Origin of the sequence: Pseudomonas sp. BN415 (genome assembly GCF_029871195.1) — a bacterium.
GTDB classification, from domain to species: Bacteria; Pseudomonadota; Gammaproteobacteria; order Pseudomonadales; family Pseudomonadaceae; genus Metapseudomonas; species Metapseudomonas resinovorans.
The window spans coordinates 28,430-110,462 of the sequence record NZ_SSOK01000067.1; the positions used below are offsets into that span (position 1 = coordinate 28,430).

The window sequence follows — 82,033 nt, forward strand, 5'->3', positions numbered from 1 at the left end:
TGCCGAGAATGGTTCCGAGCGCTCCCAGTCACTGCGTGTCGCTGAAGGTGGTTCCGACCGTACTAAGGCCTTCGATGTTGCCGAGAATGGTTCCGAGCGCTCCCAGTCACTGCGTGTCGCTGAAGGTGGTTCCGACCGTACCAAGGCCTTCGATGTTGCCGAGAATGGTTCCGAGCGCTCCCAGTCGCTGCGCGTTGCCGAAGGTGGATCCGACCGCACCCAGGCTTTCCAAGTGGCTGAAGGCGGTGCCGACCGCACTGGCGCCAACCGCATCAGCTAACTCCCGGAGCAGTTCAGAGGCAGGCAGTTCATGATGTATGCACCTCGAAAGGCAGAAGGCGCCACCTGTGGCGCCTTCTTTCTTTTTAGGGAATGCGAAATCTATGGGAGTGGATTTGGGGTGGGGTTGTTCGCGAGCAGAGCTCGCTCCTACGGCGGTTGTTGGGCGCCGGGCATGGAGGCAGCTGCGCTGACCTTAGCCAATGAATTCGCCCCCACAGAAGAAAGAGCAGGAGGGTAGCGGGGATCAGGTGCCGTAGACCTTCTGCGCCGGTACGGCTTCGGCCAGCAGTTGTTCGATCACGCCGCCCAGTTCCTGGGGTTGGAAGCGCGCGCCCTTGTCGAACTCGGGGCCGCGGCGCCAGCCGTCGGCGATGGAGAGTTTGCCGCCTTCCACTTCGAACATCTTTCCGGTGACGGATTGGGAAGCTTCCGAGCCTAGCCACACCACCAGCGGCGCGACGTTCTCGGGGGCGAAATAGTCGAAGCCGTCGTCCGGCCTCTTCATCACCTCGGCGAACACCTCTTCGGTCATGCCGGTGCGGGCGGCCGGTGCCAGGGCGTTGGCGGTGATGCCGTAGCGCGCCAGTTCGGCCGCCTGCACCAGGGTCAGGGAGGCGATGCCGCCCTTGGCTGCGGCGTAGTTGGACTGGCCGATGGAACCCTGCAGGCCGGCGCCGGAGCTGGTGTTGATGATCCGCGCCTTCACCTCCACGCCGCCCTTGGTCTGCTCACGCCAGTGCTTCACCGCATGGCTGGCCAGGCAGAAATGGCCCTTCAGGTGCACGGCCATCACCGCGTCCCAGTCGGCCTCGGTGAGGCTGGCGAACATGCGGTCGCGGCAGATGCCGGCGTTGTTCACCAGCACGTGGAGGTCGCCGAAGGCTTCGATGGCCTGGCGGACGATTTCACCGGCAGCGGCGTAGTTGGTGATATCGCCGTTGTTGGCGATGGCCTGGCCACCGTTGGCACGGATTTCAGCGACCACGGCTTCGGCGGCCGGCAGGTTGATGTCGTTGACCAGCACCTTGGCGCCTTCGGCGGCGAAGGCCAGTGCATAGGCGCGGCCGAGACCGCCGCCGGCGCCGGTGATGATGACGGAACGGGATTGGCAGATTGGCATTTGGGATTCTCCGGTAAGTCTGAGTGGGGGTTGGTTGCCCTCTCCCCAGCCCTCTCCCGGAGGGAGAGGGGGTTTGTCCGTGCGATGTGCTAGAGCCGCTCGATGATGGTGACGTTGGCCTGCCCACCGCCTTCGCACATGGTCTGCAGGCCGAAGCGGCCGCCACTGCGCTCCAATTCGTGCAGCAGGGTGCACATCAGCCGGGTGCCGGTGGCGCCCAGGGGATGGCCGAGGGCGATGGCGCCGCCGCTGACGTTGGTGCGTTCATGGGGGTAGCCGGTTTCCTGCAGCCAGGCCAGGGCGACCGAGGCGAAGGCTTCGTTGATCTCTACCCGATCGATGTCGTCCAGCTTCATGCCGGCACGCTTCAGCGCGTACGCGGTGGCCGGGATCGGCGCGGTGAGCATCCACACGGGGTCGTCGGCACGCACGCTGATGTGGTGGATGCGCGCACGGGGTGTGAGGTTGTAGCGCTTGAGCGCCGCCTCGGAGACCACCAGCAGCGCACTGGCGCCATCGCAGGTCTGGCTGGAAACCCCGGCAGTGACGCGGTCGCAGCCGAACAGGGTTTCCAGCTCGGCCATCTTGTCCAGGCTGGTCTGGCGCGGGGTTTCGTCATGCTCGACGCCGGCCAGGGGCACGATCTCGCGAGCGAAGCGCCCCTGCTCGATGGCGCGCAGGGCACGGCGGTGGGATTCCAGGGCGTAGGCCTCCAGGGCCTCGCGGGTCAGGCCCCACTTTTCGGCAATCATCTGCGCGGCCCGGAACTGGGTTGGCGGCACCTTGCCATAGCGCTTTACCCAGCCTTCGGAGCCAGAGAAGGGATCGGTGAAACCCAGCGGCTCGGCGGCCGTCATGGCCGAGGAGATGGGAATTTGCGTCATGGTCTGCACGCCGCCGGCGATCACCACATCCTGGGTGCCGCTCATCACGGCCTGGGCGGCAAAGTGCACCGCCTGCTGGGACGAACCGCACTGGCGGTCGATGGTGGTGCCGGGCACGGCTTGATCAAGGCCGGCAGCCAGCCAGCAGGTGCGGGCGATGTCCCCGGCCAGCGGGCCGATGGTATCGACGCAACCGAAGATCACATCGTCGTAGTCGGCGTCGGGAATCGGGTTGCGAGCGACCAGTTCGCGCAGCACATGGGCGCCGAGGTCGGCGGCATGGATCTGGCTCAGGCCGCCCTTGCGCCGGCCGGTGGGGGTGCGCAGGGCGTCGACTATGTAGGCTTCGGGCATGGCAGTCTCGAATGGTCAGGATTGGAGTGAAGGATGACTAGAAGGTATTACCCGCCCCAGGCTGGACGTGGCCATCGAACAGCGCCTGGCGAATCCGTGCCTTGTGCCAGCCACGGTCGCCCCAGACCTTGTCCAGGGCCCAGGCGCGTTTCATGAATATCTGCAGGTCCACCTCCCAGGTGTATCCCATGGCGCCATGGGTCTGGATGGCGTTCTTCGCCGCCAGCAGGGCGGCCTCGGCGCAGGCGAGACGGGCGTGGGAAACCTGCACGTCCTGGTCCGCAAGCCCTTGGGCGACGGCATAGGCAGCGCGGTACAGCGGGCCCTTGGCGAACTCGATCTGCACCGCGACGTTGGCCATCAGGTGCTTCACCGCCTGGAAGGATCCCACCGGCTTGCCGAACTGCTTGCGTTCGAAGCTGTAGTCCACCGCCAGGTCCACCATGCGCTTGGCCAGGCCCAGCAGCTGGGCGGCGGTGCCCAAGGCGCCGCGGTTCCGCGCAGCGGCCCACAGCGCCCTACCCTGCTCGCTGTCTGCCACACAGGTGGACGGACTCGGCGTCCAGTCGACCCGGAACAGCTGGCGGCTCGGGTCCACCGATTCATTGCGGGTGAGATGCACCTGTTCGGGCAGCACGGCGTGTACCTCGTCCCCATGGGGCAGGAGCAACAGCCCAGCCACATGGGCATCGGCCAACAGCGGGTTGCCCGGTTCCCCCACGGCAAGACGCGCCTTGCCTTCGGCGATGCGGGTCAACCATTCGCCTTGCAGGTCGAGCTGACCCTGCAGGGCGGCGAGCAGCGGCACGCCGATCAGCATGGTGTCCACCAGGGGCTCGGGCAGGCCGGCGTAGCCGCATTCCTGGGCGAGGAGGATGAAGTCCAGCTCATTCAGGTCCAGGCCACCGAACCCGTCCGGCACGGTCAGTGCGGTGAGGCCCAGTTCAGTGAGCTGGCCCCAGAGCTCATCGCTGCGGCCGCTTTCGGATTGCCAGAGTTCACGGATGCGTTCCGGGATCACTTCATTGGTGAGGAAGGCGCGCACGTTGTCCTGGAACAGCAGTTGGTCGTCGCTGAAAGTGAAGTCCATGGCGCGCTCCTCAGGCTCGCGGCATGCCGAGCATGCGCTCGGCGATGATGTTGCGTTGAATCTCGTTGGTGCCGGCGTAGATGGGCCCGGCCTGGGCGAACAGGAAGCCGTCCAGCCAGTGGCCGACGTCGCCGGCATCCGGCGCGTGGGGCAGCAGTTCGCCGCGCAGGCCGAGGATCGACAACGCCGTCTCGTGCATGCGCTGGTCCAGTTCGGACCAGAAGATCTTGTTGGTGGAGGATTCCGGACCGATCTTGCCGCCCTTCACCAGCCGCGACGCCGTCATGTAGGTGTTCAGGGTGTAGGCCTCGGCGTCCATCCAGGCGCGCATCACCGCTTCGCCGATCGCCGGGTCCAGGTCGGCCTGCTCACGGTTGGCCAGGTAGAGCTGCACCAGGCGCCGCGCGGTTTCCTGGAAGCGCGCTGGCGAGCGCAGCATCAGGCCGCGCTCGAAGCCAGCGGTGGACATCGCCACGTGCCAGCCCATGCCCTCCCCGCCCAGCACGTTATCCACAGGCACTTCCACGTCGTCGAAGAAGATTTCGGCGAAGCCCGGCAAGCCGTTGAGCTGCTGGATGGGCCGCACGGTAATGCCGGGGCTGTTCAGCGGCAGCAGGATGAAGGTCAGGCCGTGATGGCGGCTGGATTGCGGGTCGCTGCGGAACAGGCCGAACAGCCAGTCAGCCCAGACGGCGCGGGTAGACCAGGTTTTCTGGCCATTGATCACATAGACATCGCCCTTACGCTCGGCACGGCAACGGATGGCCGCCATGTCCGATCCGGCATTGGGCTCGGACCAGCCCTGGGCCCAGATCTCTTCGCCCGTGGCCATCTTCGGCAGGAAGCGCTCCTGCTGCGCGGCGGTGCCGAACTCCATCAGGGTCGGGCCGAGCAGGAAGATGCCGTTCTGGTTCACCCGTGCCGGGGCGCTGGCGCGGTAGTACTCCTCTTCAAAGATCAGCCACTCGATCAGGTCGCAGCCGCGTCCGCCAAGTTCCTTCGGCCAGGTCACCATGCCCCAGCGACCTTCGTTGAGTTTCGCCTCCCAGGCACGGTGCTGGCGGAAGCCTTGCTCGCAGTCGAAGGATTGCAGCGGCTCGGCTGGCACGTTGGCCGCCAGCCAGGCGCGGACCTCCTCACGGAAGGCCTGCTGTTCAGGTGTGTAGGTCAGGTCCATGAGCTCATCCCTTGAAGGTGGCGGTGCGCTTGTCAACGAAGGCATCGCGGGCTTCCTGGGAATCCAGCGAGCGGTAGGCCTGCAGGGTGAATCCCTGCTCCCAGCGGTATTTGTCTTCGAGGTTGCCGTCCTCGATGCCGGTCAGCGCCTCCTTGGCCAGGGCGATCATGGCCGGGCTCTTGGCGGCGATCTTTCGGGCGATGTCCAGGGCTGCCTCACGCAGTTCGGCGCGCGGCACTACGCGCTCAACCGCACCCAGGCGATAGGCCTCGGCGGCATCGATCATGTCGCCGGTGAAGTACATGTGGCGCACCTTCTGCACCGGGAACAGACGCTGCAAATGCGCGCCGCCGCCCATGGCGCCACGGTCTACCTCGGGCACGCCGAAGCGCGCGCAGTCGGAGGCGACCAGGATGTCCGCCGCCCCGCAAAGGCCGATGCCGCCGCCGAGGACAAAGCCATGCACCGCAATGACCACCGGCTTGGGATTGCGGTGGACGGCCTTGAAGCTGTCGTAGTTGCCCTTGTTGACGGCGACGATCAGGTTGCCATCGGCGGCCAGTTCCTTGATGTCCACGCCTGCGCAGAAACCACGACCCTCGGCGCGGATGACGATGACCCGAACCTCGGGCGACTCGCCCAAGTGCTCGAGCTCGGCGGCGATGGCCGCCCAGCCTTTACTGTCGAAGGCGTTCACCGGCGGGTGGTCGAAGACCATCTCGGCAATGCCGTTATCGATGCTCACGTGAAATGGACTGCTCATCCGGCTACCCCTTAGTTGTTCGATTTGTCGGTCACGCGGCGGCACAGCTCGGCGAGTCGCTGCTCGGCCTGCTGCACGATGGATTCGATGAGCTCGGCGCAGCCCGGCAGGCTGTCGATACTGGCGGCGATCTGTCCGGCGGGCAGCACCCCCGCTGCCGGTTGGCCGTCGACCATGGCTTTCTGGATCACCATGGTCGCGTTGGCGGCCATCAGGGTCTGGGCGGCGGTGAGGCCATCGCTGCCACCAAGCTTCAACGCGCTGCCCAGTAACTGGGCGATGCTCGCGCCGCTGTGACGGCGGTAGGCCAACGCACTGCGCAGGGCCAGCAACAGGCGTTTCAGACTGCCGGAGCGTTCCAGGCTGTCGAGCAATTCGTTGCGGATCATCCGTTGCGGCATGCCATCGATCGCGCGGCTGATGATGATGGCGGCTGGGTCGCGGACTTTCAGATAGCGATCCAGGGTGACCGGGGGCACAGGACTTTCGGCACTCATCAAAAAGCGCGTGCCCATGGCGATACCTTCGGCACCGAGCGCCAGGGCCGAGACCAGGCCGCGACCGTCCTTGAAGCCGCCGGCGGCGACCACCGGCACGTCCACAGCGTCCACTACCTGGCCCAGCAGGATGGCGGTCGGCACCGAGCCGGTATGGCCGCCGCCCTCCCCGCCCTGCACGGTCACCGCGTCGGCTCCCATCTCCACGGCTTTCACCGCGTGCTTAAGCGCACCCACGGTGGGCATGCAGACAACGCCGGCGTCTTTCAGCCGGGTGATCATCGCCTTGCCCGGCGAGCGGCTGTAGCTCACCGCACGCACCTGGTGGCGCAGCACCAGCTCGACGATCTCGCCGGCATTGGCCTGGTACATGTGGAAGTTGACGCCGAAGGGCTGGTCGGTCAGCCGCTTGGTTTCGAGGATGGCGGCTTCCATCTGGTGGGGCTCGATGGTGGCACCCGCGAGGAAGCCGAAGCCGCCGGCATTGCCGGTGGCGGCCACCAGTTTCGGATCAGCCACCCAGCCCATGGCGGTCTGGATGATCGGGTAGCGGCAACCGAGCAGGCGCGTCAGGCGGGTGTCGAGGGATATCGCCATCATGCCTCCGACGGGTTGCGCTGGGACTGCGCCATGGCGCGGGCGTCATAACCGCCCAGCTTGTCGCCACTGACCAGTTCGTTGTGTACGTGGGCGAAGTGATGCAGGCCGAACACCATGTCCATGGTGGCGCGCTTGCCCATCAGGTCCTCGGCGTTGTTCACCGCCTGCTTGGTCAGCTGCAAGCCCAGGCGCGGCATCTGCGCGATGCGGCGAGCCACGTCCAGGGTCACGTCTTCCAGCACGTCGCGCGGCACAACCTTGTTGACCATGCCCATCTGATAGGCGCGCTCGGCGCCCATGCGCTCGCCGAGGAAGAGGAACTCCTTGGCGATACGCGGGTTCAGCTCATGTACGTGAGCGAAGTACTCAACGCCGGGAATGCCCATGCGCACCACAGGATCGGAGAAGAAAGCATCGTCCGAGGCGATGATCAGGTCGCAGACCCAGGCCAGCATCAGGCCTCCCGCGATGCAGGCGCCCTGGACCATGGCAATCGTCGGCTTGGGCATATCGCGCCAGCGCCGGCACATGCCGAGGTAGACCTCCTGTTCACGGGCATAGAGGAACTCGCCACCCGGCTTGCCCACGTGGTCGTACCAGAGGCTCGCGCGGTCGAAGCTCTCGTGCACGTCGCGGCCCGGCGTGCCGATGTCGTGCCCGGCGGAGAAGTGCTTGCCGGCGCCTCGCAGTACGATGACCTTGACGCTGTCATCGTCGCAGGCGCGGCGGAAGGCCGCGTCCAGGGCGTAGGTCATGCGCGAGTTCTGCGCGTTGTGGTACTCGGGGCGATGCATGGTGACCAGGGCCAGCGGACCCTGCACCTCGTATTGCACCACCTCTGCTTCGGCCTGTTCTTGGTTCATCTGCGCGGCTCCGCCTCAGTGGGTCGTGGCACGGGCGCGCACGCCCGGCGGGTTGTCCTTGAGCTGGCTGGCGCGCAGGTTATGCGGGTCCAGTTGCTGGATGAGGATCAGTTGTTCGAGGGTCGGGGCGGCGGTGGTCGGAATCTCGTCCGGCACATGCAGCGGGAAACTGGTGGCGGCCTGCACGTCTTCCGCCGTGACGCCGGGGTGCAGGGAGCGGATACGCATCTGCCGGCCGGGGCCCTGGAAGTCGAGCACGCAGAGGTCAGTGACGATCAGGCGGATGTCGATCTCGTCCAGGGACCAGCCACGGGCCAGGCGCTCGGGGTTGTAGCCAACCGAAGCCACCACATCCACCTCGCCGTCGACGAACACCCGCTTGTTGTGGCTGGACACCATGAAGGAGTTGGCGTGGCTGATGGAGTTGCCGGGGAAGCCACGCACCCCGAGCATCTGCGACTTGGGTTTGGCGTGGTCGCCGATGCAGGAAATGTTGGCCTGGCCGAAGCGGTCGATCTGTACCGGCCCCACCAAGGCATGGCGCTTGCCGCTCCAGACGTTGTCGAAGATGCGCGAGAAGCCCATCCAACTGTCGAACTTCGGCTGGTAGCCGCCGCGCGGCCCAACCGGTACCGGCTCGGCGACCATGAAGGCTTCGGAGTCGGTCATCATCAGGTCGGCGTTGCTGTTGAGCATGGCGAGCGACGCGGCCAGGCGCTGCAGGACGCCGATGCCCGTGGCGAGCACTTCGCCGTCATGGGTAAAGGCCTCGGCGGCAGCGCAGATCATCAGTTCGGCGAGGCTGTAGGGTTGTTTGGTGGCAGTCATCTCAGCGTCCTCAGAAAACCGGGAGCGGCAGTTGGCGAATGGCATTCAGGCCACCGACACGGGCGAGGTACTCCGCTTCCCCGCAGTTGACGTAGCGCTCCATGTAGGCCTGCCAGCCATCCGATTCGGCGGCCGAGGCGTTGTAGGCCTTGAAATGGGCAATATCGAAGCCGTAGAGCGGTGCGCAGGAGGACGGATGGGCCCCGCCCGGCAGATGCACCACGGCACTGGTGCGGTTGCGTTCCCAGAACACCTGGCGGGCGCGCATCGGGTCTTCGTGGAACCAGCCGCTGTCCACGAGTTCGTCGCAGCTCACGTAGGCCTTCTCTGCGGCACGCACGAAGAGGTCGTCCATGTAATGGTCAGGACCGGCGATCTGGCAGACGCCACGCGCGTCGGCGCGATCGACGTGGATCAGGGCGGCATCCAGCTTCAGCGCCGGCATGGCGACCCAGTCCCGGCTGTCGTCGTACGGCGAGCTGACGAGTTTCAGCTCTGGGTTCAGGCGCAGCACATCGGTGCCCAGGCCTACGGCCGTCGGGATGAAAGGCACGTTCATGGCTGCGGCCTTGAGGCCGAGCAGGAGCATGCCTTCGTCGATTTCCATCACGTCCACTGCGCCTTCCTGGCGAGCCTTGCGGAAGTAAGGTTCCAGGGGGATGAAATCGAGCGAGACGAAGGCGTAGACCAGCTTGCGGACCTTGCCGGCGGCGCAGAGCATGCCGACGTCGGCGCCGCCGTAGGCGACCACCGTGAGGTCTTTGAGGTCAGAGCGCAGTATCTCGCGTACCAGGGCCATGGGCTTGCGCCGCGGGCCCCAGCCGCCGATACCGATGGTCATGCCATCGTGCAGCTGGCCGACGATGTCGGTGGCGGTCATGCGTTTGTCCATGGGGCGGCTCCTTATTGACGACCGACGCTGAAGTCATGGCCCCAGTGGCTGACCACGGTGCTCTCGAAGGGGGTGTGGCGGTCCCAGTCCATGACCTTGCCGCCGCAGCCGTACTCCAGGTCGAAGCCGCCGGGGGTCTGCATGTAGAAGCTGGTCATGTCGTCGTTGGTATGGCGGCCGAGGGTGGCGGACAGCTTCACGCCGCTGGCATGCATGCGGTCCAGCGCGCGACCGACATCGTCCAGTTCGCCTACTTCCACCATCAGGTGCACACAACCCGAAGGAATCGGGCACTCGAACAACGCCAGGGAGTGGTGGCGGCCGTTGTTGCAGTGGAGGAAGTGGATGCGCTTCTCCGGCTCGGCCGGATCGGGGGTGAAGCGCACCTTCATCAGGTCGGACAGCCCAAAGCCCATCACCCGCTCGTAGAAGTCCAGGCAACGGTCGAAGGCCGGGGCCGGCAGCACCGCATGGCCCATGCCCAGGTCGCTGGTGATGAAACCGGAGACGCCAACCGGGGAAACGAAGGGGGCGAAGTCTTGCAGCGGCCCCCAGAACAGTTCGTGACGGTTGCCGTCCGGATCGGCGAAGCGCGCCAGTTCCTGAACCTTGCGGCTGATGGCATCGACGGAGCTGCCGCGCTGGACCTCGACGTCAGCCTGTTGCAGTTCAACGATCGCCTGCTCGAAGGCGGCCTTGCCGGCCACTTCCCAACCACAGGCGCCATAGCCGTCATGGTCGGCACGCTCCACCAGGATGCGGTAGGGGCGCTCGTCCATCTTCAGGTAGAGCCGCTCGTCCGATCCGGCATCCACCATCATGCCGAGCACGCCAGTGGCGTAATCGCGCCAGCGCTTCAGGTCTGTCGAGGCTACGGTGACGTAACCCAGGCCACGGATATCCATGCGGTTCTCCTCATTGTCGTTATCGCTGCGCAGGCAGGGCGCGGGCTCTATGAGGAGGGATTTAATCGGCAGGCCCAGAGGTGAGCATCGTCCGTTGGGACTAGCGCGAAAGGCGCGTGGAACGGGGGCTTCGGCGCTTGCGGGACGGCCTTTCAAGGGAGTCCGGCGGGGGAACCTCGCCATGGCCCTGAATACGCCTCGAAAAAGCAATTCAAGAGTTGGGCCAGACTGCGCAAAACTTTAATCAAGTATGTTTCTGAAGTGTTTCTCTGAAACAAAATAGAAACACCCGAACTACATGTTTTTACAAACCGCAATACAGTCATTCACATACCTTTAAAATAACCAGGAAAACCGGAATAATCCATGCCAATCAGCCATTTATGAAACTACCGATTATCTTTAATCTGGCCACCTGTCTGGCAAATAAAAATAGCACTGGCGCTCTTTTTAAATATTCTTAATATCCGGCTTCGGGGGAATATCCGGGGGTTTACGAGGAATGAACAATGAAATCCGCTATTACCACCACTGCCTTGTCCAGCCTGCTGTTTTCCGTTGTCGCGTTCACTTCGTTACAGGCATCCAGTGCGTCCCTTCAACCAGCAGGCCAGCAACCGCTACTGATGCTGGCGGAAGGCGGCGGTGATCGCCTCCTGCAACACCGGGAGATGCAGGCGCAACGCAGGCAGTCGGCCGATGACGAAAGCGAGCGTTTCGCCCAGTTGATCGAGGACAAGCCAACGGCAGCCGGCTCAGGGATCGCCAGGGAAACGGCAGGATCGGCCACGAAACCCGCAACCCACTATCAATCGCGCCGTCACCTGAAAAGTGCGGAATACGAGTACTGATCTGCAGTAGTGCCCCCCTCCTGGCGCGTCCCGCCACGCGCCAGGAGGGGAACTGCACGTCCAATCGCCAACGACTTCGCCTCCACAGCCAATACTTGCCCCATTGATGGAAAAATCTGGTGGGAATTTCCCGCTGCAAGGACATCGGCCGGCGCAGTAAGTTAGCCGGCGGATCATTCACAGGGGACGGCGATGGACTCACTCACCCAGGCGGTGCTCGGCGCCACGCTCCAGGGCGCACTGCTCGGCCGCTGGCAGGGACGCAAGGCACTGCTCTACGGCGCGCTGCTCGGCACCCTGCCGGATCTGGACGTGGTGATCCGCTACACCGACGCTGTGGAGGCGATGACCTACCACCGCGGCTTCAGCCATTCGATCTTCGTGCTCAGCGCCCTGGCGGTATTGCTGACCTTGCTGGTACGACGATGGCGGCCGAATCCGGATTATTCGACGCAACGCCTGTTCCTCACCCTCTGGTTGGTGCTGGCCACGCATCCCTTGCTGGACAGCTTCACCAGCTACGGTACCCAGTTGTTCTGGCCACTGATGACGCCACCGATTGCCTGGTCAAGCATCTTCATCATCGATCCGCTCTACACACTGCCCCTGCTGGCGGCGGTGTTCGGCGGACTGCTGTTCGGCTTGCGCAACCGTGCGCCGCGCCTGCCCGTAGCGGCCCTGGCGCTGTCCAGCCTGTACCTGCTCTCCAGCCTTGGCGGCAAGTTCATGGCCGAGCAACGAGTGGCCGAGGTGCTGGAACGCGAGGGCATTCGTCCTCAGGCGACCTTCAGCACGCCGACGCCCTTCAACACGCTGCTCTGGCGGGTGATCGTGCTCGACGGCGAGGACTACCACGAAGCCCTGGTGAGCTGGTTCGACCGCAATCCGCCCCGGCTCGAACGCATCCCCCGTGGCACCGAACTGGCGCGGCGCCTGCGCGACTCGCCGCAGCACCTGCGCCTGGCCTGGTTCACCCACGGCATCCTGCGCTACGACCAGATCGACCAGGTGCTGGTCGTCACCGACCTGCGCCTGGGCATGACGGGCTTCCACCCCTTCCGCTTCATCCTCGCCGAACGGCGGGACGGCCGCTGGCAACCGGTTGCCGAGACGCGGCGCTGGCCCACCGACCGGGGCGACCTGGAGCGTCTGCAGGTGCTCTGGCAACGTGTCTGGCATCAGGATCAGGCAGTACCGTTATCCACTTGGGCTAGCCTGCTGCAGCACTCGCGCAGCAGGTGAGCACGAAGAAGACAACGGCTCTCGACGCATCACGCATACAGGCCTATTGGCAGCGGCTCATCCCAACTGCGCAACTGCAGAAAGAAGAACCCCGGCGCTTGGCCGGGGTTCTTATATTGCAGCGGAATAATCAACCCGCCTCGTAGCCGGCCACCTTGCCAGTCTGGACCTTGCCGCTCTGTTTCAGGCGGTAGCAGCCCCACATCACCAGCAGCCAGACCGGGATGGCGTACACAGACACCTGGATGCCCGGGATCATCAGCATGATGACGAGGATGAACATCACGAAGGCCAGGCACAGGTAGTTGCCCATGGGATACCACAGGGCGCGGAAGCCGGTGCGGACGCCGTCCTTGTCCATGCGCTGGCGGAACTTGAGGTGGGAGTAGCTGATCATCGCCCAGTTGATCACCAGGGCGGCCACCACCAGGGACATCAGCAGCTCCAGCGCATTGTGCGGAACCACGTAGTTGACGATGACGGCCAGGAAGGTCACCAGGGCCGACACCAGCAACGAGCGCACCGGTACGCCGCGCTTGTCCACCTTGGCCAGGGAACGCGGGGCATCGCCCTGCTCGGCCAGACCCAGCAACATGCGGCCGTTGCAATAGGTGCCGCTGTTGTAGACCGACAGCGCGGCGGTGAGCACCACGAAGTTCAGCAGGTGAGCGGCGGTATCGCTGCCGATCAGCGCGAAGATCTTCACGAAGGGGCTGCCGCTGTAGGGGTCGCCAGCGCTGTTGATGGACGCCAGCAGCGCATCCCAGGGACTCAGGGACAGCAGCACGACCAGGGCACCCACATAGAAAATCAGGATGCGGTAGATGACCTGGTTGATCGCCTTCGGGATCACCTGCTTGGGTTTGTCCGCCTCGGCAGCGGTAAAGCCGAGCATCTCCAGGCCACCGAAGGAGAACATGATGAAGGCCATGGCCATCACCAGCCCGCTGATGCCATTGGGGAAGAAGCCGCCATGCTCCCAGAGGTTGCTGACGGCCGCCTGCTCACCACCAGAGCCGCTGAACAGTAGCCAGCAGCCGAGGATGATCATGCCGACGATGGCAACCACCTTGATCATGGCGAACCAGAATTCAGCCTCGCCGAAGAGTTTCACGTTGGCCAGGTTGATGGCGTTCACCACCAGGAAGAACACTGCAGCCGTGGCCCAGGTGGGGACTTCCGGCCACCAGAAATGGATGTACTTGCCCACCGCAGTGAGCTCGCTCATGCCCACGAGGGTGTAGAGCACCCAGCAGTTCCAGCCGGAAAGGAAGCCGGCGAAGCCGCCCCAATACTTGTGCGCGAAGTGGCTGAAGGACCCGGCGACCGGTTCTTCGACGATCATTTCGCCGAGCTGGCGCATGATCAGGAAGGCGATGAAACCGCAGATGGCATAGCCGAGGATCATCGAGGGGCCAGCCGACTTGAGGACCCCGGCCGAACCGAGGAAGAGGCCGGTGCCGATGGCACCGCCGAGGGCGATCAGTTGGATATGGCGATTCTTCAGGCCGCGTTGCAGCTCGCCTGAGTGTTGCATGTCACTCATTGCGTCACCTTTTGTTGTTGTCGTGACGGGATTTCACCCGCCGGGCTTGTGGTCCGGCGGAAGTTTGCAAGGCGGATAAACCTCTATTGCGCGTCTGGCTGTACCTCCGGAGCAGCATTCCTGAATGCCTCGAGGACTTCGCAGCGCGCAGCGATATCGAGGATGCGCGGATAGGCCGAAAGGTCACAGGCGAAGCGGCGCGCGTTGTAAATCTGAGGAACCAGGCAGGCTTCCAGATAACCCGGACGGCTACCCAGGGAGAGCTTGCCGCCAAAGGCTTGCAGGCCCTTTTCCACAGCGGAGAAGCCGAGGGCTACCCAGTGGCGGTACCAGGCGTCCTTGGCTTCGTCGGCTACGCCCAGGTCGACCTTGAGGTACTGCAGCACCCGCAGGTTGTTCAGCGGATGCACGTCACAGGCGATGTGCAGGGCCAGGGAACGCACCAGCGCACGCTGGGCCGGGTCGGCTGGCAGCAGGGCCGGCACGGGAAAGACTTCTTCGAGGTATTCGAGGATGGCCAGGGATTGGGCGATGCGGATTTCGCCACCGGCATTGCCCGAGTCCACCAGCAGCGGCAACAGGCCCTGGGGGTTGAGCTCGCGGTAGGCGCTCTGGTGCTGTTGGCCGCCATCCTTGACCAGGTGAACCGGCTCCTGGCGATAGGCCAGGCCCTTGAGGTTGAGAGCGATGCGGACGCGGTACGCAGCGCTGGAGCGCCAGTAGCCGTAGAGGGTGAGTTCGGTATTCATGGCGTTGGGCCGTTTTTTTGTTTGCGTCATCTCACTCTGGCAGCGCTTGGCGAGCAAGGCGTGGAATCCGGCAGAGCGAGGCGCCGGACGGTCGATCCGGAAAGTTTTCCTTACACCCACGGCGCAGTGCCGGCTGCGCCTGTCGGGCGCTCCACCTGCGTAAGGTTTTTGTGACAGGGCGTTCAGTCAGGCTGCCAGGCGCCAGCCCTGGAGGCCGACCGGCGGCCATTTGCAAGGGCACCTGGCCTGTGCCATATGAAAGCAATGCGCCACTAGCTGAAGGACGCCGCGCAATGCCGCACATGGACGAGTTCTACGACAGCCTGGTCAACCTTTGCTACGAATGCGTGCTCGACAGGGACGCCTGGCGGCCGATGCTCGAACAACTGGCGGCAGCTACCGGCCACCAGATGGGTGCCTTGCTCTTCCTCGACCAGCGGCAACAGCGGCCGCAGGTCACCTCCATCAACCTCTGCGACCCAGGGTCGGTGGAGGCCTACAACAGCTATTACCACCAGTACGATCCGGCCAAGGAAGTACTGGTTCCGCGCCCTGTAGGCAGCTGGTACCACGATCGGGAAGACCTCGGCGCGCAGCGTATCCGCCGCGATCCGTACTACCAGGAGTTTCACCTGCCCTTCGGCATGAACAGCATTTCCTGCATCAAGCTGCACGAACAGGCAAACACCGGCATCTACCTGTCATTGCTGACCGCGGTGGGCGCCCGCCTCCCCGAACAGGAGCAGCGCAACCTGCTCAAGCGCCTGAGCCCTCACTTGCTGCGGGCGGCGCGGATGTCCAACCGCCTGCAGTCGCTGGAGCTCGATGTGGCCCATCGCGAGCTGCTATTGGAGCGCCATCCGGCGCCGGTCTGGCTCCTCGATGCCGAAGGACGGGTGCTGTTCTGCAACCACCAGGCAGAACAGCGCCTGGGCCAGTTGGAGTTCGCCCTGCAGGGCCGCCAGGGCAGGCTGCAAGGCAAGACGCTGGATGGCCGCCTGCAGGCGTTGATCCGCCAGGCTGCCGGCCACAGCGGTAAACGCCGCGCCGGCTGGCTGCCGCTGGACAGCGAACCGCCGACCCAGTTGCTGGTGACTCCGGTGCCCGATGCGTCTGCGCTGGCCGCACGGCACAGCGGCTCCCTGGTGCTGCTGGCGCTGCTGGAGAACCAACCTCGCAGCCAGTTGCTGGCCGACCTCTTCCAACTCAGTCCGGCGGAACTGCGCCTGGCTGAACTCGTCACGCAAGGCCTGGCGCCGGAAGCCTGCGCCGAACGCCTGAACGTCTCGATCAACACCATTCGCACCCAACTGCGCGCCCTTTTCCGCAAGACAGAAACGGAGCGCCAGGCTGAGCTGGCGAATCTCTTTACCCGCTTGCAGGGGCTCTGATTCGCGTTATCCCGCCTTATTTAAAGCGCGATTTCATCTATCTGAATGATTGCAGGCAGATAGCCATCAACTAAGGTTCTACTCGGAGTAAGCGTCTGCCTTTATCCCGCGTGTCGGGTCAAGGAATCCACGTCTGGCCAGAGGAGGTGGCATGTGGAAGAGATCAGTGATCCGGAAGAACTGAGCAGAAGCATTCAAGAACAAAAGCAACTCCATGAAGAACTGGTGCACATCAAGGCCGAACGTGAACGGCTGAGATTCGACAAACCCGAGCCCCCCAGCGCAGCGGAACCGCCGCCGAGCAACATCGTGCCGTTCCCCTGCAAACCGGTTGCCAGCCCTGGCCTGCGCTGCGGTAACGCCCTGCTGCTGGACTATCTCTACGGAGTGGAGTCCGACGCCCCGCGCGACCTGTCCGAGGAACGCACCCGCCAGCTATTCGACTTCGCCACCAGCGCGCAGGCAGCGCGTGCGCTGCGTTGCCGACGACGCATGCTGGCCCGCGCCCTGGACGAAACCTGCCAGCGAGTTGGAGCGAAAGCGCGTCTGCTCTGCATCGCCGGTGGCCACTTCCGCGAAGCGGAACTGGCCCACGAACTGCGCTACGGGCGCTTCGGCGAAATGTTGGTGTTCGATGACGATGCAGCGCGACTGGAGATCGTACGCCGGCGCTACGGCGCGTTGGGCGTGCATACCCGCCTGGGCAAACTTGAGCAGTTGCTGGCCGGCGAATGCGCGTTGGAAGGCTACGACCTGGTGTATTCGTCCGGGGTCACCGAACTGCTGGACGATCGTCGCTGCGAGCGCCTGGTCCATCGCCTGTTCCAGGCCGTGAGCCCCGGAGGACGGCTGCTGTTGGCCAACTTCCGTCCCGAGGTCAAGGGCATCGCCTTCCTCGAAGGGCTGCTGGACTGGCGACCACGCTATCGCCAAGACGCCCAGATGCTCAGCTTGCTGGACGGCGTCGACTACAACCAGATCGCGTCTGCACGGGTGTTCCACGATATCGGCCAGCGCATCGTGTTCCTCGAAGCGGTGAAGTACGGCTGAATGAGTTCGGTCGACTTCCATCCCCAACCGTAGGAGCCAGCTTGCTGGCTCCTACAGCATCAGCCCTGCTGAAGGTGCCCGTAGAGCTTGGCGTAAAGGCCGCCTTCGGCAATCAACTGTTGATGGTCACCGTCTTCGGCGATATGGCCACCGTCGAAAACCAGCACCCGGTCCGCCTGCTTAACCGCTGACAGGCGGTGGGCGATGATCAGGGTGGTACGACCGTTGAGGAACGTGCCGAGCGCCTGGTGCAGGGCGTATTCGGTGGCGGCGTCCAGGGCGGAAGTGGCTTCGTCGAGGACCACCACCTTGGGTTCGGCCAGCACCATGCGAGCGATGGCCAGGCGTTGCCGCTGGCCGCCAGACAGGCGCACACCGGAGCGCCCGACCACGCTGTCCAGCCCCTGCGGCAGGCTACGAATGGTTTCGGCCAGTTGGGCGATTTCCAGGGCGCGCCAGCAGGCGTCATCGCTGCGCTCGCGGCCCATGGTCAGGTTGGCGCGCACGCTGTCGTTGAACAGCGCCGGATGCTGCAGCACCACTGCGACGTTGTCGCGTACCTCAGCCAGGCCGATCTCCTCAAGCCGGCAGCCACCAAAACGGATCTGCCCGGCCTGGGGCTGGTAGAGACCCAGCAGCAGTTGCACCAGGGTGCTCTTGCCACCGCCACTGGCGCCGACGATGGCGACTTTCTCGCCGGGCGCGATGGACAGGTTGAGGCCATCGAGCACCGGCTCGTCTGAGTAAGCAAAACGCAGTCCCTTGACCTCGATGCCCACGGTCTCGCGCCCTTTGAAAGGATCGACGCTGGGCGCGTACTGGGGCTCGTCGGCGCGGGCCAGCAGCTCATTGATACGCGCGACGGCGGCGCCGGCGGAATAGTAGGAGTACTGCAGGCCCAGTAGCTGTTCGACCGGACCGATCATGAACCAGAGGTAGCTGAACACCGCCAGCATCTGGCCGATGGAGAGATCGGAGAAGAGCACCGTGAGCATCGCCGCGGCGCGGAAGAAGTCGATGCCGAACTGGAACAGCAGGCCACTGGTGCGCCCTGCCGCATCGCTCTTCCACTGGGAGGCGACGGCGTAATCGCGGACTTCCTGGGCGCGCAGGCCGAGACGGCCGAAGAAGAAGCCCTGGCGGTTGCTGGTGCGCACTTCCTGGATGGCTTCCAGGGTTTCGGTCAGTGCCTGGGTGAAGCGCGCGGTGCTGTCGTTCTCCAGCTTCTTCAGGTGTTTGACGCGCTTGCCCAGCTGCACGGTGGCGTAGATCACCAGCGGGTTGAACAGCAGGATCAACAGGGCCAGTTGCCAGTGCATCCAGACCAGAATGGCGGCCGTGCCGGTGAGGGTGAGCACAGCCACCAGGAAGCGGCTGAGGGTTTCGCCGACGAACTTGTCCAGGGTGTCCAGGTCGGTCACCAGGTGGGCGGTGACGGTACCTCCCCCGAGGCTCTCGTACTCGCCGAGTGAGATGCGTTTGAGGCGCTCGATCAGGCGGGTACGGACGCGGTAGACGATGTCCTTGGCCAGCCGCGCGAAGAGGCGCGCCTGCAACACGTTGAAGACCAGGGCCATGCCTCGCAGCAGCAGGGTCACGACCAGCATCAGGCCGATGTAGCCGACAGCATTCTCCCAGGGCTCAGGCAGGAAGTTGTCCATGAAACGCAGTGCGGCGTCGCCCTGCTTCAGCAGAACTTCGTCCACCAGCAGGGGCAGCAGCAGCGGAATGGGCACACTGCAGAGGGTGGCCAGCACGGCGACGAAGTTGGCCAACCAGAGGGCTTTCTTGTGGCGCAAGGCCAGACGACGGATTTCCGCCCAGCTCAAGCGATCAGCCATGAGTGCCTCGCTCCAGCCAGCGGCCCAGCAAGGGCGCCAGTTGGTCCAGTGGCTGGTAGCCATTGGTCAGCAGCGCCAGTTGGCCGTTGCGCTCGGCCAGCAGGGTCGGGAAACCGGCGATGCCAAGGTCCTGAACCCAGGTGAAATCGGCGACGGCCGCCTCATGGCTGGAGGCGGCGTCGAAGCCTTGCGCGAACTCGATACGCGGAATCCCGGCCTGTTCGGCCAGCGCCACCAGGGTGGACGCCTGGGTCACGTCGCGCCCCTCGGCATAGAAGGCATGCTGTATCAGTTTCACCAGCGGCCAGGCCAGCTCAGGCGCCAAGCTGCGCGCGACCACCAGGGCCCGGCAGGCCGGCTCAGTGTCGTAGACGAAGCCCTCGGGCAGTGCTCCCTCGAAGCGGAACGGTTGTCCGGTGGCCTGGTTGACCGCCTGCCAGTGTTCGAGGATGTAGCGCTTGGTGTGCGCGTCCAGCGCGGCACCCTGGCCGCTACGCAGGCCACCAGCCACCAGGTGCAGCGGCACGTCAGCTGCCGCAGCCTGCCCGGCGAGGGCTTCCACCACGGGGGCGAAACCCCAGCACCAGGAGCACATGGGGTCCATCACATAGAGCAGGCGGGCGTTGGACAAGCTCAATCCTCCAGGGCTTGGCGCGGGTCGCGACCGATCGGGTGAGGCAGGTTGCGGGCCTTGGCCAGTTCGATCTGCTTCTGACGCTCGATGGCACTGGCACGTGTCTTCTCGCTCAAGCTGTCCCAGCAGTGCGGGCAACTGATGCCAGGCGAGTAGTGCTCCGACTGACGGTCTTCCACGGATATCGGATTACGGCAGGCGTGGCACTGGTCGAAATCCCCTTCCGAGAGATCGTGGCGCACGGTGACTCGGTTGTCGAAGACGAAGCAGTCGCCGCGCCAGAGGGTTTCGCCCTGGGGCACTTCCTCCAGGTACTTGAGGATGCCGCCCTTGAGGTGGAAAACCTCTTCGAAGCCCTGGTTGAGCATGTAGCTGGAGGCTTTTTCGCAACGGATGCCACCGGTGCAGAACATCGCCACCTTCTTGTGCACCGCCGGGTCGTAGTGGGCCTTGATGTAGTCGGGGAAATCGCGGAAGGATTTCGTCTTCGGATCGACCGCGCCTTCGAAGGTACCAATGGCCACCTCGTAGTCATTGCGCGTGTCGATCAGCAGGACTTCGGGATCACTAATCAGGGCGTTCCAATCCTGGGGATCGACGTACGTGCCAACTTTCTGGTTGGGGTCCACGCCGGGTACGCCAAGGGTGACGATTTCCTTCTTCAGCTTGACCTTGGTGCGGTAGAAGGGCTGATCCGTGCAGTAGGACTCCTTGTGGTCCAGGTCCACCAGGCGCGGGTCGATCCTGAGCCAGGCGAGCAGCGCGTCGATGGCTTCACGGGTGCCCGACACGGTGCCATTGATGCCTTCCTCGGCCAGCAGCAGGGTGCCTTTGACGCCGTTGTCCAGCATGGTCTTGAGCAGGGGTTCGCGCAGCGCAACGTAGTCCTTCAGGGTGACGAACTTGTACAGCGCCGCAACAACGATCTGGGTCATGCGGTGACTTCCTCCAGTGGTCGCCCACGCAAAGGGCGGACCGGGTGACAGAAACGACTGCGCCGGCTGGGCCGGCGCGATGCGAAGTCTATCAAAAAGCCGCCAGCCACTGGCTGCGTGAATGGGTCTCAGGCGCCCAACGGACGTCGGGACGCCCGGGGCCAGGCGGTCAATGATCCAGCTTGCTGCCACCCCGGCAGGTCGGCGAATCCGGCGCGGCGCCCTGTGCTGCCCACTCCTCCGGGGTGTAGGTATGCAGGGCCAGGGCATGGAACTGTCCCATCAGCTCACCCAGGCTGGCGTAGACCCTCTGGTGGCGCTTGACGGCGTTCAGGCCGGCGAACACTGGGCTGACGATCACCGCCTTGTAGTGGGTTTCCTGGCCGCGGCTATGCATGTGGCTCTCGTCCAGCACGTCTAGGTACTGGGGGTCGAGCGCTTCCAGGGCGGTCAGGATACGGTCGCGCATGGACATCGGTTTACTCCGCTTACTGCTGCTTTTTCTTGTCCTGGGGGGCCAGCTCGCTGGTCATGTCGCTGAGCAGCTTGTTGACCTCGGGCACGGCGGTTTCCAGGCGGCTCTGGGTCAGCTGGGCGGATTGCTGGGTCAGGGCCGGCATCTTTTCCAGCACTTTCTTGCCCAGGGGCGACTCGTAGAAGGCGATCAGTTCCTTCAGCTCACTCTCGCTGAAGTTGCTGGTGTAGATCTTCACCAGCTCAGGCTTCAGCTTGTCCCAGCCGACGGCCTTGTCCAGGGCGGTGTTGGCCTTGGCCTGGTAGCTCTCCAGGGTGGCCTTCTTGCTGGCCGGCGCCTGGGTCTGCTGGAAACGCTGCTCGAACATCTGCTGCACCTGGGCGTAGACCGGAACGGTCAGCTTGTCGGCGCGAGCGAGCTTGAGGAAGCGCTCGGCATCGGCGGCATGGCTGGCGGCATCGGCCAGAACCTGGCCACTGGCGCACGCCAGCAGTACGGCGGTGCAGAGAATGCGAAGCTTCGTCATTGGGAATCCTTGTCTGGGCACGGATGAGGGGGGCTGCCCCGGGGCTGGTCATTCTGCGCTCAAGCGGATATCGGGCTCAAGCAGCGGAAAATTCGACAACCTCGGGGCGAAAATGTGCGATGCCGCACTTCACGAAGCTGTTGTCAAAACGCCATCACTTGCTCATGCTTCCGCCCACTGGGCATCCTTTGAGGCCTTGGAAACCTGCAGTGCCCGTCGACGTAATTTCTGATGAGGAGGCAACCGGTTTCCACTAGGCCTGTACGAAATATCACCGAGCGCAGGCTGATCTCGTACAGAGCCTGAAATGCCCAGGCTTCGCACACACACGGACGTGCCCGATGAATAGCCACATATCCACCCTGCCGCCGGGAATCCCCGAGCTCTGCGATGCGCGCGGCATGCTCGCGCCCGCCGCCGTCGGCTGGTCCAACCGGCCACGGTTGAACTGTGCAATACCCGGCCACTTCGGCCGTCGCAAGCGCTGGAATCACTGGTGCATCACCACCCCGCGCTGGATGCTCTCGCTGACCCTGGCGGACCTCGACTACCTGGGTTACGGCGCGGCCTACTTTCTCGATCTCGACAGCGGCCAGGCCGTCGCCCATACCCAGCTACGGCCGTTCGCCCTCGGCTGCCGACTGCCGGACACAGCGCTGCAAAGCCATTGCTTCGACCACCCTCGACTGCTGATCCGCGTGGACGAACATCCCGGCCGACTGAGCATGCGGGTAGAGGCACCCGACCTCGGCGGCCAGCCGCTGCAGGCCGCCCTGGACGTTTTGCGCCCCGCCCACCTGGATTCGGTGAACCTGGTCGCCCCCCTCCCCGGCCGCTGTTTCCATGCCAGCAGCCGCCAGCTTGGCCTGCCCACCAGCGGTAGCGTGCAACTGGGCGAACGCCAGTACCCATGCATCACCGGCCACAGCTTTGCTGCGCTGGACTTCGGCCGCGGTGTCTGGCCCTTCCACAGCCACTGGACCCGCGCCGCGTTTGCCGCGCCCGGCGGCATCGCCGGCAATTTCGGCGCCGGCTGGACCGATTCCAGCGGCCTTACCGAGAACGCCCTGTGGTTCGGCGGTCGCCTGTCCAAGCTCGATCGCCCGGTGCAGATCGTGCAAGCGCCGAGCAATCCCCTGGCCCCCTGGCAGCTGTCCACCGCCTGTCGCCGGGTGGAGCTCACCTTCACCCCGCGCCAGTTGCACCAGGCCTGCCCGCGCCTGGGGCCGCTCTACGCCAATACGCGCCAATGGTTCGGCCGCTTCGACGGCGTGCTGCGCAGCCCGGATGGTGAATGCGTGCCGGTGACCAACGCCCTTGGCTGGCTGGGGGCCACGCACGCACGCTGGTAATTGCCCGAACGGTTGAACCGAGTGCCAGAGATAGAGCCTAAACTGCGGAATCAATGACCGGAGCCAACCCACATGAGCCGCACAGAAACCGACAGCCTGGGGCCAGTCGAAGTCGCCGATGAAGCCTATTGGGGCGCCCAGACCCAGCGTTCGCTGGAGAATTTCGCCATTGGCGGCGAACGCATGCCGCTGGCGGTCGTGCATGCCCTGGCGCTGATCAAGAAGGCCGCGGCACGGGTCAACGGCCGCGACGGCGATCTGCCGCCGGATGTCGCCCGCCTGATCGAACAGGCCGCCGACGAAGTCCTGGCCGGCAAGCATGACGACCAATTCCCCCTGGTGGTCTGGCAGACCGGCAGCGGCACCCAGAGCAACATGAACGTCAACGAGGTGATCGCCGGCCGTGGCAACGAACTGGCCACCGGCCAGCGTGGCGGCAAGAGCCCGGTCCACCCGAACGATCACGTGAACTTCGCCCAGAGCTCCAACGACTGCTTCCCCACCGCGATGCACATCGCCATTGCCAAGGCGGTGCAGCACGAACTGCTGCCGGCCATCGCCGAGCTCTCCGGCGGCCTGGCCGAACAATCGGCGCGACACGCCCACCTGGTGAAGACCGGCCGCACCCACATGATGGACGCCACCCCCATCACGTTCGGCCAGGAGTTATCCGCCTTCGTCGCCCAGCTCGACTACGCCGAGAAGTCCATCCGCGCCGCGTTGCCGATGGTGCTGCAGCTGGCCCAGGGCGGCACGGCCGTAGGTACCGGCCTCAACGCGCCTCACGGATTCGCCGACGCCATGGCCGCCGAACTGGCAGCGCTGTCCGGGCTGCATTTCGTCTCGGCAACCAACAAATTCGCCGCCCTGGCCGGCCACGAGCCGCTGGTGAACCTCTCCGGTGCCCTCAAGACCCTCGCCGTGGCCCTGATGAAGATCGCCAACGATCTGCGCCTGCTGGGCTCCGGCCCCCGTGGCGGCCTGGCCGAGGTACGCCTGCCAGCCAATGAGCCAGGCAGCTCGATCATGCCGGGCAAGGTCAACCCCACCCAATGCGAGGCGCTGTCGATGCTGGCCTGCCAGGTCATGGGTAACGACGCCACCATCGGTTTCGCCGCCAGCCAGGGGCATCTGCAGTTGAACGTGTTCAAGCCGGTGATCGTGCACAACGTCCTGCAGTCCATTCGACTGCTCGGCGACGGCTGCCGCAACTTCCAGCAGCACTGCGTGGCCGGCATGGAGCCGGACGCCGCGCGCATGGCCGAACACCTGGAACGTGGCCTGATGCTGGTCACCGCCCTCAACCCGCACATCGGCTACGACAAGGCCGCGCAGATCGCCAAGAAGGCCTATGCCGAAGGCACCACCCTGCGTGCGGCTGCCTTGGCCCTGGGTTACCTGACGGAAGAGCAGTTCGACGCCTGGGTCCGGCCGGAGAGCATGCTGGAGGCCGGTCAACATGGCTGAGGCGGTCAAGCACGGCGCCACGCCTTTGGAAGGCGATGGCAAACGCATCCTGTTGATTCTCGGCACCCCCAAGGGCGGCAGCCTGTGCCACGCCCTCGGCGACGCCTTTGCCCAGGGCGCGCGTAGTGAAGGCCACGTGGTGCGTCTGCTGAAGCTGGGGGAGATGCAGTTCGACCCGGTGCTGCGCCAAGGTTACGACCAGAGCCAGAACCTGGAGCCCGACTTGCTTGAAGCCCAGCGGCAGATCCACTGGGCCGAGCACCTTGTGTTCGTCTATCCGGTCTGGTGGGGCGGTTTGCCCGCGCTGCTCAAGGGCTTTTTCGACCGGGTCTTCCTGCCCGGCTTCGCCTTCCGCTATCGCGGTCAGTCCCATGCCTGGGACAAGTTGCTGACCGGACGCACGGCGGACCTGCTGGTGACCCTGGACACTCCGCCCTGGTACTTCCGCTGGATCTACGGCGCCCCGGCACACCGGCAGATGGTGCGCACCATCCTCGGTTTCTGCGGCATCAAGACCCGCCGCCTGACCGAGTTCTCGCCAGTGCGCCCGTCCTCCGAGGAACAGCGCCAGACCTGGCTGCGCAAAGCCGAGTTGCTCGGCACTCGCTGCTGACCCGCCTTTGCAGGATGGGTGGAGACGGAGCGATACCCATCAATTGAGCCTTAGGGTGGACCACGTTTCACCGGTCCACCCTTCGAGGCCCGCTATAGCCAGGCCCGGCACTGGGCCTCACAACCTAAACCGGGTCGCTCGCCTCCGCCCTGCCGCGCGCCCGCCAGCTGCGCACCAGCGACGGGGCCAACGCGGTGAGGGCCGAACCCAGCACGACGAACACCGCACCCGCGTAAGCGATCCAGTTGATTTCTTCAGGCTGCACATGATCCGGCCACAGGCTCGCACAAAGGGCGACGCTGGCGAAGGTCACCAGCGGGGTGATGGCCAGGGTGGCGCTGACCCGCGAGGCTTCCCAGTGGGCCAGGGCTTCGGCGAAGGCGCCGTAGGCCACCAGGGTGTTCAGGCAGCAGGCCAGTAGCAGCCAACCCTGCAGCGGACTCAGGTTGAACAGCTCCATGGGGTGCGCCCAGGGCGTCAGCAAGGCGGCGCAACCGAGGTAGATCACCATCATCACCTGGGCCGAGCTCCAGTGGCTCAGCAGCTGCTTCTGCGCCAGGCCGTAGAAGGTCCAGACGAAGGCCGACAACAGGATCACCAGCACACCCAGGGTGTACTGGCTCATGGAGGTGAGCAGTTCTTCCAGGCGCTGGTTGAAGAACAGACCGAAGCCCAGCACCGTCACCACCAGGCCGAAGGCCTGCCCCAGGCTGAAGCTCTCCTTGAAGATGAACAGGCTGCTCAGCAGAAAAAGAATGGGCGCCACCTGGATCACCAGTTGGGTGGTGCCGGGGCTGAGCATCTTCAGGCCGATCAGGTAGAACACGTAGTTTCCGGTCAGGCCACCCACCGCCAGGACCAGCAACCAGCGGCCACGCGAGCCCAGCGGGCGGAAAGCCGGCAGGCGGCGGTTGGCGCCCAGGTAGAGGAACAACAGCAAGCCGGCGACGATCAGGCGGTACCAGGTCACGGTCACCGGGTCCATGGTCTGCAGGACTTCCTTCAGCCAGATGGGTAACACGCCCCAGAGCACAGCCGTGACCAGGGCGAGGAACAGGCCATAAACCCAACGGCCGGAGGAGATATGCATGGGAACCTCAGCAGACAAGCCCGACATTTGGCAGCGGGCAGACAAGAACGGCCATTCTAGAAGTGCCCGGTCCCAGGGCACAGGAACAGTTTCGACCCTGTCGGCGGCACAACTGTACCTGTCGCAACCACCAGCCGCCCGTCGAGCCCCAGCGCAGGCGCGCCAGCGCTGATTAGACTGAAATAGCCAATTAATGACGGAGGTGGTCCGATGTTCGGTCGACGTGCGTGCGACGTCGCGTCAGGCACCCACTACCGGAGTGAGCGTGTCAGCGCCGTGAACGGTCAGTACTTCTTTTCCACCCGAGAGGGGACCCTGGAGGGGCCTTTCTTCACCCGGATTGATGCGGAGCGGGAGATCGCGCTTTACATTCGCCGCATTGACCAGTCCAACGCCTTACTTGCGCTTCGGGGCCGATAGGCGCCCCAGCATGAAAGAACCCGCGCCAGGCGCGGGTTTTTCATGTTCGGAATTCGACGTGGCACCGTCACTGTGGGGGCGAATTCATTCGCTATGGGCAGCGCAGCTGCCCCATTCGAAGCGGCAGGGCGAACCTGCGGTCCGCATAGCGACTGAAATCGCCCCCACAAAAGATGAGAAGGCCCCTGGTTCCCCAGTTCTTAGCGGTAAGCCTCGAACAGGCCGGTGGCGCCCATGCCGCCGCCGACGCACATGGTGACGATGCCGAAGCGCTTCTCACGGCGCTGCAGTTCGCGCACCAAGTGGCCGACCTGACGCGAGCCGGTCATGCCGAAGGGGTGGCCGATGGAGATGGAGCCGCCATTGACGTTGTATTTCTCGTTGTCGATACCCAGCCGATCACGGGCGTAGAGGCACTGGGAGGCGAAGGCTTCGTTGAGCTCCCAGAGGTCGATGTCGTCCACGGTCAGGCCTTTGGCCTTGAGCAGTTTCGGCACCGAGAACACCGGGCCGATGCCCATTTCGTCCGGCTCGCAACCGGCAACGGTGAAGCCGCGGAAGAACGCCTTGGGTTTCAGGCCCAGCTCCAGCGCCTTGTCCAGGCTCATCAGCAGGGTCATGGAGGCGCCGTCAGAAAGCTGCGAGGAGTTGCCAGCGGTCACCGAACCGTCCTCGGAGAACACCGGTTTCAGGGAAGCCAGGCCTTCCAGGGTGGTATCGGCGCGGTTGCAATCATCGCGGTCGACCACGCCATCCAGGATGCTCCTCTCGCCGGTGGCCTTGTCTTCCACGAAATACTTCACGCTCATCGGCACGATTTCGTCGTCGAACAGGCCGGACGCCTGCGCACGGGCGGTGCGCTGCTGGCTCTGCAAGGCGTAGAGGTCCTGAGCTTCACGGCTGACGTTATAGCGGCGAGCGACGATCTCGGCGGTCTGCCCCATGGGGAAGTAGATGCCGGGGTGTTCGAGCTTCAGGCGCGGGTTGACGAAGTTGTCCTGGTTGATGCTCTTCAGGGTCAGGGTGATGGACTCGACGCCACCGGCCACCATGACATCGCTGCAACCCGAGGCGATCTGGTTGGCGGCGATGGCGATGGCCTGCAGGCCGGAGGAGCAATAGCGGTTGAGAGTCATGCCGGCGACGCCGATGCCCAGGCCCGAGAGCACCGCCACGTTGCGGCCTATGTTGTGGCCTTGGGCGCCCTCGTTGGAGCCGGCACCGACCACACAGTCGTCCACCAACGCCGGGGCGAGGTCGTTGCGCGCAAGCAGCGCGTTCACACAGTGGGCCGCCATGTCGTCCGGCCGGGTCATGTTGAACTTGCCACGGAAGGACTTGGTCAGGCCAGTTCGCACGCTGTCGACGATCACCACTTCACGCATGACGCACCTCGTTTTCGTTGGAATGGAAAGTGAGGCGAGCATAGTTCCAGCCCATACTCCCCCACCACGATCATTCATCCCGCGTATGCGCGCCCATCCTGTGCTCAGTTCTTTTTGAAGGCGACCTCCAGGGCATCGTTGATGGTGCGAAGGATCTTCACCCGGGCGTAGCGCTTGTCGTTGGCCTCGACCAAGGTCCAGGGAGCAATCTCGGTGCTGGTGCGGTCGACCATGTCGTCCACCGCGTTGACGTAGTGGTCCCACTTGTCGCGGTTGCGCCAGTCTTCCTCGGTGATCTTGTAGCGCTTGAAGGCGACTTCCTCACGCTCCTTGAAGCGCTGCATCTGGGTGTCCTTGTCGATGGACAGCCAGAACTTCACCAGCACGATGCCGTAGTTGTGCAGTTGCTCTTCGAAGTCGTTGATCTCGCCATAGGCGCGCAGCCAGTCGGCATCGGCACAGTATCCCTCGACCCGTTCCACCAGCACCCGGCCGTACCAGGAACGGTCGAAGATGGTGAACTGGCCGCGCCCCGGCACATGTCGCCAGAAACGCCAAAGGTAGGGCTGGGCACGTTCTTCCTCGGTGGGCGCGGCGATGGGCACGGTACGGTACTGCCTCGGGTCCAGTGCGCCGGTGACGCGCCGTATGGCACCGCCCTTGCCGGCGGCATCGTTGCCCTCGAACACCGCCATCAGGGCATGGCCGCGCATGCGCTTGTCGCGCATCAGACCGTTCAGGCGGGCCTGCTCGGTGGCGAGCTGTTCCTTGTATTCGTCCTTGTCCAGCTTGTGGCTGAGGTCGAGGCTGTCCAGGAGGCTGCGCTTGTCCAGGCTGGACATCAGCGGCGCCGCATGGGGCTGGGGTTTGGGCCTGCCGCTCTGTTTGAGGGCCGCCTGCAGGCCTTCCAGAATGATGCGGCCGACACTGAGGCTGCGGTAATACTCGTCCGAGCCTTCGATCACGTACCAGGGCGCATAGTCACGGCTGGTGCGGCGCAGCACCCGCTCGCCGAACCGCACGAAGCGGTCATAGACCTCGCTCTGCTTCCAGTCCAGCGGATTGAGCTGCCAACTGCGCTGCGGGTCTTTCTCCAGTGCCTTCAGGCGTTCCTTGAGTTGTTTCTTGGACAAATGGAACCAGAACTTGAAGATCAGCGCCCCTTCGTCGCAAAGCATGCGCTCGAAGGACTCGGCATCGTTGATGGCCTGGTCCAGGCGGGCATCCTTGATATCGCCATCGACGCGGGCATGGAGCATCTGGCTGTACCAGTTGCCAAAATAAATGCCAGTCCGCCCCTTGGGCGGCAGCTTGCGCCAGAAGCGCCACTGCGGCGGTCGGGAAAGCTCTTCGTCGGTTGGCTGCAGGAAGCTCTCGACGTTGATCAGGCGCGGATCCATCCACTCGTTGAGCAACTTGACCGTTTCGCCCTTGCCGGCGCCCTCGATACCATTGATCAGGATGAGCACGGGGAAGCGCGCCTGCTGCTTCAGCTCGTACTGCGCCTCCAGCAGGGCTTCGCGCAGGTCCAGCACGGCCTTCTCATAGGTTTCCTTGTCGATGGAATGGCCGATTTCGGCGGATTCGAACATGCAGATCTCCTTGGCGTGATGGAGAAAAGGTAGCGGAAGCCTTGGCTTCACGCCCTCCCCAATCAAGCGCATCCACAAGACACCTTCCCTTCGGCGCCCCTCCCCGATCGGCTACTATTCGCGCTTCGCAGTCTCGGAAACCTCCATGTCCGACTTCCACCACGCCCAACTCGACTGGGACGAACAGGGCCAGCCGCTGTCGCGGGAATTCGACGACGTCTATTTCTCCCCGACATCGGGCATCGACGAAACCCACCATGTGTTCCTCAATGGCAACGACCTGACCCGACGCTTCGCCGAGTTGCCGGCCAGCGGACATTTCTGCATTGGCGAAACCGGTTTCGGTACCGGGCTGAACTTCCTCTGTGCCTGGCAGCTATTCGAGCGGCAGGCGCCAGCCGACGCCCGGCTGCACTTCGTCAGCGTGGAAAAATTCCCCCTCTCCCGGGATGACATGCAGCGTGCCCTGGACCTTTGGCCGGCACTGGCGCCCCTGGCTACCGAGGTCATCGGCCAATACGTCGCCGTGCACCCTGGCTTCCAGCGTTTCAGCCTGGCCAACGGTCGCGTGACGCTGACCCTGCTGGTGGGGGATGCCCTGGACTGCCTGCCGGAGCTGGACGCGCGCATTGACGCCTGGTTCCTCGACGGCTTCGCCCCGGCGAAGAATCCGGAGATGTGGAGCCCTGCCCTGTTCGCCCAACTGGCGCGGCTTTCCGCGCCCGGCACCAGCCTGGCCACCTTCACCTCGGCCGGATTCGTGCGCCGCGCGCTGAAGGAAGCCGGCTTCGCGATCAAGCGCACGCCCGGTTTCGGCAAAAAGTGGGAAATGAGCCGCGGCCTGTTTACAGGCGCTGCCCGTGACGATGCCAAGCCGTGGTACGCCCGCCCGCGCTTCGTCCCCCAACACCGGGAAGCCCTGGTGATAGGCGCGGGCCTCGCCGGCTGCGCCAGTGCCGCCAGCCTTGCCGCGCGGGGCTGGCAAGTGACCCTGCTGGAGCGCCACGACGCCCCCGCCCAGGAGGCATCGGGTAATCCCCAAGGGGTGCTCTACCTCAAGCTTTCGGCCCACGGCACGCCGCTCTCAAGGCTGATCCTCAGCGGTTTCGGCCATACCCGCCGCCTGCTGCAACGGTTGGAACAGGGTCGTGACTGGCAGGCCTGCGGCGTGCTGCAACTGGCCTTCGACACCAAGGAAGCGCAGCGTCAGGCCAAGCTCGCCGACGCCTTTCCGAGCGATTTATTGCACAGCCTGGGCCAGGCCGACGCCGAAGCCCTGGCCGGCGTCGCCTTGCCCGCGGGCGGCCTGTTCTATCCCGAAGCCGGCTGGGTCCATCCGCCGGCGCTATGCCGCCTACTGGCCAAGCATCCGAACATCCGGCTGATCCCCCATGCCGAAGCCTTGGAGCTGAATCAGGAAGGCGGCCTCTGGTACGCCCGAGATGGCGACCAGACGCTGGCCGCCGCACCGGTGGCGGTGCTTGCCGGCGCCGCTGAAGTGCTGCGTTTTCCACAGACCGCCGGGCTGCAGCTCAAGCGCATCCGTGGGCAGGTCAGCCGCCTGCCGGCCACGCCAGAAAGTGCGGGACTCGGCACCGTGCTCTGCGCCGAAGGCTATGTCGCGCCGCCGCGCGATGGCGAACACACACTGGGGGCGAGCTTCGACTTCCACAGCACGAGCTTGGAACCCACTGCCGCGGAGCACGCCGGCAATCTCGAACTGCTGGAAGAAATTTCCCCCGACCTCGGCCGCCGCCTGCATGTCGCCGAACTGGAACCCGACCGCCTCGAAGGTCGCGCTGCCTTCCGCTGCACCACGCCGGACTACCTGCCCATCGTCGGCCCGCTGGCGGATGCCGAAGCCTTCGCTGACGCCTATGCGGTGCTGGCCAAGGACGCGCGCCAGGTGCCGGAGGTAGCGGCACCCTGGTTCGACGGTCTCTACGTGAACAGCGCTCATGGCTCGCGCGGGCTGATTACCGCGCCGCTGTCCGGCGAGTTGCTGGCCGCCTGGCTCGACGACGAGCCGTTGCCGGTGCCGCGCGCCGTAGCCGAGGCCTGCCACCCCAACCGCTTTGCGTTGCGCCGCCTGATCCGCGGCCAGAACGCCTGACCATGGACCTTCTCCTTCTCGAAGCCCTGGCCATCGGCGCCATCCTTGGCCTGTTGCTCGGCCTGACCGGTGCCGGCGGTTCTCTGGTGGCCCTGCCCCTGCTACTCAGCCTGCACCTGCCACTGCGCGACGCCATCGGCGTGAGCCTGGGCGCCGTGGCCCTGTCCGCCGCCATCGGCGCCATTCCCCGTACCGTCCAGGGCCTGGTGGCCTGGCGTCCGGTCCTGCTGCTGGCCATCAGCGGTTTACCCGGCAACGCCGTCGGCCAGTGGTTGGGGCGTCTCATCCCCGAGTCCGCGCTGATCCTGGGTTTCTGCCTGCTGGTGCTCTGGTCCGCCTGGCGCATGTGGCGGGGTGCCGGCCTGCCACAGGGCCATTCCGGTCCGCTGCGTAGCGCGCCCTTGGTGACCATCGGCGCGGGTGTCGGGTTGCTCTCCGGAGTCATGGGCGTGGGGGGTGGTTTCCTCGTGGTGCCGGCACTGCTGTGGTTCACCCCGCTGTCGATGCTGGCTGCCACCGCCACCTCGATGGCGGTGATCGCGCTGGTTTCCGGCGGCGGTTTCCTCCTCTACCTGACCGGTGCCCAGCCTCCCATGGCCCTGCTCGGCGGCCTGGCGGGGGGCGGCGCCATCGGTGTGCTCTGCGGCAACTTACTGGCCACTCGCCTGCGGGGCGCCACCCTGCAGCGACTATTCGCCCTGATGCTGGTAGCGGTGAGCCTCTCCCTGGCAGCCCAACGGCTATTGGGCTGAAGCCCCATCCGGTTATAACCAATCGATATAAAACTCCAGAAAGCGCACAGGGGTCGGACCCTTTAGTGCCTTCGGGCACGAACTCCCCAACGGCAACACCGGTAAGGACTTATGTGCGGCATTTCTGGAGAACTTCGTTTCGACAAACAACCGGCCGACCTGGCCGCCCTCGATAGAATCACCCACCATCTGGCACCCCGCGGCCCCGACGCGTGGGGCCTGCACAGCCAGGGACCGATCGCCCTGGGCCATCGACGGCTGAAGATCATGGACCTGGCCGACGCCTCCGGGCAGCCCATGCTGGACCCCGAGCTGGGCCTGGCCATGGTGTTCAACGGCGCCATCTACAACTACCCCGAGCTGCGCAAGGAGCTGCTCGCCCTGGGCTACCACTTCCATTCCGACGGTGACACCGAGGTACTGCTCAAGGCCTGGCACGCCTGGGGCAGGGACATGCTGCCCAGGCTCAACGGCATGTTCGCCCTGGCCATCTGGGAGCGCGACAGCCAGCGCCTGTTCCTCGCTCGCGACCGCCTCGGCATCAAGCCGCTGTACCTGTCGCGCACCGACCAGCGCCTGCGTTTCGCGTCCAGCCTGCCGGCCCTGTTACAGGGCGGGGATCTGGACGCCTCACTGGACCCGGAAGCGCTGAACTTCTACCTCAACTTCCATTCCGTGGTGCCGGCGCCACGTACCCTGGTCAAGGGTGTGGAAAAGCTGCCGCCGGCCAGTTGGATACAGATCGACGCCGACGGCAATTACAGCCAGGGCACCTGGTGGGAGCTGGAATACGGCCCGCGCGAGGACGAACAGGGCCTCGGCTTCGAGGACTGGCGCGACCGCTTGCTGGGCAGCCTGCGCGACGCCGTATCGATCCGCCAGCGCGCCGCCCGCGAAGTGGGCGTGCTGCTCTCCGGCGGCGTGGATTCCAGCCTGCTGGTGGGCCTGCTGGCCGAAGCCGGCGTGGAACGACTGGCCACCTTCTCCATCGGCTTCCAGGATGCCGGTGGCGAACGGGGCGATGAATTCGAATTCTCCGACCTGATCGCCCGCCACTACGGCACCCGCCACCAGCAGTTGCGCATCGGCGAGCACGAAGTGCTGGAGCAGCTCCCCGCCGCCTTCTCCGCCATGAGCGAGCCGATGGTCAGTCACGACTGCATTGCCTTCTACCTGCTCGCCCGCGAAGTCTCGAAGCATTGCAAGGTGGTACAGAGCGGCCAGGGCGCCGACGAGCTGTTCGGCGGCTACCACTGGTACCCACCACTGGCCGATACCCGCGACCCGTTCAACAGCTACCGCGCCGCCTTCTTCGACCGCCCCCACACCGAGTACCAGGCCACGGTGCAGCCGGCATGGCTCACTCCCGATCTGGCCGGGGACTTCGTGCGCCAGCATTTCGAGCACCCCGGCGCCCTCGACCCGGTGGACAAGGCCCTGCGCCTGGACAGCACGGTGATGCTGGTGGACGACCCGGTGAAGCGGGTAGACAACATGACCATGGCCTGGGGCCTGGAAGCGCGGGTGCCGTTCCTCGACTACCGGGTAGCCGAGCTGTCGGCGCGCATCCCGTCGCGCTTCAAGCTGGACGACGGCGGCAAGGCGGTGCTCAAGGCCGCCGCGCGCCAGGTCATTCCCCAGGCGGTGATCGACCGCCCCAAGGGCTATTTCCCGGTTCCCGGCCTCAAACACCTGGAAGGCCGCACCCGCGAGTGGGTGCGCGAACTGCTGCTGGACCCGAGCCAGGATCGCGGGCTGTTCCAACCGGCCATGCTCGAACGCCTGCTCGCCAGCCCGTCGGAGGACATCACCCCGCTAAGGGGCTCGAAGCTCTGGCAAATGGCCGCGCTCAACCTCTGGCTCAACCAACAGGGACTCTGAATCGATGAAAACCCACACCCTGCACAGCCAGCGCCTGTTGCGTGGCCAGACGCCGTCCTATCAGCGCCTGCAGGCACGCCTCGCCGAAGGCCACCAGGAGCCCCACGACGCGCCACAAATACTCCACTGTGGTTGGGGCCGCCTGCTGCTCGGCCACACGTTTCCCGATCCGGCGAGCCTTGCCCGCGAACTACTGGACGAACAGCCCGGCGAGCGCGATATCGCCCTCTATGTCGCCGCCCCCCAGCAGGTACTGGCCCAGGCGCCGCAGCATCTCTTCCTCGACCCATCCGACACCTTGCGCCTCTGGTTCCCCGACTACCGTCCGGCACGCCGGGCCTTTCGCGGCTTCCGCATCCGTCGTGCCCTGGGCGACGCCGACTGGCAAGCGGTCAATCAGCTCTACCGCTGCCGCGGCATGCTGCCGGTGGATCAGGACGCCATCACCCCACGCCATCTGGGCGGGCCGGTCTACTGGCTGGCCGAGGACGAAGACGACAGCCAGGTGATCGGCGCCGTCATGGGCCTCAACCATCTCAAGGCGTTCGACGACCCGGAAGGCGGCTCCAGCCTCTGGTGTTTGGCGGTGGACCCGCAATGCAGCCGTCCCGGCGTGGGCGAAGCGCTGGTTCGTCACCTGATCGAGCACTTCATGAGCCGTGGACTCAATTACCTCGACCTCTCGGTGCTGCACGACAACCGCCAGGCCAAGGCGCTCTACGCCAAGCTGGGTTTCCGGGACCTGGCCACCTTCGCGGTCAAGCGCAAGAACAGCATCAACCACACCCTGTACATCGGCCCCGGCCCCGAAGAGCAACTCAACCCCTACGCCCGCATCATCGTTGACGAGGCCCTGCGCCGTGGTATCGAAGTGCAGGTGGACGATGCCGAGGGCGGGCTGTTCAGCCTCAGTCAGGGCGGCCGGCGCATCCGTTGCCGGGAGTCCCTGAGCGACCTCACCAGCGCGGTGAGCATGACCCTCTGCCAGGACAAGCACCTGACCCACCGCGCCCTCGCCCGAGTGGGCATTCGCCAGCCGGCCCAGCGCCTGGCCGGTAGCGACGCGGACAACGCCGCCTTCCTCGCCGAGCACGGCAGCCTGGTCGTCAAACCGGTGAACGGCGAGCAGGGCCAGGGCGTGGCGGTGGACCTGCGCAACCTGGACGAGGTGAAGACCGCCATCGCCAACGCCGAGCACTTCGACAGCCGGGTGTTGTTGGAGAGCTGCCACACGGGGTTCGACCTGCGGGTGGTGGTGATCAACTACGAAGTGGTCGCCGCGGCCATCCGCCGCCCGGCCGAGGTGATGGGCGACGGCCAGCGGACCTTGCGCCAACTGATCGAACGCCAGAGCCGCCGCCGCCAGGCGGCCACTCAAGGCGAAAGCCGCATCCCCCTCGACGGGGAAACCGAACGCACCCTGCGCGCCGCGGGCGTTGGCTATGACGACGTGCTGCCCGCTGGCACCCGTCTGGCCGTGCGACGCACCGCCAACCTGCATACCGGCGGCACCCTGGAAGACGTTACCGCGACCCTGCACCCGGCCCTGGCAGAAGCCTCCATCCTCGCCGCACGCACCCTGGAAATCCCGGTGGTGGGCCTGGACCTGCTGGTACCCGCCGCCGACCAGCCGGACTACGTACTGATCGAAGCCAACGAGCGGGTCGGCCTGGCCAACCACCAGCCGCAACCGACCGCGGAGCGCTTTATTGACCTGTTGTTTCCATTGAGCCGCACGCCCTGACCTGCCTTCGTAGGATGGGTGGAGCGGAGCGATACCCATTACCACGAGCCACCGACAGGCATCGCGGGCTCCATCCATCCTGCAGGACTATGCCGGCGGCAATCGCGGCGTCCAGCGCCGTGCAGCATTCCGAGGAGCAGCCATGAGCCAGACACGTCCCGAACCCGACCTCGCCTACCTGCAGAAGGTGCTGCTGGAGATGCTCGCCATTCCCAGCCCCACCGGTTTTACCGACACCATCGTGCGCTACGTCGCCGAGCGGCTGGACGAGATCGGCATTCCCTACGAGTTGACCCGGCGCGGAACCATCCGCGCCACGGTCAAGGGCCGGCAGAGCAGCCCCGACCGCGCGGTTTCAGCGCACCTGGACACCATCGGCGCCATCGTCCGTGAGGTGAAGGACAACGGCCGCCTCGGCCTGGCTCCCGTAGGCTGCTGGTCCAGTCGCTTCGCCGAGGGCAGCCGCGTCAGCCTGTTCGGTGACGGCCGGATCCTGCGCGGCAGCGTGCTGCCCCTGCTGGCCTCCGGGCACGCCTTCAACACCCAGGTGGATAGCCTGCCCATCAGTTGGGACCACGTGGAGCTGCGCCTGGATGCCTACAGCACAACCCGGGCCGACTGCGAGACCCTTGGCGTTTCAGTGGGCGACTTCGTCGCCTTCGACCCCCTGCCGGAGTTCACCGAAAGCGGGCATATCAGCGCGCGGCATCTCGACGACAAGGCCGGGGTGGCCGCCCTGCTCACCGCGCTCAAAGGCATCACCGAGGCCCGCCTGGTGCCTCCCATCGATTGTCACCCGCTGTTCACCATCACCGAGGAAATCGGCTCCGGATCGGCTGCCGCACTGCCCTGGGATGTCAGCGAGTTCGTCGGCATCGACATAGCCCCGGTCGCCCCCGGCCAGCACTCCAGCGAACATGCGGTGACCGTTGCCCTGCAGGACTCCGGCGGCCCCTACGACTTCCACCTCTCGCGGCATTTGCTGCGCCTGGCGGAGGCCCAGTCCATTCCGCTGCGCCGCGACCTGTTCCGCTACTACCACAGCGACGCCCAGTCGGCAGTCACCGCCGGCCATGACATCCGCACCGCCCTCGTGGCCTTCGGGTGCGATGCCACCCATGGCTATGAGCGCACCCACATCGACAGCCTGGAGGCCCTGACCCGCCTGCTCGGCGCCTACCTGATGAGCCCGCCGGTCTTCGCCAGCGACGCCGTGAACAGCCAGCAGTCCCTGGAGCCCTTCAGCCATCAGCTGGAGCATGACGCACAGATGGAGAGCGAGACACGCGTCCCGACCGTGGAAAGTCTTGTGGGAAAGGGTGACGGCAGCCCTTGAAGGGCGAGCCCACTAGGAGCAAAGTGCCATCCAGGGACGCATAACAACACGGGTGGTCACCCATGCTTCACCTTTCAGGCTGTGTGAAAACTGTCGCACTCGGTCTGGTCTTTCTTATGCTCTGGATCTGCCGGCCCGCCTTCGCCCAGGAGGCTGTGCCGCTCGACCGGGATCAACTGCGCCTTCCCCTCGGCCATTGGGTCGAATACCTGGAAGACCCCAAGGGCGAACTCGACCTCGAACAGGTACGCAAGCTCCCCGATCCGGCATTCAGGAAACTGCCGGGGAAACAGGCGAACCTCGGCAAGAACCGTTCGGTCTGGTGGTTCAAGGTGCACCTGGACAACCAGCGCACCCACGCCCTGGACGGCTACCTGGAGGCCAACTATCCGCTGCTGGACGACATCCGCCTCTACTACATCGCCGCTGACGGCCGCGTGCAGGCCCAGGAATCCGGCGACCGGTTCGCGTTCTCCCAGCGCCCGGTACATGTGCGCAACTTCTGGTTCCCCCTTCGCGTCGAGCCGGGCCAGAGCACGCTGATCCTGCGGGTGGAAAGCACCAGCACGCTGTTTGTGCCGCTGGTGTTCAGCACCTTTGACGCCAGCGCCGCCGCCCAGGAGAACCTCATGGGGTTCAACGGCGCCTTCTATGGCGTGCTGTTCGCCATGTTTTTCTACAACCTGTTCCTCTATCTATCGCTGCGCGAACCGGCCTACCTCTGGTACTTGGCCTACAACCTCAACGTCGGCCTGCTCGCGGCCTGCTTCGACGGCATGCTGTTCAAGCTGCTGCCGGACCATGTGGGGCTGCAGTCGGTGGCGATCTACATCTTCATGTACCTGCATTGCCTGACTGCAGTGCAGTTCAGCCGCCACTTCCTCCACACCAGACTGCACTTCCCACGTCTGGACCAGGTGCTGCGCGGACTGATGGCCGCGACCCTGGTGGCGGTGCTCAGCTTCCCGCTGATCGGCCTGCAGAACTGGAATATCCTCGCCAGCCTCACGGTCTCGGCAATCTCCGCCTTCCTCCTGTTCACCGGCATCTACGTCTGGCGCAAGGGTTTGCGCTACGGCTCCTACTACACCCTGGCCTGGGGTGTGCTGCTGTTCGCCTTCATCCAGATCACTACCGGTTCGCTGGGCGTCGAGGTATTGGGGTTGTTCGGCGCCACCGTGGTGAAAATCGGCGTCGCCATCGAACTGATCACCCTCTCCATCGGCCTGGCGGACCGTATCAACACCCTCAAGGAAGAAGGCTTCCGTTCGCGCCAGGCCGCCGAGCAAGCGCATTTCGAAAACCAGGCCAAGAGCCGCTTCCTGGCCACGATGAGTCACGAGATCCGCACCCCGCTCAATGGCGTGCTGGGCATGCTGCAACTGCTCAAGGAAACCCCGCTGGACCGCAGCCAGCGCTTCTACGTCGACACCATTTCCAGCTCGGGCACCGCGTTGATGACGGTGATCAACGACATCCTCGACTTCGCCCGAATCGAGTCGGGCAAGCTGGAACTGGAAAACATCGAGTTTGACCTGGAAGACCTGGCGTCGGACACGCTCGGTCTGTTCACCGCCCAGGCCATGGACAAGCGCCTGGGCCTGCACCTCAGCCTGGACACCGGGGTGCCTCGACGCATCCTGGGTGACCCGACGCGGCTCAAGCAGGTGCTGATGAACCTGCTGGGCAATGCCCTCAAGTTCACGGCCGAAGGCCATGTGGCGCTCAACCTCAGTCTGCGCCGCACCTCGGAAGGCAAGACGCACCTTGTGTTCAGCGTCATTGACAGTGGCATCGGCATCCGGCCCGAAGCGTTGGCCCAGCTGTTCGATTCCTTCGCCCAGGGCGACTCCAGCACCACGCGCCGCTACGGTGGCAGCGGCCTGGGCCTGGCGATCAGCAAAGAACTGGTGGAAATGATGGGCGGGCGCATCGAAGTACAGAGCACCCTCAACCAGGGCACCCGCTTCAGCTTCGATGTTCCCCTGCAGCCCGGCGAGTTCAATAGCGACGAAATGAACCAGCTGTTGGACAGCCGCACGGCTCTGCTCGCCTGCCAGGACGCCCTTGGCCTGGACGCCCTGAGTCGCCTGCTCGGCCGCTGGGGTATGCGCTGCGAGCGATGCCAGGACCCGGCCAGACTGATCGACCAGTTGGAAGACTTCGCCGTACCGCCCTTGCTGGTGTTGCAGGCACCCTGGCCGGGGGACCCGGAACGCTGGGTAGACAAGCTGCGTCCGCACCTGGAGCACGGCCAGCGCGTGCTGCTGATCTGCTCGCCGGAACACAGCCAGCAGCTCCCCGCAGGCGCTGGACTGCGCCTGCGGGCCCTGGCCCGGCCGCTTACCCTGGCACAACTGCGCGATACCCTGCAGGAACTCTACCGTGAGCGGCGTCTGGAAGAGCGTACCCAGCAACAGGAAGAGCGCCGCCGGGTGAGCGCCACACCCTGCATCCTGGTGGCTGAAGACAACCCGGTGAACCAGATGGTGGTCCAGGGCTTCCTCAAGAAGCGCGGCTATCTGGTCCGTACCGTGACCAATGGCGTAGCGGCGGTGGACGAGTATCAGCGCGACCCGGAGGGCATCCAGCTGATTCTGATGGATTGCGAAATGCCGGAAATGGACGGCTTCGAGGCCACCCGGCAGATTCGTCGGCTCGAACGCAACCGCAACTGGCCACCGGTGCCGATCGTCGCACTGACTGCGCATATCCTCGAAGAACACCGCCAGGCTGGCGCCGACGCCGGCATGGACGACTTCCTCGGCAAGCCTCTGGACAGCGCCCTGCTGTTCGCCACGCTGGAGCGCTTTATCCTGCGCCAGAGCGTGGACGGGTGACGGCATGGCGCGGGGGCGTTAGCATTTCGCCCCCGCTGGAGATCTCCCGATGCTCATTCCCTTTGACCTGCTCGAAGCCGATACCCTGACCCGCCTGATCGAGGACTTCGTGACTCGCGAAGGTACCGACAACGGCGACGACACCCCACTGGAAACCCGCGTGGAACGCGTCCGCCGGGCGTTGCAGAAAGGTGAGGCGGTGATCGCCTACGATCCCGACAGCCAACTCTGCCAGCTGATGCTCAAGCTGGACGTGCCCAAAGAGTGGCTGGAGGAGTAGCTCCCATTCCCTCGCAGGGACTCAACCCGCAGTGGGGAAGCGTCCAAGTGGTGATCGATCCACCAGTGGCAGGGTGGGCGAAAAAAACGGCAGGCACAAAAAAGGCCGCCACGGGGCGACCCAAACAAAGCACAGAGCACCAATAGACTCTGAAGTCAGAGTGTAGATGCCCTGTGATGAAATGATGACAGTAGGCTCGAATTCACCCTGCATTTCGTCGGCAATTTCCGCGAAAAACGCATAAACCGCTCTAGAACGAGACTTTCGCTCGACACGTGCGACGTACTCTCCGATGCGCGAATCGACTGTCTTTGCTTATAAATTCCCTCGCACTGGCGAGACATTTCGTACAGACCTTCAACCTTGAGCGCCTACAACGCCGCTCGCTAGAGTCCCTGACCGTTGCGGTTGGAACCGCGATCGGGAGTCGCAACCCGAACTTCACGCAGGTCACGACCCACCTGGTACGCAATTGCTACATGGTGGGCCGTGCAGGGAAGGCTTCGGCCTTGCCGGGTTTTCCTCGCGTAACCGGTTTGCGACCCCTGCACGGCCCGCCGCCCTACCGTGTCGTGACGGTAAGGTGCGGCTTCTCTGGTAAGCGAGGAAGCAAGGATATGCAAAGCCTACACACCACGCAGATATGCATCAGCACCACAGGCGATCTGCCGCAATGCGGATGCACGGTTACCGATTTCACCCCACTTTCACTTTCCTCCCAGCCCTATGGCGACGTTCTCTACGTGAACGTCCAGGCGCCTTCGAACCACCTGTTCGAAGCCGCCAACCAGCGCATGGCCGCCCTCGGCGACCTGCTGCGCATCCTGGAGAGCGGCAACGGCAACAACGTCCTGCCCCAGGAATCCGCTCGGCTCGCGTCGGCCCTGGGTCTGCTCCTGGCCGATGCCCAGGCGTTGCACGAAGCGGCCTACCATCGTGCCCGGGCAGACGAGGTCCTGGCCCGCAGCCAACCCCCTACTGTCGTCACCACGCCTTTCGCCCCCCCCGCCTAAAGCCAGTATTCCCAGACGCGCCCGATCCGCTCGCTGAGACGGGCGCGAATGGGACGGCGCTGCCACGCCTCGACGGTCAGTTCGTCCGAGCCTTTCACATCCTCCAGAAACGCTTTGCGCATCCGCGCGCCGAAGTCCGCCCCCAGCACGACGACGTTGACCTCCTGGTTGTGCAGGAAGCTGCGCCAGTCGAGGTTGGTAGACCCCACCGTGGACCAGACACCATCTATCACCCCTGCCTTCACATGGAGCAGCGCGTCGCGGCGCTCGTAGAGCCGCACGCCGGCCTCCAGCAACTCGGTGTAATAGGCTCGACCGGCGTGGAAAACCAACCAGGAGTCGGTGCTGCTGGGCACCACAATGCGTACGTCGACGCCACGGGCCACGGCGGACTTGAGGGCATCGAGCAACTGCGGGTCGGGCACGAAGTAGGCGCTGGTCAGCCAGATTTCACTCTGCGCGCTACGCAGTGCGGAGATGAGGGTGGCGTATATCTGGCTGTACGGCTCGTCCGGCGAACTGCCGATGGCCCGCACCACCTCGCGGCCCTTGCGCTCCAGGGGCGGGAAGTAGTGGCGCGCGACCAGGGGCCCGCCTTTCTGCCGGTCCCAGGTGGTGATGAAGAGTTTTTGCAGGTCCGCGACCACCGGACCTTCGATGCGCAGGTCGGTATCGCGCCAGGGCAGATCGCGTTCCGGCTTGCCCTGACGGCTCGAACCGAAGGAACCGCTGGAGTACACGCCACTGATGTTCACCCCGCCGAGAATGGCGACGCGCCCGTCGACGATCAGCAGCTTGCGGTGGTCGCGCTGGTTGAGTTCCCAGCCGGCCTTGGCGCTCATGGGATTGACCGGATTGAACTCCACCAGCCTGATGCCGGATTCGCGCAAGCGCGCGAAGAAGGCCGGCGGCGTGCCCAGGGTGCCGACACTGTCGTAGATCAGGTTGACCTGTACGCCGCTGCGCTGCTTGGCGATCAGTGCGTCGGCGAAGCGCTGTCCCACGTCATCGCCTTCGAGGATGTAAGTCTCCATGTTGATGTGATCCCGCGCGGCCTCGATCGCCTCGAACATCGCTTCGTAGGTTTGCGGGCCGTCCTGCAGCAGGTCGACCCGGTTACCGGTGGTGAGCGGGCTGCCGACCAGGGACTCTTCGATCGCCAGGTGCAGGTCGAAGATGTTGGTTTCCATACCGGAAGCCTTGAGCCGGTCGAGAATGGCCTTGCTGCGCTCATCCGAAAGCGGGCCATGGGTGCCGTCCACCTGCACGGGGGTGGCCGGCGAGTGGATCATGTCGGGGTTGATGCGGGGCAGCGAGGTGCAGCCCAGGAGGAGCGATGCATAGAGCGCCACCAGGACACGCGCCGCTGTCCCTGATGACGGCTGTTTCATCCAGCATCCTCCTGCGCGGCAGGGGGGGGTTGTCGCCCGGAATCTGTATCGGCAGCCTTGGAGGCCTCTTTCCGGGTTGCCATGTGGGGTTCGACAGCGGTCAAGCAGCAAGGTGCCAGCAGTTTCGACCTGTCCCTGATCCCATGGGGCGAACTCACTGGCAATAGCTGTTCGGCGCGGCAGGGGTCGGCGTCAATTCTGCGAGAAGCGCGGCCCCAGCAGGATGATGGTGGCCCCCATCACACACAGCGCCGCACCGAACCAGTCGCTGGCCAGCGGGCGGGTGCGCTCCACCACGCCGAGCCAGAGCAGCGAGGCGACGATGTAGATGCCGCCATAGGCCGCATAGGCGCGGCCGGCGTAGGCGGCTTCCACGCGGGTGAGCAGCAGGGCGAAGAGGGTCAGGCTGAGCAGGCCGGGGACGACCCACCAGGCGCTCTTGCCCATCCGCAGCCAAAGCCAGAAGGCGTAGCAGCCGCCGATTTCGAAAAGCGCAGCGAGGAAGAACCAGAGGTAGTTGAGCATGGGGCAATCCCTTGATGTGCGGGACGAGTGGGTAGACGGATCAGCCGTGTACGCCGCCTTCACGTTCCCAGGCGCAGCGCACCCGCAGGTTGTCTTCCTGGGGACTGTGCAAGCCCTGCTCGCTTTCCCAGCGGAAGGTGTGAATGCCGTTGAGTTCGGTTTCCAGATGGACCACGGCGCTGCTCCAGTAGAGCTGTTTGAGCAGGGCTTCGAACGCCTTCACCCACAGACTCCACTCGTACTCCACCGCCGGATAGCTAGCGCCGAAGTGGATCACTTGAGTGCGAAACAGACCTTCGCCCGGTTGCTCGCAGCAGGAGAACATTTCGCGACCGAGAAAGGGCCAGGCCTCGCCACTGGGCAGGCTCGCCAGCACACTGCGGTTGGTCTCGCGGCGCAGGCGATGCGCCTGATCGTCGAGCGACGGCCAGTCGCGGATGCAGCCATAGACAATGGATTCGGACTCCACACGGGCACTCCAGTAAAACAGTGGCAGCCTTCTAACACAGGACTGCCACGGGAGAAAGGAAATGCGTCGAAGTCCTCAACGCTTGCCGCGGCCCAGCAGCCAGGCGAGCCCGCACATGACCAGCGCCAGCCCGGTAATCACCATGAACGGCACCTGGTAGTTGCCTGCCAGGTCACGGCCGAGGCCGGCGAGGATCGGCGTAAGGCTGCCCAGGCCGTAGCCGGCGAACAGCATCATCGCGGTCCAGCGGCTCACCGCCAGGGGCGCGTCAGCTTCGTAGAGCGGCAGCACCAGGGATAGTGCGAAGGAACCGCTCAGCCCCAGGCCCAGCAGCGCCGCCCAGACTTCCGGAGTCAGGGTCGGCTGGAAGCAGATCATGCCCAGGCAGATGGTGCTGATCAGGCCGCAGACCAGCAGCAGCTGATAGCGGTTGTCGAAGCGCTGGGCCATCCAGGGCAGGATGAAAGCGCTGGGCAGGCCCACCAGCATGAAGAAACTGAACAGGCTGTTGCTGCGCAGCAGGCTGAGACCGGCCTCATGGTAACGAGCCACCAGCCAGGTAGTCAGGGCATAGAACAGGCCGGCCTGGAGCGCGAAGAAGGCGGTCATCAGCCAAGCCCGCGGCTCGCCCCACGGCAAGCCGCCCTGCCCCGCTTCGCTGGAGGGTTCGGCGCGATTGGGCAGGCACAGCCAGAGCAGCACCGCCAGCAGCGCCGGCAGGGACCAGAAGGCCAGACCGAAGTGCCACTGGTCACCCAGCAGTTGGGTCACCGGTGGAGTCAGAACGGCCCCGGCGGCACCGCCAATCGTCATGCTCAGGGAATACCAGGCAACCACACGCCCCATCTGGTGGTGGAAATGACGCTTGATGAAGCCGGACAACAAGGGGCCGGCAACGGCGATTCCTGCCCCCATGGCCACCGCGCTGCCAATCAGCACGGCACTGGCATGGCCGCCCAGACGCGCCAGTAGCGCAAGGCCGATCAACACGAGGCAGACGGTGATAACCCGCTCCAGGCCGAATCGCACCGCCAGGCGTGGGGCCAGGGGAGCCAGGAGCCCCATGCAAAGCACCGGCAGTGCGGTCGTCAGGCTGATCAGGCTGCGACTCAGGGCCAGTTCGTGGGCAATACGTTCGATCAGGGGGGCAAGTGAGGTGATACCGGGCCGCAGGTTGATCGCGGCAAGCACCAGCGCCAGCATCAGCAGCGCTCGGGAGAAGGGTTTCACGAGGGTCCATCCGAGTTGGCCGAGGCCGGGGGAGAAACCCTACTCCCCCGGTCCGCCGCCGGGCAACCCCGAACAGTGCCGAAGCTGACCGGTCAGACAGCCCCGATCAGGCGTTGCCGTGGTGCTTGGCGCGCATCTTGGCGGCCATGCTGGCCATTTCGTCGTAGAGCGCCTGCGGGTTCTTCTGCTTTACCGCCCAGGCCATGCGGCCCTGCTCGTGAGGCAGGATCATGAAGGTGCCGGCGGTCACTTCCTGGAAGATGTAGTCGGCGATATCGGCCGCGCTGATTGGCGAGCTTTCCAGCAGCTTGCCCACCTGCTGCTTCATCGCCGGGGTCGGGCCACGGAAGGAGTCCAGCAGGTTGGTCTGGAAGAAGGACGGGCACACCACATGCACCCCCACGCCCTCTTCTTTCAGTTCGATCAGCAGGCTTTCCGACAGAGCCACCACGCCGGCCTTGGCGACGTTGTAGTTGCTCATCGCCGGCCCCTGCATCAGTGCAGCCATGGAAGCGACGTTGACAATTCGACCCTTGCTCTTTTGCAGCAGAGGCAGGAAGGCCTTGCAGCCCTTGACCACCCCCATCAGGTTGATCGCGATCTGCCAGTCCCAATCCTCCAGGGACAACTCCTCGAAGAAGCCACCCGAGGCAACGCCAGCGTTGTTGACGATGATGTCGATGCCACCGAGCTTCTCTTCACAGGCCTGGGCGAACGCGGTGAGCTGGCTGTAGTCGCGTACGTCGCAGCGCTGGGTGAAACCATCGCCGCCAGCCTCACGGACCAGCTTGAGGGTTTCAGCCAGGCCGGCCTCGTTGACGTCGGACATGGCCAGCTTCCAGCCCTCGCGCGCCCAGCGCAGGGCGATTTCGCGACCGAGGCCGGAACCGGCGCCGGTGATCATGATGCGGTTGTGCATGGTGAGGTGCCTTTTATGCTTGTGCGGTAGATGAACCGCAGTGTAGCGAAGGCCATAATCCCGCCGCCCCTGAATCACGCTGCTGAATGATGAGGGCAAACGCCGCTAGCGGCGCATCATCGAACGCCTCGCCAGCAGGCAGTAGGGCACCAGGTTGATCAGCAGCACGACAACCCCGAGCCAGAGCTGAATGCCCGGCGTCAGCCCCGCCGGATAGATCACCGGCACCAGGTAGTGTTCGATGAATCCGCCGCTGAATCCCTGCTCCCCCGCAGCTAATCGCAGACGGTTCTCCAGGGGCGTGAGCGGGCAGGCCAGATGCAGGAATTCCACCGTGGCGCCCCAGACCACCGCTGGCAGGTGCAGCCAGACAAGACGCGGCCACTTCAGCACCAGCAACCCACCCAGCACGACAAAGAGGATGAAGCTCAGGTGCAGCAGCAACACGGCATCAGCGGCGATCCGGTAGCTCACGGTGAGTTATCCACAGGGTCGTTTTCCTTGAACTACCACGGAAGGTGGTCAGTCGGTAACTGGGAGCATGGTCAATGTTGCCATCGAGGAGTCCCCATGATCACCCTTCTGCTGCTCATCATCCTGATCCTGCTGCTGATCGGCGGCCTGCCGGTCTTCCCCCACTCCCGCAACTGGGGCTACGGCCCGTCGGGCATGGTCGGGGTGCTGCTGGTCATCGTGGTCGTGCTGTTGCTGTTCGGGATGATCTAGCCGCCTCCTCCCGCAACCTGCCCGTTGCCTTGGCGAAGCCGGGAATGCTCGCTGAGTTCGGCCTCAATAAAGGCCGAGATCATTGCCCGATAGACGGCTTCGACCACGCGCTCGTCGGCCCCTGACTCCGCTGCCAGCGCCCGGACCCGAGCAATGACGGCAGCCACCCGTTGCGGCGCCTCGACCTCCGCCTGGTCACGCTTGTACCGAGCGGCCTGCCGCACATAGGCACCTCGTTCGGCGAGCAAGGCGACTATTCGGCGGTCGAGCGAATCGATCTGGGCTCGAACCTCGTCAAGGCTTCTGCAATCCATGGTTTCCATTGTCGCTCCCTGTAGAAGGTTGATTGCGGTTACTGATGGCCCCTATCGAAGGCTAACCATCACGTGCAGACCTTACACGCGCAGCACGTGGGACAGGGAGCACAGCAGACCCCACGAACAACAAAAAGGGCAGCCCGAAGGCTGCCCCAAGTCTTGCAAGGGATAACGTCGAATCAGTGCGCGACGGCACCGCTGGCGCCCAGGCCAGTCTGAGAACGCACGAACTGCGGGTAGAAGCGCGCACGCTCCTCGTCTGCAGCGGTCGACTTGTCGGTGATGGAGAAGAACCAGATACCGATGAAGGCAACCAGGATGGAGAACAGCGCCGGGTACTCGTAGGGGTAGACCGGGGTCGCATGGCCGAGGATCTGCACCCAGATGGTTGGGCCGAGGACCATCAGGCCAACGGCGGTGATCAGGCCGAGCCAGCCACCGATCATCGCGCCACGAGTGGTCAGCTTCTTCCAGTACATGGAGAGGATCAGGACCGGGAAGTTGCAGCTGGCGGCGATGGAGAACGCCAGGCCGACCATAAAGGCGATGTTCTGCTTCTCGAACAGGATGCCAAGGCCGATGGCCACGAAGCCCAGGACCACGGTGGTGATCTTCGATACGCGCAGCTCGTCCTTCTCGCTCGCCTTGCCCTTCTTGAACACGGAAGCGTAGAGGTCGTGGGACACGGCCGAGGCACCGGCCAGGGTCAGGCCGGCAACCACCGCCAGGATGGTGGCGAAGGCCACGGCAGAGATGAAGCCGAGGAAGAGGCTGCCGCCCACGGCGTTGGCCAGGTGCACCGCCGCCATGTTGTTGCCGCCCAGCAGCGCGCCGGTGGCGTCCTTGAAGGCCGGGTTGGTGCTGACCAGCAGGATCGCGCCAAAGCCGATGATGAAGGTCAGGATGTAGAAGTAACCGATGAAACCAGTGGCGTAGAACACCGACTTGCGGGCTTCCTTGGCGTCGCTGACGGTGAAGAAGCGCATCAGGATGTGCGGCAGGCCCGCGGTACCGAACATCAGGGCCAGGCCGAGGGAGATGGCGGAGATCGGATCTTTCACCAAGCCGCCGGGGCTCATGATGGCCTCGCCTTTCGGGTGGACCTTGATGGCTTCGCTGAACAGGGCAGCGATGTCGAAGTTGACGTGCTTGAGCACCATGATCGCCATGAAGGAGGCGCCGGAGAGCAGCAGAACCGCCTTGATGATCTGCACCCAGGTGGTGGCCAGCATGCCGCCGAACAGCACGTAGAGCACCATCAGCACGCCCACCAGGATCACGGCCACGTGGTAGTTGAGGCCGAACAGCAACTCGATCAGCTTGCCGGCGCCGACCATCTGCGCAATCAGGTAGAAGGCCACCACCACCAACGAACCGCTGGCGGACAGGGTGCGGATTTCTTTCTGTTTCAGACGATAAGAGGCAACGTCGGCGAAGGTGTACTTGCCGAGGTTACGCAGGCGTTCGGCGATCAGGAACAGGATCACCGGCCAGCCCACCAGGAAGCCGATGGAGTAGATCAGGCCGTCGTAGCCGGAGGTGAACACCAGGGCGGAAATACCCAGGAAAGACGCCGCCGACATGTAGTCACCGGCGATTGCCAGACCGTTCTGGAAACCGGTGATGCTGCCACCGGCGGTGTAGAAGTCGGAGGCCGACTTGCTGCGCTTGGAGGCCCAGTAGGTGATGTACAGGGTGGCGCCGACGAAGGCGACGAACATGACAATGGCCGAGGCGTTCAGCGGCTGCCGCTGGACATCGCCTTCGATGGCACCGGCAGCCCAGAGGGCGGGCGCCACGATCATCAGGCCGAGGACGGCAAGGATGCGCGCGATCATTACTGGACCTCCTTGAGGATCTCGTGGTTCAGGCGGTCGAACTCGCCGTTGGCGCGGCGAACGTAAATGCCGGTCAGCACGAAGGCCGACAGGATGAGACCGACACCGATCGGGATACCCCAGGTAACCGGAGAGTCAGGGCTGATGCGCGTGCCGAGCACTTGCGGCTCGAAGGCGATCAGGAGAATGAAGGCCAGATAAAGGCCCAGCATGATGGCAGAGAGTATCCAGGCGAAGCGCTCTCGCTTGGAAACCAGTTCCTGAAAACGCGGATTCTCCTGAATCCGCTTGTAGGTGCTGTCGTTCATTGTTGTTGTCCTCCACAGCGCGGGTTGCTGGTGGAGCCAACAATAGAACGGTCGTACAAGCACAACAGACGACCTTAGTCGTAACTCGAGACCAATATCGACCAAGGTCGTACTCAAGCCATACAGCAAAACTATCAGCACCATGCTGGATGAACATTTCCATCCATCGTTTGGCAGGTCTAGCCTGAGCACATCGAATAATCATTCTCATTGCTGAGGTGCGCCATGCTCAAGACCGTGACCTTCACCCTCATGCACTTCTGCATTGCCTTCAGCGTGGCCTACGCCCTGACCGGCAGCCTGACGGTTGGTGGATTGGTGGCGGCGGTCGAGCCACTGTGCAACTCGGTAGGTTTCTACTTCCACGAGAAGATCTGGAATCGCTTCGAGAAGGGCGACAAGCCGAAACAGGAAATCCCCAAGCACGCCTGGTTGCACCATCACGCATAACGGACATTCCCTGTGCGGATTTTCCACTGCGGGCCGTAGGAGCGATGAGGGCTAATCCGCTAAGATGCGCGGCTTTGCCCCCACGCAAGCATCCTTACCCATGAGTCAGAACGCCCGTTTCCCTGCACTCCCCTACCTGTTCGCCTTCCTGATCGCCGCCTTAGCCCTCGCGGGCCTCTGGTACGGCTTGGGCAAGCCAGTGATCCTGCCGGACGCTGCTACTCCCAGCCACAAGCTGCAGTGCGCGTCCTACAGCCCATTCGACAAAGACCAGTCGCCGTTCGATCAGCCCTTCGTGCTGCGCCCCGAACGCATGGACGCTGACCTCGCCCTGCTGGCAACCCGCTTCCACTGCGTGCGCACCTACTCGATGACCGGTCTGGAAGCCATTCCGGAGCTGGCTCGCAAACACGGCCTGAAGCTGATGCTGGGCGCTTGGGTGAACGGCAACCCGCTGGACACCCAGAAAGAGATCGAGGCCCTGATCAAGGCCGCCAACGCCAACCCGGACGTGGTGCAGTCAGTGATCGTGGGTAACGAGACCCTGCTACGCAAGGAAGTCACTGGCGCCCAGTTGGCCAAGCTGATCGAGCAGGTCAAGGCTCAGGTGAAGCAGCCGGTGACCTACGCCGACGTTTGGGAATTCTGGCTGAAGCACCCGGAAGTCGCTCCGGCAGTGGACTTCCTGACCATCCACCTGCTGCCCTACTGGGAAGACGACCCTGCCGGCATCGACCAGGCCCTGCGCCATGCGGCCGAAATCCGCCAGGTGTTCGGCAACCGCTTCGCACCTAAGGACATCTTCATCGGTGAAACCGGCTGGCCCAGCGAAGGCCGCCAGCGCGAAACCGCGGTACCGAGCCGGGTCAACGAAGCCAAGTTCATTCGTGGCTTCGTTGCCATGGCCGAGCAGAACGGTTGGGGCTACAACCTGATCGAAGCCTTCGACCAGCCCTGGAAGCGCGCCAGTGAAGGCGCAGTCGGCGGTTACTGGGGCCTGTTCGATGCTGACCGCCAGGACAAAGGCGTGCTCGCCGGTCCGGTCAGCAACCTGCCCAACTGGCCTATGTGGTTGGGCGTTTCCGGTGTGATTTTCCTCGCCACCCTGGCACTCGCCGGTCGCCCCGCCTCCAACCGCGCCGCCCTGCTGCTACCGCTGTTGGCGGCCGTGGGCGCTGCCTGCATCGGCCTGTGGGGCGAAATGGCGCGCGTCACCAGCCGCTTCGTCGGTGAATGGTTGTGGGCGGTATTCCTGGTTGGGCTCAATCTGATCGTCCTGGCCCACGGCGCCCTGGCCCTGTCCGCTCGCGGCGGAGCGCGCAGTCGCCTGTTCGACTGGCTGGAAACCCGTGGCGGCTGGTGGCTGGCCGCGTCCGGCTTCGCCGGCGCAGTGCTGATGCTGGCCCTGGTGTTCGATGCCCGCTACCGCAGTTTCCCCAGCGCAGCCTTGCTGCTGCCAGCCCTGGTCTACCTGTTCCGCCCGGTGGCCGCCCCGCGCCGCGAGATCGCACTGATGGCGGTCCTGATCGGCGCCGGCATCGTGCCCCAGCTCTACGAAGAAACCTTGGGTAACCTCCAGGCCATCGGTTGGGCCGCGGTAAGCACCCTGCTACTGGCCGCCCTGTGGCGGAGCCTGCGGGTTCGCGGCTGAGCCGTCCTCACCCGGCCCTGCTCCCTCGGAGGAGCGGTAAGGGCGGTTTCAGGACGGGACACCGGCAACAAAAAAGGACGCTCGAAGCGTCCTTTTTTGCACCTGTTGAATCCTCAGGCCGGTACGGGCACCGACGCCACCTGGCGGCGCACCAGCCGCAGGCCTGCGATGACACAGGCGAAAACCGCGAGGCTGGCGGTGTACAGCACAAGGGCCGGCAGGGCGAAGAGCAATGCCAGCAAGGCCAGGCCCCAGCCTGTACGGCCCGGTATGAAGAAAGCGACCAGGGCGGCAGCGAACCCGATCCAGGCGATGACACGGAAGTGGATCAGCAGCCCCAGGCCAGCGCGCACCTGGCACTCCCAGCGTTGCGCTTCGTCGACGCACAGGCCGACCCATTGGCCGTCCTCCATCAGGGCGAAACGAACCCCGTAGCTGGCGGCCAGCCAGAGCGGCAGCAGAATCAGCAGCAGGATGAGGGACGAACGGCTGGACATGGTTCTCTCCGAATAGGTAAGCGGCGCCAAGGATACCCCCGCAATGGCGCTATGCAAGAACCTTCCACCAATCTGCCACAACCTGGCCTGACGTACGGCCCGCACTCACAGAACTTGCAGTTGTCATAGGCTCGGTATTCACTCATGACGTTCGCTTATAAGGAACGCGACCCGGCAGCCCTGACAGGCAAACCCCGGGGGAGTGACTGGAGCCTGCCCGCAACCGCGGGATCCGGACTCCGCAGAATCTGAACAGGGACCTTTCCTATGCTCCGTCTTCGCCTTGCCGCCCTACTGGGCAGCCTGACCCTCTGCGCTCCCGTGCTGGCCGCGGACCTGGATGCAGCCAGTTATGGCTTTCCGATCACCAACCCGTTCGAGGCGACCATCGCCACCACGCCTCCGCACCTGCGCAGCGCGGTGCCGACGGACGACGACATCGACCAGTCCGACTATGACCTGAAGCTGCGTCCAGAGCGCGAAAGCGAGTTGCCGGACAATTTCTGGTCAGTGAAGAAGTTGCGCTACCGCCTCGCCAAGCAAAAGGGCCCTGCCCCGCTGGTGTTCGTCATTGCCGGCACGGGCGGTCACTACGCCAGCACCCATGCCGAGAACCTGAAGAAGCTGTTCTACGGCGCCGGTTACCACGTGGTGCAGCTTTCTTCGCCCACCAGTTACGACTTCATGGCCGCCGCCTCGCGTCATGCGACCCCTGGGCTTTCCGCCGAAGACGCCGACGACCTCTATCGGGTGATGCAGGCGGTGCGTGCCCAACATCCGGACCTGCCGATCACCGACTTCTACCTGACCGGCTACAGCCTCGGCGCCCTGGAGGCGGCCTTCGTCAGCCACCTGGACGAAACCCGTCGCAGCTTCAATTTCAAGCGCGTGCTACTGCTCAATCCGCCGGTGAACCTTTACACCTCCGTGACCAACCTAGATCGTCTGGTGCAGACCCGCGTGAAGGGCGTCGACGACACCACCACCTTCTATCAGGTGGTGCTGGGCAAGCTGACCCGCTACTTCCAGCAGAAGGGCTACATCGACCTCAATGATGCCCTGCTGTTCGACTTCCAGGAATCAAAACAGCGGCTGTCCAACGAGCAGATGGCCATGCTGATCGGCACCTCATTCCGCTTTTCGTCCTCGGACATCGCCTTCACCTCGGACCTGATCAACCATCGCGGACTGATCACTCCGGTGCAATTGCCCATCAGCGAAGGCACCAGCCTGACGCCGTTCTACAAGCGCGCACTGCAATGTGATTTCGACTGTTACATCACCGAGCAGTTGATCCCCTACTGGCGCGCCCGATACGACGGCGGCAGCCTGACCCAACTGATCGACCAGGTCAGCCTCTATGCCCTGGAGGACTACCTGAAGGACAACAGCAAGATCGCCGTGATGCACAACGCCGACGACCTCATCCTCGGCCCTGGCGACCTGGGCTTCCTGCGCCGCACCCTGGGCGACCGCCTGACCGTCTACCCCCATGGCGGGCACTGCGGCAACCTCAACTACCGCGTCAACGGCGACGCCATGCTGGAGTTCTTCCGTGGCTAAGAAAGCACTCTTGATCGCCCTACTGCTGGCAAGCCCCTTCGCTCGAGCCCAGGAGCCTGACCAGGACGGCTTCACTCAGCCGCTGAAAGACCTGAAATTCAACCCCGGCCTGGATCAGCGCGAGTTCGAACGCTCCACCCTCGACGCACTGAGTGTCTACGACCCTTATGAGTCCTGGAACCGGCGGGTCTATCACTTCAACTATCGCTTCGACGAATGGGTGTTCCTGCCCGTGGTGCGCGGCTATCGCTACGTCACACCGGGATTCGTGCGCAGCGGCGTGAGCAACTTCTTCAGCAACCTGGGCGATGTGCCGAACCTGCTGAACAGCCTGCTCCAGCTCAAGGGACAACGTTCCATGGAAATCACCGGGCGCCTGCTGCTGAACACCACCATCGGCGTCGTCGGCCTCTGGGACCCGGCCGCACGCATCGGGCTGCCCAAGCAGACCGAGGACTTCGGCCAGACCCTGGGCTATTACGGCGTCTCCGACGGCCCCTACCTGATGCTGCCAATCCTCGGTCCGTCCAACCTGCGAGACACCGGCGGGCTGGTGGTGGACTACGTCGCCGACTACCAGATCAACTTCCTCAACGTGCCGGAAGTCAGCAGTGACCACCCGGAGATCACCGCCTTGCGCATGGTGGACAAACGCTACACAACCAAATTCCGCTACGGCCAGCTCAACACGCCCTTCGAGTACGAGAAGCTGCGCTACGTCTACACCGAGTCGCGCAGGTTGCAGATTGCCGAGTAAGGCCTCTGGCCTGATTCGGCCGCTGCAGGGGCTAATTCATTCACCGAGAGCGGCGAATCTGCCCAATTGCCGTGTCAGGCCGAACCTTAGGTCCGGTTGGCGAATGAATTAGCCCCTACAGATAGCGCCAGAAAGATCCACTAATTAGATATAAAACAAGCAAAATCACGCACCATTGATCCAATTCATAGGCGTAGGATCGCGCTCATTCCAACCTTGAGGAGGTCCAGATGAGCTATCGCCAGATTCTCGAACAACGCCCCGGCCAACCGGCGTCCGATGGCGCCGGGGTCAACCTGACGCGCGTCTTTGCCGAGCAGGGCGTGCCCCGCTTCGACCCCTTCCTGATGCTCGACGAGTTCGGCTCGGCCAACCCGGATGACTATGTCGCCGGCTTCCCGCCACACCCACACCGTGGCTTCGAGACCATCACCTACATGCTCGAAGGGCGCATGCGCCATGAGGACCACCTGGGCAATAGTGGCCTGCTGCAGAACGGCGGCGTGCAATGGATGACCGCCGCGCGCGGGATCATCCACAGCGAGATGCCGGAGCAGGAAGAAGGCGTGATGCGCGGCTTCCAGATCTGGCTCAACCTGCCGGGCAAGGACAAGATGGGCGACCCCGGCTACCGCGACTTCGACCCGACGGAGATTCCGCGGGTACGCGCGGCTGAAGGCGTCGAGGCACGGGTGATCGCCGGCCGCTTCGACGATGGCGAGATCAGCCAAGAGGGCGCCGTGCAACGTCCGCATTCCGAACCGCATGTCTTCGACCTCGACCTTCCCGCCCACAGCCGGGTGTCACCACGCCTGGCCGACGGCCTGCGGGTGATGCTCTACGTCTACGAGGGGGATGTGCACGTCAATGGCCAAGCCATCGGCAAAGGGCGTCTGGCGCGTCTCTCCGAGAAAGGTGCGCTGGAGATTGCCACCGACGCTGGGGCAAAGGTCCTGCTGCTGGCTGGGCGCCCGCTGGGCGAGCCCATCGTCCAGTACGGTCCCTTCGTGATGAACAGCCGAGAGGAAATCGAGCAGGCGCTGCGGGACTACCGAGACGGCGTCTTCGGTCAGTGACACTGGGGTTAGAGCGCCGGAATCACCTGCGGGTGTACCGGCGCCATCTCCAGGCCCAGGAAGCGCTGCAGCTCAGTGCGCTTGGCCATGGCGTCCTGGTAACCCAGTTCGATCAGCTCATTGCAGTAGCCGGGTTCGAACAGCAAGTAACTGAGTACCCCCGCCCCACTCGCCCGGGTCGCCCCAGGCCCGCGCAAGAAGGTGCGGATGGCGCGCGGCATCTCGCGGCGGTGGCGAGCCGCGATCTCATCCATCGCTCGGCTCGGCGAAATCACCAGCACCTCAACCTGCTCCGAACTGAGATTGCGTGGTCGCGACTCAGGCGGCATGGCCTGGCTCATGCGATTGATCCGTTCCAGCAGTTCGATATCGCTTTCCAGGTTGTCGATGAAGGTGCTGTTCAGCAGGTGTCCGCTGATCTGCGCCAGGGTCGGCGGACGGCCGCCCTGCAGCTGCGCCATCTCCTGGCCGGGGTTCATGCCCTGCGGATTGCCACTCACCCCTACCACCAGTACCCGATTGGCGCCCAGGTGCAGCGCCGGACTGATCGGCGCTGTCTGGCGTACCGCGCCATCGCCGAAGTACTCGCGCCCCAGGCGCACTGGCGGGAACAGCAGGGGAATCGCCGCACTGGCCATCAGGTGTTCGACGCTGAGGCGGGTTGGTACGCCCACGCGGCGGTGGCGATACCAGGGATCGATGGTCGCGCGCCCCTGGTAGAAGGTCACCGCCTGTCCGGTTTCATAGCCGAACGCCGTCACAGCCACGGCGCGCAGCTGGCGGGTGCGGACGGCAGCGGAAATGCCAGAGAAGTCGAGTTCGCTCGCCAGCAGTTCGCGCAGGGGCGCGTTGTCCAACAGCGCCACTGGGATGTCACGGCCAAGGCCTAGCAGGCTGTGGCCGAGGAAACGCGAGCTCTGGCGGATCACGCCGGGCCAGTCGCTGCGGTAGATCTGCCCACAACGGAAGGCCTGCCAGACATCGTTGAGACGGCGAACGGCCTGGCTGAAATGAAGCGCGCCGCAGGCCAGGCCAACGGCGTTCACTGCGCCGGCGGACGTGCCGACGATTACCGGAAAAGGATTGCAGGCGGCGTCTGGCAACAGGTCGGCGATCGCGCCCAGCACCCCCACCTGATAGGCCGCCCGCGAACCACCGCCAGAAAGAATCAGCCCGGTCACGGACTTCTTGGTGGCGGCGCTTGCATCCATGGACTGCTCTCCGGGCGGGATTTTCCGAGTATAGGTTTCAGTAAAGCTTGGGAGCGCCTTCCGGCCGTGTCTTGAAGCGGCGGTGGGCCCAGAGGTATTGCTCGGGGCATTCGCGCACCGCGCCTTCCACCCACTGGTTGATACGCAGGCAGTCGGTCTCTTCGGTTTCGCCAGGGAAGTCGGACAGCGGCGGGTGTATCACCAGCTTGTAGCCGGAACCGTCTTCCAGGCGGCGCTGGGTGAAGGGCAGTACGATGGCGCGGCCAAGGCGAGCGAACTTGGTCGTGGCGGTGACGGTAGCGGCCTCGATGCCGAACAGCGGCACGAACAGGCTCTGCTTGCGGCCGTAGTCCTGATCCGGTGCGTACCAGATGGCGCGGCCGGCGCGCAGCACCTTGAGCATGGCGCGCACGTCCTCCCGCTCGATGGCGGTAGCGTCCGGGTTGTGGCGCTCGCGGCCACGGCGCTGGATGAAGTCGAACACGGCGTTCTTGTGCTCGCGGTACATGCCGTCGATGGTATGCACCTGGCCAAGCAATGCGGCGCCGATCTCCAGGGTCGTGAAATGCAGGGCCATGAGAATCACCCCCTGACCCTCTGCCTGGGCCTTCTGCAGGTGCTCCAGGCCCTCTATATGGGACAACTTCGCCAACTGCGGCTTGGGCCACCACCAACTCATGGCCATCTCGAAGAAAGCGATACCGGTGGAAGCGAAGTTCTCCCGCAGCAGTTGTTCACGCTCGCTGCTGGACAGCTCCGGGAAGCACAGCTCCAGGTTGCGCCGGGCGATCTTGCGCCGCGAACCGGCCACCCGCAGCATCAGCGCGCCCAGAATACGCCCCATGCCCAGTTGCACCCGGTAGGGCAGCAGGGTGATCAGCCACAGCAGGCCGAGGCCCAGCCACAGCGCCCAAAAGCGCGGGTGGAGGAACTGTGGGCGAAATTGAGGTCTATCCATCTCTGAATCCGCTTGAGCGAGAAAATCGCGCATTCTACTCCAAATGCGTCGCCCCCTTCCGGCTTGCTAGCGCCGGACGATCTCGCTATAAGTCCTCGCCATTCACGACTGCAGGCAGACCATGAGCCAAGCCGACCTTCTCGACCAAGAACCCGTGTTCCAGCTCAAGGGCAGCATGCTCGCCATCACCGTGATGGAGCTGGCACACAACGACCTCGAACGCCTCGACAGGCAACTGGACGAGAAAGTCGCCCAGGCCCCCAACTTCTTCCAGAACACCCCGCTGGTCATGGCGCTGGACAAGCTGCCCGACGGCGAACCCCTCCTCGACCTCCCCGCCCTGCTGGACATCTGCCGCCGTCACGGCCTGCGCACGCTGGCCATCCGCGCCAGCCGCGAAGCGCATATCGCTGCCGCCGACGCCCTGGACATTCCAGTGCTGCCGCCGTCCGGCGCCCGCGAGCGCGCCATCAATCCGGTAGAACCCGAAGCGAAGAAAAAGGTCGAAAAGCCCGCCGAGCCGCCCAAACCCGAGGTGCAACCGACAAAGATCATCACGACTCCGGTGCGTGGTGGCCAGCAGGTGTATGCTCCAGGCGGCGACCTGGTAGTTCTGGCGGCGGTCAGCCCCGGTGCGGAACTTCTCGCAGACGGCAACATCCATGTTTACGGTCCCATGCGCGGCCGTGCCCTGGCGGGCATCAAGGGCGACACCAAGGCGCGCATATTCTGCCGCCAACTGGCTGCCGAACTGGTCTCAGTGGCCGGTCAGTACAAGGTTGCCGACGACCTGCGACGCGATCCGCTGTGGGGTCAACAGGTACAAGTCAGCCTGTCGGGAGACGTGTTGAACATCACCCGCCTTTAACGGATACTGCCGCGAATTTTCAGGGACCTGAAAGGGAAGACGGACGGTTCGAAAGAGCTCATAACTTCCCGCTTTTCTTATCATTTGGGGTGAATCACCTTGGCCAAGATCCTCGTTGTCACGTCCGGCAAGGGTGGAGTGGGTAAAACCACCACCAGCGCCGCCATCGGTACCGGTCTCGCACTGCGCGGTCACAAGACCGTAATCGTCGACTTCGACGTCGGCCTGCGTAACCTGGACCTGATCATGGGTTGCGAACGCCGCGTGGTGTACGACTTCGTCAACGTCATCAATGGCGAAGCGTCCCTCACCCAGGCCCTGATCAAAGACAAGCGCCTGGAAAACCTCTACGTCCTGGCCGCCAGCCAGACTCGCGACAAGGATGCCCTGACCCTCGAAGGCGTGGGCAAGGTCATCGAGGAGCTGTCGCAGAACTTCGAGTACGTGGTCTGCGATTCGCCGGCCGGTATCGAGAAAGGCGCCCACCTGGCCATGTACTACGCCGATGAGGCGATCGTCGTGACCAACCCGGAAGTCTCTTCCGTGCGCGACTCCGACCGTATGCTCGGCCTGCTGGCCAGCAAGTCCCGTCGTGCAGAGAAAGGCGAAGAACCGATCAAGGAGCGCCTGCTGCTGACCCGCTACAACCCCGAGCGCGTTACCAAGGGCGAAATGCTCGGCGTCGAAGACGTCGAGGAAATCCTCGCCATCAACCTGCTCGGTGTCATCCCGGAATCCCAGGCGGTGCTCAAGGCCTCCAACCAGGGTATCCCGGTCATCCTCGACGACCAGAGCGACGCCGGCCAGGCGTACAGCGATGCCGTCGATCGCCTGCTCGGCAAGGAACTGCCTCACCGCTTCCTCGACGTGCAGAAGAAAGGACTCTTACAACGCCTGTTCGGAGGCCGTGAATGAACATTTTCGACTTCTTTCGCGAGCGGAAGAAGCAGAACAGCGCTTCGATCGCTAAGGAACGACTCCAAATCATCGTTGCCCACGAACGTGGTCAACGCAGCCAGCCGGACTACCTGCCGGCTCTGCAGAAAGACCTGGTGGACGTAATCCGCAAATATGTCGACATCGACGAAGAGCAGGTTCAGGTCCTGCTGGAGAATCAGGGCAGTTGCTCGATTCTCGAATTGAACATCACCCTGCCCGATCGTTGATCGAGTGGTTGTGCAATGACGGCGGCTTCGGCCGCCGTCGGCGTTTTCGGAATTTCCATGCCGCTTTCCCAGATTGAATTCATCCACCAGGACGACGCCCTGCTGGTGGTCAACAAGCCCACCCTCCTGCTGTCCGTACCCGGCCGTGCCGAGGACAACAAGGACTGCCTGATCACCCGCCTGCAGGAGAACGGTTACCCGGAGGCACGCATCGTCCACCGCCTGGACTGGGAAACTTCCGGTCTGATCGTGCTGGCCCGCGATGCTGACAGCCACCGCGAGCTGTCCCGTCAGTTCCATGACCGCGAAACCGAGAAGGCTTACACCGCGCTCTGCTGGGGCGAGCCGGAACTGGATAGCGGCCGCATCGAGCTGCCCTTGCGCTATGACCCGCCGACCAAGCCGCGCCACGTGGTGGACTTCGAGCAGGGCCGTCACGCCCTCACCTTCTGGCAGGTCATCGAGCGCTGCGGCCATTACAGCCGGGTCGAACTGACCCCCATCACCGGCCGCTCGCACCAGTTGCGCGTGCACATGCTCTCCATCGGCCATCCGCTGCTCGGCGACCGCCTCTACGCCAACCCCGACGCCCTGGCCGCCCACGATCGCCTGTGCCTGCACGCCAGCCTGCTCTGCCTGACCCACCCCCAGACGGGCGAACGCCTGAGATTCGAGTGCCCGGCGCCGTTCTGACCTAGGCTCAAGAAAAAGGCTGCGATTCGGGGAAATCATGAGCTTCACCGAGTTCTACAACGCCACCGAGGGCCAACCCGCCCGCGTCACCCTGCTGACTGCCCTGGAACTCTGGGAGGGACCACCCGGCCACGCCCTCGACTTGGGCTGTGGCGCCGGCCGTGACACCCTCGAACTGCTCAGGCGCGGCTGGAAAGTGCTGGCGGTGGACGCCGAACCGGAAGCCCTGGCCCGCCTTGAAGCCCAGGTGGACGAGGAAAAACGTCTGCGACTGCAAAGCCGCTGCTGCCGTTTCGAATCCATGCCGCTGCCATCTGCGAACCTGGTCAACTCCAGCTTCGCCCTGCCCCTCTGTCCGCCCGGGGCCTTTCCCACCCTCTGGCAGGCCATCTGCTCCTCCCTCCCGGAGGGCGGCCTCTTCGCCGGCCACCTGTTCGGCGAGCGAGACGACTGGGCCAACAACGGCATCACCATCCTGCGCCGCCGGCAATTGGAAGAACTGCTGTCTGGCTGGGACGTGCTGATGCTGGAAGAAAAGGAAGAAGACGGCATCACCGCCAAGGGCCGCAACAAGCACTGGCACCTGTTCTCGGTGGTGGCCAGACGACTGGGATAAGGTCAACGTTGCAATCCCACGAGGCCACCCCCTATCGAGGTCTTAGCGAAAATTCACCGTGGGTCGCCCTCCATTTCACCAGGGGCTATGGGATAAACTCCCGCCACTGCTGTCTGGAGTCTCCCAATGCGCGAAGAGTTGAACCAGGGCCTGATCGATTTCCTCAAGGCCTCCCCCACCCCTTTCCACGCCACCCGCAGCCTGGCCAAGCGCCTCGAGGCCGCCGGTTATGTGCGCCTCGATGAACGCGAGGCCTGGCGTATCGAAAGCGGTGGCCGCTATTACGTCACCCGCAACGACTCCTCCATCATCGCCATCAAGCTGGGCAAGCGCCCGGTACTCGAAGGCGGCCTGCGCCTGGTCGGCGCCCACACCGACAGCCCCTGCCTGCGGGTCAAGCCAAACCCCGAGCTGCACAAACACGGTTTCTGGCAACTGGGTGTGGAAGTCTACGGCGGTGCATTGCTGGCCCCCTGGTTCGACCGCGACCTGTCCCTGGCGGGCCGCGTCACTTACCGTGCCGCCGGCATGGTGGAAAGCCAGTTGGTGGATTTCCAGGCGCCCATCGCCGTGATTCCCAACCTGGCCATCCACCTCAACCGCGAAGCCAACCAGGGCTGGGCCATCAATGCCCAGACCGAACTGCCACCGATCCTGGCGCAACTGGCCGCTGGCGAGGCCCGCGAGTTCCGCGACCTGCTGGCCGAGCAACTGACCCTGGAACATGGCGTGGTCGCCGACGCGGTGCTGGATTACGAACTGTCCTTCTATGACACCCAGAGTGCCGCGGTCATCGGCCTGGGCGGCGACTTCATCGCTGGCGCGCGCCTGGACAATCTGCTGTCCTGCTACGCCGGCCTGCAGGCCCTGCTGGCCGCCGAGGCTGACGAAAGCTGCGTACTGGTCTGCACCGACCACGAAGAAGTGGGCTCCTGCTCAGCCTGCGGCGCCGATGGCCCGATGCTGGAACAGGTGCTGCGCCGTGTGCTGCCGGAAGGCGACGCCTTCGCCCGCGTCATCCAGCGCTCCCTGCTGGTTTCCGCCGACAACGCCCACGGCGTGCACCCCAACTACGCCGACAAGCACGACGGCAACCACGGCCCGAAACTCAATGCTGGCCCGGTAATCAAGGTCAACAGCAACCAGCGTTACGCCACCAACAGCGAAACCGCCGGTTTCTTCCGCCACCTGTGCCTGGAGAACGAAGTGCCGGTGCAGAGCTTCGTGACCCGCAGCGACATGGGTTGCGGGTCCACCATCGGCCCGATCACCGCCAGCCAGCTCGGCGTTCGTACCGTGGACATCGGCCTGCCAACCTTCGCCATGCACTCCATTCGCGAACTGGCCGGCAGCCATGACCTGGCTCACCTGGTGAAGGTGCTGGCCGCCTTCTACTCCAGCCACGACCTGCCCTGACCACTCCCCCGAACAGGTAAGCCCGCATGCTCAGCCATATCCGCAACAGCCTGGAGGAAGCCAGGACCGCCCTGGACAACTTCATTGCCAACGAGCACGCGCTGAAAAGCATTGAGCGTGCGGCTGAACTCCTGGTCGAGAGTTTCGAGAACAAGGGCAAGGCGTTTTCCTGCGGTAACGGCGGCTCCATGTGCGACGCGATGCACTTCGCCGAGGAGCTGACCGGCCGCTACCGCAAGAACCGGCCCGGCATCGCCGCCGTGTCCATCAGCGATGCCAGCCATATCAGCTGCGTCGCCAACGACTTCGGCTACGACTACATCTTCTCCCGTTACGTCGAATCCCACGGCCGTTCGGGCGACGTGCTGATCGCCATCAGCACCAGCGGCAAGAGTCCCAACGTGATCAAGGCAGCCGAAGCGGCCCGCGCCCTGGGCGTGAGGGTCGTGGCCCTGACCGGCAAGCCCGGTTCCGCCCTGGAAGCCCTGGCCGATGTCTGCATCTGCGCTCCTGGCGGCGACTTCGCCGACCGCGTGCAGGAGCTGCATATCAAGGTGCTGCACATCCTGATCGAGCTGGTCGAGCGCAAGCTGAGTCCGGAAAACTACGCCTGACGGGCATCCCTCGGCCTTGTAAGGTGGGCTTCAGCCCACCAACGGATGCCGGCGTGGGCTAAAGCCCACCCTCCCCCTCGACCCCGCCCCAAGCGGGCAAGAGGAGAATTGCGCCCTACTCCGGCACCTCGACGCTCACGTGAATCGCGTCATGCCGCCAGAACTCCAGGTCACAATCGATCAGCCGACCATGCTGGTCGCGGTTGATGCGGGTGATTTTCAGCGCCGGACTGCCGGGTGAAACCTTCAGCGGTGCAGCGGCCTCCGGGTGCAGGGCGGTAGGCACCATGTCGAATCGCACCCGACCGTAGCGAATGCCGTACTGGCAGTCGTACAGCTCGGTCAGCGAGCGGGTCAGGTCGAAGTCGATGATGTCCGGGAAGTAGGCCGGGTTCAGGTAGTGCTCCACATAAAGCACCAGACGCCCATCGACGCGGCGCACCCGGCGGATCTGATAGACGCTGGACAGCGCCGGCAGCTCCAGCAACTCGCAGATTTCCACGCTGGCCGGAATCAGCCGGGCGCCCAGCACCTCGGTGGCCGGCGTGCGCCCCTGCCCAGCCACCATGGCGTGGAAGTGACTGCGCACCAGCGGGTTGTAGAGCAGCCGGGGCGGCGAGACGAACCAGCCGCGACGCTCCTCGCGATAGATCAGCCCCTGGGCCTCCAACTGCCCCAACGCTTCACGCAAGGTGATGCGTGTGGTGTCGAACAGCTCGCTCAGCTTGCGCTCGGCCGGCAGCTTGCTGCCTTGGGGCAGCAGGCCGTGGTCGATCTGCTCCTGCAGCGCACTGCAGATGGCGGTCAGGGTGCGGGGCGCCTCATCGCGCATCGAAAAACTCCAATCTGGAATAGACCAGCACCATCGAGGTGCGTCATGGCCGGGTTTGCCGGCCATCCTAGGCAGCCTAGATGACTGTGGGATGACAGCCAGGCACACCTGCATGCGCCATGCCATCGCCAATCGCGACAGCCTCCCGAATCAGTCACTTAGCCATGGTCTACGCTTTCCAGGCGTCTGCCACTGCCAGACCGGGTGGCAGCCCTGCAATCAAACCGTCATCCAAGGCTTTTAGATTTGGCCTGGGTCTTGCTGATCTAGACCAACCTCCAAACCTGCTAAGGAGCTTCACATGAAACGCCTGTTGCTGGCTTCACTGATGGGAACGACCATCGCCCTGGGAACCCAGGCGATGGCGAGCGACGCAGATCTGAAGAGTCTCGAACAAGCCGCTCGCAAGGAAGGCGCGGTGAACAGCGTGGGCATGCCCGACAGCTGGGCCAACTGGAAGGACACCTGGGTTGACCTGAACAAACTGTACGGCCTGAAGCACATCGACACCGACATGAGCTCGGCCCAGGAAATCGCCAAGTTCGCAGCCGAGAAAGACAACGCCACCGCCGACATCGGCGACGTCGGCGCGGCCTTCGGTCCCATCGCCGTCCAGCAGGGCGTGACCCAGCCCTACAAGCCCAGTACCTGGGCGCAAATCCCGGATTGGGCCAAGGACGCCGACGGCCACTGGATGCTGGCCTATACCGGCTCCATCGCCTTCATCGTCAACAAGCAACTGGTCAAGGAAGCGCCCAAGTCCTGGGCCGACCTGAAGACCGGCAAGTACAAGGTCGCCATCGGTGACGTCAGCGCCGCCGCCCAGGCGGTCAACGGCGTGCTGGCAGCCGCCATCGCCAACGGCGGCAACGAGAAGAACATCCAGCCGGGCCTGGACTTCTTCGCCGAGATCGCCAAGCAGGGCCGCCTGTCCCTGTCCAACCCGACCATCCAGACCCTGGAGAAGGGCGAGGTGGAAGTGGGCATCGTCTGGGACTTCAACGGCCTGTCCTACCGCGACCAGATCGACCCCAGCCGCTTCGAAGTGCTGATCCCCTCCGATGGCTCGGTGATCTCCGGCTACACCACCATCATCAACAAGTACGCGAAGAACCCCAACGCAGCGAAGCTGGCCCGCGAGTACATCCTCAGCGACGCCGGCCAGATCAACCTGGCCAAGGGCAACGCCCGTCCGATCCGTGCCGAGCACCTGACCCTGCCGGCCGAGGTCAAGGCCAAGCTGCTGCCCAACGAGCAGTACGCCAAGGTCCAGCCGATCAAGGATGCCAAGGCCTGGGAAGAAACCTCGAAAGCCCTGCCGCAGCTGTGGCAAGAGCACGTGATCATCGAGATGGAGTAGGGGGCCGCCCGATCGCCTCCTGGCGGTTGGGCGACTTTCGAGGCGAATCGAATGAAGAACAAAGTCATCCTCGTCCTGCTGGATGGCCTGAACTACGAGGTGGCCCGGCATGCGCTGGGCCACCTGCAGGCCTACTGCGGGGCCGGCCGGGCCGCCCTGTACAAGCTCCAGTGCGAGCTGCCGGCACTGTCCCGTCCGCTCTACGAATGCATTCTTACCGGCGTGCCGCCGATCAAGAGCGGAATCGTCCACAACGATGTGTCACGCCTTTCCCGAGAGCGCAGCATCTTCCACTACGCCAGCGCCGCCGGGCTCAAGACCGCCGCGGCTGCCTATCACTGGGTCAGCGAGCTCTATAACCGCTCGCCGTTCGAAGCCGCCCGCGACCGTCATACCGACGCAACGGAGTTGCCGATCCAGCACGGGCACTTCTATTACGCCGACCACTATCCGGACTCGCACCTGTTTGCCGACGCCGAAAGCCTGCGCCAGCGCCACAACCCGGACTTTCTCCTGGTGCACCCGATGAATGTGGATGACGCGGGCCACAAGCACGGCCTGGATTCGCCCCAGTACCGCAACAGCGCACGGGTCGCCGATATCCTACTGGCCGAGTACCTGCAACGTTGGCTGGACGCCGGCTACCAGGTGCTGGTGACCGCCGACCACGGCATGAACAACGACCGCTCCCACAACGGCCTGCTGGCCGAAGAGCGTGAGGTCCCACTGTTCGTCCTGGGCGATGCCTTCAGCCTGGACGCCACGGCGCAGCCAAAGCAGACCGACCTCTGCGGCATCGTCTGCGAACTGCTCGGAGTGCCCCACGACAAGGCTGCCTGCCAGGAGCTGCTGAAGTGAATGCCACCAACCGGGGAAAATGGCTGGCATTGCTCTGCCTGCTGCCCTTTGCCGTATTTTTCATCCTGTTCCAGATTGCGCCACTGGCCTGGGTCGCCATCCACAGCCTGAACACGCCGGAAGGCTGGGGACTGGGCAACTACACCAAGATGTTCAGTTCGAAGTTCTACCTGCAGGCCATCAAGCACAGCCTGCATATCGCCTTCTGGTCAAGCCTGTTCGGCATCGTCATTGCCGTGATCGGTGCCTATTCACTGCGCAAGGTGGATTCTAAGCTGCGCGATTTCGTCATGGCCTTCTCCAACATGACCAGCAACTTCGCCGGTGTACCGCTGGCCTTCGCCTTCATCATCCTGCTTGGCTTCAACGGCGCCCTGACCATCCTGCTCAAGCAGTCCGGCGTGATCGAGGATTTCAACCTCTACTCCAAGACCGGCCTGATCGTGCTCTACACCTACTTCCAGATTCCCCTCGGCGTACTCCTGCTCTACCCGGCCTTCGACGCCCTGCGCGAAGACTGGCGCGAATCCGCAGCCCTGCTCGGCGCCAGCCCCTGGCAGTTCTGGCGACACATCGGCCTGCCCGTGCTGACGCCCGCCCTGCTGGGCACCTTCGTCATCCTGCTGGCCAATGCACTTGGCGCCTACGCCACCGTCTATGCCCTGACCACCGGGAACTTCAACGTGCTGACCATCCGCATCGCCGCCATGGTCGCTGGCGACATCGCGCTCAACCCCAACCTGGCCAGCGCCCTGGCGATGGTTCTGGTCGGGCTGATGGCCCTGATCACGGTGGTGCACCAGTGGCTGCTGAAGAGGAGCTACCATGTCGCGCGCTGAATCCCTCAACGGCGGCCTCTACCATCGCGTGGTGGTCTGGTTGCTGTTCCTCATCCTGCTGCTGCCGCTGGCCGGCACCCTGCTCTACTCCGTCTCCACCAGTTGGTCCGCGACCATCCTCCCGGACGGGCTGACCCTCAAGTGGTACTTCGCGCTGTGGAGCGAGGCCCGTTTCCTCACTGCCTTCGGCCAGTCCCTGCTGGTGTGCTTCGGCGCGCTGGCGCTGTCGGTGGTGCTGATCCTGCCGCTGCTGTTCGTGGTGCATTACCACTTCCCGAAGCTCGACGGGCTGATGAACATCCTCATCCTGCTGCCCTTCGCAGTGCCGCCGGTGGTGTCCTCCGTGGGGCTGTTGCAGATCTACGGTTCAGGACCGCTGGCCATGGTGGGCACGCCCTGGATCCTGATCGGCTGCTTCTTCACCATCGCCCTGCCCTTCATGTACCGCGCCATCACCAACAACCTGCAGGCAATCAACCTGCGTGACCTGATGGATGCCGCCCAACTGCTCGGCGCCAGCACCTGGAAGGCCGCATTCCTGGTTGTGCTGCCGAACCTGCGCAAGGGCCTGATGGTGTCGCTGTTCCTGTCGTTCTCCTTCCTCTTCGGCGAGTTCGTCTTCGCCAACCTGCTGGTAGGTACCCGCTACGAAACCCTGCAGGTGTACTTGAACAACATGCGCAACAGCAGCGGCCACTTCAACAGCGCCCTGGTGATCTCCTACTTCTTCTTCGTGCTGCTGTTCACCTGGGCAGCCAACCGTCTGAACAAGGACAAGGCATGAGCTTTCTTTCCATCCGCGGCCTGCACAAGCGCTATGGCCAGACCTCCATCTTCAGTGACATCCACTGCGAGATCGGCAAGGGTGAATTCGTCACCCTGCTCGGCCCTTCGGGCTGCGGCAAGTCCACTCTGCTGCGCTGCATCGCCGGCCTCACAGAGGTCAACGGCGGGCAGATCCTGCTCGACGGCCAGGAGCTGGTGCCGGTATCGCCGCAGAAGCGTGGCATCGGCATGGTATTCCAGAGCTATGCACTGTTCCCCAATATGACCGTGCAGCAGAACGTCGCCTTCGGCCTGCGTATGCAGAAAGTCGGCGCCGCCGATAGCAAGCGCCGGGTTGACGAGGCCCTGGCCATGGTGGAGTTGCAGGATTTTGCCGCGCGTTATCCGCACCAGCTTTCCGGTGGCCAGTGCCAGCGCGTGGCCCTGGCCCGCTCGCTGGTCACCCGCCCGCGCCTGCTGCTGCTGGACGAGCCGCTCTCAGCGCTGGACGCGCGCATCCGCAAGCACCTGCGTGAACAAATCCGCTCCATCCAGCAGGAACTGGGACTGACCACTATTTTCGTCACCCATGACCAGGAAGAAGCGCTGACCCTCTCCGACCGCATCTTCCTGATGAACGCAGGGCGTATCGTCCAGAGCGGCGACGCGGAAACCCTCTATACCGCGCCGGTGGACGCCTTCGCCGCTGGCTTCATCGGCAACTACAACCTGCTCGACGCCGACGCGGCCAGCCGTCTGTTGCAGCGCCCGGTGAACGGCCGCATCGCCATACGCCCAGAGGCCATCACCCTGAGCGCGGAAGGCGGCATCGAGGCCGAAGTGCGCAGCCACAGCCTGCTGGGCAACGTAGTGCGCTATCGGGTCGAAGCCCGGGGCGTTCAGCTGGTAGTGGACGTGCTCAATCGCTCCGCCGAAGACCTGCACCGCAAAGGCCAACGCGTCGGTCTGCGCATAGACGATCACGCAATCCGGGAGGTGGCCTGATGGCCCTGGCAATCTTCGACCTCGACGACACCCTGATAGACGGCGACTGCGCCAGCCTGTGGAGTGCACACATGGCCGAACTGGGCTGGGTCGACGAGGAGTCCTTCATCCGCAAGGACCAGGAACTCATGGCGCTCTACGCCGAAGGCAAGTTGGCGATGGAGGACTACATGGCCTTCAGCCTGTCGCCGTTGGTGGGGCGTACCGCTGAAGAAGTGGACTTCGTGGTCGAGCCCTTCGTCGAGGATGTGGTCGAACCGCTGATCCACTCCGATGCCATGCGCTGCCTGGCGCAGCACCGCGCCGCCGGTGACCGCATCCTGATCATCTCCGCCTCGGCGCACTTCCTGGTCAGCGCCATCGCCGAACGCCTGGGCGTGGAAGAAGTCCTGGCCATCGACCTGGAAGAACAGCACGGCTGTTATAGCGGCCGCACCCGCGGCGTGCTCACCTACCGCGACGGCAAGGTGACCCGCCTGAATGCCTGGATGAAAGAGCAAGGCGAGAGCCTGGAAGGTGCCGCCTTCTATTCCGATTCGCGCAACGACCTGCCTCTGCTTTCACTGGTGGCCAGACCCCACACGGTCAACCCCGACCCGACCCTGCGTTCACATGCGGAACAGGCGGGCTGGCCAATTCTCGACTGGCGCTGAGCCGCCCTTCCCTCCCCCTTCCTGGAGAAGAGGGGAGAGCCCCCCTAGAGGTCGCCCCTTGACTTTCAAGTCAAACCATTCGGAGAATGCCGCCCGCCGCTATATACATAAATACATAGCGATAGTCATAACGTCGGAACCGGGAGCCTCTCCATGCGCCATCTCCTTGCTCGTGCCCTAACTTTTCAGGTCACCTGCTGTAGCCTTGCAACGGCCTTCGCCGGGGAAGTCCAGGTCGCAGTCGCCGCCAACTTCTCCGCGCCTATCCAGGCCATCGCCAAGGATTTCGAGAAGGACACCGGCCACAAGCTGGTCGCTGCCTATGGCGCCACCGGCCAGTTCTACACCCAGATCAAGAACGGCGCGCCCTTCGAGGTCTTCCTGTCGGCCGATGACACCACCCCGGCCAAGCTGGAAAGGGAAGGTGAAAGCGTGCCCGGCTCGCGCTTCACTTACGCCATCGGCACCCTGGTGCTCTGGTCGGCACGGGACGGCTATGTGGACGCCAAGGGCGACGTGCTGAAGACCGGTCAGTACAAGCACCTGTCCATCGCCAACCCGAAGACCGCACCGTACGGCCAGGCGGCCACCCAGGTGCTGGAGAAGCTGGGGCTGACCAAGACCGTCGCGCCCAAGCTGGTGGAAGGCCAGAACATCACCCAGGCCCTGCAATTCGTCTCCAGTGGCAATGCCGAGCTGGGCTTCGTCGCCCTATCCCAGGTTTACAAGGACGGCAAGATCACCAGCGGTTCGGCCTGGATCGTTCCCACCGAAATGCATGAGCCGATCAGGCAGGAGGCGCTGATATTGAAGAAGGGTCAAGCCAACCCGGCCGCCAAGGCGCTGGTGGATTACCTGAAGGGACCGAAGGCCGCGGAAGTGATCAAGTCTTACGGGTATCAGCTGTAAGTCGAAAAGATCGAGGCGCATGCGTAGGGTGGATAGCGCTTTTCTATTCACCATCGGGGCCTGGCGCGACATCGATGGTGGACCGATGAAGCGTGGTCCACCCTACACAAGCGGGCGGCGACTCAGTCGTCGCCCGTTTCCATTTCGGCCTTGAGCGCCTCATAGGCCGGTGCGGTGTAGATACCGATCTCCACGGCCAGTTGCATGACCTTCTCCAGGTCATTCTTGTAGACCAGCACGCACTGCAGTTCGTCATCCAGCGGCTCGCTGAAGTCCACCAGTACGTAGCCGTCCTTCTCCGGGTACAGGCTGCCCATCTGCACCTGGATGCGGTTGAGGGCCTTGAGCGGCTCCACCTTCACCAGTTGCTTGGGTCTGAGCACGAAATTGACGCTGGGGCCGAAGGAGTCCACCACCTGCTGGAACAACTGGTCGTAGCTATCCGCCTGGAACAGTACGGTGTCCGGCAAGCTGCCCACCACGACCCACTCGCCCAATGGGATAGGGAAGCTTTCGTCGTAGTTGATATCCGGATTGGCCGCGAGGAATGCGTCTGGATCGGCGTAGGCCTGTGAGGCTTCTTCGGCGACGCGCTCGATCTCATCCTCGGCCATGCATCCGGAGCTGATGGCCGTAATCAATTCGATAAGTTGCTGTTTCACGAGATGAGCCCTGCCGCATGAGGAACGAAAGCGCGAAGGATACAGGGAAGCCGCGCGGACATAAAAAAAGCGGAGAGCCCTTGCGGGCCTCCGCCACTTCAGCACACCACGCTGAGTAAATCAGGTCGTACGGATCAGGTGATCGAAGGCGCTGAGGGAAGCCTTGGCACCCTCTCCCACGGCGATCACGATCTGCTTGTACGGAACGGTGGTCACGTCACCGGCAGCGAACACGCCGGGGATGTTGGTCTGCCCTTTGGCGTCGGTGATGATCTCGCCGCGCGGGGTAAGCTCAACCACACCCTTCAGCCATTCGCTGTTGGGCAGCAGGCCGATCTGCACGAAGATGCCTTCCAGCTCCAGCGTACGAAGTTCATCGGTGGTGCGGTCCTTGTAGACCAGACCGTTGACCTTCTGGCCATCGCCTTTCACCTCAGTGGTCAGCGCGCTCTTGATGACGTTGACGTTGGGCAGGCTGGCCAGCTTCTTCTGCAGCACCGCGTCTGCACGCAGCTTGTCGTCGAACTCGATCAGAGTGACATGGGCGACGATGCCGGCCAGGTCGATGGCGGCCTCGACACCGGAGTTGCCACCGCCGATTACAGCAACGCGCTTGCCCTTGAACAGCGGGCCATCGCAGTGCGGGCAGTAGGCCACGCCGCGGCCACGGTATTCCTGCTCGCCGGGTACGTTCATCTCGCGCCAGCGGGCGCCGGTGGAAAGGATCACGGTCTTGGCCTTAAGCGATGCACCGCTCTCGAAGCGCACTTCATGCGGCTCGCCCTCGGCCTTGGCAGGGACCAGTGCGCAGGCGCGCTGCAGGTTCATGATGTCGACGTCGTATTGCTTGACGTGCTCTTCCAGGGCACGGGCCAGTTTCGGGCCTTCAGTCTCCTGTACCGAGATGAAGTTCTCGATGGCCATGGTGTCCAGTACCTGGCCCCCGAAACGCTCGGCGGCAACGCCGGTGCGGATGCCTTTACGCGCAGCGTAGATCGCAGCGGAAGCGCCGGCAGGGCCACCGCCGATCACCAGCACGTCGAAGGCCGCCTTGGCGTTGAGTTTCTCGGCATCGCGAGCGGCGGCGCCGGTGTCGATCTTGGCGAGGATTTCTTCCACGCCCATGCGGCCCTGGCCGAACAGTTCGCCGTTCAGGTAGATGCTCGGCACAGACATGATCTGGCGCTGCTCGACTTCGTCCTGGAACAGCGCGCCGTCGATGGCGACGTGGCGGATGTTCGGGTTGAGCACGGCCATCAGGTTCAGCGCCTGCACCACGTCGGGGCAGTTCTGGCAGGACAGCGAGAAATAGGTTTCGAAGCTGAACTCGCCTTCGACCGACTTGATCTGCTCGATCACATCAGCGGCAAGCTTGGATGGGTGACCACCTACTTGCAGCAAGGCCAGCACCAGCGAGGTGAACTCGTGACCCATGGGGATGCCGGCAAAACGCAGGGCGATGTCGGCCCCGGGACGGTTCAGGGAGAACGACGGGCGACGGGCATCGCTGCCATCGGTCTTCAGGGTGATCTTGTCGGTCAGGCCGACGATGTCTTGCAGCAGCCCGAGCAATTCGCGGGATTTGTCGCTGTCATCGAGGGACGCGACGATCTCGAACGGCTGGGTGACCTTTTCGAGGTAGGCCTTCAACTGGGTTTTAAGATTGGCGTCCAACATGTGCGAATTCCTTTATTGCGGGCATGAGTCACCCCTCGACGGTCGTCGCCGACCGCCCGAAACGGGATGAGGGGTGTGATACGAGCGGATTGCCGGAAGGCCCTCCGCTCGCCTTTACAGGGCGTAAAACGGAGTGGGAAGCGTCGAGAGCAAGCGCAACAGCTTCCCGACCGTTTTTAGATCTTGCCTACCAGATCCAGAGACGGGGCGAGGGTCGCTTCGCCTTCTTTCCACTTGGCCGGGCAGACTTCGCCCGGGTGGGCAGCCACGTACTGGGCAGCCTTGACCTTGCGCAGCAGTTCCTGGGCGTCACGGCCGATACCGCCGGCGTTGACTTCGACGATCTGGATCTTGCCTTCCGGGTCGATCACGAAAGTGCCACGGTCAGCCAGACCGGCTTCTTCGATCAGCACTTCAAAGTTCTTGGACAGAACCCAGGTCGGGTCGCCAACCAGCGGGTACTGGATCTTGCCGATGGTGTCGGAAGTGTCGTGCCAGGCCTTGTGCGTGAAGTGGGTGTCAGTGGACACACCGTAGATTTCCACGCCCAGTTTCTGGAACTCGGCGTAGTTGTCGGCCAGGTCGCCCAGTTCGGTCGGGCAAACGAAGGTGAAGTCAGCCGGGTAGAAGAAGAATACGGACCACTTGCCCTTCAGGCTGGCTTCGGTCAGTTCGACGAACTTGCCCTGATGGTAGGCGGTGGCTTTGAACGGTTTGACTTCGGTATTGATCAGAGACATCGCAACGTCCTCGTTGGGTTAGAAAATTTACCCGACGAAGAGTATTGGGTTATTCCAAAAAGATCATATTGATTGACCCCATCAGAACGATTGATTACTTCAATGCAACTCCCCGACGCCCCGCCACGCGTGGCCTGGAGCGCCGGAGAGCCGCGCCTCAGACGAGGCTTTCGTCGAGCAGGAGCACCAGTTTTCCTTCCACCTGGTTGCTGGCCAACGCCTCGAAGGCAGCCTCGGCGTCCTTGGCCGAATAGGCTTTTTCCAGACGTGGTTGCAGGCGCCCTTCCTCGAACAATGGCCAGACCTGCTGGCGCAACTCGCTGATGAGGTCAGCCTTGAACTGCTCGTCGCGGCTGCGCAAGGTAGAGCCAATCAGCTGCACCCGCTTGCCCAGCAGCAGGGCCATGTCCAGCTCGGCCTTGCGCCCGCCCATCAGGCCAATGTTCACCCAGCGTCCGTCGGTGGCGGCCAGGGCCAGGTTGAGACTGGCGTAGTTACCGCCGACCGGGTCGAGAATCACATCGAAGGGGCCGAAATCACGCAGGCTTTCCAGGCTCTCGCCGCGCAGCGCACCGCCTTGGGCACCGAGGGATTCGCAATAGGCTAGGCGCTCGGCCGAGCCCACACTGACCCAGCAGGGATTGCCGAAGGCCTTGCACAGCTGGATGGCTGCCGAGCCGACACCGCTGGCCCCGGCGTGCAGCAGCACTTTCTCGCCAGGCTTGATGCCGGCCAGTTGGAACAGGTTGAGCCAGGCCGTGGCGTAGACCTCTGGCAGCGCAGCAGCCTCAGCCAGGGACAAGCCTTCCGGCACGGGCAGCACATGGCGGGCATCCACCACCACTTCTTCGGCCATGCCACCGCCGGCAAGCAGACAGCAGACACGGTCCCCCACCCGCCAGGCACCACTACCGGCCCCCACTTCGGCAATCACTCCGGAGGCTTCCAGGCCAAGAACGTCGCTGGCTCCCGGCGGCGGCGGATAAAGCCCGGCGCGCTGCAACAGGTCGGCCCGGTTCAGGCCGGCAGCCGCCACGCGAATCCGCACCTGCCCCACATCACAGGCCGGACTGGCCCGCTCCCCCCACTCCACGCGCCCTTCGACGCCTTGCAATGCCTTCACGGTGCCTCCATAGTGAGCTTGGACCTGGCCCGGCGAGTAGCCGGGCCTTCGCATTGCGCCGATGGAACCCGGCGCCCTCAAATACGGCCTAATATGCGTTATCACCTGTCCCGACGTCGAATCAGCATGAAGCGCTCCCTGATCAGTTCTGCACTTGCCTTGGCCCTCAGCGTCAGCATCCTGCCGCTGCATGCCGCCCCCACAGCCCCGAACAGTTGGGATGCCATTCAGCCCGACCGCGAACAGGTGATCGCCAGCCTCAACGTAGTGGAACTGCTCAAGCGCCACCACTACAACAAGCCGCCGCTCAACGATGAGCGCTCGGTAAAGATCTACGAGGGCTACCTCAAGCTCCTCGACCCGGCGCGAATGTACTTCACCGCTGCCGATATCGCGGAATTCGACAAGTGGCGCACGCGCTTCGACGACCTGCTGAAAAGCGGAGACCTGGAGCCCGGCTTCGTCATCTACAAGCGCCACCTTGACCGCCTCAAGGAACGCCTGGACTTCGCCCTGGCGATGCTCGACAAGGGCGTCGACAAGATCGATTTCACCGTCGACGAAAACCTGGAAACCGACCGCGAGAAAGCCCCCTGGGCCAAGGACCGCGCGGCCCTCGACGATCTCTGGCGCAAGCGCGTGAAAGATGAAGTACTGCGCCTGAAGATCGCCAAGAAGGACCCCAAGGCCATCCAGGAACTGCTGATCAAACGCTACAAGAATCAGCTTTCCCGCCTCGACCAGACCCGTGGCGAAGACGTGTTCCAGGCCTACATCAACGCCTTTGCCCAGACTTACGACCCGCACACCCAGTACCTCTCCCCGGATAACGCGGAAAACTTCGACATCAACATGAGCCTGTCCCTCGAGGGCATCGGCGCCGTGTTGCAGAGCGACAACGAGTACGTGAAGGTGGTGCGCCTCGTACCGGCCGGGCCAGCCGAGAAAAGCAAGCAGGTCGCACCAGCGGACAAGATCGTTGGCGTTGCCCAGGGCAACGGCGAAATGGTCGATGTGATCGGCTGGCGCCTGGACGAGGTGGTCAAGCTGATCCGCGGCCCGAAAGGCTCCGTGGTGCGCCTGGAAGTGATTCCGGCCAGCAACGCCCCGAACGACCAGACCAGCAAGGTAGTCGCCATCACCCGCGAAGCCGTGAAGCTGGAAGAACAGGCCGCGAAGAAATCCGTCATCAACCTTGAGCATGAGGGCAGCAAGTTCAAGCTCGGCGTGATCGAGGTACCGGCCTTCTACCTGGACTTCAAAGCCTTCCGTGCCGGTGATCCCGAGTACAAGAGCACCACCCGTGACGTGAAGAAACTCCTCGGCGAACTGCAGAAAGAGCACGTCGACGGCGTGGTCATCGACCTGCGCAACAACGGCGGCGGCTCCCTGCAGGAAGCCACCGAGCTGACCGGCCTGTTCATCGACCAGGGGCCGACCGTGCTGGTTCGCAACAGCGACGGCCGAGTCGACGTGCTGGCCGACGAGAACACCGGCGCTTTCTACACTGGCCCGATGGCCGTGCTGGTCAACCGCCTGTCCGCGTCCGCCTCGGAGATCTTCGCCGGCGCCATGCAGGACTACCACCGCGCGCTGATCATCGGTGGCCAGACCTTCGGCAAGGGCACCGTGCAGACCATCCAGCCGCTGAACCATGGCGAGCTCAAGCTGACCCTGGCCAAGTTCTACCGCGTATCCGGCCAGAGCACCCAGCACCAGGGAGTGCTGCCTGACATCGAGTACCCTTCGGTGGTAGACACCAAGCAGATCGGTGAAAGCGCTCTTCCCGAGGCCATGCCCTGGGATAGCATCCGCCCGGCCATCAAGCCCGAGCTGGACCCCTTCAAGCCGTTCCTGGCCGAACTGAAGGCCCGCCACGATTCGCGCACGGCGCAGAATCCGGACTTCGTCTACAGCCGAGAGCGCCTGGCTCTGGCGCAGAAGCTGATGAAGGACACCGTGGTCAGCCTCAACGAGACCAAGCGCCGCGCCCAGCAAACAGATATCGAGACCAAGCAGTTGGCGATGGAGAACACCCGTCGCAAGGCCAAGGGCGAGGAACTCCTGAAGGAACTCAAGCCGGAAGACGAAGACGCCGTGCCGGTAGAAGAGGAAAAGACCAAACCGGAAGATGACGCCTACCTGACCGAAACCGGGCAGATCCTGCTGGATTATCTGGGCCTGAACGCATCTGTGGCGAAACATTGAAATGATGTCATAACGCCGTCACATAACTGTCGTGAAATCCGGGGGCCGCAATTGCGGCCCCTTTCTTTTTCACGAGTAACAGCATGACCGTCACCGAGCAGTTGAGCGCGCTGGGCCTGATCCTCGCTCACGGCGACTTGCACAGCCTGTTCCAGCCAATCCTGTCGCTGTCTGAACGGCGCATCATCGGCTACGAAGCCCTGACCCGCGGCCCATCCAACAGCCCGCTGCACTCGCCAATGACCCTGTTCGCTGTGGCGCGCCACGCAGGGCGTCTGAGCGACCTGGAAATGGCATGTCGCAAGAGCGCCTGCCGCCGCTTCAAGGAGCTCCAGCTCGACGGCCTGCTGTTCCTCAACGTTTCCCCAGAGTCGCTGCTGGACCCGGCACACCAGCCGGGCCGCACCCTGAAAATGCTGCAAGCCTTCGGCATTCCCCCTAGTCAGGTGGTTATCGAACTCACCGAGCAGACCCCGACCGAAGACTTCAACCTGCTCGATACCGCCCTGCACCACTACCGCGCCATGGGCTTCTCCATCGCCCTGGACGACCTGGGCGCGGGCTATTCCAGCTTGCGCCTGTGGTCCGAGCTGCGCCCGGATTACGTGAAGATCGACCGCCACTTCATCGACGGCATCCACCAGGATGCGGTGAAGCGCGAGTTCGTCGAATCCATCCTGAAAATGGCCAAGGCTTCCCGCGCCCAGGTCATAGCCGAAGGCATCGAACTGGCAGAAGAGCTGGCGGTGCTCGCGGAAATGGGTATCGACCTGGTCCAGGGCTATCTTCTCGGACGTCCCCAGGAACATCCCTCTCGTGATGCGCGCGTCCTGCTGCCGCCGCTGGAGTCGACCGGCAACATGAACGAGGAGAGCAGCGACCTTTCCGCCCTGCTCAACGAGCAACCGGCTGTGCACGAGGACACGCCCATCCACCAGGTGCTCGAAGCCTTTCGTGCCCAGGCCAATCTCAACTCACTCGCGGTGCTCGACGCCCATCAGCGACCGGTCGGAATCGTCCATCGCCACCTGCTTTCGGAAGCCTTGCTCCGCCCCTTCGCCACCGACCTGTTCGCCCGCAAATCCGTGAACCGGCTGATGAGCACGGATTTCCTCGCTGTGGAAATGGGGCAATCCCTGCAGCAGGTCAGTCGCCTGATCACCAGCCGAGCCAGACAGCGTATCGAAGAAGACTTCATCCTTATCCTCGACGGCCGCTATCGAGGGCTGGGACGGGTAATCGACGTGCTCAAACTGATCACCGAGCTGAAGATCCAGCAGGCCCGACATGCCAACCCGCTAACCTTGCTGCCGGGTAACGTACCCATCCAGCAGTGCCTAACACGGTTGTTGCAGCAGCGCCGCCAAGCGGTGATCTGCTACGTGGATATCGACAGCTTTAAACCCTTCAACGACCTCTACGGTTACGCCAAGGGTGACGAAGTGCTGCTTTGCCTGGCCCAGTGCCTGAGCGAACGGGTGGACCCGGCGCGGGATTTCGTCGGCCATATAGGCGGCGATGACTTCTTGCTGGTACTGGGATCGGACGACTGGCGCGTCCGACTCAGTTACTTGCTGGAAGACTTCCAGGGCCAGTGCCGACGCTTCTACCGCAACGACCACTTGCAGGCAGGGTGCTTCGTCGCCCACAACCGCCACGGCCAGCGAGAAGAGTTTCCCCTGCTGTCGCTATCCATCGGTGTGGTGACCCTCAAACCGGAGGATTGCACACAACTGGACGCCTCGCAGCTGGCGGGGCTCGCGTCGGAAGCCAAACGCCACGCCAAGGCCATGCCCGGCTACAGCCTGCACATCATCGAAGCGGTTTGAAGGGCCCAGGGATGCTGCCGGTGTAGCTCAACTCAGCGGCGAGTCAGAGGCCAAGCTCATCCGCGCGTCGGGCGGCACGCTGGGCAGCGCCGGAATCGGATTCGAGGCCCGGTCCGCCATCGCGATAGAGATCGGCCAGTTTACGCGCGGCCAGAGGGTGGCCGGCATCGGCGGCCAGGCCCCACCAGCGCGCGGCATCGGCGGCATCCGGTGCTTGCCGAGCGTCGCCAGCCAGGCTCAGTACGCCCAGTTGGTAGGCGGACTTGCCATCACCGGCCTGCGCCGCCTGGCGCAGCAGGCGAACACCCTCCTCCCGCGCACCGAAACCATGCCCACGGTGCAGCAACAAGTGACCGTAGAAGCTCTGCGCAGGCACATCGCCCAAGGCAGCCATTCGTGCGTACTGGCCCTGCATCCACTGCCAGGCACGGGGTTGGGCAACCAGCTTCGGAAAGCGTATCAGCCAGCGCGCCGCCTGATAGCCGATCCGCGCCCTCAGCCTCCAGAACATCACTGTTCCTCGGGGTAGCTGAACTCGAACACCCGCACTACTTCGGAGGCGTGCCAGGAGGCCGCCGCGATGCCATCCGGAGGACCGGAGAAACGCCCCAGGCGCTCGACGCACTCGAAGAAACCGGTGCGCGGCAAGCGGCTGGCACCCTGGCTGATGACCAGGGAACTACGCAGTGGACGCTCGGCGCGGGCATCGAGGGCAGCCAGATGCTCAAGGGCCGCAGTGAGGGTCTGCATGGCCGGGGATGGCAATTGCAGACGTTCGATCAACGCCCGATAAGTCAGCAGGTGCCGCTGACGACGTGCGTCTTCCAGTTCATTCAACAGGGCTTGCCAGTGCTGGCGGCTGATTCGCAGACTCAAGATCCGGACTCCCAGCCGGAAACCCCGAGGGCACGCGCCAGACCGCGCTTGATGGCTTCATCAGGCTCACGTTCGCCGCTCTCGATCAGCCCCAGGTAGTGGGGGCTGATGCCCACCGCGCGGGCCAGTTGCTCCAGGCTCTGCCCCTGGGCTTCGCGCAGCGACTTCATTTGTCCGATCGCCGTCCTGGCAGGCTCGGCGGCCGTTTCTGTGGTGGCCTGGCCGGCGGCGCGCAGTAGCGCCTGGTATTCGGCCCAGGGCAGCACTGCGTACTCCGCCTGGCCGTCACGCATGATCACTTGCACACTCATTGAAGCTCCCCGTGGAACGCAGTGCCGACTGCTTCAGCACCTCCATGCAGGCGGCCATATTATCAGGCCAAGGGCCCGCAGAGGGTGAACTATACTGCGTCCACCAGGCGGGGGAAGGTACGTGACGCGGCATTTTCATGTGGTTTTCTGGATACTCGTCAGCCTCTGGTCCGGCCTGCTGCGGGCCGAAGAGCTGCGCTGGGGCTTCGGCCCAGCTGACGGCATGCCCTACGTTCAGGTGAGCGAACATGTCCTGCTCGGCGGCTTCATCCGTCGCCTCGGCGAGCGTATTGCCAAGGATCTGTCTGTTTCGGTGAGCTTCGTCGAAACACCGAACAAACGCATCGAGGAATCCCTGAAAAACGGGCGCATCCATCTGATCTGCAACTCCAACCCCGAATGGATGGTCGACGCTCCGGCCTATCACTGGTCACCACCACTGTTCGAAGAAGAAGACGCCCTTCTCCAGCACCGCGACAGCCCAGCGATCAACGGCCTGACCGATCTCAAGGGCAAGGTGCTGGGCACCAGCCTGGGTTACGCCTACAGCATGCCGTTGATGGAAGCCTTCGCGAACCACGACGTGGAACGCAAGGACGTGCGCGACCTGGACACTCGCCTGAACCTGCTGAGCCACAAGCGGCTGGATGCCGTCATCGATATGCGCCGTGCCCTTGCCTATGAATTGGCCGCGCGCCCCGACGTACCGCTGGTGTTCAGCCCCTGGGTAGTGGAGCGCTATCGTTTGCATTGCGCCTATGGCAGCCAGCTGCCGGTACCGGCCGAGCACCTGGATGCTGCACTGCAGAGCCTGCGGGACAGCGGCGAACTCGAATCACTGCTGCAAGGCGAACAGCAGCGCGCCGGGCTTCAGGATCGCTGAGAGTCCGGCGCCGGTAATCGCTCCAGCAGCGCCTGCACTTCCGGTGACTGCTTCTCGCGCCAGGCCCGGAAGGCGTCCAACTCTCCACCCCAGGTCTTCAGGACCCAGGCCAGCACCGCCAGGTCGTCGACGAAACCCATGCCAACCAGCCAGTCCGGAAGCGCATCGAGAGGCGTGACAAAGTAGAGCAATGCCCCCACCACCGCGAGGAATGCCTTGGGGTTGATCTGCCGGTACTCACCCCGCAACCAGGCATTGGCCAGGGACAGTAACAGTCGCAAGTCATCCTTCACCGCGCCCAGACGACCGCTCTGGCTCGAGCTCTTGCGGGATGCAGCCAACAGCAGTGACGGCAATCGCCCACCGGCCAGGAAACGTTGTGCCAGGGTCAGGTAACGCTGGAAATTCCAAGGTGCTTTCATCGGTACTCCTCGGCAGAAGCTTGGCCTAGAGGGCTTGGTGCGGTTATCCACGAAATCTGTGGATAACCTTGTGAACAGTTTTCCACAGAGAGGGGAAAAGGCCCATATCATGCGGCTCCGCGACAGATCGGGCAAAATTTGCCCACTGCCAAAAGACCAGCAAAATCAAGCATTTGACCTGGCAGTCCGCAATGCGACCGCAGGTCGCATTCGGTACGAGCATGGTTACCCGGTCATGTGCATAACCGTAACACTTTCGCGCCACCCCACTCCCGTTGTGACCGAAAGGTCGGCTCTCGGTTCGAGCGGGACCGGCGACGGAAGCGAAAACGCCCCGTCGAGACGGGGCGTTTTTGGGGAACCAACTACCGCTTACTGCTGCTCGGCGGCGGCCGGATCCTTGATGCTGATTAGTTCCAGGTCGAACACCAGCACCGAGTTGGCCGGAATGGCCGGGCTCGGGCTCTGCTCGCCGTAGGCCAGCTCGCTGGGGATGAAGAGTTTGACCTTTTCACCCACATGCATCAGTTGCAGGCCTTCGACCCAGCCCGGGATCACGCCGTTGACCGGCAGGTCGATGGGGCTGCCACGCTGGACGGAGCTGTCGAATACGGTGCCATCGGTCAGCTTGCCTTCGTAGTGAACGGTCACTACGTCGGTGGCTTTGGGCTGCGCACCTTCGGCCTTCTTCACGATCTCGTACTGCAGGCCGGAAGCGGTGGTCACAACGCCTTCGCGCTTGCCGTTGTCTTCGAGGAATTTCTTGCCGGCTTTGGCGTTCTCGGCATTCAGCGCGGTCATGCGCTCTTCGGCACGCTTCTGCAGGAAGGCAAAGGCTTCAACCAGCTCTTCGTCCTTCAGGCGCTGCTCCTTCTTGCCGATGGCGTCTTCGATACCCTGGGCAACGGCCTTGGGATCAAGGTCGTCCATGCCTTCCTGAGCCAGGCTCTTGCCCATGTTCAGGCCGATACCGTAGGAGGCTTTCTGGGCCGGAGTCTTGAGTTCAACGCTGGTCTGCGAATCGCAGCCCGCGAGAACCAGGCCCACCAGGGCCACAGCGGCCGCCAACCGATGTTGTTTCATGCTGAATCCTTGTCTGTCGCCGTGATGGCAATACGATGGAGCGGCGAGCTTAGCAGGCCGCCGCGAGGAGTGGCTATGGGCAATGAGAACAGGGGTTTGGCAATAAGTTCAGCGTCTTGCGCCGCGTCACGTAAGCAACGATGTCAGCGCTGTAGGACCTTTCGGCCAGACAAAGAAAAAGCCCCCAGGCATTACTACCTGAGGGCTTTTATATGGCGCAGCGGACGGGACTCGAACCCGCGACCCCCGGCGTGACAGGCCGGTATTCTAACCGACTGAACTACCGCTGCGCGTAACCACAAAAATGGTGGGTGATGACGGGATCGAACCGCCGACCCTCTGCTTGTAAGGCAGATGCTCTCCCGG

At 64.0% G+C, this 82,033-nt stretch carries 81 protein-coding genes, 1 tRNA gene and 1 pseudogene; 40 read left to right on the plus strand and 43 right to left on the minus strand.

What is annotated here, in order from left to right; translation table 11 throughout:
- Positions 1 to 280 (plus strand): annotated as a pseudogene (locus E8F20_RS25380) (hypothetical protein); the annotation flags it as partial.
- Between the two features lie 246 nt (positions 281 to 526).
- Here E8F20_RS25380 and E8F20_RS25385 read toward each other — a convergent pair.
- From E8F20_RS25385 to E8F20_RS25430, 10 genes are all read right to left on the minus strand, one after another.
- Positions 527 to 1,402, minus strand: coding sequence for an SDR family oxidoreductase (locus E8F20_RS25385; RefSeq protein WP_280286213.1), 876 nt, complete (start codon positions 1,400 to 1,402; stop codon positions 527 to 529).
- Between the two features lie 89 nt (positions 1,403 to 1,491).
- A complete protein-coding gene (locus E8F20_RS25390; RefSeq protein ID WP_280286214.1) occupies positions 1,492 to 2,640 on the minus strand; it encodes an acetyl-CoA C-acetyltransferase in 1,149 nt (382 codons plus the stop codon).
- A 37-nt stretch (positions 2,641 to 2,677) separates the two neighbouring features.
- Positions 2,678 to 3,730: an acyl-CoA dehydrogenase family protein gene (locus tag E8F20_RS25395; RefSeq protein ID WP_280286215.1), complete on the minus strand. Its 1,053-nt coding sequence runs from the start codon at positions 3,728 to 3,730 to the stop codon at positions 2,678 to 2,680.
- 10 nt (positions 3,731 to 3,740) lie between these two features.
- Entirely contained in the window at positions 3,741 to 4,907 is a 1,167-nt protein-coding gene (locus E8F20_RS25400) for an acyl-CoA dehydrogenase family protein (protein ID WP_280286216.1), read from the minus strand.
- 4 nt (positions 4,908 to 4,911) lie between these two features.
- Positions 4,912 to 5,670 carry an enoyl-CoA hydratase family protein gene (locus E8F20_RS25405; protein ID WP_280286217.1) on the minus strand — a complete coding sequence of 253 codons (759 nt, stop codon included), beginning with the start codon at positions 5,668 to 5,670 and terminating at the stop codon, positions 4,912 to 4,914.
- Between the two features lie 11 nt (positions 5,671 to 5,681).
- Positions 5,682 to 6,764 carry a nitronate monooxygenase gene (locus tag E8F20_RS25410; RefSeq protein WP_280286218.1) on the minus strand — a complete coding sequence of 361 codons (1,083 nt, stop codon included), beginning with the start codon at positions 6,762 to 6,764 and terminating at the stop codon, positions 5,682 to 5,684.
- On the minus strand, positions 6,764 to 7,630 hold the full coding sequence (locus E8F20_RS25415; protein WP_137822203.1) for an enoyl-CoA hydratase: 867 nt from the start codon (positions 7,628 to 7,630) through the stop codon (positions 6,764 to 6,766). The genes E8F20_RS25410 and E8F20_RS25415 overlap by 1 nt, the downstream gene beginning before the upstream one ends.
- Before the next feature lie 15 nt (positions 7,631 to 7,645).
- The gene (locus E8F20_RS25420) at positions 7,646 to 8,458 is read right to left on the minus strand and encodes a ketoacid CoA transferase (RefSeq protein WP_274801543.1); all 813 of its coding nucleotides are present in this window, start codon (positions 8,456 to 8,458) and stop codon (positions 7,646 to 7,648) included.
- Between the two features lie 10 nt (positions 8,459 to 8,468).
- Positions 8,469 to 9,350, minus strand: a complete 882-nt coding sequence (locus tag E8F20_RS25425) for a CoA-transferase (protein ID WP_280286219.1) — start codon at positions 9,348 to 9,350, stop codon at positions 8,469 to 8,471.
- An 11-nt stretch (positions 9,351 to 9,361) separates the two neighbouring features.
- Positions 9,362 to 10,255, minus strand: a complete 894-nt coding sequence (locus E8F20_RS25430) for a VOC family protein (RefSeq protein WP_280286220.1) — start codon at positions 10,253 to 10,255, stop codon at positions 9,362 to 9,364.
- 509 nt (positions 10,256 to 10,764) lie between these two features.
- On the opposite strand from E8F20_RS25430, the gene E8F20_RS25435 reads away from it, so the two are divergent.
- Both E8F20_RS25435 and E8F20_RS25440 read left to right on the plus strand, forming a co-directional pair.
- On the plus strand, positions 10,765 to 11,106 hold the full coding sequence (locus tag E8F20_RS25435) for a hypothetical protein (RefSeq protein ID WP_280286221.1): 342 nt from the start codon (positions 10,765 to 10,767) through the stop codon (positions 11,104 to 11,106).
- A gap of 192 nt (positions 11,107 to 11,298) precedes the next feature.
- Positions 11,299 to 12,348 (plus strand): metal-dependent hydrolase, encoded by a 1,050-nt coding sequence (locus E8F20_RS25440; RefSeq protein WP_280286222.1) that lies wholly within the window; start codon positions 11,299 to 11,301, stop codon positions 12,346 to 12,348.
- A 130-nt stretch (positions 12,349 to 12,478) separates the two neighbouring features.
- Here E8F20_RS25440 and E8F20_RS25445 read toward each other — a convergent pair whose 3' ends face one another.
- Together E8F20_RS25445 and maiA are read right to left on the minus strand one after the other, a co-directional pair.
- Positions 12,479 to 13,894 carry an amino acid permease gene (locus E8F20_RS25445; protein WP_280286223.1) on the minus strand — a complete coding sequence of 472 codons (1,416 nt, stop codon included), beginning with the start codon at positions 13,892 to 13,894 and terminating at the stop codon, positions 12,479 to 12,481.
- Between the two features lie 83 nt (positions 13,895 to 13,977).
- Complete coding sequence (gene maiA, locus E8F20_RS25450; RefSeq protein WP_280286224.1) at positions 13,978 to 14,643, minus strand: maleylacetoacetate isomerase; 666 nt, start codon at positions 14,641 to 14,643, stop codon at positions 13,978 to 13,980.
- Positions 14,644 to 14,936: 293 nt separating this feature from the next.
- On the opposite strand from maiA, the gene E8F20_RS25455 reads away from it, so the two are divergent.
- Positions 14,937 to 16,034 carry a PAS domain-containing protein gene (locus E8F20_RS25455; protein WP_280286225.1) on the plus strand — a complete coding sequence of 366 codons (1,098 nt, stop codon included), beginning with the start codon at positions 14,937 to 14,939 and terminating at the stop codon, positions 16,032 to 16,034.
- Between the two features lie 153 nt (positions 16,035 to 16,187).
- On the plus strand, positions 16,188 to 17,084 hold the full coding sequence (locus E8F20_RS25460; protein ID WP_280286226.1) for a class I SAM-dependent methyltransferase: 897 nt from the start codon (positions 16,188 to 16,190) through the stop codon (positions 17,082 to 17,084).
- 59 nt (positions 17,085 to 17,143) lie between these two features.
- On the opposite strand, the gene E8F20_RS25465 is transcribed toward E8F20_RS25460, so the two are convergent.
- From E8F20_RS25465 to E8F20_RS25485, 5 genes are all read right to left on the minus strand, one after another.
- Positions 17,144 to 18,925, minus strand: coding sequence for an ABC transporter ATP-binding protein (locus E8F20_RS25465; protein ID WP_280286227.1), 1,782 nt, complete (start codon positions 18,923 to 18,925; stop codon positions 17,144 to 17,146).
- Positions 18,918 to 19,520, minus strand: a complete 603-nt coding sequence (locus E8F20_RS25470) for a DsbA family protein (RefSeq protein ID WP_280286295.1) — start codon at positions 19,518 to 19,520, stop codon at positions 18,918 to 18,920. The genes E8F20_RS25465 and E8F20_RS25470 overlap by 8 nt, the downstream gene beginning before the upstream one ends.
- A 38-nt stretch (positions 19,521 to 19,558) precedes the next feature.
- Positions 19,559 to 20,494 carry a rhodanese-related sulfurtransferase gene (locus tag E8F20_RS25475; protein WP_280286228.1) on the minus strand — a complete coding sequence of 312 codons (936 nt, stop codon included), beginning with the start codon at positions 20,492 to 20,494 and terminating at the stop codon, positions 19,559 to 19,561.
- A gap of 169 nt (positions 20,495 to 20,663) precedes the next feature.
- Positions 20,664 to 20,969 carry a BolA family protein gene (locus E8F20_RS25480; RefSeq protein ID WP_280286229.1) on the minus strand — a complete coding sequence of 102 codons (306 nt, stop codon included), beginning with the start codon at positions 20,967 to 20,969 and terminating at the stop codon, positions 20,664 to 20,666.
- Positions 20,970 to 20,982: 13 nt separating this feature from the next.
- Positions 20,983 to 21,495, minus strand: a complete 513-nt coding sequence (locus E8F20_RS25485; protein ID WP_280286230.1) for a DUF2059 domain-containing protein — start codon at positions 21,493 to 21,495, stop codon at positions 20,983 to 20,985.
- A gap of 341 nt (positions 21,496 to 21,836) precedes the next feature.
- Between E8F20_RS25485 and E8F20_RS25490 the strand changes: the two genes are divergently transcribed.
- The 3 genes from E8F20_RS25490 to E8F20_RS25500 all read left to right on the plus strand — a co-directional run bounded on the left by E8F20_RS25490 (position 21,837) and on the right by E8F20_RS25500 (position 24,927).
- Positions 21,837 to 22,847: a DUF2804 domain-containing protein gene (locus E8F20_RS25490; RefSeq protein WP_280286231.1), complete on the plus strand. Its 1,011-nt coding sequence runs from the start codon at positions 21,837 to 21,839 to the stop codon at positions 22,845 to 22,847.
- 72 nt (positions 22,848 to 22,919) lie between these two features.
- Entirely contained in the window at positions 22,920 to 24,314 is a 1,395-nt protein-coding gene (locus E8F20_RS25495) for a class II fumarate hydratase (protein ID WP_280286232.1), read from the plus strand.
- Positions 24,307 to 24,927: an NAD(P)H-dependent oxidoreductase gene (locus E8F20_RS25500; RefSeq protein ID WP_280286233.1), complete on the plus strand. Its 621-nt coding sequence runs from the start codon at positions 24,307 to 24,309 to the stop codon at positions 24,925 to 24,927. The genes E8F20_RS25495 and E8F20_RS25500 overlap by 8 nt, the downstream gene beginning before the upstream one ends.
- A 124-nt stretch (positions 24,928 to 25,051) precedes the next feature.
- Here the strand turns inward: E8F20_RS25500 and E8F20_RS25505 are convergent, their stop codons facing one another.
- Positions 25,052 to 26,017, minus strand: coding sequence for a DMT family transporter (locus tag E8F20_RS25505; protein WP_280286234.1), 966 nt, complete (start codon positions 26,015 to 26,017; stop codon positions 25,052 to 25,054).
- Positions 26,018 to 26,227: 210 nt separating this feature from the next.
- Between E8F20_RS25505 and E8F20_RS25510 the strand changes: the two genes are divergently transcribed.
- The gene (locus E8F20_RS25510; protein WP_280286235.1) at positions 26,228 to 26,437 is read left to right on the plus strand and encodes a DUF6316 family protein; all 210 of its coding nucleotides are present in this window, start codon (positions 26,228 to 26,230) and stop codon (positions 26,435 to 26,437) included.
- A gap of 200 nt (positions 26,438 to 26,637) precedes the next feature.
- Here the strand turns inward: E8F20_RS25510 and E8F20_RS25515 are convergent, their stop codons facing one another.
- Together E8F20_RS25515 and pap are read right to left on the minus strand one after the other, a co-directional pair.
- The gene (locus tag E8F20_RS25515) at positions 26,638 to 27,822 is read right to left on the minus strand and encodes a thiolase family protein (RefSeq protein WP_280286236.1); all 1,185 of its coding nucleotides are present in this window, start codon (positions 27,820 to 27,822) and stop codon (positions 26,638 to 26,640) included.
- Between the two features lie 104 nt (positions 27,823 to 27,926).
- The gene (gene pap / locus E8F20_RS25520; protein WP_280286237.1) at positions 27,927 to 29,414 is read right to left on the minus strand and encodes a polyphosphate:AMP phosphotransferase; all 1,488 of its coding nucleotides are present in this window, start codon (positions 29,412 to 29,414) and stop codon (positions 27,927 to 27,929) included.
- A 145-nt stretch (positions 29,415 to 29,559) separates the two neighbouring features.
- Between pap and mnmC the strand changes: the two genes are divergently transcribed.
- From mnmC to E8F20_RS25560, 8 genes are all read left to right on the plus strand, one after another.
- Positions 29,560 to 31,527 carry a bifunctional tRNA (5-methylaminomethyl-2-thiouridine)(34)-methyltransferase MnmD/FAD-dependent 5-carboxymethylaminomethyl-2-thiouridine(34) oxidoreductase MnmC gene (gene mnmC / locus E8F20_RS25525; protein WP_280286238.1) on the plus strand — a complete coding sequence of 656 codons (1,968 nt, stop codon included), beginning with the start codon at positions 29,560 to 29,562 and terminating at the stop codon, positions 31,525 to 31,527.
- Positions 31,528 to 31,529: 2 nt separating this feature from the next.
- Positions 31,530 to 32,279 carry a sulfite exporter TauE/SafE family protein gene (locus tag E8F20_RS25530; RefSeq protein ID WP_280286239.1) on the plus strand — a complete coding sequence of 250 codons (750 nt, stop codon included), beginning with the start codon at positions 31,530 to 31,532 and terminating at the stop codon, positions 32,277 to 32,279.
- A gap of 111 nt (positions 32,280 to 32,390) precedes the next feature.
- Positions 32,391 to 34,160, plus strand: coding sequence for an N-acetylglutaminylglutamine amidotransferase (locus E8F20_RS25535; RefSeq protein ID WP_280286240.1), 1,770 nt, complete (start codon positions 32,391 to 32,393; stop codon positions 34,158 to 34,160).
- A 4-nt stretch (positions 34,161 to 34,164) separates the two neighbouring features.
- Positions 34,165 to 35,904: an N-acetylglutaminylglutamine synthetase gene (gene ngg, locus E8F20_RS25540; protein ID WP_280286241.1), complete on the plus strand. Its 1,740-nt coding sequence runs from the start codon at positions 34,165 to 34,167 to the stop codon at positions 35,902 to 35,904.
- A 142-nt stretch (positions 35,905 to 36,046) separates the two neighbouring features.
- The gene (locus E8F20_RS25545; RefSeq protein ID WP_280286242.1) at positions 36,047 to 37,240 is read left to right on the plus strand and encodes an osmoprotectant NAGGN system M42 family peptidase; all 1,194 of its coding nucleotides are present in this window, start codon (positions 36,047 to 36,049) and stop codon (positions 37,238 to 37,240) included.
- 62 nt (positions 37,241 to 37,302) lie between these two features.
- Positions 37,303 to 40,080 carry a hybrid sensor histidine kinase/response regulator gene (locus E8F20_RS25550; RefSeq protein ID WP_280286243.1) on the plus strand — a complete coding sequence of 926 codons (2,778 nt, stop codon included), beginning with the start codon at positions 37,303 to 37,305 and terminating at the stop codon, positions 40,078 to 40,080.
- A gap of 49 nt (positions 40,081 to 40,129) precedes the next feature.
- Entirely contained in the window at positions 40,130 to 40,360 is a 231-nt protein-coding gene (locus tag E8F20_RS25555) for a YheU family protein (protein WP_028628188.1), read from the plus strand.
- A gap of 617 nt (positions 40,361 to 40,977) precedes the next feature.
- A complete protein-coding gene (locus E8F20_RS25560) occupies positions 40,978 to 41,373 on the plus strand; it encodes a hypothetical protein (protein ID WP_280286244.1) in 396 nt (131 codons plus the stop codon).
- Here E8F20_RS25560 and cls read toward each other — a convergent pair.
- The 6 genes from cls to E8F20_RS25590 form a co-directional block, all read right to left on the minus strand.
- Positions 41,370 to 42,764: a cardiolipin synthase gene (gene cls, locus E8F20_RS25565; protein WP_280286245.1), complete on the minus strand. Its 1,395-nt coding sequence runs from the start codon at positions 42,762 to 42,764 to the stop codon at positions 41,370 to 41,372. The two genes, E8F20_RS25560 and cls, sit on opposite strands and share 4 nt — an antisense overlap.
- Before the next feature lie 192 nt (positions 42,765 to 42,956).
- Positions 42,957 to 43,289: a YnfA family protein gene (locus E8F20_RS25570; RefSeq protein ID WP_280286246.1), complete on the minus strand. Its 333-nt coding sequence runs from the start codon at positions 43,287 to 43,289 to the stop codon at positions 42,957 to 42,959.
- Between the two features lie 40 nt (positions 43,290 to 43,329).
- Positions 43,330 to 43,758: a hypothetical protein gene (locus E8F20_RS25575; protein WP_137823433.1), complete on the minus strand. Its 429-nt coding sequence runs from the start codon at positions 43,756 to 43,758 to the stop codon at positions 43,330 to 43,332.
- Positions 43,759 to 43,833: 75 nt separating this feature from the next.
- A complete protein-coding gene (locus tag E8F20_RS25580) occupies positions 43,834 to 44,988 on the minus strand; it encodes an MFS transporter (protein ID WP_280286247.1) in 1,155 nt (384 codons plus the stop codon).
- A 106-nt stretch (positions 44,989 to 45,094) separates the two neighbouring features.
- Positions 45,095 to 45,907: an SDR family oxidoreductase gene (locus E8F20_RS25585; protein WP_280286248.1), complete on the minus strand. Its 813-nt coding sequence runs from the start codon at positions 45,905 to 45,907 to the stop codon at positions 45,095 to 45,097.
- A gap of 105 nt (positions 45,908 to 46,012) precedes the next feature.
- On the minus strand, positions 46,013 to 46,381 hold the full coding sequence (locus tag E8F20_RS25590; protein WP_280286249.1) for a DUF2784 domain-containing protein: 369 nt from the start codon (positions 46,379 to 46,381) through the stop codon (positions 46,013 to 46,015).
- A 96-nt stretch (positions 46,382 to 46,477) separates the two neighbouring features.
- On the opposite strand from E8F20_RS25590, the gene E8F20_RS25595 reads away from it, so the two are divergent.
- The gene (locus E8F20_RS25595; RefSeq protein WP_280286250.1) at positions 46,478 to 46,633 is read left to right on the plus strand and encodes a DUF3309 family protein; all 156 of its coding nucleotides are present in this window, start codon (positions 46,478 to 46,480) and stop codon (positions 46,631 to 46,633) included.
- On the opposite strand, the gene E8F20_RS25600 is transcribed toward E8F20_RS25595, so the two are convergent.
- The 3 genes from E8F20_RS25600 to E8F20_RS25610 form a co-directional block, all read right to left on the minus strand.
- Positions 46,630 to 46,947, minus strand: a complete 318-nt coding sequence (locus tag E8F20_RS25600; RefSeq protein ID WP_137823441.1) for a chorismate mutase — start codon at positions 46,945 to 46,947, stop codon at positions 46,630 to 46,632. The genes E8F20_RS25595 and E8F20_RS25600 overlap by 4 nt on opposite strands.
- A 182-nt stretch (positions 46,948 to 47,129) precedes the next feature.
- Positions 47,130 to 48,788, minus strand: coding sequence for a cation acetate symporter (locus tag E8F20_RS25605; RefSeq protein ID WP_280286251.1), 1,659 nt, complete (start codon positions 48,786 to 48,788; stop codon positions 47,130 to 47,132).
- Complete coding sequence (locus E8F20_RS25610; RefSeq protein ID WP_028628196.1) at positions 48,788 to 49,096, minus strand: DUF485 domain-containing protein; 309 nt, start codon at positions 49,094 to 49,096, stop codon at positions 48,788 to 48,790. Before E8F20_RS25610 ends, E8F20_RS25605 begins: the two co-directional genes overlap by 1 nt.
- Before the next feature lie 225 nt (positions 49,097 to 49,321).
- Here E8F20_RS25610 and E8F20_RS25615 point away from each other — a divergent pair, with 225 nt between their 5' ends.
- Both E8F20_RS25615 and E8F20_RS25620 read left to right on the plus strand, forming a co-directional pair.
- Positions 49,322 to 49,546: a DUF2061 domain-containing protein gene (locus E8F20_RS25615; protein WP_280286252.1), complete on the plus strand. Its 225-nt coding sequence runs from the start codon at positions 49,322 to 49,324 to the stop codon at positions 49,544 to 49,546.
- Between the two features lie 100 nt (positions 49,547 to 49,646).
- Positions 49,647 to 51,197 carry a beta (1-6) glucans synthase gene (locus E8F20_RS25620; RefSeq protein ID WP_280286253.1) on the plus strand — a complete coding sequence of 517 codons (1,551 nt, stop codon included), beginning with the start codon at positions 49,647 to 49,649 and terminating at the stop codon, positions 51,195 to 51,197.
- Positions 51,198 to 51,310: 113 nt separating this feature from the next.
- Here the strand turns inward: E8F20_RS25620 and E8F20_RS25625 are convergent, their stop codons facing one another.
- Entirely contained in the window at positions 51,311 to 51,694 is a 384-nt protein-coding gene (locus E8F20_RS25625) for a hypothetical protein (protein WP_280286254.1), read from the minus strand.
- 267 nt (positions 51,695 to 51,961) lie between these two features.
- Between E8F20_RS25625 and E8F20_RS25630 the strand changes: the two genes are divergently transcribed.
- The 3 genes from E8F20_RS25630 to E8F20_RS25640 all read left to right on the plus strand — a co-directional run bounded on the left by E8F20_RS25630 (position 51,962) and on the right by E8F20_RS25640 (position 55,090).
- On the plus strand, positions 51,962 to 53,257 hold the full coding sequence (locus tag E8F20_RS25630) for a serine/threonine protein kinase (protein WP_280286255.1): 1,296 nt from the start codon (positions 51,962 to 51,964) through the stop codon (positions 53,255 to 53,257).
- A 10-nt stretch (positions 53,258 to 53,267) separates the two neighbouring features.
- Positions 53,268 to 54,014, plus strand: a complete 747-nt coding sequence (locus tag E8F20_RS25635; protein WP_280286296.1) for a VacJ family lipoprotein — start codon at positions 53,268 to 53,270, stop codon at positions 54,012 to 54,014.
- 230 nt (positions 54,015 to 54,244) lie between these two features.
- Complete coding sequence (locus E8F20_RS25640) at positions 54,245 to 55,090, plus strand: pirin family protein (RefSeq protein ID WP_280286256.1); 846 nt, start codon at positions 54,245 to 54,247, stop codon at positions 55,088 to 55,090.
- An 8-nt stretch (positions 55,091 to 55,098) separates the two neighbouring features.
- Here the strand turns inward: E8F20_RS25640 and E8F20_RS25645 are convergent, their stop codons facing one another.
- Positions 55,099 to 56,301, minus strand: coding sequence for a patatin-like phospholipase family protein (locus E8F20_RS25645; RefSeq protein ID WP_280286257.1), 1,203 nt, complete (start codon positions 56,299 to 56,301; stop codon positions 55,099 to 55,101).
- A gap of 37 nt (positions 56,302 to 56,338) precedes the next feature.
- Positions 56,339 to 57,259 (minus strand): lipid A biosynthesis lauroyl acyltransferase, encoded by a 921-nt coding sequence (locus E8F20_RS25650; protein ID WP_280286258.1) that lies wholly within the window; start codon positions 57,257 to 57,259, stop codon positions 56,339 to 56,341.
- A 121-nt stretch (positions 57,260 to 57,380) separates the two neighbouring features.
- Between E8F20_RS25650 and minC the strand changes: the two genes are divergently transcribed.
- The 7 genes from minC to lpcA all read left to right on the plus strand — a co-directional run bounded on the left by minC (position 57,381) and on the right by lpcA (position 62,632).
- Positions 57,381 to 58,127 (plus strand): septum site-determining protein MinC, encoded by a 747-nt coding sequence (minC, locus tag E8F20_RS25655; protein ID WP_280286259.1) that lies wholly within the window; start codon positions 57,381 to 57,383, stop codon positions 58,125 to 58,127.
- A gap of 99 nt (positions 58,128 to 58,226) precedes the next feature.
- On the plus strand, positions 58,227 to 59,042 hold the full coding sequence (minD, locus tag E8F20_RS25660; RefSeq protein WP_280286260.1) for a septum site-determining protein MinD: 816 nt from the start codon (positions 58,227 to 58,229) through the stop codon (positions 59,040 to 59,042).
- Positions 59,039 to 59,293 carry a cell division topological specificity factor MinE gene (gene minE / locus E8F20_RS25665; RefSeq protein ID WP_016491219.1) on the plus strand — a complete coding sequence of 85 codons (255 nt, stop codon included), beginning with the start codon at positions 59,039 to 59,041 and terminating at the stop codon, positions 59,291 to 59,293. The genes minD and minE overlap by 4 nt, the downstream gene beginning before the upstream one ends.
- Positions 59,294 to 59,350: 57 nt before the next feature.
- On the plus strand, positions 59,351 to 59,986 hold the full coding sequence (locus E8F20_RS25670; protein ID WP_280286261.1) for an RluA family pseudouridine synthase: 636 nt from the start codon (positions 59,351 to 59,353) through the stop codon (positions 59,984 to 59,986).
- A 37-nt stretch (positions 59,987 to 60,023) separates the two neighbouring features.
- Positions 60,024 to 60,602, plus strand: coding sequence for a class I SAM-dependent methyltransferase (locus E8F20_RS25675; protein WP_280286262.1), 579 nt, complete (start codon positions 60,024 to 60,026; stop codon positions 60,600 to 60,602).
- 126 nt (positions 60,603 to 60,728) lie between these two features.
- Complete coding sequence (locus tag E8F20_RS25680) at positions 60,729 to 62,018, plus strand: M18 family aminopeptidase (RefSeq protein WP_028628209.1); 1,290 nt, start codon at positions 60,729 to 60,731, stop codon at positions 62,016 to 62,018.
- Between the two features lie 26 nt (positions 62,019 to 62,044).
- On the plus strand, positions 62,045 to 62,632 hold the full coding sequence (gene lpcA, locus E8F20_RS25685) for a D-sedoheptulose 7-phosphate isomerase (RefSeq protein ID WP_280286263.1): 588 nt from the start codon (positions 62,045 to 62,047) through the stop codon (positions 62,630 to 62,632).
- 115 nt (positions 62,633 to 62,747) lie between these two features.
- Here the strand turns inward: lpcA and E8F20_RS25690 are convergent, their stop codons facing one another.
- Positions 62,748 to 63,464 carry a UTRA domain-containing protein gene (locus E8F20_RS25690; RefSeq protein ID WP_280286264.1) on the minus strand — a complete coding sequence of 239 codons (717 nt, stop codon included), beginning with the start codon at positions 63,462 to 63,464 and terminating at the stop codon, positions 62,748 to 62,750.
- 301 nt (positions 63,465 to 63,765) lie between these two features.
- On the opposite strand from E8F20_RS25690, the gene E8F20_RS25695 reads away from it, so the two are divergent.
- The 7 genes from E8F20_RS25695 to modA all read left to right on the plus strand — a co-directional run bounded on the left by E8F20_RS25695 (position 63,766) and on the right by modA (position 69,853).
- Entirely contained in the window at positions 63,766 to 64,824 is a 1,059-nt protein-coding gene (locus E8F20_RS25695) for an ABC transporter substrate-binding protein (protein ID WP_280286265.1), read from the plus strand.
- Positions 64,825 to 64,875: 51 nt separating this feature from the next.
- Complete coding sequence (locus E8F20_RS25700) at positions 64,876 to 65,682, plus strand: alkaline phosphatase family protein (RefSeq protein ID WP_280286266.1); 807 nt, start codon at positions 64,876 to 64,878, stop codon at positions 65,680 to 65,682.
- Positions 65,679 to 66,521 carry an ABC transporter permease subunit gene (locus E8F20_RS25705; RefSeq protein ID WP_280286267.1) on the plus strand — a complete coding sequence of 281 codons (843 nt, stop codon included), beginning with the start codon at positions 65,679 to 65,681 and terminating at the stop codon, positions 66,519 to 66,521. Before E8F20_RS25700 ends, E8F20_RS25705 begins: the two co-directional genes overlap by 4 nt.
- Positions 66,508 to 67,305: an ABC transporter permease gene (locus tag E8F20_RS25710; protein ID WP_280286268.1), complete on the plus strand. Its 798-nt coding sequence runs from the start codon at positions 66,508 to 66,510 to the stop codon at positions 67,303 to 67,305. Before E8F20_RS25705 ends, E8F20_RS25710 begins: the two co-directional genes overlap by 14 nt.
- The gene (locus tag E8F20_RS25715; protein ID WP_280286269.1) at positions 67,302 to 68,291 is read left to right on the plus strand and encodes an ABC transporter ATP-binding protein; all 990 of its coding nucleotides are present in this window, start codon (positions 67,302 to 67,304) and stop codon (positions 68,289 to 68,291) included. The genes E8F20_RS25710 and E8F20_RS25715 overlap by 4 nt, the downstream gene beginning before the upstream one ends.
- Positions 68,291 to 68,944: an HAD family hydrolase gene (locus E8F20_RS25720; protein WP_280286270.1), complete on the plus strand. Its 654-nt coding sequence runs from the start codon at positions 68,291 to 68,293 to the stop codon at positions 68,942 to 68,944. The genes E8F20_RS25715 and E8F20_RS25720 overlap by 1 nt, the downstream gene beginning before the upstream one ends.
- Before the next feature lie 153 nt (positions 68,945 to 69,097).
- Positions 69,098 to 69,853, plus strand: a complete 756-nt coding sequence (modA, locus tag E8F20_RS25725; protein WP_280286271.1) for a molybdate ABC transporter substrate-binding protein — start codon at positions 69,098 to 69,100, stop codon at positions 69,851 to 69,853.
- A 122-nt stretch (positions 69,854 to 69,975) separates the two neighbouring features.
- Here the strand turns inward: modA and E8F20_RS25730 are convergent, their stop codons facing one another.
- From E8F20_RS25730 to E8F20_RS25745, 4 genes are all read right to left on the minus strand, one after another.
- The gene (locus E8F20_RS25730) at positions 69,976 to 70,515 is read right to left on the minus strand and encodes a hypothetical protein (protein WP_280286272.1); all 540 of its coding nucleotides are present in this window, start codon (positions 70,513 to 70,515) and stop codon (positions 69,976 to 69,978) included.
- Between the two features lie 120 nt (positions 70,516 to 70,635).
- Entirely contained in the window at positions 70,636 to 72,192 is a 1,557-nt protein-coding gene (ahpF, locus tag E8F20_RS25735) for an alkyl hydroperoxide reductase subunit F (protein WP_280286273.1), read from the minus strand.
- 176 nt (positions 72,193 to 72,368) lie between these two features.
- Entirely contained in the window at positions 72,369 to 72,932 is a 564-nt protein-coding gene (gene ahpC / locus E8F20_RS25740; RefSeq protein ID WP_280286274.1) for an alkyl hydroperoxide reductase subunit C, read from the minus strand.
- A 157-nt stretch (positions 72,933 to 73,089) separates the two neighbouring features.
- The gene (locus tag E8F20_RS25745) at positions 73,090 to 74,055 is read right to left on the minus strand and encodes an NAD(P)H-quinone oxidoreductase (protein ID WP_280286275.1); all 966 of its coding nucleotides are present in this window, start codon (positions 74,053 to 74,055) and stop codon (positions 73,090 to 73,092) included.
- 126 nt (positions 74,056 to 74,181) lie between these two features.
- Between E8F20_RS25745 and E8F20_RS25750 the strand changes: the two genes are divergently transcribed.
- Entirely contained in the window at positions 74,182 to 76,263 is a 2,082-nt protein-coding gene (locus E8F20_RS25750; protein WP_280286276.1) for a carboxy terminal-processing peptidase, read from the plus strand.
- 83 nt (positions 76,264 to 76,346) lie between these two features.
- Positions 76,347 to 78,092, plus strand: a complete 1,746-nt coding sequence (locus tag E8F20_RS25755; protein WP_280286277.1) for a bifunctional diguanylate cyclase/phosphodiesterase — start codon at positions 76,347 to 76,349, stop codon at positions 78,090 to 78,092.
- A gap of 43 nt (positions 78,093 to 78,135) precedes the next feature.
- Here E8F20_RS25755 and E8F20_RS25760 read toward each other — a convergent pair whose 3' ends face one another.
- From E8F20_RS25760 to E8F20_RS25770, 3 genes are read right to left on the minus strand one after another with little or no spacing between them, the layout of a single operon-like run.
- Positions 78,136 to 78,603, minus strand: coding sequence for a sel1 repeat family protein (locus E8F20_RS25760; RefSeq protein ID WP_280286278.1), 468 nt, complete (start codon positions 78,601 to 78,603; stop codon positions 78,136 to 78,138).
- Complete coding sequence (locus E8F20_RS25765; RefSeq protein WP_280286279.1) at positions 78,603 to 78,968, minus strand: hypothetical protein; 366 nt, start codon at positions 78,966 to 78,968, stop codon at positions 78,603 to 78,605. Before E8F20_RS25765 ends, E8F20_RS25760 begins: the two co-directional genes overlap by 1 nt.
- Positions 78,965 to 79,279 carry a helix-turn-helix transcriptional regulator gene (locus E8F20_RS25770; RefSeq protein WP_137823129.1) on the minus strand — a complete coding sequence of 105 codons (315 nt, stop codon included), beginning with the start codon at positions 79,277 to 79,279 and terminating at the stop codon, positions 78,965 to 78,967. Before E8F20_RS25770 ends, E8F20_RS25765 begins: the two co-directional genes overlap by 4 nt.
- Positions 79,280 to 79,400: 121 nt before the next feature.
- On the opposite strand from E8F20_RS25770, the gene E8F20_RS25775 reads away from it, so the two are divergent.
- The gene (locus tag E8F20_RS25775) at positions 79,401 to 80,162 is read left to right on the plus strand and encodes an ABC transporter substrate-binding protein (protein WP_280286280.1); all 762 of its coding nucleotides are present in this window, start codon (positions 79,401 to 79,403) and stop codon (positions 80,160 to 80,162) included.
- Here E8F20_RS25775 and E8F20_RS25780 read toward each other — a convergent pair.
- From E8F20_RS25780 to E8F20_RS25790, 3 genes are all read right to left on the minus strand, one after another.
- Positions 80,150 to 80,584, minus strand: a complete 435-nt coding sequence (locus E8F20_RS25780; protein WP_280286281.1) for a DUF1232 domain-containing protein — start codon at positions 80,582 to 80,584, stop codon at positions 80,150 to 80,152. The two genes, E8F20_RS25775 and E8F20_RS25780, sit on opposite strands and share 13 nt — an antisense overlap.
- A 372-nt stretch (positions 80,585 to 80,956) precedes the next feature.
- A complete protein-coding gene (locus E8F20_RS25785) occupies positions 80,957 to 81,667 on the minus strand; it encodes an FKBP-type peptidyl-prolyl cis-trans isomerase (protein WP_028628230.1) in 711 nt (236 codons plus the stop codon).
- Between the two features lie 213 nt (positions 81,668 to 81,880).
- Positions 81,881 to 81,957: transfer RNA gene (locus E8F20_RS25790), tRNA-Asp, on the minus strand.
- Positions 81,958 to 82,033: the final 76 nt, after the last annotated feature.

Bases quoted from the DNA above. Each gene is read 5' to 3' on its own strand.
- E8F20_RS25785 (WP_028628230.1), bottom strand. From the start codon at position 81,667: ATGAAACAACATCGGTTGGCGGCCGCTGTGGCCCTGGTGGGCCTGGTT.
- E8F20_RS25555 (WP_028628188.1), top strand. From the start codon at position 40,130: ATGCTCATTCCCTTTGACCTGCTCGAAGCCGATACCCTGACCCGCCTG.
- E8F20_RS25500 (WP_280286233.1), top strand. From the start codon at position 24,307: ATGGCTGAGGCGGTCAAGCACGGCGCCACGCCTTTGGAAGGCGATGGC.
- ahpF (WP_280286273.1), bottom strand. From the start codon at position 72,192: ATGTTGGACGCCAATCTTAAAACCCAGTTGAAGGCCTACCTCGAAAAG.
- E8F20_RS25560 (WP_280286244.1), top strand. From the start codon at position 40,978: ATGCAAAGCCTACACACCACGCAGATATGCATCAGCACCACAGGCGAT.
- minC (WP_280286259.1), top strand. From the start codon at position 57,381: ATGAGCCAAGCCGACCTTCTCGACCAAGAACCCGTGTTCCAGCTCAAG.
- E8F20_RS25390 (WP_280286214.1), bottom strand. From the start codon at position 2,640: ATGCCCGAAGCCTACATAGTCGACGCCCTGCGCACCCCCACCGGCCGG.
- E8F20_RS25545 (WP_280286242.1), top strand. From the start codon at position 36,047: ATGAGCCAGACACGTCCCGAACCCGACCTCGCCTACCTGCAGAAGGTG.
- E8F20_RS25440 (WP_280286222.1), top strand. From the start codon at position 11,299: ATGGACTCACTCACCCAGGCGGTGCTCGGCGCCACGCTCCAGGGCGCA.
- minE (WP_016491219.1), top strand. From the start codon at position 59,039: ATGAACATTTTCGACTTCTTTCGCGAGCGGAAGAAGCAGAACAGCGCT.
- E8F20_RS25720 (WP_280286270.1), top strand. From the start codon at position 68,291: ATGGCCCTGGCAATCTTCGACCTCGACGACACCCTGATAGACGGCGAC.
- E8F20_RS25470 (WP_280286295.1), bottom strand. From the start codon at position 19,520: ATGTGCTCCTGGTGCTGGGGTTTCGCCCCCGTGGTGGAAGCCCTCGCC.
- E8F20_RS25430 (WP_280286220.1), bottom strand. From the start codon at position 10,255: ATGGATATCCGTGGCCTGGGTTACGTCACCGTAGCCTCGACAGACCTG.
- E8F20_RS25510 (WP_280286235.1), top strand. From the start codon at position 26,228: ATGTTCGGTCGACGTGCGTGCGACGTCGCGTCAGGCACCCACTACCGG.
- cls (WP_280286245.1), bottom strand. From the start codon at position 42,764: ATGAAACAGCCGTCATCAGGGACAGCGGCGCGTGTCCTGGTGGCGCTC.
- E8F20_RS25715 (WP_280286269.1), top strand. From the start codon at position 67,302: ATGAGCTTTCTTTCCATCCGCGGCCTGCACAAGCGCTATGGCCAGACC.
- E8F20_RS25605 (WP_280286251.1), bottom strand. From the start codon at position 48,788: ATGATCGCGCGCATCCTTGCCGTCCTCGGCCTGATGATCGTGGCGCCC.
- E8F20_RS25595 (WP_280286250.1), top strand. From the start codon at position 46,478: ATGATCACCCTTCTGCTGCTCATCATCCTGATCCTGCTGCTGATCGGC.
- E8F20_RS25755 (WP_280286277.1), top strand. From the start codon at position 76,347: ATGACCGTCACCGAGCAGTTGAGCGCGCTGGGCCTGATCCTCGCTCAC.
- lpcA (WP_280286263.1), top strand. From the start codon at position 62,045: ATGCTCAGCCATATCCGCAACAGCCTGGAGGAAGCCAGGACCGCCCTG.
- E8F20_RS25475 (WP_280286228.1), bottom strand. From the start codon at position 20,494: ATGACCCAGATCGTTGTTGCGGCGCTGTACAAGTTCGTCACCCTGAAG.
- E8F20_RS25535 (WP_280286240.1), top strand. From the start codon at position 32,391: ATGTGCGGCATTTCTGGAGAACTTCGTTTCGACAAACAACCGGCCGAC.
- modA (WP_280286271.1), top strand. From the start codon at position 69,098: ATGCGCCATCTCCTTGCTCGTGCCCTAACTTTTCAGGTCACCTGCTGT.
- E8F20_RS25400 (WP_280286216.1), bottom strand. From the start codon at position 4,907: ATGGACCTGACCTACACACCTGAACAGCAGGCCTTCCGTGAGGAGGTC.
- E8F20_RS25610 (WP_028628196.1), bottom strand. From the start codon at position 49,096: ATGAACGACAGCACCTACAAGCGGATTCAGGAGAATCCGCGTTTTCAG.
- E8F20_RS25490 (WP_280286231.1), top strand. From the start codon at position 21,837: ATGAATAGCCACATATCCACCCTGCCGCCGGGAATCCCCGAGCTCTGC.
- E8F20_RS25455 (WP_280286225.1), top strand. From the start codon at position 14,937: ATGCCGCACATGGACGAGTTCTACGACAGCCTGGTCAACCTTTGCTAC.
- ahpC (WP_280286274.1), bottom strand. From the start codon at position 72,932: ATGTCTCTGATCAATACCGAAGTCAAACCGTTCAAAGCCACCGCCTAC.
- E8F20_RS25420 (WP_274801543.1), bottom strand. From the start codon at position 8,458: ATGACTGCCACCAAACAACCCTACAGCCTCGCCGAACTGATGATCTGC.
- E8F20_RS25770 (WP_137823129.1), bottom strand. From the start codon at position 79,279: ATGAGTGTGCAAGTGATCATGCGTGACGGCCAGGCGGAGTACGCAGTG.
- E8F20_RS25620 (WP_280286253.1), top strand. From the start codon at position 49,647: ATGAGTCAGAACGCCCGTTTCCCTGCACTCCCCTACCTGTTCGCCTTC.
- E8F20_RS25650 (WP_280286258.1), bottom strand. From the start codon at position 57,259: ATGGATAGACCTCAATTTCGCCCACAGTTCCTCCACCCGCGCTTTTGG.
- E8F20_RS25485 (WP_280286230.1), bottom strand. From the start codon at position 21,495: ATGACGAAGCTTCGCATTCTCTGCACCGCCGTACTGCTGGCGTGCGCC.
- ngg (WP_280286241.1), top strand. From the start codon at position 34,165: ATGAAAACCCACACCCTGCACAGCCAGCGCCTGTTGCGTGGCCAGACG.
- E8F20_RS25700 (WP_280286266.1), top strand. From the start codon at position 64,876: ATGAAGAACAAAGTCATCCTCGTCCTGCTGGATGGCCTGAACTACGAG.
- maiA (WP_280286224.1), bottom strand. From the start codon at position 14,643: ATGAATACCGAACTCACCCTCTACGGCTACTGGCGCTCCAGCGCTGCG.
- E8F20_RS25670 (WP_280286261.1), top strand. From the start codon at position 59,351: ATGCCGCTTTCCCAGATTGAATTCATCCACCAGGACGACGCCCTGCTG.
- mnmC (WP_280286238.1), top strand. From the start codon at position 29,560: ATGTCCGACTTCCACCACGCCCAACTCGACTGGGACGAACAGGGCCAG.
- E8F20_RS25405 (WP_280286217.1), bottom strand. From the start codon at position 5,670: ATGAGCAGTCCATTTCACGTGAGCATCGATAACGGCATTGCCGAGATG.
- E8F20_RS25530 (WP_280286239.1), top strand. From the start codon at position 31,530: ATGGACCTTCTCCTTCTCGAAGCCCTGGCCATCGGCGCCATCCTTGGC.
- E8F20_RS25435 (WP_280286221.1), top strand. From the start codon at position 10,765: ATGAAATCCGCTATTACCACCACTGCCTTGTCCAGCCTGCTGTTTTCC.
- E8F20_RS25600 (WP_137823441.1), bottom strand. From the start codon at position 46,947: ATGGATTGCAGAAGCCTTGACGAGGTTCGAGCCCAGATCGATTCGCTC.
- E8F20_RS25515 (WP_280286236.1), bottom strand. From the start codon at position 27,822: ATGCGTGAAGTGGTGATCGTCGACAGCGTGCGAACTGGCCTGACCAAG.
- E8F20_RS25410 (WP_280286218.1), bottom strand. From the start codon at position 6,764: ATGGCGATATCCCTCGACACCCGCCTGACGCGCCTGCTCGGTTGCCGC.
- E8F20_RS25495 (WP_280286232.1), top strand. From the start codon at position 22,920: ATGAGCCGCACAGAAACCGACAGCCTGGGGCCAGTCGAAGTCGCCGAT.
- E8F20_RS25780 (WP_280286281.1), bottom strand. From the start codon at position 80,584: ATGAAAGCACCTTGGAATTTCCAGCGTTACCTGACCCTGGCACAACGT.
- E8F20_RS25690 (WP_280286264.1), bottom strand. From the start codon at position 63,464: ATGCGCGATGAGGCGCCCCGCACCCTGACCGCCATCTGCAGTGCGCTG.
- E8F20_RS25695 (WP_280286265.1), top strand. From the start codon at position 63,766: ATGAAACGCCTGTTGCTGGCTTCACTGATGGGAACGACCATCGCCCTG.
- E8F20_RS25675 (WP_280286262.1), top strand. From the start codon at position 60,024: ATGAGCTTCACCGAGTTCTACAACGCCACCGAGGGCCAACCCGCCCGC.
- E8F20_RS25415 (WP_137822203.1), bottom strand. From the start codon at position 7,630: ATGAACCAAGAACAGGCCGAAGCAGAGGTGGTGCAATACGAGGTGCAG.
- E8F20_RS25750 (WP_280286276.1), top strand. From the start codon at position 74,182: ATGAAGCGCTCCCTGATCAGTTCTGCACTTGCCTTGGCCCTCAGCGTC.
- E8F20_RS25550 (WP_280286243.1), top strand. From the start codon at position 37,303: ATGCTTCACCTTTCAGGCTGTGTGAAAACTGTCGCACTCGGTCTGGTC.
- pap (WP_280286237.1), bottom strand. From the start codon at position 29,414: ATGTTCGAATCCGCCGAAATCGGCCATTCCATCGACAAGGAAACCTAT.
- E8F20_RS25680 (WP_028628209.1), top strand. From the start codon at position 60,729: ATGCGCGAAGAGTTGAACCAGGGCCTGATCGATTTCCTCAAGGCCTCC.
- E8F20_RS25640 (WP_280286256.1), top strand. From the start codon at position 54,245: ATGAGCTATCGCCAGATTCTCGAACAACGCCCCGGCCAACCGGCGTCC.
- E8F20_RS25710 (WP_280286268.1), top strand. From the start codon at position 66,508: ATGTCGCGCGCTGAATCCCTCAACGGCGGCCTCTACCATCGCGTGGTG.
- E8F20_RS25615 (WP_280286252.1), top strand. From the start codon at position 49,322: ATGCTCAAGACCGTGACCTTCACCCTCATGCACTTCTGCATTGCCTTC.
- E8F20_RS25480 (WP_280286229.1), bottom strand. From the start codon at position 20,969: ATGTCCATGCGCGACCGTATCCTGACCGCCCTGGAAGCGCTCGACCCC.
- E8F20_RS25570 (WP_280286246.1), bottom strand. From the start codon at position 43,289: ATGCTCAACTACCTCTGGTTCTTCCTCGCTGCGCTTTTCGAAATCGGC.
- E8F20_RS25760 (WP_280286278.1), bottom strand. From the start codon at position 78,603: ATGTTCTGGAGGCTGAGGGCGCGGATCGGCTATCAGGCGGCGCGCTGG.
- E8F20_RS25505 (WP_280286234.1), bottom strand. From the start codon at position 26,017: ATGCATATCTCCTCCGGCCGTTGGGTTTATGGCCTGTTCCTCGCCCTG.
- E8F20_RS25625 (WP_280286254.1), bottom strand. From the start codon at position 51,694: ATGTCCAGCCGTTCGTCCCTCATCCTGCTGCTGATTCTGCTGCCGCTC.
- E8F20_RS25645 (WP_280286257.1), bottom strand. From the start codon at position 56,301: ATGGATGCAAGCGCCGCCACCAAGAAGTCCGTGACCGGGCTGATTCTT.
- E8F20_RS25395 (WP_280286215.1), bottom strand. From the start codon at position 3,730: ATGGACTTCACTTTCAGCGACGACCAACTGCTGTTCCAGGACAACGTG.
- E8F20_RS25465 (WP_280286227.1), bottom strand. From the start codon at position 18,925: ATGGCTGATCGCTTGAGCTGGGCGGAAATCCGTCGTCTGGCCTTGCGC.
- E8F20_RS25585 (WP_280286248.1), bottom strand. From the start codon at position 45,907: ATGCACAACCGCATCATGATCACCGGCGCCGGTTCCGGCCTCGGTCGC.
- E8F20_RS25445 (WP_280286223.1), bottom strand. From the start codon at position 13,894: ATGAGTGACATGCAACACTCAGGCGAGCTGCAACGCGGCCTGAAGAAT.
- E8F20_RS25425 (WP_280286219.1), bottom strand. From the start codon at position 9,350: ATGGACAAACGCATGACCGCCACCGACATCGTCGGCCAGCTGCACGAT.
- E8F20_RS25630 (WP_280286255.1), top strand. From the start codon at position 51,962: ATGCTCCGTCTTCGCCTTGCCGCCCTACTGGGCAGCCTGACCCTCTGC.
- E8F20_RS25385 (WP_280286213.1), bottom strand. From the start codon at position 1,402: ATGCCAATCTGCCAATCCCGTTCCGTCATCATCACCGGCGCCGGCGGC.